This is a genomic window from Flavobacterium sp. JAS, assembly GCF_020991455.1.
Lineage (GTDB): Bacteria > Bacteroidota > Bacteroidia > Flavobacteriales > Flavobacteriaceae > Flavobacterium.
The window spans coordinates 115,343-230,685 of the sequence record NZ_JAJMOX010000010.1; the positions used below are offsets into that span (position 1 = coordinate 115,343).

Genomic DNA, 115,343 nt, shown 5'->3' on the forward strand with positions numbered 1-115,343 from the left:
AGTTGTTGCTTCATTAAAATAAGCTTCATTTAGAATTTGATTGTTTTCCCATTTTCCCTTATTCAGCATTAAAAGTCCAAATCGTGCCATGCTTCTGGATGTGCTGGTGTAAACGCTGTTAGCGCCAAGTTGTACCCAATTGCCCTCCATACCAATTTTATCTCTTAATTTGGCGTTGAAATAGTTTTGCCAGGTTTGTCCGCTTGCTTTTGCGATTACATCTTGTAATTTTACATACACATTGTGATATGCCCAACGTGTTCCAGCGTCGGCTTTGTAGATTAAGCTTGCGGGATCAACATCATCTGTACTGTCATCAAGTCCTGAAGTCATTGTAAGTAGGTTTTTGCAAGTAATAAGGTTTTCTTGTGTAAGAGTTTCACTTGTCCAGCCGGTTCCTATATATTGTGAAACTTTATTATTGATGTTTATTAGGTTTTCTTGTTGTGCAATTCCGGTTATAGTTGATGTCAGGGTTTTTCCTGCGCTTGCCCAATACCAGTTGGTTGTTGCGGAATGACCATTGAAATAATTTTCCATTACAATTCGGCCATTGATTAAAATGATGAAAGATTTAGAATGTTTAAGTTCTAAATAATCTAAAAGTGGCTGAACAGCGGCTTGATTCCATTTTAGATCCGCTACGGATTTTGTTTCCCAAGTATTTCCTGTTAATGGAGGGAAATACATACTTTCCGTTGGAGTTGGCGTTTGTTCGTTTGGATCTGAACTGCATCCTGCAAATGCAAAGATTGTCAGGATTATACAAATTGTTTTAGTCATGTTTTTTTGGTTTTGGTTGAGGGTTGGACTAAAAATATTTGAAATAGTTTAATTGGTTTTGTAATTTTTTATTTCTTTTGATGTTTATAAGTTTAACTTTGTAGTTCGCAAAAATCTCTTTTGAAAACTGGAGCCTTAGCTCTGATGGAAGCGGCATCCTTTTATGGTGGGGTTCACTGTAAAAGATAAAGCGGACAGCAGGAAATAGCTCCTGATTCTTCGGCTTAACTCAGATTGAAAGCAATTGAAATTTAATATAATAAACTATGAAAAACACTTTTATGATTTTGGTTTTGTCGCTCTTGTTTGTGAGCTGCAAACAGGAAATTAAACCAACGGATATCGCAAAACTCAATGGCTATTGGGAAATCGAAAAAGTGGTTTTTGATAAGGGTGAACAGAAGGATTATGGAATGAATGAAAGTTTTGATTTTTTTGAAATTAAAAATAATAAAGGGTTTCGAAAGAAAGTAATGCCTCAGTTTGATGGAACTTTTTTGACAAGTGATTCTTTTGAAAATGTTTCGGTTCGATTTAAAGATGATCAGGTATTTTTGGATTATAAAACGAATTATGCAAAATGGAGCGAGGAATTGATTTCAATTTCGGATAAGGAATTGGTCGTAAAAAATCAAGAGAAAAAAGAATATCATTATAAAAAAGCAGGACCAATAAATTTATTAAACGATGGCAAAAAGACTAAATAATCAGAGTACGATTGGGGCTGTTTTGCAACAGATTATCCAGGTGAATAAATTAGGTCCCGGAATGGATCAGATTGACGTAAAAGAGGCGTGGAGACAGTTGATGGGGAATGGTGTGAACACATATACTAAAAATGTTGTGCTGAAAGGCAGTACTTTGTATGTTGAACTTGGATCGGCTGTTTTAAGAGAAGAATTAAGTCACGGAAAGTCTAAAATCGTTAAAATGATTAATGAAGAACTAGGACGTGAGGTAGTGAAGGATGTTGTTTTACGTTAGACTTCTTAGATTTTTGGACATACTTAGATATCTTAGACTGTTGAAAAGTTATTAAATATAAAAAGAAAACCCACTTCATTGAAGTGGGTTTTCTTTTATAAGAATCTAAGATAAGAAGTCTAAAAATCCAAAGATCTAAGAAGTCTAAATTAGAATTGCTCTCTTCCAGCGAAATGGAATGCACCTTCGATAGCTGCGTTTTCGTCGCTATCAGAACCGTGAACTGCATTTTCTCCAATAGAAGTTGCATATGCTTTACGGATAGTTCCTTCAGCAGCTTCAGCTGGATTTGTAGCTCCAATTAAAGTTCTGAAATCCTCTACTGCGTTGTCTTTTTCTAAAATTGCAGCAACAATTGGTCCACGAGACATGAATTCAACTAATTCTCCGTAGAAAGGTCTTTCTGCGTGTACTGCGTAAAATGCTTTAGCATCAGCTACAGTTAATTGAGTTAATTTTAATGAAACGATTTTGAAACCTCCATTAGTAATCATTGCTAAGATATTACCGATGTGTCCGTTTTGAACTGCATCTGGCTTAATCATTGTAAAAGTTCTATTTGTTGCCATTTTATTGCTTATTTTTAATTTTGTGCAAAAGTATACTTTTTTTATGAATTGATTTTAATAAATTCATAATTTAAATGATACAAATTGATGTTTTAGCAAGGGAAAATGTAAAAATACTTTCGCCATATAAGTGATTTAAGTTCATTTTAGATTAACGCCGCAAAAAAAAGACGCACTGCTGTGCGTCTCTACTTATAAGAACTTCTATCACTTATATGGTGAAAAAGTTTTAAACTTTGAAAATGAGTTTGTTTTTATAGAAAATCCATAGAATAAACGACCAGATTCCGACGTAAACTAAGGCTCCCGCTAATGAGGCCATCATTGGATCGTTGAAGAATGGCGCAATTCCGAAATGATATAAATAGTTTAAAAGATTAATTTGAGTTTCAGGATTTTCAGGATTTTTTAGCTCTACCATTACTAAGGCTTGTGGAATAATCTGAGAAAAGAAAAATACAATCATTGGATTTACTCCCCAGATTAAAAATAATTTGAATCCTTTTTTGTAATCAGCAATATCAATTATATAATACAATATTGATAAACAAGTTGCGGCTAATCCTGTAGTGTATAAAACATAACTGCTTGTCCAAAGTGATTTGTTGATAGGGAAAACGATATTCCAGATTAAACCTGCGATGATTAGTGTAATACCGGCAATGGCAATTTTTGATGCCTTTTGAGTTTTAGGTATTTCGCGTTGTAATATTAAACCAATTAATAAACCGATGATTCCGTTTACAATTGAAGGAAGTGTGCTTAAAACTCCTTCCGGATCCCAGGTTATGGTTTCGCGATACATATGTCCATTTAGTAAAACGCTGTCTAACCAAGAGGCTAAATTTGTTCCTTTTTCTAAATTTGCCTCGCCAATTCCAGGAACAGGAATTAAAGTCATTATTGCCCAATAAGCCAATAAAAGAACTACTCCGGTAATGATTTGTGTTTTTTTACTTGTTTTTAAATATAAAAGCGAAACTACAAAATAGACAATTCCAATTCGTTGTAAAACACCTGGTAAACGAACACTTTGATAGGCTTCGATACCGCTATAAGCTAAAAACAGATAAATAAAGAGAATAGAAAAAGCCAGAATATTTTTGACTTTGGAGCTGAAATTACCCATTAAAGCATAACCAACAGCAATAGTAATAATTAATCGTCCAATAAGCAGTGGGATTCCGTCAAGTCCAAAAAGCTGAATTTTGGCAAAAAAGTTAAAGAAAATTCCAAGACAGAACATTCGTAACGAACGAACGAGGATTTTGTTAAAAGTGGTGTCATCCCAACTTTTAGTTGGCATTGCCAATGGAACAGCAACTCCCATAATAAAAATAAAAAACGGAAAAACTAAATCGGTTGGTGTGCAGCCATGCCATTCAGAATGTAATAAAGGTGCGTAAACATGTCCCCAATCTCCGGGATTGTTTACGATGGTCATTAATAAAATCGTTAATCCTCTAAAGACATCCAAGGATATCAAGCGCTCTCTGGTCATAATTTTGGTAAATAGGTTAATTTTTGTTTTTAAAAGTTACTATTTGGTTTAGAGAGGCAATAACTTCAGAAGGAGGTGGTTATTTATTTCTGATGATTATTACTTTATTTTTTTTGCCACGAATTTCACAAATTTTCGCGAATAAAAATTAGTGCTAATTTGTGAAATTCGTGGCAATATTTTTTGTTTTTTATATTGTTATGATATCAAAATTCGTTTCTAAAGGTTTTAGTTTCTGAATTAAAAGGGGAATCAATTGTTCTCCTTTTTCTAAATAAAATTCAGAAAAATTGGTTTGACGTTCCTGTAAACTTTGATTCGGAAATAATTCGCATTGTAAATCTACTACACGTTGTAATTCGTTATCCAATTTTCGTTTTTGTGCTTTTAATAAACGTTTTTCCAGGTTTTCTAAACCTTTCTTTTGTTTTACTTCTTGTGCTTTTACAGCTCCGGTAAATGATTTATCGGTTTGTTGCGCTAGTTCATAAAGATATTCAAATTGCTTTTCCAACGTTTCTTTTTGAGGTGTTAAATCAATAGGAAAGGCTGATAATTTGTGTGTGATCGCATTTACTAAATCGGCTGGTTTTGTAAATAAATCGGCCCAGCTTAAACCTAATTTATCTGCTTTTTGGGCTTGTTTTTCGGTGTTTAAAAGTACAGAATTACGAACCAAAAGTATCGGAAACGTAATTTTTACGGCTTCAAAGAAAGATTTTAATTCTAACCAATAAGCAATTTCTCCGCCTCCGCCAATGTAGCATAAATTTGGCAGAATAATTTCTTGATACAACGGACGCATAATTACATTGGGACTAAATTTCTCTGGATTACTTCCTAACAATTTTAGAATTTCTTCTTTCGAAAATGAAATCTTAGTATTGTTTACGAAGTATTTATCTTTCTCAAAAATGATTCTTTCCCTTAAATCATCTTCAATATAAAACAAATTGATTTCTCGAGGATTTACCTGAACGGTATAGTCTTTAAAATTTGCTATAGTTTCTTGTACCGCTTTAAAGGAAGTTTGCAGTTCTAATTCTTCTTTTATAAAAGGAATGAAAGCACGTTTTAACTTAGTATCATCGGCATCCAAAATAACTAAACCATAATTTGCGAATAAACTATTGGCTAAAAAGCGAGTCGCATCAGCAAGGTTATCATGGTTTAAATAAGCTTCTTCAAAGAGTTTTTTTAAGACATTGGCATTTGTGCTTGAACCTAAATCTTTGGAGTATATTTCGAAAAATTCTTCTAAACCTTCTGTGGAAAGCCTTCCGACAGGACCGGTACTTTCTTTGTTCCAACGGAATTTTTTCCCTTTAAAATTAAAATAATTGATCTCTTCAAAATCGTGATCTTCTGTAGCCATCCAATATATGGGAACAAAATTATTTGTTGGATATTTTAGCTTTAATTCTTTGGTGAGATTAATTGTCGAAATGATTTTATATAAGAAATACAACGGACCACTAAATAAATTTAATTGATGTCCGGTTGTAATTGTAAACGTATTAGGAAGCGCTAAAAGTTCAATATTCTGTTTTGTGGAATCTGAAATTTCAATGTTTTGATATTGCTTTTTTAAAGTTTCAACCAACGGGATTCGATTAGCATTATCAAAGTTTGCCTGTTTTTCTGTGATCTGTTTTTCGAAGTTCTCCGAAGTTGGAAAATGATTGTACAGCGGCTTTAATTCTGGTTTTTGATCTAAATAATCTTGTATTAACTTAGAGAAATATCCTGATGTTTGATAGCTGATACAGTCGGTAGGCATAATTTTAAATTTATTTTTGATAGCTGTAAATTTAATGAAAATATGTACTTAAAAACGGTTTTAACTATTGCTTATGATTTGATTTTTGATTTTAAGTTTAAAAATCTTGTAATCAGGATTTTATTTTTTTTTGATTTAAAGTTAATTCAGAGAATTGATAGTTTAAGAAATTTGTTAAAAAGGAAAAATGTTCTGAAACTTATTCTTCTAAAGATGAATTATTAATAATGAAATTATATTTTTGCAAGAAAAAAAAGTATATCTATCTTACATGAAAAATAATCCTAATAAGGAAAACTCCTTACGACATGTTCTTTTTGGATCTTTAATTGGTACCACAATTGAATTTTTTGATTTCTATATTTATGCCAATGCCGCTGTATTGGTTTTTCCACAACTATTTTTTCCGGGAGCCAATAGTACCGTTTCTACACTGGAGTCATTGGCTACGTTTTCAATAGCTTTTTTGGCAAGACCTTTGGGATCTGCTGTTTTTGGGCATTATGGTGATAAAATTGGTCGTAAAGTTACTTTAGTAGTGGCGTTATTAACAATGGGACTATCAACAATAGCAATTGGTTTCTTGCCGGGTTACGCGAGTATCGGTATAGTTGCTCCAATTTTATTGATGTTGTGCCGCTTTGGTCAGGGTGTTGGTTTAGGAGGTGAGTGGGGCGGAGCTGTTTTACTGGCAATTGAAAATGCACCTCCACATAAACGTGCCTGGTACGGAATGTTTCCTCAATTAGGAGCGCCTATAGGATTGTTGCTTTCAGGTGGAACTTTTTTGATTTTAACGGATAGTATGAGCAGTGAAGCTTTTATGGATTATGGTTGGAGAATTCCGTTTATAGCAAGTTCACTTTTAGTAATTGTTGGATTTTATATTCGTTTAAAAATTAGCGAAACTCCGGCATTCGAAAATTCTAAAGAAGAACAAAAAGAGGTTAAAATTCCATTTTTCACCTTATTGAAATCATATAAAAATCAATTGATTTTTGGAACCTTATCTGCAGTTACAACCTTTTTGGTATTTTATTTAATGACTGTTTTTACGCTTAGTTGGGCAACATCTGATTTGGGTTTTACAAAAAGAGATGCTTTATTGATCCAATTGCTTTCGGTATTGTTTTTTGCCTTTTTTATTCCGGTTTCGGCTTTGGTTGCTGATAAAATTGGACGTCGAAAAATATTAGTTATTACAACAGCTGCAATTGCTGTTTTTGGATTTTTCTTTTCTTACTTTCTAAATTCCGGAAATGCGACATTAGTAACAACTTTTGTTTGTATCGGAATGTCTTTGATGGGTTTTACTTATGGCCCGTTAGGAACTTTTTTATCAGAATTGTTTCCAACAACAGTTCGTTATTCTGGTGCTTCGTTGACTTTTAATTTGGCAGGAATTCTTGGTGCGGCATTTGCGCCAATGATTGCGATTTGGCTGGCAAGTACTTATGGTTTAAATTATGTAGGTTTTTACCTGACTGCTGCTGCTTTAATTTCATTAATCTCATTTTTAGTGATTTCTAAGAAAGTACATCAGTTTTAGTTTTTAACCGCAAAGTTTTCAAAGTATTTTTCGCAAAGGTCACAAAGTTTTTTTAGATCGTGATTTTATAAAAACACAAAGTTCGCAAAGCTTTTTTTAAATCTGGCTTTGCGAACTTTGTGTTTTCTATGTTTAAAGTAAAATTAAACTTAGCGAACTTAGCGGTTAATTATTCTTTATCGTTTCAAACTAAAATGTCCTCTATATTCAGTTCCGTCTAATCTTGTTACTGTAAACCAGTAATCAGATGCGGGTAATTCCTGACCTAGATAATTTCCGTCCCAAACTCCACTATTAACTAACTCTTTGATTAATTTTCCATAGCGATCAAATATTTTGATTCCTGTGTTTGGTGCTAAATAAGCAAAATCAATTGTCCAGTAATCATTATAAGTATCATTGTTTGGGGTAAAGAATTTTGGATATGGAAGTTCGTCAACAAAATTAATGCAGTCACCAGTAGTAGCTCCAAGAACTTTTATCGTTACCGGAACTCTGTCACTTTCGCAATTGTTTACTGTCTGCGAAGCATAATAAGTAACCTCGTTTTGAAGTAAAGTTGATTCTGATAAAGTAGTTGTAGCAGAGAGGCTTTCAAACCATTTTATATTTTCTCCTTTAATATCAATGTCGCTGATTTTAGCATTTTTTTGAATACAAAATGTTTGCGGAGATTTAGCAATTGGGTTTTGGATGTCCTGAATTTTTATAGCCACAGCAAGTCGTTTGCTTTCACAACTGTTTAAAGTTTGTGCTGCATAATATGTTTTGTTTTCAAGAAAAGTTGTTTCAGCCAAAGCGTTTCCTGCAATCGCTGCATCATACCAAATGATTCCTGTTCCTTGAATATTAATATCAGCAATTGTAGCATTCTGATTAATACAAAAAGGCTGTTCTGCTTTTGCAATGGGTAAATTTGTGTCTTTGATTTTTACCAAAATTGGAGTTCTGTCACTTTCACACCCTTTAGTTTGTGAAACATAATAAGTAGTATTGTTTTCTAGCAAAGTAGTGATTGGTATAATACTAGCTGCCATATAGGAACTATACCATTTCAAATTTTGTCCATCAATTTGTATATCATTTAAAGTTGCATTTTCATTTTTGCAGAAAGCACGACTGTTTAATTCAAGAGGAGCAAGAGGAGTATTGGTTATTGTTACTGTAACAGCTAATCTTTCGGTCTCGCAAATATTTGTTGATTGAGAAGCAAAGTAAGTTTTTCCATTTTGCAGTGCAGAAGTGGAGGACAGAATATTTCCATTTGTAGCATTATCATACCATTTTATTCCACTAAAATTTGGAGCTAAATCACCGATTGTTGCATTTTGACTTGTGCAAAAAAACTGACTTTCTTCACCATCAGGTTTTGAAGAATCGCATGGGCTAAGTTTAACAATAAAACCATCTGATGTAAGTACACCTCCATTATGCAAAGAGTCAAATATTTGACTGCCAACACCTGGATCGAAATCACATTCGCCATTAAAGTCGCCCAAAAGATATATACTTTTATTTTTGACCTTTATATCTTTTACTAATGAACGATAATTAGAAATTAACATATAAGCTTTATCAAAATTTCTATTTGAATCAAATTTTATTACATAACCAGATCCATATTGAATCGAGCCGTATGGGTTTTCCAGGAAAAAATCATTAGCAGAAGGATCGGCATCAACTTTTCCGGCAAAATCACCAACTAAATAAATATTATTTTGTGCATCACTTTCTATTTGCCACATACGAAAGTCTGCTGAAAATTGTGCAACAAAATATTCTTTTAAATCCAGGAAGTTACCATCGCTGTCAAGCCACAATAAGAATTTTTGGGATGAGGTGTTTACTACATTTGATGAAGGATCAACATCTATTGGTCCTTGATAAACTCCATTAGTACCTGCTAAAATAATATTTCCCTTGCGATCAAGATGAAAAGTTTCTATACCTTGTTGCGATAATTTTTTTTCCCACAGAATATTTGCATTGCTAGTATTTATATTAAATATAGAACACATAGGATAACCATGATCTGAAGTATTTAAGACCGTAATAATATTTCCATCAGGTTTTGTGTGAATTTTTACGTTAGATGGTTCAGGATAATCAAATATTTTTTTCCAAATAAAATTTCCAGAGTTATCTAGTTTAAAAATGTATGAAGCAATACTATTTTGTGATTCAAATTTTACATCAGTGTTGTTAATGTTTATGGTTTTTGAGTTTACAAACCAGCCGCCAACAAGAAGATTATTTTGGTTATCAATGTCAAAGCTATTGATAAAAAAGGAACCTGGATTTTTAATTTTAATTTTTGATAACTCATTTCCGTTCGGAGAAATTTTTATAATTGTGAAATAAGAGTTAATTTGATTTGAAACAAAATCTGCAGTTTGTAAAAGAAGATAAATATTGCCATCTGGTCCAATTTTTATTTCATAAGCAGATTGTCCTGATTTTAAATCTCCAAATGTTTTCCCCCAAACAAAGTCGCCATTATTGTTCAGTTTTATTAAATAAATATCTGCGTATGGAGAAAAAGGAGTAGAATTATTATTAATAATTTGAGTGCCATTAGGAGTTGGATCAAGATCGTAAGTATAAGATTGTGCTACACCAAGAGAATAAGAATTACCATCATTATCTACTTCTACTGCTTGAGCTTCATCACTTTGCTGATTTCCAATTTGCCTTACCCATTGAAAATCTTGAGCTTTAATACTATTGAAAAAAAATATAGAAATAAAAAGGAAAAGTAATTTATGTTTCATTTGGATAATTTGGCTTGTCGCAAATGTAATTAAATATCTACAAAAGAAAACTAAAATATCAAGTTGAATCTTTTCATAAAAAGTCCCTAAATATCCCGTATTTTTGCAAAAAAATAATCTCGTCTTGAAAACCAAACTTTTTGTAGTTACACCGCCTTTTACCCAACTGAATACTCCGTATCCGGCAACTGCATATATAAAAGGATTTCTCAATACTAAAAATATCGAATCGGTTCAGGCCGATTTGGGTATTGATGTGATATTGGAATTGTTTTCGAAGAAAGGTTTAATTAGTTTGTTTAACGTTTCACGTTTCAAGTTTGAAGGCTCTAATCAAGATCTTTCAGATAACTCCAAACGTATTTTTGCTTTACAAGACGAATACATCAAAACTATTGATGCTGTAATTCAGTTTTTGCAAGGAAAAAATCCAACATTAGCATTACAAATTTGTCAGGAAGATTTTCTGCCGGAAGCTTCTCGATTTGCACAATTAGAAGAACTCGATTGGGCTTTCGGAACAATGGGAACGCAGGATAAAGCCAAACACTTAGCGACTTTATATCTTGAGGACATCTCAGATTTTATAGTAGAATGTGTTGATGAAAATTTTGGCTTTAGCCGATATGCTGAACGTTTGGGCCGAAGTGCCAATTCGTTTGATGAATTATACGAAGCTTTACAGCAAAAACCGACCTATATTGATTCTATTTTGATTTCGCTTTTAAAAGAGAAAATCGAAATAGTGAAACCAACTTTATTTTTAATTTCTGTTCCCTTTCCAGGGAATTTATATAGCGCTTTTAGATGTGCACAATGGGTAAAACAAAATCATCCTGAAATTAAGATTTCTATGGGAGGAGGTTTCCCAAATACCGAATTACGTTCACTTTCTGATGCTCGTGTTTTTGAATTTTTCGATTTTATTACTTTAGATGATGGAGAAGTTCCAATAGAGGAATTAATTTTCAATCTCGAAAATCCAAATTACAATTCTTATAAACGAACCTTTCTTCTGGAAAACGGAAAAGTAGTTTACAAAAACAATTCTTTAAAACACGATTACAAACAAGCGTATGTAGGAACGCCTGATTATTCAGATTTGTCTTTAGATAAATACATTTCGGTTATCGAAATTGTGAATCCAATGCACAGAATGTGGAGCGACGGACGTTGGAATAAGCTTACAATGGCGCACGGTTGTTATTGGGGAAAATGTACTTTTTGTGATATTTCATTAGATTATATAAAAGTTTACGAACCTGTTGCAGCCAATTTATTGTGCGACAGAATGGAAGACATGATGCTGCAAACCGGTCAAAATGGTTTTCATTTTGTAGACGAAGCAGCTCCGCCAGCTTTAATGCGCGCTTTGGCTCTTGAAATTTTGCGCCGAAAATTAGCAGTAACCTGGTGGACAAACATTCGATTTGAGAAAAGCTTCTCTAAAGATTTATGTCTTTTGCTAAAAGCTTCCGGTTGTATTGCCGTTTCTGGTGGTTTAGAAGTAGCTTCTGATCGATTATTGAAATTAATAGATAAAGGGGTAACTGTTGAACAAGTTGCAAAAGTGACCCGAAATTTTACCGAAGCCGGAATCATGGTTCATGCGTATTTAATGTACGGATATCCAACACAAACCATTCAGGAAACCGTTGACAGCTTAGAAATGGTGCGCCAATTGTTTGAAGCGGGAATTCTGCAATCAGGATTTTGGCATCAATTTGCGATGACGGCTCATAGTCCGGTTGGGTTGTATCCGAAGAAATTTGGTGTTACAAAAGCAACAGAAGCAATTGGAACTTTTGCCAATAATGATATCGACTATACAGATTCTACGGGAATCAATCATGATAAGTTCAGTTTTGGATTAAAGAAATCGCTCTTTAATTTCATGCACGGAATCTGTTTTGACTATGAATTGCAGGATTGGTTCGATTTTAAAATTCCGAAAACTAAAATTGATCCCGATTTTATTTTTAATGCACTCGAAGAAGGAAATGACTTTAATACAAAACCAAATGCAAAAGTGGTTTGGTTAGGAGGAAAGCCTTCGGTAGAACATTTTACAAAATCAAAAAAAGGTCAGACTTGGGAAATGATGACTTTTACTTTTCACGATAAAAAGGAAAGTTTCAACATTCAGACTAACAAAAATAAAGGTGAATGGCTAGTTGAAATCTTAACCAAAATCACGGTATCAAATGCTAAAAACTACACTTTTCAAGAAGTAAAAGCTGACTTTGAAACCAATTTAGATGATTTTGAATTGTTTTGGTATTCAAAGCCAATTAATACATTGCGAGAATTTGGGTTATTAGTTTTGTAATCAATATTCAACATAAGTACCATCATTAGGAATCGCAGTTTTCGACAAAAGATCATTTTCAGCCAAAGCTGTTTTCAATTCTTCTCGAGTCGTTGGGCAATGATTTAAAGCCTCCAAATGATTGGCAAAAACTTTTCCGGGAGCAAGAGCCGCAAACTTCAAAATATCATTCATTCTCATTAACAAAGGCTGACCAATATCTAATCTTGCAGTTCCGCAGGCGACAGTTGCAATGTCAGGTTTAAATTCGACCAGAACTTTTTCTACGTGTTCTGTAAAAATAGTATCTGAGCTTATGTATACCGATTTCTCATTTGGCAATTCGATATGAAAACCCATGACATTTCCCATTAGTTTTGCAACAAAACCATAACCGTGAATGGCAGGAATTCCAGTAATTTTTCCGTCTAGAAAAGGTTGAGGTTGCCAGTAATCTAAAGTTTGAGTAATGTTTAAGCCTCTTTTGGTCAATGCCTTCTCATCTTTTACACTACAAATAACAGATACGCTTTTGCGTCTTAAAAAAATCTCTCCGGCTTTGTCAATATGATCAGGATGTAGGTGTGTGATTAAGCAATGGGTCACTCTACTTAGAATATCACGACTGTTTTTAGGCAAAGAAACCAATGGATTTCTTTTTGGTTTATATCGAAAGAAAGTAAAAGGCGGAATCGTTTTTCTCTTTCCTAACATAGGATCAACTAAAATTACATGTTGATCAGTTTCAATAACTAAAGTCGCGTTACGTAAATGATGCAATTTCATATCGGGGGATTTTAGATATTAAAAATACAAAATTTTAAATAGTTAAAGTCAAAAAAACTACATCGTAAATCGAAATCCTATTCCGTGTAGGTTTTCTATTGAAATTCCTTTTTCATTGACTAGAATTTTACGCAATCGCGAAATAAAAACATCCAGACTTCTTCCCATAAAATAATCATCAGTTCCCCAAAGAGATGTCAAAATTTGTTCTCTTTTTAAAACTGAATTTTTATTATCAAGAAATAATTTCAACAATTCGGCTTCACGCTGGGTAAGGCTGATTTTTTCACTTTCGTTAAAAAGAATAAAATTATTGGTATCAAACTGATATTTTCCAATTTCGTAAACACATTTTTCGGTTGGAATATTTTTGTGTGAGCGTTTTAAGAAAATCTCAATTTTCAATAATAGTTCTTCGATGCTAAAAGGTTTTACCAAATAATCATCGGCGCCCAGACGCAATCCTTTAATACGATCTTCTTTTAAAGTTTTGGCCGAAAGAAAAATAATCGGAATATCAGTATTCATTTTTCTAATCTCGGTAGCCAATTCAAAACCATCTTTTTTGGGCATCATTATATCAAAGATACAAATGTCAAAATTCTCATTTTTAAAAGCTTCTAAACCCAAATTACCATCGCAACAATGTGTAACGTGATAGTTGTTTTGTTCCAGATTATCTTTGGTCAGGAACGCCAGAGTTTCATCGTCTTCGGTATAAAGTATTTTGAATTGTTTCATTTTTTATAAGGAATTGACAAGGTTATTGTTGTACCGTTTTCTAAATTATTTTCAGCTTTAATTTTCCAATTATGCAAGTTGCAGATTTCTTTTACATAATACAAACCAAGTCCAAAACCATTTACTTCATTACTTTTTTCGTTTTGAGCACGGTAAAACTTATCAAAGATAAAAGAAATGTTTTTAGAAGCAATTCCAATTCCGTTATCAACGAATTTTAGTTTTAAAGTCGAATTTTCGACTGCTATCTGAATTGTGATTTCGGGTTTTTCATTGCAATATTTAACCGCATTATCCAGTAGATTATAGACTAAATTAGAAAAATGAAAAACATCTGTTTCTAAATGATATTCATTTGAAACACTTTCAATTTTAATAATTGCCTGAGGATACTTTAACTGAATATTTTCGATAGTTTCTTCAATAATCGGAATAATTAAAACAGTTTCCTTTTTTAATTCTAAAGGCGTATAATCAGATTTGGCAATGTTTAAAATTTTCTCGATATGATGATTCAGTTTATTACTCTGATTGATAATAATATCCGTATAAGTATAAAGTTTTTTGTCGTCTTTGATCGGATTTTGTTCAATTAAATATTTCGAAGCAATTAAAATAGAAGATAAAGGAGTCTTGAATTCGTGCGTCATATTATTTATGAAATCTCGTTGCAATTCAGAATATTTTTTTTGTTGCAAAAGGGTAAAAATCGAGTAAACATAAATTAATAAAATAAAAATAAGCGCTATAGAAAGTACAAACCAAAAACGCATCGAACTGAATAAATAAGTGGTTTCATTAGGAAAACGAACGGCAAAATAATAGACTAAATTTTTATGTTTGGGAAAGGAAACAGTTTTCTTTGTTTTTTCTTTATCAGAAAAAGAAATATACTTTCCGTAAACCATTTCGTCACTTTGACAATTGTACACTGCATATTCAAAATCAGTCGTAATGTTCATTTTTTTGAACTCAGCTCTCAAATAAAATTCTAAAACATCCGGTTCAAAAGCATTGTTGACATTGACAATATAATAATCGTTAGAAATTTTCTGAACAGGGTTTTGGCAGGAAGACTCATGATCTTTTCCTTCGTATAATTTTCTAGCCACCTCAAGTAAAGCAATATTTGCCTTCTGACTCAGTTTTTTCTGTTCCAGAGTAAAAGCTTCTTTAGTCCAAAGCAATTGTGCTACCAATATACTTATAATGGCTACTAATCCTAAGATTATGATACTATTGAGTTTATTTATTTTCAAGAAAACGGGTTTTATAAGGTGTAATATTAATCAAAATTATAGTCAAAAATAGCGATTAACAACTCGTTAACAAAGATTTGAAAGCGGTTAACAGCGATTTGATTTTGTCTGAGGTACATTTGAAATATCAAATTTGAACTATAAACCATTAAAATAAATAAATATGAAAATGATTAAAATTTCGATGTTGGCTCTAGCTTTAGGTCTAATGTCTTTTTCAGCAATTGCTCCGGTACAATCTTTCACATCTGAAACAAAAGTAGGAACAACAGCTTCGACTATTGTTTGGAAAGCAGAAACTATCGATGTTGGACAAATTCCTCAAGGAACTCCAAAAGCAATTGTTTATGAATTTAAAAACACAGGAAAAACTTCTGTTGTAATTACTAATGTTCAGGGATCTTGCGGCTGTACTGCGACAGATTATACTAAAGAGCCAATTTTACCTGGTAAAACGGCTAAAGTAACAGCAACTTATAATGCTGCTAATAAAGGTGGTTTCACAAAAACAGTTACTGTAACAACAAGTGCCGAAACGGCTCCAAAAATCCTTACTTTAAAAGGAACGGTTATTTAAATAATTAAAGGTTGGTTATAAAGCGAAAAACTCCAAATGTGCCATATTTGGAGTTTTTTTTATGCTTTATATTTAAAGAAAATGAAGATTAAATTTCGATGATTTAGGAGCTTGTAAAGGCAATATTAATTTTTCAGGATATGATTTGTTATTAGCAAAACTTTTCTATTTTTATTAAAAATATTATTATGAAAATTTTGTATCCGCTTGCTGCTGTTGCCATTCTTTTTGTTGCTGTTTCTTGTAATTCTAAAGCAGAAAAAAAAGAAGAAGAATTAAAAAAGACTGCAGAAAAAGTTGTGCCCGAACTTAAAATTACAATTGATAGTTCCGGTATTGCTGCTTTTTATCAGACCTATCCTAAATTACAGAAATTTCAAAATGAGGTTTTGGCTTTATATAAGAAAAATAAATCTACCCAATTATGGTTGGACAATAAAGGTGTAGTAGAATTTGGAAGTACTTTGTTTAATAAATACAAAGGATTAGATCGAGAAGGTTTGAAGGCTAATTTTCCTTATAATGAAAAGATCAATCCTATTTTTGAGCATATTTCAGACAATAAATTATCACAGACCGACACTGATTTAATGATTACCAATTTATATTTTTATTATGTTCAGAAAGTATCTGGTGTAGATGAAAAAACAACTCAATTATTAGAATGGCTTTTACCTCGAAAAAAAGTAAATTATCAGGTTTTTTCAGATTCTATTTATAAAAAGGCAACGATCAGTGACGACAAAAAGAACAAAATGTTCAGTCAATACTACAAGCTTCGTGATGCGCTTCATCAATACAGAGAAATAGAGAAAAAAGGCGGTTGGAAGAATATTGAAGTCGATGAAGATTTTAAGAGTTTTAAAAAAGGAGATTCTGCAATTGCTGTGGGACAAATTAGAGAAAGACTTTATATAACTGGAGATCTTAAAGAGGATAATAAAAGTAATGTGTGTGATTCTTTATTGATATCGGCGGCCAAAAACTATGAAATACATCACGGTTTAACACCAAAAAATATAATCTTACCCGAACATATTGCCGAAATGAATATTCCGGTTTCAGACAGAATCAAAACGATTATTGCCAATATGGAACGTTGCAGATGGATTGATCCGGCACTTGAAAAAGGAAAGGAATATATAGAAGTTAATATCCCTGAATTTAGATTGTATTTGATTCGTGACCATCAAATTGCATTCGTTTCACCAGTTGTGGTTGGAAGAGCCATGACCAAAACGGTTATTTTTAGCGGAATGATGAACAATATTGTTTTTAGTCCATATTGGAATGTTCCAACAAGTATTATCAATAGTGAGATAAAACCCGGAATGGCAAAAAACAAAAACTATCTGGCTCAAAAAAATCTGGAGTGGAATAATGGTGCTGTGCGTCAGTTACCTGGAAAAAACAATTCACTTGGTTTAGTGAAGTTTTTATTTCCAAATTCTAATAATATTTATCTACACGATACACCTGCAAAAAGTTTGTTCGAAAGAGAAAACAGAGCATTTAGTCATGGATGTGTACGAGTTGGAAAACCTAGAGAATTGGCAATCGAACTTTTAAAACAAGATCCATCCTGGACTGTGGCACGAATTGATAAAGCAATGCACGCAGGAAAAGAAAATTGGGTTAGTTTAAAAAAGAAAATTCCGGTTTATATTGGATATTTTACTGCTTGGGTAGACCGCAAAGGAGAATTGAATTTTTATAAAGATGTTTACCAAAGAGACGATAGTTTGATAAAACTATTGACGGAAGAATAGTTAAAAAAAGTTTGCCACGAATTACACCAATTATCACGAATTTATAAATGCGCTTGCTTAATTTACAATAAGAATTAGTGATAATTGGTGTAATTCGTGGCAAAAAAAATGGTGTTTTTTTATTGCTTTTTGATGTTTTAGTATCTTTCTTTATACTACATTTCAGATATATTTGTGAATCGTATTTATATTTTAATAAATAAATTATGTTTCTCAAAAAAATAGCGTTTTTAATTTCGTTTTTACTGGTTTCGATTGTTTCAACTTCACAAAGTAAAACCAATACATTTCTGTATGAAGGCCGGGTTGAGAAACTCCAAAATAATACTGTTGTTTTAATTGGCACAGCTTCATTGGTTTCTTTTAATTTTACAGGAAATGAATGTTTAATTACATTGCAAAGTGTAAATTCTTATGAACATCATAATTATGTTTCCTTAGTTCTGGACGGAAAATATATTGGAAAAATCAGAATTGAAAAAGGTGCAGCACAATCTTTTCCGATAAAAATTACTTCAAATAAAAAAGAACATCACCTTGAGATTTATAAAAATACAGAAGCACAAAGCGGAAATATTTTGTTTGCAGGTACAACTGCAAAACTGACTTCAATTTCTGCCAAAAAGAAAAAGAAAATTGAATTTATAGGAGATTCTATAACCTGTGCGGCGGCAAGTGATTCGGTTGATTGTGATTCGGGCGAATATATGGATCATCATAACGGATATTATGCTTATGGAGCAGTACTTTCCAGAGAAATTGGCGTTGATTATTTGATGAGTTCTGTTTCCGGAATTGGGATGTACAGAAACTGGAATGATGAGAATAAAGATGAAGCCATTATGCCTGATGTTTACCAAAATTTATACTTAACAAAAGATGCATCGAAACCTAAATATGATTTTGCTTTTCAGCCCAATATTATCAGTATTGCTTTAGGAACCAATGATTTTTCTGGCGGAGACGGCAAAAAAGAGCGTTTGCCTTTTAATGCAGAAAAGTACGTGTCAAATTACATCAATTTTATAAAGATGTTGTACAAACACAATCCGAAAGCGCAAATTGTGATTACAAATAGTCCAATGGTAAATGGCGAGAAAGCAGTTGTTTTTGAAGATTGTCTGAATAAAGTGAAGAACGCTTTCGCCGAAGATAAAAAACACAAAACGATTCAGATTTTTAAATTTAAACCAATGACACCAAAAGGCTGTTTAGGACATCCGGATGTTGCTGATCAAAAAGTCATGGCAGATGAATATGCTCCGTTTTTAAAAAAGCTGTTAAATGAAAAATAATATATTTAAGTTTGTTTTCATTCTGATGATTTCCAGTACTATGATGGCAAACGTTACACTTCCGAATATTTTTGACGACAATATGGTTTTACAACGCAACTCCGAAGTGAAAATTTGGGGTTGGGCAAATCCAAAAGAAGAAATCAAATTGGTTTCCAGCTGGAACAATAAGGAATATAAAGTTGTCGCGAATAATCAGGCGCAATGGGAACTTCACATAAAAACGCCCGAAGCCGGCGGACCCTATACCATTTCTATAAAAGGATATAACGAAGTCATTCTTAAAAATATTCTGATTGGTGAAGTTTGGGTTTGTTCCGGACAATCCAACATGGAAATGTCTGCAAGTTGGGGAATCGATAATGGCAAAGAAGAAATGAAAAATGCGACAAATCCGAATATTCGTTTTTTCTTAGTTCCAAAATTAACCGCTACAAGTCCGCAGAATAATTTATCAGGAAACTGGACAGAATCAACTCCGGAAACCATGAAATACTTCAGTGCGATTGGCTATTTCTTTGCCAAGCGCTTACGAGAAGATTTAAAAAATGTACCAATTGGATTAATATCTTCTAACTGGGGCGGAACTCCTGCTGAAATCTGGATGCCGGAAGAAGTGGTTCAGAATGATCCTATTTTACTTGAAAATGCCAAAAAGCTTAACGAACAGGAATATGGTCCACGTCAGCCTGGACGTGCTTACAATGCCATGATTTATCCGTTTGTGGGTTTTAAAATTGCCGGAACGCTTTGGTATCAAGGCGAATCAAATGTTGGTTCGTTGGTTTATGATAAAACATTATCGGCTTTGATTACCTCTTGGAGAAAAGCATGGCAAGACGAATTTCCTTTTTATTACGTCCAGATTGCGCCTTATAAAACGGGAAGTAATAATTTCTCTAATGTTATTGTAAGAGATTCTCAAAGAAAAACTCTGAAAGAAGTTCCGAAAACGGGAATGGTTCTGACAAGCGATATTTCGGATACGATAGATATTCATCCAAAGAATAAAAAAGATGTTGGAATTCGTTTGGCAAATCTGGCTTTAGCCGATATTTATAAAACGAATACTAATTTGGTAAACGGACCACTTTTCAAAAATTTCAAAATAGAAAAAAACAAAGTAATTGTTTCGTTTGATTATTCTGAAGGATTGTACTTTAAGAATAAAATATCGAATCAATTTGAAGTGGCTGGAGCCGATGGAATTTTCTTTCCTGCAGAAGCTTCGATCAAAAATAATCAGGTGATTTTGACAAGTAAAAAAGTTGAAAATCCAGCGAAAGTGAGATTTGCATGGGGAAATACAATTCAATCGGATTTGTTTAATAAAGCTAATTTGCCGGCTTCTTGTTTTACGGAAGAATTTTAGATTTTTTGCCCGCGGATTGTACGGATTTAAACGGATTTATGCGGATTTTATTTTGTTTGGTTTCAGATCGATCTTTGCGTTGGTTGTGTCATTTCGACGAAGGAGAAATCACATTAGTAGCTCGACAAAGATTGGCGACTTAGATTGTGGAATTTCTTGTGCGATTTCTCCCTTCGGTCGAAATGACAAGATTGGGTATTAAAAACAAAAAGGTTCTCATTTACCGTAAATCTCGTGAGGGATAGCAGTGGAAAGCCCACAGCCTGACGAAGGAAGTGCGAGGACTTGAAACGAATAGCCCGATTCGCTGCGGCGAACACGCCCAAATTACTAAACTCAAAAGCTTAGAAGCTCAGTGCCTCAGAACCTTAGCGCCTTAAAAATAAACTATCTGACCATTAAGCCATTATGAAAAATAAAAAAATAATAACCATTGGGATTTTTGCCCTGTTTACTGTTGGAAATATGAATGCACAGAAAAAGCCGTATTTGGATAAAAATAAAAGTATTGAAGAACGTATTGATCTTCTTTTGCCTTTGATGACTTTGGAGGAAAAAGTGGGGCAAATGAATCAATATAACGGTTTTTGGGATGTGACGGGACCGGCTCCAAAAGGCGGAACTGCGGAGTTGAAATATGACCATTTACGAAAAGGCTGGGTGGGTTCGATGCTGACGGTTCGCGGTGTGAAAGAAGTTCGTGCGGTTCAGAAAATTGCAGTAGAAGAAACTCGTTTGGGAATTCCGCTGATTATAGGTTTTGATGTGATTCACGGTTATAAAACGTTGAGTCCAATTCCGTTGGCAGAAGCGGCGAGTTGGGATTTAGAAGCGATTAAAAAATCGGCGGCGATTGCGGCTGATGAAGCTTCGGCATCTGGAATTAACTGGACTTTTGGACCAAATGTCGATGTGGCAAACGATGCGCGTTGGGGTCGTGTGATGGAAGGTGCGGGTGAAGATCCGTATTTGGGAAGTAAAATTGGCGCTGCAAGAGTTAAAGGTTTTCAGGGCGAAACTATTGCCGATTTGGCTAAAGTAAATACAATCGCAGCTTGTGCAAAACATTTTGCTGCTTATGGTTTTGTAGAAGCCGGACTCGAATATAATATTGTAGATATTAGTAATTCTAAATTATATAACTCTGTTTTACCGCCTTTTAAAGCTACGGTAGATGCGGGTGTTCGTACGTTTATGAATTCGTTTAATACTTTGAATGGCGTTCCGGCAACCGGAAATGCGTTTTTACAAAGGGATATTCTAAAAGGAAAATGGAAGTTTGACGGTTTTGTGATTTCAGATTATGCTTCGATCCGAGAAATGATTGCGCACGGTTATGCAAAAGATGAAGCTGATGCAACTGCAAAAGCGGTTATTGCAGGCTCTGATATGGATATGGAGTCGTATTTATACGTGGCAAAATTAGCTGATTTGGTGAAAGAGGGAAAAGTAAAAGAATCTTTGGTTGACGATGCGGTTCGTAGAATTTTGCGTGTGAAATTTGAATTAGGATTGTTTGATGATCCGTACAGATATTGTGATGAAAAGCGTGAGAAAGCGATTGTTGGAAGTAAAGCCAATAATGACGCCGTTCTGGACATGGCAAAAAAATCAATTGTATTATTGAAGAATGAAAAGAATTTGCTTCCGCTGAAAAAATCAGGGCAGAAAATTGCTTTGATTGGTGCTTTGGCAAATGATAAAAATAGTCCGTTAGGAAGTTGGAGAATTGCATCGGATAATAATACGGCAGTTTCTGTTCTTGAAGGAATGCAGCAATATAAAGACAATCAGTTGACATTTGAAAAAGGTGCTGATTTAATTGTTGGGAAAACGAGTTTCTTAGATGAGGTGATTTTTAACACAACTGATAAAAGCGGATTTGAAGCTGCAAAAACAGCTGTAAAAAATGCTGATGTTGTGGTGATGGTTTTGGGAGAACATGGTTTTCAGAGTGGTGAGGGCAGAAGTAGGACTGATCTTAATTTGCCTGGAGTTCAGCAGGAATTATTAGAAGAAATTTATAAAGTAAATCCAAATATTGTTTTGGTTTTGAATAATGGTCGTCCGTTAAGTATCCCATGGGCTGCAGAGCATGTTCCAGCCATTGTTGAAGCCTGGCAACTGGGAACTCAAACCGGAAATGCTGTGGCACAGGTTTTATATGGAGATTATAACCCGAGTGGAAAATTACCAATGTCTTTCCCGAGAAATGTGGGACAGGTTCCAATTTACTACAATAAATACAGTACAGGAAGACCAACTGATGTTGATGAAAATGTGTTTTGGTCGCATTATACTGATGTTGCGAAAACACCTCAATTTCCGTTTGGTTTTGGATTGAGTTATACTAAGTTTGATTATAAAAACTTGAAATTAAACAAAACCGCTTTTGCAAAAGGAGAAAACGTACAAGTGAGTGTTGAAGTGAGTAATTCAGGGAATTATGACGGAAAAGAAGTCGTTCAGTTGTATATTCATGATGAATATGCAAGCATTGTTCGACCAATTAAAGAATTAAAAGGTTTTGAGTTAATAAACTTGAAAAAAGGTGAAACTAAAACCATAACTTTTACTTTGACAGATAAGGAACTTGGATTTTATGATAATGAAGGGAATTACTTAGTAGAACCTGGAACTTTTAAAATTATGGTTGGAGGAAGTTCTGATAAAGGTTTAACGAGTGGTTTTGAGATAAAAGAGTAAAGTTTTTGCCACAAAGACACAAAGACGCCATTTTTTTTTCGCCACGAATTCACGAATTAATTGTTTGAAAATTCGTGAATTCGTGGCGATTTTCTAATTTGAATAAAAAGCTTAGCGTCTTTGTGTCTTTGTGGCAAAACTTCGGGAGTTTTTTGTATTTTTAAAACCTATTAAAACTTCCAACCATTAAATCAAAAAAATGAAATATAACAGATGTGGAAAAAGCGGGTTATTACTACCTGAAATTTCTTTAGGATTATGGCACAATTTCGGCTCAGTTGATAATTTTGATAATGCAGAATGTATCGCTGTAGAAGCTTTTGATAAAGGAATTACGCATTATGATCTTGCTAATAATTACGGACCGGTTCCAGGTTCTGCTGAGACTAATTTTGGTAAAATTCTGTGGCATAATTTTCAGGGAAATTTGCGTGACGAAATCATTATTTCGACCAAAGCCGGTTACACGATGTGGGACGGACCTTATGGCGATTGGGGTTCCCGTAAATATTTATTGTCAAGTCTGGACCAGAGTTTAAAAAGAATGAAAGTTGATTATGTAGATATATTTTATTCACATCGTCCAGATCCTGAAACACCAATTGAGGAAACCATGATGGCTTTAGACTATGCTGTAAGAAGCGGAAAAGCATTGTATGTTGGAATCAGTAATTATTCGGCAGAACAAACTCGGGTTGCAGTTGATGTTTTAAAACAATTAGGAACGCCGTGTTTGATTCACCAAGCTAAGTATTCGATGTTAGAACGTTGGGTCGAAAATGGTTTACTGGATGTTCTCGAAGAAAAAGGAGTAGGCTGTATTGCGTTTTCGCCTTTGGCACAAGGACTTTTAACGGATAAATATTTAAACGGTATTCCTGAAAATTCAAGAGCACATAATCCAAACGGACATTTAAAAGAAGATGAGGTTACTTCTGAAAGAATCCAAAAATTAGTGCAACTGAATGAAATTGCTCAAAATCGTAATCAATCTTTAGCACAAATGGCTTTGGCGTGGCTGCAAAAAGACAAACGAATTACCTCGGTTTTAATTGGTGCAAGTTCAGTGAGACAGTTAAATAATAATATTGATTGTTTGCAAAGTTTGGAATTTACACATGATGAATTGAATGCAATTGAAAAAATATTAGCATAAAATTTTTATAGACATATACCGTAGGGCAATGTCATTAAGTTAAGCTTTTAGAAAATAAAATTATTGCAAATCAAATCCGTTTTTATCCTCGTTTTTACGAAGTAAATCTGTTTTATCCGCGTCAAAATTAGACGCTGATTTTACTGATTCGCTAAAGCGAAAACGCTGATAAAAGCGGATTTTTCTAATTACTTTCTTGATTAAACTGTTAAGTAATTTTATAGATTTGCCCTTAATTTAAAGACATTGACTGTAGAGACGCACAGCAGTGCATCTATGTCATGTATGTTAAAATTATTTTTTCAATTCCTGATTGTATTTTTTCACAATCTCTAATGTTGATTTATCCGAAGAAAATACAGAATTCAATCCTTGTGGTTCTTGCGGCGGATCAGTCGTTAAAGGATCTCCGGGACTCCATTTTCCGGTTACGTTAACCGCTTTTCCTTCTCCACCAAAACCCCAGAAATTTGCCGCTTGCAACGGACCATTATTTTTACGGCTATCGGCAACACGGCTGAAAATATAGTTATAGAAAATATCTCTATTCGCAGCAGCTGCCGTTGCCAGTAAGCTTTCGTTTTCTCTTCCCAAACCAAATTCTTCAATAATAATAGGGCGTTTCAAATTATTGGCAACTTTGATGTGATCGTCAATATATTTCCCTGCATTTTCCAGCGTTGTTGGTATTGTTTTTTCGGCGTTGTCAGCCTTAAACCAGCCCCAGTTTTTAGGCCAAATGTGCATTGTCAAATAATCAATTTTCGGATTTTGATGTGTCCTTTCGAAAATTTCCATGCTATCATTAGAACTATTTTTTCCTTCAGAACCTGTAGAAATCAGGTGATTTTTGTCTAAATTATCTATTAAATCTACAATATTGTTGAGCCAAACCGTAAATTTCGCCTCATTTTCTACTGTAAAAAGTCTCGGTTCATTTCCAACCTGCCACGCCATAATTGTATTGTCTTCAGTGTATTTTTTATGCGAATAGGCATTCGTTCTTCCAATAATTAACTTTACATGATTCTCCAAACCTTTCATGCAAGGTTCACAGCTATAAAATTGCTCCGTATAGGCCATAAATTGTGGCCATGTATTTGGAGCAATATTCGGAACCGGAATAGGACCTTTACCGTTCCATTCTAAATATTGCGACATTCCGCCAGACCATTCCCAGTTATTTGTCAAGTACAAAACCGCATACATCTTGCGTTTGCTCATTTCATTGATTAGAAAATCCAATCCGTCAAGCAAATCTTCATCATATTTTCCCTGTTCGTATTGTAAAGCCGGACGAACGGTAAAATCATATTTTCCGCCATCGCCGCCAACCAAAATTCGTAAATTATCGATTCCATATTTCTGCATCAAATCCAGTTCGCGAAGTAATCTTTTTCGGTCGCCCACTTTTTTCGAAGCCAGTAAACTTCCGTACCAATAATTCGTTCCAATGTATGCGTACGGTTTATTGCCTTTGTAAAATTGCGTTCCTTTTACCGTAATTCTTTCCTGCGCCTGACAGGCAATCGAAGAATAAATCAAAGAAAATAGTAGTGTTTTTAGAAATCTATTTTTCATTAGTTGTATTTTTTGGAGCTGTTTACTTTGTCAGTTCGCTATCGCTCGTGTCCTGCTTTTCACTTCAATCTTTTTATTTTTAAAGAAAAAATAAAAAGGATTTCCGTTGCAATCAGGGCTAGGGGTTTACGGTTTAATTCGGTTAAGGAGTTCCAGACAAGCACGCCCGTTGTGATAGGGACATTTCCAGAAACCTGCTTTATCTTTTTCTATTAAAGAATTATCGCGATAAATTCCCCAAAACCATTCTCCGTTTTGTTTGTCCAGAATGTGTTTTTGTATAAAGTTCCAGTTTTTGAAAACAATGTCTAAATACTTTTCTTCGCCGGTTAATTGATACGCATTATAAAAACCAATCAAAGCTTCTGCTTGAACCCACCAATGTTTTTCGGCAATTAATTCATCTTTTTCAGGATCAAATTCATACCATAAACCGCCATCAATATCTAAACCTTCTTGTGTGACTTCAGCCATTTGAATGGCGTGTTTTTTATAATTTGCAATCAAAGTTTTATCTTCCGAAATTTCGGCACATTGTAATAAAAGCCAGGCAGCTTCAATATCATGCCCGTATGAAATTACATCCGGTTTTTCGATCCAGTTTTCATCAAAAAACAATCGTAAATGTCCTGTTTCGGTATTGATAAAATGTTTTTCGATCGTTTCTAATAATTCGATGATATCGCTTTGCAGTTTTTTATCTTTCCAGACTTTAAACAAATTTGCATAGGCTTCTACGATATGCAAATGCGTGTTCATTGTCTTTTTTTCGTTGGCATCTTTATCGCTCAAACGCAAATCTTCAATAGGTTGCCAATCTCTGGTCAAAGCTTCAAAATAGCCTTTGTTCTCAGGATCATAACTGTGTTCCTGAATTTTTAAATATAAATTGATGGCTATTTCTAAAGCTTTATTGTCTTTAGAAATATCATAATATTCAGATAATCCGTAGATCGCAAAAGCTAAAGCGTAAATTTGATTTTTAGTGTCTTTTGGCGTTTTATCGACGTTTATGCTCCAAAATAAACCTCCAAATTCATCGTCATAAAAATAATCTGAAAGAAAATCAAAAGCACGTTTAGCGATCTCTTTATGACTTTCGTTTTTTGTGATTTTATAACTGGACGAAAAAGTCCATAGAATTCTGGTATTCAAAACTGAACCTTTCTCTGTATTGGCAATAATATGGTCGTTGAAATCAATTTGTCCCACAAAACCACCATTTTGATTGTCGATAGTATGTTCCGACCAATATTTTAAAATGGAATCAAGTTCGGCTGATAATTCAGCTTTAAGTTGCTTTAGTTGTATTGACACGACGATTTAAATTGTATTGTTTTTATCAATTTGGCTGATGATTGTTTTTACTGAACCCGCAGAAATAAAAGTATCTGACGGCGCATTGGTAACATAATCAACTAGTTTTTCTACAGACGAAACTGCAACGTGCATTCTCGTGTCTGATGAAGCATAATAAACATAAACGGTTCCGTTAGTATCTTCAATCCATCCATTTGAGAATAATACATTCGATACATCTCCAACTCTTTCAATTCCTTCAGGACCCATAAAATGTCCGGCAGGAACGTGTGTTACTTTGGCGATATCATCAAGATCTGTCATAAACATATAAAGTGTGTAACGCAATCCTGCCGCGGTATTTCGAACTCCGTGTGCCAAATGCAACCAGCCTTTTTCGGTTTTAATAGGAGCAGGACCAAGACCATTTTTCAATTCATAAATGGTATGATATTGTTTCCCGAAGATGATTTTTTCGTCTCTTACAACCGGATTTGTCATATCGTCAACATATCCCAAACCAATTCCGCCACCAGCTCCAACGTCGATAAAACCATCTTGCGGACGTGTGTATAAAGCATATTTTCCGTTTACAAATTCAGGATGTAAAACTACATTTCGTTGTTGACCGGTATTTGAAATCAAATCCGGCAATCTTTCCCAGTTTACTAAATCTTTTGAACGCACGATTCCAGCATTGGCCACAGCCGAACTTGTATCGCCTTTTGGAGCTTTTGGATCTTTTCTTTCGGTACAAAAAATACCGTAAACCCAACCGTCTTCGTGATTGATCAAACGCATATCATAAACATTTGTATCAGGCTCTGCGGTTTGTGGAATCACACATGGTTTGTCCCAAAACTTAAAGTTGTCTACGCCATTTGGACTTTCCGCTATAGCGAAAAAAGATTTTCTGTCGATTCCTTCTACACGAACGGCAAGTAGATATTTTCCGTTCCATTTCATTGCACCGGCGTTAAAAGCGGCATTCATTCCGATTCTTTCCTGTAGAAACGGATTGGTTTTTTCATTCAGATCAAAACGCCAGTTTAATGGTACGTGAGCTGCTGTAACAACCGGGTTTTTATAGCGTTCGTATATACCGTTTCCGGCTTCATCCTGAGGAGCATTTTTTTGCTCAATCAGTGTTTTATGTTGTTTTTCTAAGGCTAATTTTCTGTCTTGAAAAGTAGTTGAAGAGGTTATTGTTGTCATATTAATTGATTTCTGTATCTGTATAATTTTAATTGGTCTGGTCTCGTTTTTCGTCTAAATCTTGTTCTATTATTTGAAGTTTTTCTTCGGATAAGGGATAAAACAAAATAAAAAGCACTGATATAATTGCTGCAATTGCAGGAAGAATACTTAACATTAATTGAATCCCATTTTGAGTTACTGCGGTTTGCTCCACATTAGCCTGAAAGCCATAATAACCTAAAAGCCATCCGGTTCCTGCGCCACCAATTGTCCATCCAAATTTTTGTGACATTGATGAAGCGGAGAAAACTAATCCTGTCGCTCTGCGTCCTTGTTTCCATTCTGAATAATCGGCGCTATCTGCATACATTGACCAGATTAACGGGAAAATGCAACCGGCACAAATGCTAATTAAAACCTGAAAACTCATGATCAGGAAAACATCTTCTTTACCGAAGAAATAGAAAATCAAACTTAATATTGCGGCCATAGCCATGGCACCAAAAAAGGTTTTCTTTTTTCCGATTCTGTTTGCAATTGGCGTTGCAGCGATCACTCCAATAATATTTGCTGCTTGTCCCAGTACCAAATAAATGGAAGTTGGCGTCATATGAAAATCGGTTCCAAAAAGAGAAAAATCAAAGTTTACGCTGCTGCTTACATAATATTTAAAGTAATAAACGGCGGCACCATCGCGGATTGAATTGAAAACTAAAGCGCCAATTCCGGCACCAAGTAAAATCCACCAGGGTTTATTTTTTAGTAAATCGTTTAAATCTTCTTTTAGATTGTTTTTTTCGTCTGAAATTGGTTTTACTCTCTCTTTAGTAAAGAAAAAACAACCCCAGAAAAAAGCAGTTGTAATCACTCCAAAAACAGAGATTGTAGCTAACCAGCCTGTTTTAGAATTTAAGCTTCCGCCGAAGTAATTTACTAAAGGTTCAATTAGCCAAAGTGCTAGTAAACTTCCGCCAAAAGCAAAAACCATTCTATAAGAAGATAATGTGGTTCTTTCTTTTCGGTCAGAAGACATAACGCCCAAAAGTGAAGCATACGGCACATTGATTAACGAATAAATCATCATCATGGTGGAATAGGTTACGTAGGCGTAGATTATTTTTCCTTTTTCATCAAAGTCCGGTGTGTAAAAAGTCAAAACTCCAATCACGGCAAAAGGCACGGCAATCCATAATAAATAAGGTCTGAATTTCCCCCATTTACTTTTTGTTCGGTCAGCGATGATTCCAACAATTGGGTCAAAACAAGAATCCCAGATTCGGGTAATCAAAAACATGGTTCCTACTACGGCAGGCGCCAATCCGAAAACATCGGTATAGAAAAATAGAAGATACATGCTGAAAATTTTCCAGAACATGGATGATGCGGCGTCTCCAAGGCCGTAACCTATTTTTTCTTTTAAACTAATTTTGTCGTGCATTATGCTTTTTTTAAAGGTTGTGGTTTTTAAATTTGGATAGTTATTTTTATATTTCTATGTGTTGTTTTTGACGCGGATAAAACGGATTTACTTCGTAAAAACGCGGATAAAAACAGATTTTATTTTTTAATTCTTTAGCACGCAGATGACGCGGATTTAAACGGATTTTTAATTCTCAATTTTTAATTTTTTTAATGTCTTTTTCGAATAATGTTTTATCCAGATTATAGAAATCAATAAAATCTTTCTCGCTCACCTGACCGGGGTAAGGTGCGTAGTAATGCATCTTTTTTTCTTTTTCCTGCCAACCGTGATTTCTCCACAATAAAACATAAGATATTTTATAGTCTCCAATCGCTTTATCCAGAGTTCCTGTCCACCATTTTGGATCCGGAATTGCTTCGTAACCTGCTTCGGCAATGGCTATTAATTTGTGTTGTTGTGTTCCAAGTTCATTTATAATTTTAAGCTGATTTTGAACTTCTTCAACAAACTTTTTACCTTCTTTATCATCATTATTCTGATAAGAGTCAAAACTTAAAACATCTGCATAATCATCGCCGGGATAGTTAGCCAAAAAATCTTCTTTTGAGTTGAAACTACTGGTGTTGTAAATGTAAATTAGGTTGTGAACGCCTTTTTTCTGTAAGTAATCAAAAGTGAATTTCCATACTTCTTTAAACTCTTCAGGAGTACAATTTCCTTTTCCCCACCAAAACCAACCTCCGGTAAGTTCGTGATAAGGTCTAAAAAGAACGGGAATATTTTTTCCTTTTTTATCTTTTAAGGATAAGAGATAATTCGCCGCTTTGTCTAGCCAAATGGTAAATTTTTTATTGTTTTCTCCGCCCGGTAAAACAGTTTTAAGTGAGTTAGGAACATTATCCCAGGCACTTTTTCCGGTTGCAGGATTATCAAAATGCCAGCTTATAGTTGTGATTCCGCCTCTTTCGTGACTTTCCTCAATGTATTGCTTCATTTTTGTAAAAGAAATTCCGTCTATATTGTTTGGACTGTCTTTTTCTAAACCTGCCAAATCCCAACCATAAACGCCGGGATAATCACCAACAACATCTTTTACGTCGCTGCGGCCGTCTTCGTATCTCCAGTTTACACCATAAGCCAGGTCGTCCTGATGACCAAATAAGTATCCTTTTTGGCTTAACTGAACCAGTTTTTTGTATAAAGAAACAGTTTCAGGTGTTGCTTTTTTATCTGAAAGTGACAAATTAGTATTACCAATAATAGGCTTTGCAGAACAGTAAGTTCCTATAAATAGAGCCGTAATTAGTGTTAGTATGGTTTTTTTCATTATATGAATGTGCTTGTTTTTCAGTGTAATAACTATGAGTTTATAAATTGATAAGGGTTGTAAAACGGTTGTTTTTTCAATCGAAAATTCAATACTGTTTTTGGATTAAAATTATCAAAACTATAAAAACATATTCTATTAAAAATGATTAATGTTTATTATCAATGTTGTTTTTGTAAAATTGATAATTCTATTTTTCAAAGATAATCGGATGTTTATCGTCTAATTAATATTATTTTATCAATTATATATCATATTATTGCAAACAAAAAAGTCAAGTTTTACTTCCTAAACCAATTTTAAAGATGAGTAGTGCCAAAAATTTTTATAGAGAAATCGCTCCGCTATCTGCCGGAGATAGTTTTTTAGTGTTCGACAGAGTAAAAGACAGCTTTGATTTTCCGGTGCATTATCATCCGGAATTTGAGATTAATTTTATCTTAAACGGAAAAGGAGTGAAGCGTGTTGTGGGTGATAATATTGAGGAAATAGATAATGTAGAATTGGTTTTGATTGGGCCAAATTTATACCACGGTTGGGAATTGAGTAAATGTACAAGCAAAAAAATTCACGAGATAACAATTCAGTTTCATAATGATTTATTCCATGAATCTTTATTGTCCAGACGTATTATGAATCCTATTCGTGATATGTTTAACAGATCTATTCATGGTATTTTATTTTCGAAAAAAGTAGCCGAAGAATTAACACCAAGGCTTGTAAAGCTCTCAAAACTTGACGGAATGGATTACTTTTTGGAAATTACTTCTTTATTGTATGATTTGGCAAATTCCAGAAACCAACGTTTGCTTTCGACTTATACAGTAGATTATGATACGTTTGACGATTACGATAAAATGAAGTTGGTTTATGAATATGTACAAAAACATTTTGCCGAAAAAATTACTTTAGAAGATGTGGCTAATATTGCAAGTATGTCTATTATTTCTTTTAATCGATTTATTAAAAAGCGTACCGGGAAAACTTTTGTGAATTATATTAATGATATCCGTATTGGATATGCTGCCCGTTGGCTTGTAGAAAAAGATATGAGTGTTTCTGAGGTGGCTTTTAAATCTGGCTTTAATAATATTGCGAACTTCAATCGTAGTTTTAAAGCTATTAAAAATTGTACTCCTAGTCAATATAGAGAGGATTTTTCTGGATTAAAACGTATTTTATAATGATACTTTTTTTGCACTAATAAATATTATTTTTAACGAAATCGTTTGCTTTTTCGATGATTCGTTAATTTTTATTTATAATTCATAGTGGTTTATAGGAAGGTGATTGCGAATAATTTAATTTTTTGCTGCTTTTATTTTTATATATGTTTTTTTAATGTGCTATAGTAAAAATATTATCATTAAATGATATAATACTATCGATTTGATGTTTTGTTCTGTTATAGATTTGTTAAATAATTTAAGAAAATAAATAGGCCCTTTTTTATGACTTGAATTGTGAATGAAACAAATTTAAACTAACCAAACATTTATTATGAAAAAACTAATGACTAACTTCATTCATTGGAATGCTAACCACAGCGCTGTTCCTTTGATTTTATTCTTGTTGCTGACTAGTAATTTTATTACTGCTCAGGTAAAAATATCAGGGGTAGTGTCTGATGAAAAAGGAATGACTATTCCGGGAGCCAATATTTCTGTTGTTGGATCTAAAACTACATCTTCTACTGATTTTGATGGTAAATATACTGTTGACGCTCCGGCAAATGGAACTTTAAACATTTCATTTATTGGATTTGATTCTCAAAAAATAGCGATTAACGGAAGAACAAAAATTAATATTTCTTTAAGATCAAGCTCAGAAGATTTGAAAGAAGTTGTTGTAATTGGTTACGGAACTCAGAAAAAGAAAGATGTAAACGGTGCAATTTCTTCGGTTAAATCTAAAGATATCGAAAATCTAAAACAGGTTTCTATCGATCAGATGCTTCAGGGTAAAGCGGCCGGGGTTTCGGTTACGAATAACTCGGGACAACCTGGCGGTGCAGCTTCTGTGAGAGTTCGTGGGACGACCTCTATTACAGGTACAAACGAACCTTTATATGTAATTGATGGTGTGCCAATTTCCGGAGATGCCACAGGTAAATCTACAAGTGGCCAGACTCTGGCTGGTAAAGATGGATTCTCGGCTTCAGGCGGAAGCGGTAACAATGCGATGAGCCCTTTGTCTATGATTAATCCTAATGATATTGAGTCTATGGATATTCTTAAAGATGCTTCAGCGACAGCTATTTATGGTTCAAGAGGAGCAAACGGAGTAATCATTATTACGACAAAATCCGGAAAAAAAGGAACGGGAAAAATTTCATACGAGAACTATACTTCTTTTGCTACGGTTTCAAATAAGCTAGATGTTTTGAGTTTATCGCAATACGCTACTCTTAAAACAGATTTAGCTAAACTTTGGGGATATCAAACGCGTCAGGAGTTTTCGCACCCTGAATTATTAGGACCAGGTACAAACTGGCAGGATGAAGTATATAGAACTGCAATTTCTCAAAGTCACCAATTATCATTTTCTGGTGCTAAAGAAGGAACTAGCTATTATTTATCAGGAAGTTATTTAGATAATGAAGGAACTATTATTAACTCAGGATTAAAAAGATATACGGTTAGATTAAACTTAGATTCAAAAATCAAATCATGGTTAAGAATTGGTGGAAATCTTACTGGTGGTATAACAAATGAGAAAATTACAGTAAATCAAAGTTTTTCTGGATTAATCTCTAATACTTTATTGCAATCTCCAGATATCCCTGTTCGAAATTCTGATGGTACATTTGCAGGTCCACCTTCATCTGAACAAAGTGTTACCTATTATAATCCGGTTGCTGAAGCTTTGACAAGAGATAATAAATTAGTTAGAAAAAATTTCTTAGGCAATATTTATGCTGAAGCGGAGATTTTTAAAGGATTAAAATATCGTATCGAAATTTCTGCAAATACAGAGTTTTCAGAGAATGACGATTTCAGACCTTCGTATGCGTGGGGAAGTCAGACTAATTTATTGGCAGATCTTGATGTAAGAAGACAAAATTGGTATTCTACCAATATCAAAAACTTATTGACTTACGATAAAACAATCGGGAAACATAAGTTTACAATTTTGGCAGGTCAGGAAGCAAACGATTCTCATTGGGAAGGTTTAATAGCATCTGCACAAGGTTTTAAAACAAACTCTATTCATACTATTAATTTAGCTGATGTAGATAATAATACAGTTACACAATATAAAGGAAGCGCATCACTTTCGTCTCTTTTTGCTCGTCTTATTTATGATTTTAATGATAAATACAGTATTACAGCTTCAATCAGACAAGACATTTCTTCTAAGTTTGATCCAACTACAGAGAATCAAAAAGGAGTTTTTAATGCGATATCTGGTTCCTGGAGACTGTCTAGTGAATCATTTATGGCGGGAACTCGTAAATATGTAGACAATATTAAATTTAGAGTTGGATACGGAGAAACCGGTAATCAGCAAATTCCTAACAATAGTTATTCTGCAATGTTAGGTACTCAGAATTCTGGTTTAGGAAGCGGATTTTTGCCTTCAAATTATCCAAATCCGGGCTTAGTTTGGGAATCATTAAATCAAACAAACTTAGGTATTGATTTTACAATGCTTAATAATAAACTTTCTGCAAGTTTTGATGTTTATGATAAAAAATCTAAAGGATTCTTATTTCAGGTTCCATTGCCTTTATATTTAACTGGAGGCGGAGGGCAATATGGAGGGATTTCAGCTCCATATTCTAATCTTGGAACGATGAGTAACAAAGGTTTTGATCTTACACTTGGTTATGACATGAGATCATCCGGAAACTTTAATTGGGATGCATCTGTAGTGGTTTCTCATTACAAAAATAATCTGGATGAAATTGCAAACGGAATTATTTTGACCCAGGAAGTTAATACAAACGGATACCAGCCGGTTGTGGTTACAAATACAACGATAGGAAACCCAATTGGAATGTTTTACGGATACAAAACAGATGGATTATTTAAAGATCAGGCAACTCTTGACGCTGCGCCAATTCAATTTGGACAGCCTGTAGGAACTGGTGCTGGAGAAACTTCTTTGGGAGATGTGAAATATGTGGATGTAAATAAAGACGGAAAAATTGATGCAAATGATAAAACATTCATCGGAAATCCGCATCCAAAATTTACTTATGGTTTTACCAATAACTTCAAATACAAAAATGTCGACTTGTCTATTTTCCTTCAGGGTTCTTATGGAAATGATGTAATGAACTTAACCAGAAGAGGCGGAACAACAAATGCATCTTTATATGATAATCAATTAGTAGATGCATTAGATTATTATTCTCCTACAAATACAGGAAGTAATAACCCAAGACCAATTGCAGATTCAGCAAATAATAACTTACTTATTTCTGATCGTTATGTAGAGGATGGTTCTTATTTAAGAATCCAAAATATTACTGTTGGATATTCATTACCACAAGATATTATTTCAAAATATAAAATATCAAGATTAAGATTATACGGATCAGCTCAAAACTTATACACGTTTACTGATTATTCAGGCTATGATCCGGAGATAGGCTCTTTTAATCAAAATGTGCTTTTGTCAGGAATTGATAACGGAAGATATCCGGTTGCGAGAACATTTTTAATTGGACTTAACTTAGAATTTTAAAAATTAAAAGAACATGAAAAAGACATCTTTTTTAAATAAATATAGTTTGCTACTTCTAGCAGCGGCATTTCTGACTTTTGGATCATGTCAGGATGATTTTACAGACAGACCTTCTGAAGACGGAATAAGTTTAGATTCTTATTATAGTACAAATGATCAGGTAGCATCTGCTACAAATGGTATGTACAGCAGAACCTGGTTTCAGATGTATAATAAATTTTGGTGGGCACTTGAGGTAGGTTCTGGAAATATGTATTCAGGATCTCCGGATGTTAGTGGTTTAAGAACATTTTCGTTAAACGGAAGTGATCCTGAATTGGTAAATGGCTGGTCAGCATTATGGGCAAATGTGCAACAAGGTAATATGATTATTAACTTTTTGGCGGCCAGAGTTGGTCCGGCAGTTGATAAAAATGTTTTGGATAATACGGTGGGTGAGGCTTATTTTATGAGAGCCACTGCTTATTTTGATTTGGTAAGACTTTGGGGACCGGTGCCAATTATCGAAAATCCTCTTGATTATACAAGTAATCCTTATGTAAATACAAATACAGTCGATGACGTTTATAAATTGATTGTAATGGATTATTTGAAAGCAATTAATTTATTGGCAGACAAAAACAGAGGTGCTAATTATGCTAATAACGGGCACGTGTCTAAAGGTTCTGCAAAAGCAATGCTGGCCAAAGTTTATTTGTACCAAAAAGATTATGCTAATGCCAGAGCAATGGCAGAAAGTGTTATTAATAGTGGAGAATTTAAGCTTTTGGGCGGAGATCAATTACCGGGAAAAAGCTTTGGCGATTTGTTTACTTATCCAAACAATAATAACGAGGAATCTATTTTTGCTATTCAGTGGAAAGGTGATGGAAATTACGGATCAGCAAATAATTGTAATACACAATTTGGTTTTCAGGACGGAACCTTATCAACTTCAAATGCATCTTATGCAGGAGTTTTTGGACCAAGTCAAGACGTTTTATTGTCATTATATGATGCGAATGATGTTAGAAAACATGAAACTGTAATGGTTGCAGGTGATTCTTATCCTAATATTAAAACAACTTCAGGAATTGGATTTACAGTTCCTACCGGTAAAGATTTGGCGCAAGCTTCTGGTGGTGCGATTAAAAAATACTGTATTGGTGTTGTAAACGGAAACGTAACGGGTCAGGCTGATGCTTGGGCTATGATGGATAATAATTCATACGTAATGCGTTATGCTGAATTGTTGTTAATTCATGCCGAGGCTGTTTTGGCGGGAGGAGCAAGTACTTCAGACGCTGGGGCATTAAGCTCTATTAATGCAGTTAGAAAAAGAGCTGGACTAAGCAATCTAGCTTCTGTAACTTTTGATGATATATTCTTAGAAAGAAGAAAAGAATTGTGTTTCGAAGGAGATTATTGGTTTGACTTAGGGCGTATCGACAAAAATAAAGCAATCGCAATTATGTCTGCACAAAATAGAGGAGACCGATATGCAGAACGCCATTATACACCTATATATAGTGATGATCATGCTACAAATGATTTCTATATGGATTATCCTGATAATGAAGTGGCTAAAAATCCTAAGTTATTACAAGCTCCGGTTCCATATACTTTTAAATAATTATTAAAATTTGAATATTATGAAAAATATAAAAATAAAATATCTATTGCCGTTTTTTGCTATGGCTGCCGTGGTACTAGGTTTGTTTTCTTCTTGTGATAGTAATGATGCTTCAAGTAGTAGTTCTGGTGCTCCGGAAATTACAAGTGTAGCAAAAGCTGTAGAGGGAGATTTGGTTCCTGTAACAGTTGGAGATCCTAAAAACTATTATATTATTAGAGGTAAAGGTCTTTCGACAGTAACAAAAATTTACTTTAATGATTTTGATACCTATTTCAATCCTGTATTAGTTACAAATACTGAGATATTCGTTTTAATTGATGAAAAAACACCTTATGCGAATTCAAGTAATAAATTGAAAGTTGTTACAAAAGCAGGAACTATTCTTTATGATTTTGTGGTAGCACCACCAACACCTAAGTTTGATAGCTTTAATTCTATCAATGCTGCCGAAGGTGATATCGTAACAGTTTATGGAGATTATTTTTTAAATCCTACCGTAAAAGTGGGCACTTCAGATGTTCCTGTGATTTCGTCTACCTTAACAGAAATCAAATTTAAAATGCCGGCAAATGCAACAGATCAATATGTTACAGTAAGTAATATTTCGGGTTCTACAGTTTCTGCAGAAGCTATTGGTTCAGCGCTATATGATGATGTATTGCAAGGCGATGCAGGACATTGGATGTGGAACGGTGCGGATATTTTTGATACCAATTTTAAAGACGATAAAGTACAGGGAGAAGCGGCTATTAAATTTGTTTTTGGAGGATGGAATGGTGCTGATATGAAATTCAACTCCAGAGATATCTCAAAATATAAAGCATTTAGAGTTAAAGTAAAAAGTGTTTCTACAAATGCAGCTGCAAGCGTGGTCTTTGTTTTTGGAGGATGGGCTTATCAAATTAAAAAACCTTTAACAAACAAATGGACTACAATTGAAATTCCATTTTCAGATATTGGAAACCCAACTACTTTTGATCAGCTAACGTTGCAAGAGTCAGGTGGTTTTGGTGGTAACACAATTCTTATGGATGACATGGGATTTGTATTAAAGTAAAAAGTAATTATTGGTTTTGAGTTTTGTTTAAGTATTCCCTAATCTACTCAATTAGGGAATACTTTTTTAATATAATTAATTATTGAATTTTTAATAATGAAAAAAATCATTTTAGCAATTGTATTGAGTGTTTCCGGCTTAGGTTTTAGCCAAGGGAATACACATACACAGAAAGCAGGTAAATTTGAAGGTTTGGCCATGACACCGCCAATGGGTTGGAATTCCTGGAATACTTTTGAAACCAATATCGACGAAAAATTAGTAAAAGAAACGGCTGATATTATGGTTTCGTCAGGAATGGCAGCTGCAGGGTATAATTATATTGTACTGGATGATGGCTGGATGGCAAGAGAACGTGATGCAAACGGAGATTTGGTTCCTGATCCGGTTAAATTTCCAAACGGAATGAAAGCGGTAATTGATTATGTACACAGCAAAGGTTTAAAATTTGGTTTGTACAATTGCGCGGGAACTCAAACTTGTGCCGGATATCCGGGAACGCGCGGTTATGAGTTTCAGGATGCTCGCTTTTATGCTAAATTAGGTATTGACTTTTTAAAGTATGATTGGTGTAATACACAAGGAATTACTGCCAAAGAAGCTTATACAACAATGAGTAATGCGCTTAAAACTGCCGGAAGGCCTATTGTTTTCAGCCTTTGCGAATGGGGAGACAATCAGCCTTGGGAATGGGGAAAACCAGTTGGGAATTTATGGAGAATTTCGGGAGATATCTATCCTTGCTTTGATTGCGAGTTTAAACACGAAGAAGGAAATTGGTCGTCATGGGGATTCATGAAAATTATCGAAATGCGCAAAGATATCCGCAAATACTCTGGTCCGGATCATTGGAATGATTTTGACATGATGGAAGTAGGTGATGGAATGACCAATACTGAGGATAAAGCTCATTTTGCAATGTGGTCAATGGTGGCGTCTCCATTAATCGCAGGGAATGATTTCAGAAAAATGTCAAAAGAAACTTTGGCAATCTTAACTAACAAAGAATTAATTGCCGTAAATCAGGACAAATTAGGAATCCAGGGTTTTAAACATTCTGCAGAAGACGGATTAGAAGTTTGGGTAAAACCTTTGTCAGACGGAAATTGGGCTATAACATTTTTGAATAGAAGTGATGTTGCAAAAAAAATCAATTTCGACTGGAAAAAGCATATCATTAAAGATGTCGATTTTGGTTATGAAGTTGATTTCAACAAAACAATTTTTAAATTAAAAGATCTTTGGAAGAATAAAGAAATCGGGAATACTAAAAAGAATTTTATTGCCGATATTGCTTCGCACGATGTTATTACATTAAGATTAATTCCTTAAAAACGGCTTGCTATGAAATCAAAAACTAAAATTTTCACCATTACTTTATTATTGATGTTTTGCTTTTCGAAAGCGCAATTTGTAAAACATCACGGACAGCTAAGTGTACTCGGAACTCAATTAGTAGATAAAGATAATAATCCGATTGTATTAAGAGGAATGAGTTTTGGCTGGCACAGTATGTGGCCCAGGTTTTATAATGAGAAAGCGGTTAGTTGGTTAAAAAAAGATTTCAATTGTAATGTAGTGCGCGCCGCAATGGGAGTTGAGTTAGGAGAATGGGCTTATTTGAAAGAACCACAATTCTCAAAAGAAAAAATCGAAGCAGTTGTAAACGCAGCAATAAAATCAGATATCTATGTAATTATCGATTGGCACAGTCATAATATAAATCTTGAGGAGGCTAAAGCTTTTTTTGCTGAGATGTCTAAAAAGTATGGCAAGTATCCCAATATAATCTACGAAGTTTTTAATGAACCTGATTACGAATCCTGGTCAGAAGTTAAGGCTTATGCCGAGGATGTAATTAAGGTTATTAGAGAGAATGATCCAAATAATATTATTTTGGTTGGTTCACCGCATTGGGATCAGGATGTCAATCTTCCGGCCGAAGACCCAATTCGAGGATACCATAATATAATGTACACGATGCATTTTTATGCGGCCACACATGGAAAAGAATTAAGAGACAAAACTGATGATGCTATAAAAAGCGGTTTGCCAATTTTTATTTCGGAATCCGCAGGAATGGAAGCGTCCGGTGATGGGCCATTAAATAGAAAAGCGTGGCAGGAATATATTGATTGGATGGAAGCCAGAAAACTTAGCTGGATAACCTGGTCAGTTTCTGATAAAGACGAATCATGTTCTATTTTAAAAAAATCAGCAAAATCAGAAGGGAAATGGAAAGAGGAAGATTTGAAAGAATCAGGAATTATGGTTCGTGAGTTTTTAAGAAAATACAATACGCAAGAGTAGAGAATATTATTTTCTATTTTAAAAAAGCTTGTTCAGTTTTGAGCAGGCTTTTTTTTGTTTTTATTGTAAAGTTTTTGTTTTTGATTTAAGAATTATATTGAATGTTTAAGGTATGTTTGGAGACTTTTAAAGATTTATTTTTGTAGGAATTTTGAGCTTTTTGAAGAAAAGGTTTTATTGGGAATAAAATGTGAGGCGCATAATTTATTTTTAGTGTAATTTTTATAATACCCCTATTTTTTAAAGGGGTTGTATTTTTTAAATGACATTTTATGGTTATTTTTTGGTTGTTTGTTGATGTGTTTTGACTGTTAACCCTTTTGAAAATGTATTTTTTGATAAAAATGCGTTGTGGAATTTTTAAAAATAAAACCGTATTAATGTCAAATCACGATTATTGAGAAGTTAATTTTTGTAATCCATAATTCTTTCCAAAAAACATCAAAAAAATAGATTTCGATTCTTGTACTGATACAAAAGTTAATAAATTCGCTAATGAAAATGAAGAGATTTAGGGGGCAAATAAGAGGTTTTAAAAGTGACTTGTACTATTAGATAGATATATAAAAGATTAACTAACCAAAATCAATTAATAACCAAAAACCAATTAAAAATGAAAAAAGTATTACACATTTTTGCCGCGATGTTAACAAGTTCTTTTGCCTTTGCCCAAGATGATACTGAAACACCGGTATCGCCAGCAACCACTTGGGGCGGGTCAGCAGATGCTTATTATAAATATGATTTTTCGAAACAAATGAACGGATTGACGAGCTTTACCAACTCTCAGGATTCATTTGAACTAGGAATGGCTTCAGTTCAAGCCGGTCATACTTTTGGGAAAGCTTCTGTTTTTGTAGACTTAGGATTCGGAAAAAGAGCGGGAGAATTTTCATATAATGAAACAACAGATAAAGATATTTATTCTAAATTTTTAATAAAACAATTGTTCTTTACTTATCAAATTACCGATAAATTTAAGGTAGTAGCGGGTAGTTTCGGAACACACATCGGATATGAAGTATTAGACGCTATAGGAAATAAAAACTACAGTATGTCTTATGCATTTTCATACGGGCCGTTCTTTAATACAGGGGTAAAAGCCCAATATACATCAGGCAAATTTACCGCTATGTTTGGTATCACAAATCCTACTGATTTTAAATCGGCAATGGATGCAGGTTCTAGCCAAAAAACATACATAGGGCAAGTTGGATATGTGGGAGAAACAGGAAGTGCTTACTTGAATTTTACATCAGGAAGTACGAATCCTACTCCTGGAACTTTGGTAGTGCCATCTGATGAAAATAAAACACAAATTGATTTTGTGGCATCAAAAACAGTAACAGATGCTTTTTCTTTAGGATTTAATGCAACTTATGCTAAAACTAAAAATGATTTTGATAGTGATTTAGATGGTGATTGGTTTTCATTAGTAGGATATGCTAATTATGCTTTCAAGCCATCTTTGAGCTTGGCATACAGAATGGAATATTTTGATGCTAAAGATGCTGCAGCAAGTTTAGGAACAGTTGCCGGAACTAGTGTTTTTGCAAACACAGTTTCGTTAAATTATAAAGTTGGAAAACTAACCATAATTCCTGAGTTAAGATACGACGCAGCATCAGAAGATGTTTTTCTGGACAAAGATGCTAATCCAACAGGAGGATCATTCTTCGGATTAATTGCTACAACATACTCTTTCTAGAGATAAAGATTGATATTTTTTTTTTTTTTGGGAGCTGTCGAAACATATTAATGTTTTGGCAGCTTTTTTATTTGGGAGAGTTTGTTATTTTTTTTGCCACGAATTACACGAATTTACGCTAATTTCTTTCATGTATAGCTTAGCAGCAGTTTATAAAACGAGCATTACGTAGAGAGGCATAGCAGTGCATCTTTTTTTTTGCTACAGATTAAAAGATTAGAAGGTTTTTTTACCACGAATTACATGAAGTTATGTGTAAAGTTTCGTTGTAGCCTATAAAAACTAACATAAAAAATTAGTGAAAATTAGTGTAATTCGTGACAACTTTATAAATGCATGACATCTTTATATGTAGATAGGCTATTGTTTATATAAAAAAACGCATTTCCGGAAATCCAAAAATGCGTTTATTATATTTTGTGTGAGATATTTTTTTACTGAATTTGTTTCTTGTAAATGGAGTACATAGTATCAATTGTTTTTCGATCTAAAACAGACGTTACATCAGTTTGAATATAATGTAATTTGAAAGCCATAATTGCAGCCGAAAGATTCTTAGTATTATAACCAATAATTCTTAAAGCCTGTTCGATTTTAAAATCAAAGGGAGCCTCTTCAAGAACCTCGTCCGGCCAGATACCAAATCCTTTTTCAGCAAGAGTTTTCCAAGGAAATAAAGCGCTTGGATCTTGTTTTCTGCCAGGAGCAATATCTGAATGACCTAAAATGTTTTGTGTTGGAATATTGTAATCTTTTTTCAATTTAGTCAAAAGAGCTACTAAACTGCTAATTTGTGCCTCTGTAAAAGGTTTAAAACCATTGTTGTCAAGCTCAATCCCAATGGAGCAAGAATTCAAATCAGTATTTTTTCCCCAAGTCGATGCGCCGGCATGCCATGCTCTTAAATAATCATTCAGCATTTGCACCACTTTTCCGTTTTCAGAAATCACGTAATGAGCGCTTACCTGAGTTTTAGTCTTGGTAAAAGTCTTAATAGTCTGTTGTATAGAATCTTGTGCAGTATGATGCAGGATAATAAAGCTAGGTTTTCTTAAATTAAAATTTACTGTTCCTATCCATTCCGTATTTATACCATTTAATAAAGCCGTTGATCCGGTTTTTGATAAAGTATCTTTTACAATCCCTAATTGAGATGCATAGGAAGTATCAATAACAACAGGAGGTATGGCAGGAATTGTCTGAGGATCTTTGCTTGTAATTTGATTTTCTAAATTTTTAAGCTGTTGATCGTAAACTTTTTCAGTGTTTTTATAAGGATTTGTAGAGCAAGAAGTAATAATAATTGCTAAAATCAGATAACAAAAATGTTTTTTTGACATGGTTACTTAGATTTTTAAGATAGGTTCAAACAATTATTCTGCGGCTTTTGTAGCTTCTGTGCTTTCTTTAACAACTTCTTTTGAATCTTTAATGTCTTTATCTTTTTTCTTTTTTGATTTCTTAATTTCTTTAAAATTGCTCATAAAAGCAGTATACTTTTCTACTTGATCAGGATTTAAAAAAGCTGTTACTTTTTTAGTTGTACTTTCTCTTAATGCTTTAATTTGTTCCATTTTTTGATCCTGGCTGCTGCTTTCGCTTTTCAAAAGAATTCCTTGTTCTCTCAAACTGTCTGCAAAAACGTTTGTAATTGCAATTGCCTGAAGTTCATCAAGATTTACTTCCGGTTTCATTTGTTCTACAATTTTAGCTGCAGTTTCTTCAACAGGAATTTCTTTAGGCTTGCTTTGTCCTTGTGGTTGTTGACCCGGAACCATACTTCTGTCCATTCCGCTTCTTCCGCCGCCATATCCGCCACCGCCATAACCACCGCCTCCGTAACCATTATTATATCCATTTCCGTATTGAGCCGAAACAGAATTGAAACAGAATATGGTAAAAACCAATAGGAAAAAAGATTGTGTAGGTTTCATAATAATGTTTTTATCTAAAATTGATAATTGTTTAGCGTAAATTTAAGCAGGTTCTCCGTATAAATCAAATTCTGTAGCCTCAATTATTCTTATATTAACAAATTCACCAGTTTTTACGTAATGTTTAGACGCATCGATCAAAACTTCGTTGTCAACATCAGGGCTATCAAACTCAGTTCTACCCACAAAATGTGCGCCTTCTTTTCTGTCAATGATACATTTGTATACTTGTCCTACTTTTTCCTGATTTAAATCCCATGAAATTTGAGATTGTAATTCCATGATTTCGTTAGCTCTTGCTTGTTTAACATCATCCGGAACATCATCTTCCAATAAATAAGCGTGCGTATTTTCTTCATGAGAATAAGCAAAACATCCCATTCTGTCAAATTTCATTTCCTGAACAAAATCTTTCAAAATTTCAAAATCTTCCTGAGTTTCACCTGGATATCCAACGATCAAAGTTGTTCTGATTGCCATTCCCGGAACTGCAGCACGAAAATCTTTTAATAACTGAGTAGTTTTAGCCTGAGTTGTACCACGACGCATAGATTTCAAAATAGAATCTGAAATATGCTGCAACGGAATATCAATATAATTACAAATCTTAGGCTCGCGTTTCATTACTTCCAAAACATCCATTGGGAAACCAGTAGGGAAGGCATAATGCAAACGAATCCATTCAATACCTTCAACTTTTACCAAAGCTTCAAGAAGTTCAGCAAGATTTCTCTTTTTATAAATATCAAGACCGTAATAAGTTAAATCCTGTGCAATTAAGATTAATTCTTTAACGCCATTTTTTGCTAAACCTTCAGTTTCTTTAATTAATTTCTCAATAGATTGCGAAACGTGTTTTCCACGCATAAGCGGAATAGCGCAAAAACTGCAAGGTCTGTCGCAACCTTCGGCAATTTTTAAATAAGCGTAGTTTTTCGGAGTTGTTGTCAAACGTTCTCCTAATAATTCATGTTTATAGTCGGCACCTAATGCTTTCAATAGCTGAGGTAACTCAGTTGTACCAAAATACTGATCTACATTCGGAATTTCTTTTTCTAAGTCTGGTCTGTAACGTTCAGATAAACATCCGGTAACAAAAACCTTATCTACAAGTCCTTTTTCTTTTTTGTCTGCATATTCCAAAATCATATTTACTGACTCCGCTTTAGCATTATCAATAAAACCACAAGTGTTGATTACGATAATGTTTCCTTCCTCAGCTGCAGGGGCCTCATGTTGAACTTCTTTTCCGTTTGCACGAAGCTGACCCATCAAAACTTCACTGTCATATACATTTTTCGAACACCCAAGAGTGATTACGTTAATTTTGTTCTTTTTTAAAGACTTGGTTCTCATACTTTTATAAATTGGAGTGCAAAATTACACTTTTTTATTCAAACACCGCTTGTTTCCGTTTCTTTTAGATGTTTTTTATGAAGCTAATCCCGCTGTCCGTTATATCTTTTCCTTGCTAAAGGAGCAAGAAAAAGGATGTCACTCCCATCGGGGCTAAAAAAAATCCGTCAAGTAAGACCTGACGGAAATTTCAATTCATCTATTTGTTCTTAATTACAATTCAAATAATAAAGTCAAAGAAACATTGTTTAGTTTCGATGTAATGTTAGCTCCATCTGTAAATCCTCTGTCAAAAAATCCCTGATTTGATTTTCTTTCCATATAAGAATACGCTAAATCTACTTTGGTAGCTCCAAAATTATATCCTAAACCTCCAGAATAGCTATTTAAATCTCCAATTGTAGTTCCGTTTTTATAAGGGCTTCCTTCAAAACGATAGCCGCCACGCAGGCTTAATTGTTTTATTTTGTATTCAGCTCCAACTCTTAATTCTCCATTGCTGGTTAATTGATTGCTGATATCATTGTTGACACCTCTAAAACCTGAATCACTCGTTGGTTTGTATTTCGTGTTTCCATAATCTTTAATAGAATAATCAACGCTAATTAAACCAGATTTTCCAAATACATACGCAGCACTAAATGTTGTTTTTCCAGGAGTTTGTAGTGTATAGGATTTGTAAACGTTTACAATATTCGGGTTAACCGAATTGTTTATTGGCTGTCCTCCGCTAGCTTGTGTTGTTGTATATAAGCTTTGTGAAACTTCGTCATATAGATCGTACCAAGTGTTTGATTCGTAAGCTAAACCAAGTCTAAATGATTCAGTAACTTTCGCAATAGCTCCCAGTTGAAAAGAGAATCCATTTCCGTAAGTATATAAGTCATTATTGAAACGTAAACTTGATATAGTTTCAGTTGGCTGAAGCGGATTGTCATTGTCTTCGTAGAAGCTTGACGATCTTCTATAATCAAGAATATGAACGTTTAAGTTTGCTCCTAGATATAATCTGTCTTTAAATGAAGTTGCAATATTAAAACTTGCTTTGCTATTGTATCCGTTTGTGTAAACTTGGTTTTCGTGGTAATAATTACCTCCGGCAGGTACATTAGAAATGTATTGTGTGTTGCCAGGGGTATTGTTAACAGGGTTTATTACGTATCCTTTATATCCAAAATATGCTTGTTGCTCGTCATAAAATTGATCTCTATAAGGAATTCCTGTTATATCGCCTAAAGGTATTCCATTGGCATACGATAAAAAGTAATTATCTATAGAGTTTGTTGGATTTGTTCCGGCAGAAAAAACACTGTTGTCAAAGTTTTTTGTGTTTTCATAAGTTGCTCCAATAGCAATTTTTTTCCAATTATTATTAGGGTTGTGATCATGAAAAACAAAAACACCGCCGGCTTGGTTTAATATAAATGAATTATCCTTGTTGCTGGTTTGAGTGCCAAAATAGTTAGAGTTGTTTTTCGTATTTTGATTGCTAAAAGTAACTCCAAGCTGATTGTTAGAAAATATCGCAGATCCTGCAGGATTGACAGTAATGGCAGATAAATCTCCTCCAACGGCTCCAAAAGCACCGCTCATGGCTCTGAATCGTGCTGTTCCGGTTATGTTGTCTTGTGCATAGCGAATAGCATCAGATACTTCTTGAGAATGTGAGACGCTGACAGTTAGTCCTGTAATTAGTAGGAAGAATATTTTTTTCATTTTAGGTAAGATTTAGTTTGATTTTTCGATTTGTGAAATGTGGGGAAGAAATTATCTTCTTCCGCCACCACCTCCGCCACCGTACGATCTTCCGCCACCGCCTCCTCCGCCGCCAGATGATCTCATGCTTCCGCCTCCACCGCTATTCATAGAGCGAGATGGGCTAGGAGAGTAGCTTCTGGATGAGCTGCTGTTGTTATTGTAGTTGTAGCTTCTGTTTGTGTTAGCATTGCTGCTAGATCTTCTGTTGCTATAATCGGTACTATTATATTGAGTGCTTGAGCCTCTTCTGTTTGAAAAATTAGGACTAGAGTTATATGTTCTTCCGTTTACAGAAGAGCTTCTTCTGTAATCAGTATAACCATTTGATCTATTTGTTGTATAGTCTCTTCTGTTTGTTGTGTAATTTCTATTGGTGTAGTTTCTGTCTGTGCTATAGCTTCCTCTATTGCTGTAGTTTCTGTTGTAACCATAGTTTCTTCCGCTATAATAAGCAGCAGATCCTCTTCTTCCATAACTATAAGCATAGTTATTGTATCCGTAGTAAGGTCTGTAATAACCTGGGTAGCCCCATCCGCCTCCCCAATATCCTGGGTATCCCCAAGCATATCCAGGGTAACCCCAGTAACCTCCATAGCCCCATCCATAATAAGGATATCCAAAACCAAAACCGAATCCTATTGACCAGGTTGGATCAGAATAAACATTAACGGATACTTCAGAGTTGCTGCTTCCCCAAGCCGGGTAAGCTTTAGCGGTAGTTTGAGTACTGTCGCTTTCTGCATAATTGCCATAACTGTCAACATCTGTAAAAATTTCAGTTGGCTGATTGTCATCTTGCAATGATCTAAAGTAGTCTTTATATTGGTTATTTGTATTGGTGGTAGTAGTTTGAGCATACATTCTTTGTGAGCCACCATATACACCGTCGTTGTCAGCGTATGATGTATTTTGGTAAGAACCACACGATGCTAGTAGAAAACTCAATAATCCAATTAAGTAAAAATGACTTGAGTTTTGACGAAGAGTAATAGAAGTTTTCATATCTGTCGTGTTTTTTATTGTTGCACATTACAAAAATAGTTAGTTTTGTCAAACTATTTAGTTAAAATTAATAAAACAAAATTTGTGCCAAACTATTCAATATGAGTAAGAACCTCACTACAAGATCAGAAGATTATTCGAAATGGTATAATGAACTGGTTGTAAAAGCAGATCTAGCCGAGAACTCAGGAGTTAGAGGATGTATGGTTATTAAACCTTACGGATATGCTATTTGGGAAAAAATGCAGGCGGAGTTAGATAGAATGTTTAAAGAAACAGGACATCAAAATGCATACTTTCCTTTATTCGTGCCGAAAAGCATGTTTGAGGCGGAAGAAAAAAATGCAGAAGGATTTGCAAAAGAATGTGCTATTGTAACGCATTATAGATTAAAAAATGATCCGGATAAACCCGGAAAACTTATGGTTGACCCAAATGCTAAGTTGGAGGAAGAGCTTATTGTTCGACCTACGAGTGAGGCAATTATTTGGTCTACTTATAAAGGATGGGTACAATCGTATAGAGATTTACCATTGTTGATTAATCAATGGGCAAATGTGGTACGTTGGGAAATGCGTACGCGTTTGTTTTTAAGAACTGCAGAATTTTTATGGCAGGAAGGGCATACAGCTCACGCTACAAAAGCTGAAGCTATTGAGGAGTCTGAAAAAATGATGAATGTTTATGCAGATTTCGTTCAGGACTTTATGGCGATTCCGGTTGTAAAAGGTATTAAAACTGAAACAGAACGTTTTGCAGGTGCTGATGAAACTTATTGTATTGAAGCTTTAATGCAGGACGGAAAAGCATTGCAAGCGGGGACATCTCACTTTTTGGGGCAAAACTTCGCAAAAGCATTTGATGTGAAGTTCGCTAATGCCGAAGGAAAGCAAGAACATGTTTGGGGAACCTCTTGGGGAGTTTCTACCCGTTTGATGGGAGCGTTGGTTATGACACACTCAGATGATCAGGGATTAGTGTTGCCTCCTAATTTGGCGCCAATACAAGTTGTGATTGTTCCTATTTACAAAACGGATGAACAATTGGTTGAAATTACTGCTGCAGTTAATGATTTGACAGCAAAACTTAGAAAACTGAAGATTTCGGTTAAATATGACGACAGAACAACTCAAAAACCAGGATTCAAGTTTGCTGAATGGGAATTGAAAGGAGTTCCTGTTAGAATTGCTGTTGGTCCAAAAGATTTAGAAAATGGAACTTTTGAGGTTGCAAGACGTGATACATTGACAAAAGAAGTTGTTTCTGGTGAAGGAATCGTAAATTATATTAATGACTTGTTAGAACAGATTCAGGCGGATTTATTTAACAAAGCATTGGACTATCGTAATACTCATATTACTGAAGTAAATAGTTTTGAGGAATTTAAAGAAATTTTAGACGGTAAAGGAGGGTTTGTATCTGCACATTGGGATGGAACTGCTGCTACCGAAGAAAAGATAAAAGATTTGACAAAAGCTACGATTCGTTGCATTCCTTTGGATGCTGTTGAAGAGGCTGGAACCTGTGTGTTTACTGGTAATCCTTCTTCAAAAAGAGTGCTTTTTGCGAAGGCATATTAAAAATTTTTATTTTTTTTTGCATCAGGTATTGTACATCTTAAAAATAGTTGTATTTTTGCATCCGCATTAGAGAAGCAGGCCCGTTCGTCTATCGGTTAGGACGCATGGTTTTCATCCATGTAAGAGCGGTTCGATTCCGCTACGGGCTACTACTTTTTTACTGCAAAAATGTTCTTGAAATACTGAGAATTAAAATGGCCCGTTCGTCTATCGGTTAGGACGCATGGTTTTCATCCATGTAAGAGCGGTTCGATTCCGCTACGGGCTACAATTTCAATTTATTTTAAATTGAAGAAAACTTAGAAGAATTTGGTCTGTTCGTCTAGGGGTTAGGACTCCAGGCTTTCGTCCTGGTAACAGGGGTTCGATTCCCTTACAGACTACTGAATTAGTTGTAAATAAGTTTTGTAAAATAAAAATTGGTGTCTCGATTTTTGTTTTATTAGTTAAAACCAAAGTGATTGTTTTGTAATTGTGGGAGGTTTTTCTTTTTTAACTAGTATTTATAATAATTATTACATCTAAAATTAAAACAAAATGGCAAATCATAAGTCAGCATTAAAAAGAATCAGAAGTAACGAAAAAAGAAGAGTTCTTAACAGATATCAACATAAAACTACTCGTAACGCTATTAAAGCATTAAGATTAGCTACTGATAAAGCTGATGCTTCTTCAAAATTATCAACAGTTATTTCTATGATTGATAAATTAGCTAAAAAGAATATCATTCATGATAATAAAGCTTCTAACTTGAAGTCTAAATTAACTAAACATGTTGCTAAATTGTAATTAATTACAATTTCCTAAAAATATAAAAGTCCTCTTTTGAGGACTTTTCTTGTTTATATACTAAGGGTAAATTCTAAATAAAAAATGGATCAACGCTAAATATTGTGGGAAACGTAAAATATACTCACTAATTATTTTTTACCGCAGAGAACGCAAAGATTTTTATCTAAGAATGTCTTAGAAAGCGCAGAGTTCGCAAAGCTAAATCAATACAAAGCTTTGCGTCCCGATAGCTATCGGGATTGCCTTTTATAAAACCTAAGAGTAAAAAAAACTTAGCGTTCTCTGCGATAATTTTTTTTTCACAGGTTTTAGGATTGATCCTAAAAAAAATCCAAATTCCAATACTGATCGCTTAACTTAATCAAGCATCAAGATCGGAATTTGGAATTTTTTATTTGGAATTTATTCTGGACTAAATGTCAATTTTCTTTTTAAGGTATTCCAGCATAGGTTGTGTAATTGGCTTTGAAAGAAAATCAATTATTATAGGGTATTTTTTTGCTTTAGTTAAATCGTCCGGATCTATTGTAGAGGATAAAACAATGACATTGGCGGTTTTGTTGAATTCGGCGTAATCTGAAGAAGTAAAATGATCAAGAAACTCCCAACCTCCCATAACCGGCATGTTCAAATCTAGAAAAATCAGTTCAGGTTTCTTGTTGACTTTGTTTCTGTTGTTGGTGTATTTTAAGGTGTTGAAGTGATGAAGTGCTTCTTCTCCGTTTTGAGCAGTAATAATTTCATTCGAAAATTCGGATTTTGCAATTACTTTTTTGCATAACATCAACGTGATAGGGTCATCGTCAATGCACAGAATTTGCTCGAGCATGATTTTAATTTTTAAATGTTATTGTAAAGGTGGTGCCTTTGTTGACTTCACTGTCAATACTGATTGTTCCTCCCATGGTTTCAACCTGTGACTTTACAAGATACAAACCAAGTCCTTTGCTGTCTGGGTAATTGTGAAATCTTTGATATAGTCCAAAAACTTTATCACGATTTCTCTCTAGATCAATTCCAATTCCGTTGTCCTTAAAAGTTAATATTGCTTTGTGATCTATTTGTTCTGCAGTAATAGAAATTTTTAGTTTTCTGTTTTCTGACTTGTATTTTATTGAATTAGTAAGCAAATTTAGTAAAATGCTTTCAATATAAGCTTTGTTTGTGTTTAATAATGGGACCCTGTCAAATTTGAGTTTAATGATTGGCTTGTGTAATTCGATTTGAAAAGACAATTGGCTAAACACATTTTCGAAGACTTCTTTCAAAGAAACTTCTTCTTTTTGCATAGAAGGATTGTCTTTAATGATAATTACTTTTACCAGGTCGTTTATGGTTTCGTTTAATAAATGTGTTGATTTGGTAAAGCCGGTCAAAATTTCCTCAAGTTCTTCATTTTCTATCGGAATGTCATCGATAAGATTCAAAAGTCCTATTAGATTTGATAATGGAGCTCTTAAGTTGTGTGATGTAATATAGGAGAACTGTTTTAAGTCTTTGTTATTTTGTGTTAGTTCTCGGATTAAATGTTCTTTTTCGGTTTCTAGTTTTTTCTCATCTGTAATGTCTCTTTGTATAGAGATCCAGTGCGTAATGATGCCTTCATTATTGAAAATTGGAATCATAGAGAATCTTACCCAGTATTCTTCTTTTTTCTTGGTGTAGTTAATAGTTTCTATTAAGCACTCTTCTTCATTTTTTATAGCTCTTAAAAGTTTTTTTAATTCTTCTGAATCTGATTTAGGTCCTTTGAAAATATTTGGAGATTTTCCGATAATTTCATTAGACAGATATCCTGACATTTGAGAAAATGCCGGGTTCACATACACTATTTTAGGTATTTTACGATCTGCAGAATTTGCTTCTGTAATTAGAATAGAATCTTTAGATTGTGTAATTACGGTTTCTAAAAGTTTTAATCGTTGCTCTTCTTCTTTTTGTTTTGTAATATCCTGAATGGCTCCAATCATTCTGATGGCTCTTCCGTTTTCATCTTTTAATAAAAAACCTCGGTCTAAAACATACTTATAAGTTCCGTCTGCACATCTAAAGCGATATTGATCCTGCCATTTTTCGGTTTTTTGCTCAATAAAAGAGTATAATTTAATAGACATTCTGATACTGTCTTCCGGATGGATTTTGTCAAACCACCATTTAGATGTCTTTCCAACTTCAGCTGGATTATAACCAAAAACACCTTCGATTCCTTTGTTCCAGTTTATACGGTCTTCTTGAATTTTCCAGTCCCAAATTGTGTCACTTGTTGCTTTTGCTACAATGTCATATTTTTCGTTTGATTCTTTAATTTCTTCATTTGTGTGCTTTAATTTTTTGAAAACTGCAATATTTTTTTTCTCATTTTTAGATAGTATGTAATTGAAGAATAGAGCAGTACTTAATGTAAAAAAAAGATCTTTAAAGAAAAAAACTAAATAATATTCGGTCTTAGAAAAGTAAGTAGTAAGTATTTTATGACAGACAATCGCCATAAATAACGATATGATAATATAGACTAGAGTAATTTGGATAGTTTTACTTTTCATTACTCAAATATAGTTAAATTAAGTATAATTAAACAATAAGGAAAGTTCAAATTACACTTAAATTAATACTGATTTTAATGAACTAATTACTTGTATATACGCAAACTATCCTAGAAACGTTTTTTATATCAAAATAAAGTGTACCTTTGCACCCATTAAAAATCACAGATGGAATCTATTAGAAACATTGCAATTATTGCCCACGTCGATCACGGTAAAACCACTTTGGTTGATAAAATTATGTATCACTGTCAATTATTTCGTGACAACGAAAACACAGGTGATTTAATTCTTGATAATAACGATTTAGAGCGTGAGAGAGGTATTACTATTACTTCTAAAAACGTATCAGTTCAATATAAAGGAACAAAGATCAATATTATTGACACTCCTGGCCACGCGGATTTTGGAGGTGAAGTAGAACGTGTATTGAACATGGCCGATGGTGTATGTTTGCTAGTTGATGCTTTTGAAGGTCCAATGCCACAAACTCGTTTTGTATTACAAAAAGCTATTGACTTAGGTCTTAAGCCATGTGTAGTTATCAATAAAGTTGATAAAGAAAACTGTACTCCTGAAGAAGTTCATGAAAAAGTTTTTGACTTAATGTTTGAATTAGGTGCTGAAGAATGGCAGTTGGATTTTCCAACAGTATATGGTTCTGCTAAAAATAACTGGATGTCTGATCATTGGGAAAACGTAACTGATAATGTTGAAGCATTATTGGATATGGTTGTTGATAATGTTCCTGCTCCTAAAGTTTCTGAAGGAACACCACAAATGTTGATTACATCTTTGGATTTCTCTGCATTTACAGGTCGTATCGCTATTGGTCGTCTTGAAAGAGGAGTTCTTAACGAAGGTATGCAAATCGCATTAGTAAAAAGAGATGGTACTATATCTAAATCCCGTATCAAAGAACTTCATACTTTTGAAGGTTTAGGCCGTAAAAAAGTACAACAAGTTATTGCTGGAGATATTTGTGCAATTATTGGAGTTGAAGGTTTTGAAATTGGAGATACAATCGCTGACTTTGAAAATCCAGAAGCTTTACAAACAATTGCTATCGATGAGCCTACAATGAGTATGTTGTTTACAATTAATGACTCTCCTTTCTTTGGTAAAGAGGGTAAATTTGTAACTTCTCGCCATATTAGAGAGCGTTTGACAAAAGAATTAGAGAAAAACTTAGCTATGAAGTTAGGTGAAACTGATTCTGCTGATAAATTCATGGTTTTCGGTCGTGGAGTACTTCACTTATCTGTTCTTATTGAAACAATGAGAAGAGAAGGGTATGAGTTGCAAATTGGTCAACCACAAGTTATCATCAAAGAAATTGATGGTAAAAAATGTGAGCCAATTGAGGAATTGACAATCGACTTACCGGAAAATCTTTCAGGTAGAGCGGTTGAGTTCGTTACTTTACGTAAAGGTGAAATGCTGAGCATGGAAACTAAAGGGGAACGTATGATTGTGAAATTTAATATTCCATCACGTGGAATTATTGGATTGCGTAACCAATTACTTACTGCAACAGCTGGTGAGGCTATTATGGCACACCGTTTTATTGGATATGAGCCTTACAAAGGAGAAATTGCTGGACGTAATAAGGGGTCATTGATTTCTATGGAAAAAGGAAAAGCTATTCCTTATTCTATCGATAAATTACAAGATCGTGGTAAGTTTTTTGTTGAACCAAATGCCGAAATCTACGAAGGTCAGGTAATTGGAGAAAACTCTCGTGCTGATGATATGTGTGTAAACGTAACTAAAGAGAAAAAACAATCTAACGTACGTTCTTCTGGAAATGATGAAAAAGCGAGAATTATTCCTCCAATCATTTTCTCTCTTGAAGAGGCTTTAGAGTACATTCAAAAAGATGAGTATGTAGAGGTTACACCAAAATCTATTCGTTTGAGAAAAATCTATTTGACAGAAACTGATAGAAAAAGATTTAAAATCTAATTTTCTAAAATTCAATATAAAAATCCCAAATTCCAATCAGGAGTTTGGGATTTTTTTTATTAATCATTTTCTAAATTTAGAATTTGGATTTTAAAAATTTAGAATTTGCAGTGTATTATCAAGTATTGGAATTTGGAATTTTTAGATTGGAATTTCTTTTCTTTTTATCTTTTCAGGCTAAAGTGCCCTTTTGCTTCCCGTCCGTCTTCTAGTTTGATAGTAAACCAATAGTCAGATGCAGGCATTGGTTCTTTAGTATAAGTTCCGTCCCATCCTTCTCCAAAAGGAGATAATTGTTTCAATAACTTTCCGTAACGGTCATAAATATAAATAACAGCATTTTTATAAATAGGGTCATTTATTCCAATAAAATTCCAATAGTCATTGTAGCCATCATTGTTTGGCGTGAAGTATTTTGGAGCATTTAGAACTGCAAAACTTGTGGCTATTCTTCCGCAGCCATTTATGCTTTCAATAATTAATTCATGAAAACCTCCGGGAATATTTTCAAAGACTCCGGAATTTTGAATTTCACTATATTCTCCATTCTGAAAATGAATCATATATTGATAATCTTCCGGATTCTGTACGTCTACAATTACTTCATTTAAAGTATTTAAATCGTTTATTTCTATTTGATTTAGAACAGGAGAACGAGATAATTTTACAGGATAATTTGAAGTTGCTGTGCATCCGGATTTATTTTCGATTGTAAGGGTATAATTTCCTTCTTTGTTAACTGTAGTACTTGGTGTTGTATCACCATTCGACCATAAATAGGTATAATCACTTATTTGTGATAACGGAAGATTGGGTTCTAAAACGACAGTTGTATTTGATCCGGATTCGCAAATTATTTTTTGTTGTGCGTCTATTAAAACCGGAACTGGTTCAACAATAAGTTCAAATTTTCCGTTTCCATAGCAGCCTTCACTATTTTCGGCTCTTATAAATACAGTTTTGGAATTTGTAGTTACAGTATTTTTTATTTCATTTAAGGATAATGAAGCATCATTTTGACTATTGTAAAAGAATAATTTAACATCAGCAGGTAAATTTAATTCGGCTTTAATAAGCTGTTTTTTTTCTTCTAAATCAAATTCAGCTTTTCCGTCTCCCAAATCACATTTATGAAGATCCTCGGGTAAGATTGAATTAGACGGATTTGCCTGTAGAATTATCGTTGCAATACTATAACAAGATAAATTTGGCTGACTTATTTTTGCATAAAGTACTTCTTTTGGAACTGTGTTTTTGTAAATAGGATTTAAAGAAGATGTGTTATTACTATCTGCCTCGGCTTCATTTTTGGTATGATAATAAAATACTTCGTAAGTGTTATTTCCCAATGTGATTACTTCATTTGCAGAAGAAAGATTGAAGGTTGCCAATCCGTCCAGTGAATTGCTGTCCTGTGTGTCACACTGAATTAATTTGTAGGGTGTTGTAATTACAGTTGGTTTATCGAAAATTGTTATTGTTTTTTCTAAAGATTCTCTGTTTTCTCCATTTACTGTTTTTATTAATGTCACCTTATAATCTCCGGCTGTTGCATAAGTGTGATAGGCATCTTTATTGGTAGAAGTACTTCCGTCCCCGAAGTTCCACAATACAGTATCTATTGTTTCTGTAGAATTAATGTAAAAATGTGTAGATTGTCCTAAACAATTAAATTCATGATCAAAAGTATATAAAAATAAGGAGGTGATAAAAGGCGGAAGTCCCAGTTGTGAAGTTCCGGTTTTTAGATCAATTTTATTTTGAATAAAATTACAATTAATACCATCAGCCTCAGGATTATTGATTACTGATATCTTTTGGATACTATTATCTATAAGTGAATAGCCTGATCTGTAAATTTTTTCATCAATGGCTAGTTGAAGCGCTCCTGCAACATAATTAGAAGAGTTTATGATTTGCATTGAGTTTGCAATATCAGCTTTTTTCAGATCATATTGTATTAGTGAGCTCCCTTGAGAGGTTCCGGCTGCATCATATTTGTTGTAAGTCATGTATAGTTTTGCTGATTTTGCAGAAAACTCTATTCCATAAGGATCAATCTTGTCATAAAGAAGAGTTTCACTACTTACAATACCGCTGTCAGCATCAAAATTATAAAGATATACATTTCCTGTATTTCGTTTTACCAGGCCATTTGCATTTAGATTATTTGAAGTTTTTGTGGCCATGTTGGCAATTGCAATCTTTTTTCCATTGGGAGAGGCTTTTAAATATCCAATTGCATTAGAATTGTAGCCACCCAGCGGAATGTCTTGTGCAGTTATTGTTTTAATTGGGGTTTGATCGACACCATTTGTACTTACTTTAAAACTATAAAAAGTATTTCTAAAATGAGTTACAACCCAGAAGGAAAGTCCATCACTATGCTGTACAGCGGTAATTTTTTCTGAGCATTTAAACTTAACGTCTTCTGCATTATTTACATCATATGTAATAAGAGGAATATTTTTTTCAGAAGAAACAATGTCACCTAATCCATTGTTTAATCTTAAATCAACTACAGAATAATTTAACCCGCTATTTGGAGGAGATTCGTCATTTGTTGGGTTAGCATCTACATTTACAGGATTGGGCTCGTCTACCGTAAAAATGTAATATAGATTTGGATCTTTTGGTTTTGGAACTATAATTGCAGATTGCGTACTTGATCGATGTCCTAGAAGCCCGGTTCCGTTGGGCATTATCTGATGGCTTTTGTCATAAACAATTGAGCCGTCAGTATAAAAAAGTAAGTTTCCGTATCTGTCAGAAATGCTGGCACAACCCTCGTTAGTAAATAATTTTCCGTTGGTTAAAGCAACGGGACTCCCGGAATTGAAATCTAATCCTGCTCCATATCCAAAATACCAGATTGCAGCTTCTTTTTGTGCAGAAACCGGTATTGCAAATAGCAAGGAAATGAACAATAATAATCGAATAGATTTCATATATTTCTCATTTATAATCAAATATATAAAAACGTGTAAAATATATGAGTTAAAATATCACTTTATCTCTTTAAGCTAAAGTGACCTTTAATACCAGTTCCGTTTTCAAGAATTAAAGTAAACCAATAATCATCTGATGGAAGTTGCTGACTATTATAAATTCCATTCCATCCTAAGCTGTTTTGGTCCATTTGTTTTAATAATTTTCCGTAGCGGTCGAAAATAGACAGTTTGTAAGCAGGAAGCTGATCGAAGTCTTTAATAAACCATAAATCGTTGTAACCATCTCCGTTAGGGGTGAAAAATCTTGGATAATCTAAAACATAGAATACAAATATGCCAGATATTCCGCATCCGTTTTTGTCTCTGGCCGTGGCATTGTACATTCCCGGTTTTACTCCTGTAAATAAAGGATTATCCTGATAAGCCATACCATCAATAGAGAATTCATAATTCCCGGCTCCGGTATATTGTATTAAAGCGGAATTATCAGTTCCGGAAAAATCTTTAATAACAACATCAGTTATTGTTGCAGGTTCGGAAGCAATTATTTTGAATTTTTTAGTTTTATCACAACCATTCGCATCTTTTACAGTAACAGAATAATCTCCTGCAGCATTCACATCAATATGGTTATTGGTACTGCCTGTATTCCATAAATAACTGCTAAAACCAGTTGCTACCGCTAAAGTAGTAGTAACTCCTTTACATATAGTTTTGGATTCATCCTTGAAGTTGGGCGGATCAAAAGTATTTACAACAAGAGTTATTGGTGTTACGTTATAACAATCCGGTCCGTTAATAACCCTAACATAAATGGTCTGATTAAAAGCTGTTGTGTTTTTAAACGGACTTGATAACTTATTTGTTTCTGTTATGGCATCGTTTTGAGTTAAAAAATAATTGGCAACTAATCCATTTGGTAAACCGGCAAGAACTTGCGGAGTAACTTCTGACTCAAGGTCAAATTGATAAAAACCGTCTTGTTTATCATCTTTATCGCAAGTTGCAACTGGACTTTGATTAGAAATTGTTGCCGTAGATATTTGTAACGTTACTTTAGGAGTTTTATAACAACCATATTTGTTTTCAATTCTGCCATAAACAATTTGGTTGGGTGTTTTATTGGTGTATTTTTCAGGAGTTAAAATAGGGTTTGTTTTGTTTTGAGCATCAGCTAATGATTCATAATACCCATTGTTTGTAATCTCAGAAACATTGTTTTTGATGATATTATCGACTTTTGTTAAGTTGAAGATACTAATTCCATCAGTATTGTCGTCGCATTGAATTAAAGGAGTACCTGTTGATAGAATTTCCGGAGCATACTCGATTTTGATTTCTCCAACCAAGCTGCAAGTAGAAGGGGTTAATGTAACTTCGACTCTATAGGTTCCGGCGTCTGTAGCAGTAAACGTTGGAGTAGTCGCAATTTGTACATTATTTTTGTACCATTTATAAGAATAAGCTGAAGAAAGTTTTGGGTCTAACAAAAGAGTTTCTCCAAAGCACACAGGATTATTACTTGCTGTAGTTCTATCTTGTCCAAAAGTTATTTTAGAAGCAAAACTGCCAGCTTGCAAAAATACAGCAGAATCATAATATCTTTGACCAGCATCAGCAACAACAAGTTTTATGTGATATGTTTTTCCCGTTATCACATTTGTTTGTGCATTCATAATCACGGTTTGTCCGGTATAATTTATGGGGCTATTGATGTCGTTTATGCCATTAAAATAGATCTGGTTTGCTGCAGGACATCCAGGATAAGATCTGGTAATAGGGGGAGGGACCTGCCCTGGTTCAATCGTTGGACGAACATTTACAGAAGATACTGGTGTGGTTGTACCAGGTAGTACTGCAATGTTTTGATAAGGATTACTAGTATTGGCTTCTTTAATTAAAAAAGCAAAGCCATCTGAATATGTGCATGGAAAATCATACTGATATTCATTTGAAGCAAAAATATAGTTAAAACTTAAAATGTCAGTTAAAGCAACAAAATCAAATTCTATAGATGTTGCGTTTATAGATGTAATTCCCAGTATTTGATTTAAATCAGAATCACCAAGCCAGTTCGGGTTTCCACTACCCAGATTGCTAACATATGGACCAATTCCTTCGGTACTTGTTGAAGTTGTTAAAACAATTCCCTCAGAAAAAGGAAATTCACTTGTTCCTGCATTAAAATAGCCAAAACTATTTTTTCCGGGTGTAAAAGTATCTCCTTTTCCGCTCGTATTAGAAGCAGAAGCGCAAGAACTATTGACTAAAATAGTTTCAATTAGTTCTTGCGGTGTTTTTTGATCATCTATACTTATATATTGTGCATTTATCTTAGAAGATAAACAACATAGAAACAAAATAACTAAAAGGTGCTTTAAACGATTCATAGTAACAAATATACTATAAATCCCGATTTTTTAATAATTTATAAGAAAAGTATGTAAATAAGAAGGTCCAAACTAAAACTATGAGAATTGAAAGGTAGTGAACGCCATAATCTTTAATGTTTTCAACACCTATCTGAGTTCCTATGCTTCTTACTACAGAAAGTCTTGAAAATGGTTCAATAATCAAATTAGACATGGCTTCTAATGGAAGAAATTGCATGATATAATCACCTGTATTGCTGTCTGGGAAAATTTTAAAGGTTAAAAGGCCTTTTAGAATTCCTTCAATTATACTCCAAACCAAAAGAAAACCTAAAGCAAAAGCAGAACGTTTTACTAAAATTCCCAGAAATAAACAGAAAGAAAAGAAACCAATTAGTTTTACAAAAAAGGCTAATAAATAATCTAAATTCATAAAAACAACATCTAGTTCTGTATAAGATGAAAAGCTAAAACCTAACAATAAACTCATCACAAATACAAAAACTGTTGAGCATAATGCAAAAAGAACTACAGTAAGAAACTTTGATAAAATGAACTCTTTTTTACTTAAACCGTCAATTAAATTTTGTTTTAAAGTTCCGTAACTATATTCGTTTGCCATCATGGAAACGATAACAATGGCAAGGAAAAATTTTAACCATGCTGCGATATAAGTATTAAAATGCCAGATATATGGAAAGTTGAAAATCCCCATTTCGGCCAAATGAAATTTAAAAGGACCAATGTCAAATTTTATCGATGCAATTAATGCAATGAACGAAAGTAAAATGAAATAGGTTAGTGTAAGTACTTTACTGGCTTTGTTTTTCCAGATTTTTTGTAATTCTATAGATATAAGTCTGTTCATGGCTTAGTTTGATTTGATAGTAGCGTTTTTGGTTAATTCTAAAAATTGTGCTTCAAGACTGTTTTTGCGTTTTACTAAATGACTCAAAGCGATATTTTTAGAAAACAAAAACAAATTCAGTTCTGAAGCTGATAAATCTGATTTTAAATAAACCAATATTTTTCCCTCTTCTTCCGTGATTCTGTCAACAGCTTCATGATTTTGTAAAACCAATTTCAGTGCTAAATTATCAGTAGCCTGAAGTTCAAAGAAACCTTCATTGGCAGACATACCATCAACCGAACCGGAATATAAAATTTCGCCTTTTCTTAAAACAATAACATTCGAACATACTTTTTCGACTTCGTCTAATAAATGCGAAGCCAATAAAATTGTAGTTCCTTGCGAGGCAATTTTTTTAATAATATCTCTAATCTGATGAATTCCCTGCGGATCTAAACCATTCGTTGGTTCATCCAAAATCAAAATTTCAGGATCATTTAAAAGCGCCGAAGCAATGGCCAGACGTTGTTTCATTCCTAACGAAAAAGTGCTGAATTTGCTGTCTTTTCTTTCCGTTAAACCAACAAGATCTAGTTTTTCGGTGATCTTAGAATAATTGATGCTTTTTATTTTACAAACCAATTTTAAGTTTTCTTCAGCAGTCATGTAGGGGTAAAAGTTGGGTCTTTCTATGATGGCGCCTACTTTTTTTAAGGCTTCATGAGTTTGAACTTTTCCATCAAACCAGCTGTAATTGCCCGAAGTTCTGTTTACAACATTCAATACAATTCCTAAAGTGGTAGATTTTCCACTTCCGTTTGGTCCTAAAATACCGTAAACACGGCCTTTTTGTATTTTAAAAGACACATCTTTTAAGGCTTGAATGCGCCCGTATCTTTTACTAAGATTCTCAATGGTAAGTATGGTTTCCAAATTTATTTCGGTTTTAGTTTTAAGTATGACGACTCAACTTGTTTATTGTTACGCTAAATTCTAACTTTAAAATGAATTAATGTAAATTTGTATTAAAGATATTCAAAATGAGTGAACCTTTAATGGTCTTAAAAAAACCTTCTTATCCTTTAACGCAATCCCTTTTAAGTTATTTAGAACGATACGAACGCATCTCGAAAGTATCTGTGTTCTATGATGATCTATTGCGTTTTTCGGGCTCTATAAATGTATATGATAAAAATGAAACAGATACTTTATGGATTAGGGTTTATTACAGCGAATTTGAAAGAAATGAAATCGATTTGAATCTGAAAAAAATATATTCACTTTTGCATTCTGATGGAAATAGCGAAATTATTCAGTTTCTGAATATTGATGCCATTGATTATTGCACTTTCGGAAATTCGAAACCTTTCAGGATTAAAGTCCGAAATATTCTCAATGATAACTACGTTCATTTTTATATTAAAAAAGCAGACGCTTCCAGAATTTATGGTTTAGAATTAGAAGATATTCTTTCGCCCGATAAAATCAACTTTTTGGTCTATAAAGACACGCTTATAGAAGAACATATTATCGGAATTCCGGGTGATGTTTTTATGGATACCTTATTGGATAATTGTACCGAAATGGAAAAATCGCAAATCGCAAAAGAGTTTGTCAAGTTCAACGAGCGTTGTATGATTAGGCTTTTAGGAGATATGCGTGCGTACAATTATGTGATAGTGCCAATTCACGATTTTGATCAGGTGGTTTATAAAATTCGCCCAATCGATTTTGATCAGCAATGTTACGAAGGCAATTTTAAAGTTTATCGTCCGCAGTTTTTCAAGGAAAATTATCCGATGATAAAATTAATTAAAGAGAAACTCGAAGAACGTTCGATCATTCAGTACAAAGACGAAGAAAGAGCGATTCTGGCAAAACGTATTCACTCTGCCGAAAATAGAATCAAAAAATTATTAAATATTATGTGTCACGATACTATTTCGACAGAAGAGCATTTGAATCAACTAAAAATGGAATTGTACCGTTATACCAATGATATGAAATTCAAAAACGCAAAATCGATGGGGCACATTATGTTTGCAGCATTTGAGTTTATCACACGCAATTTTAAAAACACTAACTTAATCTAGGCTAAATCATCAAAAAATAATCTTATGAAAAAGTTTTTTTTACTTGGAATTTCTATTGCTTTACTAGCTTGTCAGCAAGAATCAAATACTGATTTTAAGACACTTTATTCGCTCCCTAAAAAGTTAAAAGAAGTTTCAGGAATTACCTATTTCCCTGAAAGTAATCTGATTTATACTTTGGAAGATAGCGGAAATGCGAATAAAATCTACGTCATAAACTCAGATGGGAAATTAGATAAAACTATCACCATAACAAATGCAACCAATGTAGATTGGGAGGACATTACAAAAGATAAAAGCGGCAATATTTATATTGGAGATTTTGGAAACAACGACAATGAGCGTAAAGATTTATGTATTTATAAAGTCAATAAAAATCAGCTCAATAAAGATTTGGCTGTAGCCGAATATAAAGTTTCTTTTTCGTATCCGGAACAAACCGAATTTCCTCCAAAGAAAAAAGAAATGTTTTTTGATGTTGAAGGTTTCTTCGAACACGGAAATTACTTTTATCTTTTCACTAAAAACCGAAGCAAGAATTTTGACGGAACAGCTTTTATTTATAAAATTCTAAATGCACCGGGAACACAAAAAGCAACCAAAATAGGAGAGTTCAAAACCTGCAATAATTACAATCATTGTGTTTTAACAAGTGCGACAATAAGTCCTGACGGAAAAAAAGTAGTATTGTTAAGTCATGATAAAATTGTTTTGTTTAAAGATTACAAAGGCGATCTATTTCATAAAGGAATCCAAACCGAAATAAAACTAGGTAACTTTTCGCAAAAAGAAGCAATAGTTTTCAAAGACAACAACACCTTGCTTATCGCCGATGAAAAAACAAACAAAATAGGAGGTAAGATGTATGAGTTTAAACTCAAGTGACTAAGGTTCTGAGTTGCTAAGTTTCTAAGACTCTAAAAAAAGTTTGCCACGAATTTCACGAATTTCCACGAATAATTAATTAGTGAAAATTTGTGAAATTCGTGGCTAAAAACCTTTGAACCTTTGCTGCTCTGAACCTTAGAACCTCAGACTAAAAGCTATATGCCGCTCCAAAAATAACTCTTCCTACTTCATCGGGAGATTTAAAATAAGAGATTCTTGCTGTTATCACATTAATGGCATTTATCCAAAGTCCGCCACCATAATCCTGATGCCATTTTCTTGAATTTTCGCCGTCAAGCCAGATTCTTCCGTAGTCAAAGCCACCTAAAATTCCGTAAGTCATTGGAGCTACAGTGCGTTGAATTTTACCAATAGTAAGGCGTAAATCAGAGCTTTGAGAGAAATAAGAACTTCCTAAAAAGCGTTGGTTTCTATAACCGCGCAAATCGGTATCGCCACCTAAAGTCGCACCTTGATAGAATTCATAATTATTATTTAGAACAGCTTTTCCTTTTAAAAGAGTTGCCAATACTAATTTTCCGTTGTGATCGATTTTATGTGTAAAACCTAAAAGACTTTCCAGCGTTGGGAAATTTTGTTTTGTGTCATCTAAATTTGCCATCCAGGTCGCCGAGATCATAAAGGCAACTCCAAGAGTAGGTTTTGCAGCAAAATCGGCATTTTTAAAATGATATTTCACTTTCATACCACCATAAAGCTGACTGTCAAATACCACCGGATTTACGATATTTGGAGTGTCTATAAATCTATTATCTGTTTCTTCAACTCTAAGTTGTTGCAACATTGGCTGAATACTAAATTCGCTTCCGTAACGCCCAACATGTCTAATAGCACCAGAAACATTGAATTTCTGAATACGAACACGATTGTAATCCATTCCAAAAGTTTCGTCGTTATTTTTAGTTTCATTACCATAACCAAAATAATTCGTAGTAAAACTTGGAGTGGTATATTGCGATTCAACATCAATAACCCATTTACCCAATAATCCCGGAAAATGTGCTACATAATTAAATTCTAAACCTCCGGTTGCAAAATAATAGAAACCGTTTAAAACATGCTTTTGCGTATAAGGATTCTGTTTGAAATTGTTGACTGTATAATTTAAATTGAAACCTAATTTTACGCCATCATCAGGATTGTAACCAATATTTGGAAGTCCCGAAACGACATTATATTTTGGTTTTTCATAATTGTACAAGTTAACATCATAATCATCTGTAAGCTGAGTGCAGGTTTTAGAATCAAGATTATAAGTGTTGTTTTTCGATTTAAAGTCATAAACAATAACCCTTTTTCCGTTTTTGATGTTATAAGTATCATTGTTTTGACCGCCAATTAAGCGAATTTTAATACTCGACTTTTGATCACCAATAACCTCAAAAACATCCGAATCGTCTAAACCATAAATCCATAAATTCGAGGTTTTTGCATCAGTAACTGTTTTGGTATACACTAGTTCGTCGCCTTCTTTTTTAATTCTGAAAACCTGAATTTCAAGACTTTTCTTCGCATTATGATTGATGACAAATTTGTCTTTTTTATCGGTTCCGGCAATCATAACGGTATGACTTAGAACATCAAAATAAGTAGAAGCATATTGCTGCAGTTCTTTTTTTCTGCTTCTTAATTTTTGTTTGATATCTTCAATTGTTTCATCCTGAACTTCTTTAGGTAAATTTTTAAAAGCCTCATCAATATCTTTGTCTGATAAATTATCCTGTATAAATTTTGCCTGAGCGATCCAATCTTTTTCTTCGGCAGTTTTCAAGAAAGCCAAATCCATCGGATAAGGTTCTCTGTTGATCCATTTTACATTATCTAATTTACTTTTAAAAGTTCGCTGATGACGAAGTGCCGGAATATTAATTAAAAGAGAAAGTAAAGTTCCGTCATATTTGGAAAAAGCCTGATCACGATCACGCGGAATCGGTTTGTAAACTACTTTATCGCCTATTTTATGCTCAGCCCAACGCCATTGATCGCTATGTCTGTCCCAATCGCCAATAAGCATATCAAACAAACGTGCTTTTATATATTCTTTTTCATCAACGCTATATTTTTCGTCTTTATGAAGGTTCATCATCATATCATCCGTACTAATAATATTAGTTGGATTTCCGAAGTTTTTAGCATCTAAGAAATTATCAGAAGGTCTTTCTTCGACCATATACAATTCATCCCCAAAATTCGAATTAAATTCTCGTAAAGTACTTTGTTTCGGAATGTAATACAAAACAGGATTTGTATGCAAAATTCCCAATTTATCAGCCATGCTGCCAACTGCAAAAGGCGTGTATGGATGAGATGTAGTATAGAAATCTAATAAAAAATTCTCAGCATAAGTATCATCAAAATCGTTTATAATATATTGATCTTTAAATGCAACAGACTGTAAAAATGCTGTGGCGCTTTTTTTCATCGCGCGCATTACGTATTCTCTTCCTTTAGGATCAGCCATTCGTAAAGAAATAGATTGATGTCCTCCGCCTTCGCGAATAGGTTTTAAACCGCCCATTAAAGTATCCAATGTTGCTGTTTTGGCTTCAATTGGCAAGCTGTAATATTTTCTGTAATGATTCCCGAACAAGAATTTATGAATAAAACTCTTTTGAGTCATTTTCTTAGAATAAATAGAAGTTGTTACCGTTGGCGGGAAATTATTATTGCTGTATGCCCCCCAGTTAAATTCTTTGGCTTTTATAATTTCTTTTTCAAAAAGTTGTTTCTCGTGGTTGTTTTCATTCCCAAAGAAAGTCACTTTTGCATCACCACTTTTAAACAAGGTAAGCGTTGCATAACCATTTCCTCCATAAGAGAATTCAGATGGGTTTATTGCTCTTGCTGCTTCAGATTTTGAGCCTGCACCACTAATTATTTGTTTTATATTTTCTTTGTTTACAAATTGTAAGTTATGATCGTGTCCTGAAACTACAATTATGTTTTTTTGGCCTTGTATGAGTGTTTTAATTCTCTTCGTGTAAATTGTATATTGTTTGTTTTGAATGTCTTGTGGATTGACTCCGGAAGTTTTTCGAAGCAAGTTAATAATAGAACCAATTACCGGTAACGGAATTTTCTGTTCTAACGGGAATAATTGTTTTTCTAAAGAATACTGCCCGCCGTGAGAACCGTTGCTCATCAAAGGATGGTGGATAGCCAGAACGACCGTTTTTTCCTGGTTTTTATTTAAGACACTTTCTAATTCAGTAAAAAAATCTTCTCTGGTTTTAATGTCGCAATTGTCGTTAATAGTAGGATGATTATCCCAGTCTTCAAGAAACCATTCACTGTCAATAGTAACTAGAGTAGTGGTACTGTCAATTTTGATATCTTCAATAGGGCAAGCTTTTCGGGGTAAGAATGCTTTTTTATCGTTAAGATATTTAGTTACAAAATCTGCCTGACGTTCCAGACCTTTGATTCCGTTGTACCAATCATGATTTCCGGGAATAAAAATTGTTTTTCCTTTAAATCCTTCCGTTAGTTTTAATTGATTAGTAAGTTTTGTTTCTGCCAAAGCTTTATCCGAAGCATTGTCGTTTGCAGGAAAACCTTTAGGGTAAATATTATCTCCAAGAAATAATAAAGTAGCTTTTTTATTTGATTTTTTTAGCTTCTGATGTAATAGTTCCAGTGTTTGCTGGGCTTGTTCTTCGTCAGCATTTCCGGCATCTCCAACTAAGTAAAAAGTGTGAGCAATTTTTATACTATCAGTTGCGTTTTCCGTTTGGTTAGCACTAACATTTTTTCCATATTGCGCTTTATGCGTGGCGCACGAATAAACAAGTAACAATACAACTATTGCTAAAGAACAAGTTTTAATCTTAGTAATAAAATGATTATCCAAAAACAATTTCATAATTTAGTGGTGTAAAAATATTTTTTATGAATCTAATAGAACAATCCGAAGACTTCGTTAGTAATTTACTCAAAGATAAACTTTCTAATTTATATTCTTATCATAATTTTAACCATACTTTAACGGTAGTCAATGCTGTAAAAGAGCTGTGTAAAAAAGAAGAAGTTAAGGGAGATGAGAAAGAACTTCTTTTAGTTGCCGCCTGGTTTCACGATACTGGTTATATAGAAGGTTATCAAAATCATGAGCAGGAAAGTGTTAAAATTGCTACGGCTTTTTTGAAAGAAAAAGAACAATCTGATGAATTTATTGCAACTGTTTCTGGTTTGATTCTGGCAACGGTTAAGGAATATATCCCCAAAACACATTTAGAAAAAATAATTAAAGATGCAGATTTTGCTCACCTAATGGGAGCTGAATATGTAACTACTTGCGAATTATTGCGTATTGAATTAAAAAATACCTGGAATTTGAATTTTTCGAATGAGGAATGGGCAAAAGAGAATTTGAATTTTTTAATGAACAAACATCGCTTTTATACGGATTATGCACAGCGAAAATGGCAGCCATTAAAAGAGAAAAACCTGCTTATGGTTCAGAAGAAAATTGAAAAACAAGAAAAGAAAGAAGCTGACAGAATAGAAGACGAAAACAGAAAGAAAGATAAAATCGAAAAACCGGATCGTGGTGTAGATACTTTATTTCGTGTTACTTTAGGAAATCATACCCGCTTAAGCGGAATTGCTGATAGTAAAGCAAATATTTTATTGTCTGTAAATGCAATTATTATTTCGATTGCACTTTCATCGATTATCCCAAAATTAGACAGTCCTAAGAATGCACATTTAGTGATTCCTACTTTTATAATGTTGATTTCAAGTGTTACTACAATAATATTTGCGATACTTTCTACAAGACCAAAAGTAACAACCGGAGTTTTTACAAGAGAAGATATTGAAGCGAAAAAAATAAATTTATTGTTTTTCGGAAATTTCTACAAAATGCCGTTGGCAGAGTACGATTGGGCAATGAACGAAATGATGAAGGATAGGGATTATTTGTACTCGACAATGATCAAGGATTTGTATTACCTGGGATTGGTTTTACAACGCAAATATACTTTGTTGCGAATTGCGTACAATCTTTTTATGATGGGGTTAATTATTACTGTAATAGCCTTTGTAATAGCTTTCAAATCAATTTAAAAAACAAGCTCAACTGTTTAGTTGAGCTCATCTAGTAAATCTTGGTAAGTAATTTTTTTTGCAGTAGAATTAGCGGTATTATTTATAACTTTTACTCGAATAGCTCTTAAACCTGAAACTCCCTGAAGATCTTCGACTTCGAATTGCTCGATAGAAGGTTCAAGAATTTTCTTGTGCTGCAAATACTTAATATATTTTAAATACTCTGCTTCTTCACTGTTTTGAGAGTATACAATTGTAATTTTCTCTTTCTCCGTAATGCGATCTTTAGTGCCTTTAATGTTCGATTTGTCGATACGTTTTTTTACCACTTCATATCTGGCATTGTAAGTTCCGTCAACATCAAAACGTTTTTCATCCATTCTAAAACGAATAGATAGCGGCGCACTAAAAACTAAAATCAGTGAAGTCACATCCAATTCATACGGAAGTGATTCTTTCAGTTGATGATGTTCCAATTCCATTTCGCATAAAGTCTGTAATTGCCACAAACGTAAATTGTGCAAATACATAATGTCAAAAGGTTTTGTAGGCGCAATAGAAGCTCCAATGTACAAATTGTGTTCAACACCATCTGTTTTGAAACGCTCGTAATAATGCGGATATATTTGTTGCGCTTCGACTTGTTTTTTGTCCAGAACCGAAGCTAATTTTTTATTGATAATAGACATTGCATTATCAAACTTCTTTCTTTCCTTATAAAATAATCCTGTTTTTTCATCCAGGCTTTCAAAATACTCACGTTCCAGTTTTTGGCTTTTTTCAGTTTCTTTTGTGTTTTTCAAAAGCGGATGAATTTCTTCTTCAATATAACGCTGAATATGTTGTTCAGTATCTGCTTTTAATGGAGAATCTAACTCTTCTCGGAACGATTCCAACTCAAACTTTCTTTGTTCCAACAATACTAAATTAGTATTAGGGTCCTGAGATTCAAAAATTTCTAAAATAGCGGTCAATTGATTTTTAAGATCTCTTTTAACTGTTTCGTTTCTGTGTTCAGACGAACCTTTAATATCAATTTGTCCATATAACGGATATACATTCTTAAAGGAAATTTCTTTGAAAATGTAATCTTTGGTATGGTTTGTATTCTGAAAGTAATTTTGAGATTCTCTTCTAAATTTCCAGTATACACTTGGGTGAATTGTAGTATACTCACGCTGAATAATAGCCTCAATCTGATGTTGCATATCAGTATTGTAGCGATCAATAGTATCTGTTAAATAGGGAAGAACCAATTCGAGTTTAGTAGCATTTACACTATTTAAATCTTTAGGATTTGGAGAAACTAACTCTACAACGCCTAATAAATGGCCATCTTTTATAACCGGTGCAAAAACGCAACTCTGAATTCCTTGTTTTAATAAGTGCTCGCCCAATTTTATGCTTGGCGATTGTTCAATGAATTTTTTTACATTAGAAATTACCAGAGGCTCTTTATTGTTTAATAATTTTTCGAATGTACATCCAAAAAAAGCATTCTTGCAATCTACTTCCTGATCTTTAGAAAGTAAGAAACTTTGCAATTGAGTGTCAAATTTTACAGGTCGTACAAATTTTTCCTCCTCAGGATTGTAAACAATAAAACCAACTTGTAGATCAGGAATTTTAAAAATTGATTTAAAAATGCCAGATATAATTTCGTTAGTTGGACCAGCATTAGAATCGGGTTTTAATAAGTTACTTTTTAAGTTCGAAATCGCACTTTCTGTAGTGGCATCAAACAAAGAAACAATCCCGAAACCTTTTAGAGTCCAGCTTCCCTTAGGGAATTTTGATTTCCAAAGTTCAATATCGCCGTAATTGTCAATTAATAAATCAATATCTTCCTGAGTTAATTGTATCGAATTTTCTGTTGGAATAATTTCCATAAAATCGGCATTATACAAGATACGATAATGTTTTTCTACACCATTTTCATCTGGAATATCGTAGAAAAAAGGTTTATTAAAATCTATTTTCTGTTTGTAATACACACCCAGAATAAGACAACAGTTATTGATATAGAACTGGTGATCATCAAAATCACGAATTTCCATATCAAACTCAGATCCTGCATTACTAAGAATCTTTTTGAAACGCTCTGTATAGTTAAATGATAAATTCTGAAAAGGAATTGTAATCGCTTTTATTTCATTGTGCGTTAAAGCAGTAGGAAACAAATCGGCCAATAGATTTTTGATTAAAGGCTCATTATTTTTAATAGTCGAATAATCCTTAATGCCAGTTCTTAATTCAGGTAATGGCTCTATTTCTTTTAGTATGGCTTTGGCGTAGTTTGCTCGGTAATCAACATCAGATAAAGCAATTTCTTCAAAAGATTCAATTAGCTTATGAAATGATATGATAGTTTGGAAAGGACTTTCGTTGTATAAATGAATATCCATCTGTTTTTGTTTTAGGCTACAAAATTAAGCAAATATTAAGAATGTTGGTCAATTTATTATTTCTTTCGTTTATAGCAGCATAGATATAATCCCTTGTAAATAGCATGTTTTGAGAGCTGTTTTTATTTTTAACTAAATATTAACACTTATAATAACGGAACGATCGTTCCGTTATTATATCTTTGTACCATAATAATTGAATAATCAATAACTTAAAACAAATAAAAATGAAAAATTTAGAAAACAAAGTAGCTATTATAACTGGTGGAAATAGCGGAATTGGGTATGCAACTGCAGCCGAATTTGTATCAAAAGGTGCAAAAGTAATTGTGACAGGAAGAAACAAAGAATCTTTGGTAAAAGCCGAAACTGAATTGGGTGTAACCGGAATTGTTTCAGATCAATCTGATTTAAAATCTATTGATAATTTGGTCGCTGAAGTAAAAGCAAAATTTGGTAAAGTAGATATTCTGTTTTTAAATGCAGGCGTTGCTTCTTTTGCCCCGGTAGATTCAGCTTCAGAAGAGCATTATGACAGTATTATGAACATTAATGTAAAAGGAGTTTATTTTACTGTTCAAAAAGTATTACCAATATTAAATGACGGAGGTTCTATTATTTTTAATACTTCAATAAATGCTCATGTTGGTATGCCAAACTCAAGTGTTTATGCAGCAAGCAAAGCAGCTGTTTTATCTTTAAACCGTGTTTTTGCTACAGAATTGGCACCAAGAAAAATTAGAGTAAATGCAGTTTCTCCTGGTCCTGTTGAAACACCACTTTATGGTAAATTAGGTTTAGAAAAAGCAGAAGTTGAAGGTTTTGGAGCAATTTTAGGAGAGAAAATTTTATTGAAACGTTTTGGACAATCTTCAGAAATTGCAAATACGGTTAGATTCCTGGCTTCAGATGATGCGTCATTTATTACAGGAACAGAAATTGTTGTTGACGGTGGACTTACCGTAAATGCAGTAGTCTAATTTTTTTGAGTAATTCAGGAACGATTGTTCCGTATTTTTGTATCTTTGTGGAGTAATTTAATAGTGAAAGTTATGGCTAGAACGAAAGAATTTAATGAGGATCAGGCTTTAGACAAAGCGATCGAGATTTTTTGGCACAAAGGTTACAACGGAACATCGGCTCAGGATTTAGTAACACATTTAGGTTTAAGTCGTTCTAGTTTGTATGATACTTTTGGCGATAAGCAAAAACTTTTTGCTCAATCGTTGCAACGTTATCAGAAAAATGCACAAGATCAAATCGTGGAGCTTTTTGATAAATCTGAAAATATTAAAGAGACCTTGTGTGATATTTTTAAGCAAGCCGTTATAGAAAGTCTTGAAGACCGAATTACAAAAGGATGTTTTATGGTAAATTCTTCTGTTGAACTGGCGATGCATGATGAAGAAATTGCCAAAATTGTAAAAAATAATAGCCAGATAATGGAAGAAGTTTTTACAAAAGCAGTTCAGAAAGGTCAGGATTTGGGACATATTTCCAAAGCAACTGACGCTAGAGTTCTCGCTCGATTTATTTTTAATAATTACTCCGGAATCAGGGTTCTGGCGCGTACAGGCGAAAGAGACAAACAAGTCTATGACGATATTCTAAAAGCGATGTTTTCTATATTATAATTTAGAAAATAGAGAAATTAAAACGGTAATTACTACTAATTAGTTTTACCGCAGAGAACGCTAAGATTTTAATCTAAGAATACTTTGAAAAGTACAAAGTTCACAAAGCTAAATCAATACAAAGCTTTGTGAACTTTGTCTTTTTTGTAAAGGCTAAGAAAAAAACTTGGTGTTCTCTGCGGTAAATTTTTTTTCTCTTTCTGTTGGTTTTAGAATCGATCAAATTTACTGTAAATTAAAAAAGGGCAACTACAGTAGTAATTGCCCTTTTTTGTTTTAAGTAAGTAATAGAAAATGAATGACTATTAGCTTTTTTCTTCTTTATTGAAATAAACTAAGTAGTAATACATTTGTTTTTCTTCATCCCAGCCTTTTTCAACAAATTTTTCTGCACTTTCAGGATTAATAAAATCCATTTTAATCTGAATGTGAGTATCCAGGTTAATTACGTTTTTAATTGATTTTCTGGCGTCAGAAACTGCTGCGTTTGCAATAGGGAATGAGGTTACATCTTCGATGCTGTATTTTTCTCCTTTATCAACTTTATAATTTTTGAATTCAGGAATTAAGTCTGGATTGTCTAATACTTCATTTAAGAAATTTTGCTCTTCGAACTGATCGTTTTTAGCGAAATAATTCACAGAACGGTTCATGAACATTACTTCTTCTTTTTTGTCCTCTGCAGGTAAAACAACATCTTTTGCGAAGTTTTGACAGAATTTCAAGTATTTTTTAGTGATGAAGTTTTCATCTTCAAAAGCATCAACAGATAAAAAGTGCTCTAACCAATAACGGGCATCGTAACGGTTACTGTCTACAGTTAGAATTTTGTATCCTTCTTCTTTTTTATAATTAAAAATCAAACAACCTTTGTCCAATTTGCTAAGGTTAATACCTTGTTGCAAAATCATTTCAAGATTGCTGTTTTTTTCTTCAAATTGTAAAAAGTCGGCTTGTAACTCACTTTTAAAAATTCCGATAGCGTCAACAACATTATTGTCGATACTTAAATTTGTTAAATATGTTATATAAACCTCTCCGTTTTTAATATGCGGATGATTTGATTGTTCGAATAAATGCGTAGTGATTCTTTTTGAAATCTCCTGTAGATTATTCGGATTATCAAAAATCTCCGTAGCATATTTAAACATGTCGTTATAATCCAAATCGACTTCGTGCGCAAACTGATAATAGTTTTCTTCTTTCTCTCTAAAAGGTTTAAAAAAGTACTCTTTTATCAAAGGCACAATCTCATCATTTAAGTTAAAAGGCTGTTCTGATAAAAAAATCGCTTCGTTTCTGCTCTTGTTTCCTACGCGGTGTATCGCAAGCGTCTCGATGTGGGTGTTGAATAAGTTGATCATATTTGTTTAGGTTCAGAGAGGCAAAGGTTCAGAGGGACAAAGGTTATTTTCTATCTTTTATTTTTCTGATAAAAGAACTTAACATTCGTTCTATTTCTCTGCTTTCTCCATTTATTTTGTTAAATTGATTCTCGTTTAAATATTTTAAATTGAATGAGATTTCAAGTTGGGTTTGCATTTCGAATAATGAGGAAATTGAAATATTTAAAAATCGTAAATAATCATTATTTCCTTCTCTTCCGTAGCCTTCTGCTATATTACTGGGTATTGATATTGAACTCCTTCTGATTTGTGAAGATAGTCCATAAATTTCTTCTTTTGGAAATGAATTTGTTAATTGGTAAATTTCAGTTACTAAGGTCATTGATTTTTGCCAGATTAAAAGGTCTCGAAAAGTATTCATGAATTGTATTTAAAAAATTAAACACAAAAATAAGAATATTCCTTCTTTTTTAAATCAAAGATTAAAAAAAGAAAAACCTATGAACCTTTGCAACTCTGAACCTCTGAACCTAAAAAAAAACTAATTCCAGTTTTCCTCAAAACCATAATCTTCAAAGCTGTCGTCGCCTTCGAACATATCAAGATCGTCTTCGTCAAGATCATCTTCAAATTCTCCATAGATATCGTCGTGCATATCTGCTTCAAAGTTTTTTTCGATAGCTTCATCAGGCATTTCTCCGTGTGAGAATAAAGTTTCAGGATAAGGAACACCAGCAATTTGATCTTCAATAGCAGCCAACTCAACTAAGAAAGTCCACATATTGATGAAATCGTATACGTAGATAATCTTAGTATTCTGTTCATCTAAGAGATCAGATAATTTATAATCGCTCATGGTTCTTTGTTCTCCAGGAACATCGCCAGTATCAAAAAGTGCAATTTCATCTTCCTGATTCCAAGTTTCATCGCAGGTGTAAAACGAAGCTACTTCCATTCCGTCAAAACCAAAAGCGTTGAAGATAGCATTGTGTAAATCCTCAAGAGTATCGTCTTCAAGAATTGCAATGTCTCTAAAAATATCTTCTTCGGCGTCTAGAATTACTCTAAATTTATAAACCATAATCTTTGTTTTTATTGAAAGGTCAAAGGTAAAATATAATTAATGATTTACGAATTGTGATGTACGATTTGTTGAAAAGATTTTAAAAAGCGATTAATCTTACTAATGCAATTTGATCTTGTTGTCAGGCTGAGCGAAGTCGAAGCCCATTCCAATTGGCAAGCCTTCGACTTCGCTCAGGGTGACACTCGTGGTTCGTAAAAAATATAATTACTTTCTACTCAATCTCTTTCTAATTTTATGATAATGTTTGTGATAAGTACTATGACTCGGATAACTTCTGCTTGAAGTCATATTATTAAAAATTAATGCCGTTACAAACAAAATCAGTACGCCGTCTAAAACCGGAGAAAGCACATACATATAGCCTAAATCTTTTATTTGAGCAGAGCCAGTAACCGCAATAAGCGCCGTAGCACCTCCCGGAGGATGGAGCGTTTTGGTAATTTGCATAAAAATAATCGAAAGCGAAACGGCCAAAGGCGCAGATAACCAAACAATATCAGGAACTAATTTTTGCACGGTAACGCCAATAATTGCGGAGATTACATGACCGCCAATTAAATTTCGGGGTTGTGAAAACGGACTTTGTATAATTCCGTAAACCAATACACTGGATGCCCCAAAAGAACCAATTAGAAAAACAATATCACTGCCGGAAAAGCGAATAGATTCAAGATAAGACAGAATTCCGATTCCAACGAAGGATCCTAAAAATGACCAGAAATGTTCTTTGTAATCAATTAGAGTTTCTTTGTAAAGAATATAGCGCGTTTTACGATATCCTCTTTTTATTTTTTGAGTCGGCATGTGGTATTTTATTTTAATAAATCTTGAGATTCATTTTGTTTTTTGCCAGAGATTTTCAGATTAAAAAGGATTAATAATCTTTAAAATCAAGGGCTAAAATTATTTTTACTTTATCAAGCTTGGGGAATAGGAGTAAACGGTATATGGATAAATCATTTTTGCTGTGTACTTAGAAATTAAACAAACTACTAAAATTGGTAAAAACAAAGTATAATCATTTGTTAGACCGCAAACCAAAAAGATTGCTGTAAAAGGCGCATGAATGCTGGCACTCAAAACAGCGGCCATTCCACTGATCATAAAATTAACCGGAATTACATTTACATGAAAGAAACTATTTAGTACTGAAGCTAGTAATAATCCTAAAAAAGCACCAATAAAAAGACTTGGAGCAAAGACTCCTCCATCGCCACCGGAAGCCAGCGTGATTGATGTTACAATTGGTTTTAAAATCAATATTCCAATAAAGGTTAAGGCTAAAGTTAGCGTCAACGGAATCTCACTAGAATTGCTAAAAATCCCTTTTATAGCGTGATATCCTTCTCCATATAATTGTGGAAAAATAAATAAAGAAACGCTTAAAACTACTGAACCAATTAGGATTTTATAATAATGAGTATCGATCTTTCCAAATTGAGATTTAAAAAATAATACACAACGTGTTAGATAAACCGAATTGATTCCGGCTAAAATTCCTAAAAGAATAAAATACGGAATTGCTCTTAAATGCCAGGTTGTAATCGAAACGGCAAATAAAGGTTCTTCTTTTAATATGGAAAGTAATCCAAAAGCAACTGAAACCGCAATTACATTTGAGATAATAAAAGCTCGGGTTACTTTTCTTGAAATCACTTCAAGTGCAAATAAAATCCCGGCAATCGGGCTGCTAAATAAAGCTGTAACTCCGGCAGCAACTCCTGCACAAATTAATTCGGTTTTGTATTTTCGAAATACATTTTCTTTTTGTTGCGCAACAGAGCCAATTGTGGCGGTGGCAACAACTGTTGATACTTCGATTCCGGTCGAACCTCCAAAAGCGACAGTTATTAATCCGTTTATAAAGTGAGATGGAATTTTATAAGAAGGTAAATTTTTTGAAGTTGATTTAGTACTCTCAAAAACTTCTTTGATTCCCTTATTTTCTTTTTTCTTAAAAAGATAGTGTCTTAAAAAATAAATTACAGACAATCCAAAAACCGGAAAAAGTATATATAAAAGCGGATGTACCGTAACTTCGTGAAAGAAGATTTCTTCGTAATATTCAGTTATTTTTTTTAGTGAAATTCCTAGAAAGGCTGATAAAAAACCTATTAGAATAGAAACAACAACTAATTTTTGAAGGACAATAAATTGATGATTTTTTTTGATTTGCGCCGTTTTGTTCATCAGAAGTGATTTTGAAATCGCACGATTTTTATTTGCGATTTCACAAAATTAGGCAATCAAATCTGTTTTTTAATAATAAACTACCTTTATAATATGTTAAAATTATTAAAACAAGAAAATTCTTTCAGTATGTTTTTGTTTGAATATCGCTTATTTAGGGGCAAAGGTTCAGAGGTGCAAAGTGGTAAAGTTTTAAAATCAGCTACTTCAACTCGTAGTCGAAGTAATCATCTAAAAAATCTTTTCGTTGTTCAAAATTAAATTTTTCGTCTCGAATCATTAAACCGATTAAAGGATCTTTGTAGTCAACCATGTCGATAATTACATTTTTATGATTTGGTAAATTTTTGAATTCATTCTTTAATTCTGTAAATGTATTATTATCAGGATTTATCAGATACTCTTTAAATAATGTTCTACATCTTTCAGTTCTACTAATTTTTCCATTTAGTTCATTCAATATATCTTCAACTTCTATGATAAAATCTTCTTTGGTTTTATAACTTATAAAATTATTTATTTCAATTTCGCCCCAATTTGGTAAAAATAATTTTGAACCATCGGGTACGCTAATTAAAATTTTATCAGCATAAACCATTTGTTTAAATTGATCGAAACTTACTAATTCCCAACAATTTATTTTCCCATCTGCAAAGATTACAATTTGTGTAAGCCAAAAATTAAAATTAGAAATAATTGCAGGTATAATTATTCCATTTATCAATTTTCCTTCTTCTTCTCGAAATGTTTTATATTTATATCTCACTTATGTTGTTCTAGATTTTTTATTTGCCTAATTGTTAACTAACGTTCATAAAACTCAATTGGCAATTCATCAGGATCAGCAATAAAAGTGAATCTTTTTTCTGTCGTTTCATCAATTCTTATAGGTTCTGATTCGATGTTCTTGGTATCTAAAAAAGCGATAGTTTCTTCTAAATTAATGACTTCAAAGGCCAAATGTCTCAAACCAACTGCTTCAGGTCTTGAAGGCCTTTTTGGCGGATTTGGAAACGAGAACAATTCGACAACATAAATGCCATTCAAAGCCAAATCAAGTTTGTATGATTGACGTTCTTCACGATAGATTTCTCTGATGATTGTTAAACCTAAAACCTCTGTATAAAAAGTTTTAGATTTTTGATAATCAGAACATAAAATGGCAATATGATGAACTTTATTTAAGGTAAGCATTATTTGTTTTTATTGGGGTTCTTGATTTAATTTTCTAATTATTTTCGCCGGATTTCCAACAGCCAGAGAGTTATCCGGAATATCTTTTGTAACCACAGATCCGGCTCCAATAACACAGCCTTTTCCAATTGTCACGCCAGGACAAATTACAGAATTTCCGCCTATCCAGCAGTCGTCTCCAATAGAAATTGGTAAAGCATTTTCTAGTGTTTTTCTCAATTCAGCGTCAAGCGGATGTGTTGCAGTATAGATTTGAACATTTGGTGCAAAAAACACATTTGATCCAATATTTACTGGCGCGCAGTCCAAAACGACACAGTTTACATTAAAATAAACGTTGTCACCGCAAGAAATATTATATCCGTAATCACAATGAAATGGTGGTTCTATATAAAAACTCTTTCCCACATTCGGAATTAATTCAGCTAAAATTTCTTTTGCTTTTTTTGTTAAGCGATATTCAGTTACGTTTAATCGGTGGAGTATGTTTTTAGCTTTTCTTCGTTCTTTTACTAAAACAGGATCTCCCGCTGCGTAATATTCTCCCGAGATCATTTTCTCTTTTTCTGTCTTCATAAAAAGGTTTACATTTTTTTCTGGGCAATTTTTTTGTGAATTTTTATTGTTTCCTGCAAAGCTGCTGTTCCGTACCAAGGCGTTAATTCGGCTTCGAGTAATTTTGATTGCACCGCAGGATCTGTCGCTACAAGTGCCTGCGCTTCTTCAACAGTTTCAACATTAAAAATATAAATGCCTCTATAATTTCTGTCATTTTTCATAAAAGGTCCGGCAACAACCAGTTTTCCTTCTTTGGCTAATTTACCAATGTTTGCCATATGGCCTTCAAACATCTTTTTAATTTCTTCTTTTGACGATGTTGTATTCGTTCCGGATTTCAAAAGGCAGAAAACATATTTTTTCATTCCGTATTCATCGGCGTTTAATGATTTTGCCAGATTTTCATCGAATTTTACTTCAGTTTCCTGAGAAAATCCTATGACATTTATAAATAAAAATGCGAGTAATAGTATTGACTTTTTCATGTAATGATATTTAAAAGTTTAAAAAAAAGATGTTTATATTTAAAAATACTCTTACTCTTGTCATTCCGAGGAACGAGGAATCCCGCAAGAAACTCCGCAAAGAAAGCGTCAATCTGTGTCGATCTTGCAACGGGGATTCCTCGTTCCTCGGAATGACAAGATTGCGCAAAAACCATGAAAAATAGTATTAACTAAAGCAACTTCTTCAAAATCACAATCTGCCCTAAATGATAAACGTCATGCTGAATGATTCCATGAATATCTTCATAAAAATTATGATTATTATTATGATCTATTTTCTCAAAATCAGCATCATTAAAATCAGTCAAACAAGCACTCCATAATTCCTGCGATTTTGCCAGACTTTGCAGCGATTGTTCCCAGGCTGGTTCAGATGAGTCTAAAATTGGCACAAAATAATTATGATCGGGAGTTGTAATCATTTCTCCCTGAACACGTCTTAATATGTTTCTCCTCCATTGTATTAGATGATTGACAATTTCCCAAATTGTATTTAAATTTGGATTGATTTTTTTATAAGCCTGAGCTGCAGTAACATCTTTTAACGTATCTGCTAAGGTAACCTCAAGCCACGGATTTCCATTATAAATGGATTGATATAAATTCGAAACTCTTTTACTTTCTGACATAATCAATAGTTTTTAAAAACACGCTAGCTAAGATACAAATAAGTATTTTACAACTCATCCTCGAAATTCTACAATTGGGTTATTTAATATTTTTTAACAAGAATTGTTAAAATATATTTGCTCCATCAAAATCAAATACCATGACAACCAAATTACTTTTTACAATTAGCTTTTTATTTTTTACAACTGTTTTTTTTGGTCAGAATACCGTTTCTGGAAAAGTTGTAGATCAAAAAGGAAAACCGGTTCCGGGAGCCAATATCTATCTGGACGGGACTTACGACGGAGCTACAAGCTCTGAAAAGGGAGATTTTTCTTTTGAAACCACTACTACAGGAAATCAAACTTTAGTGGTTAGTTTTTTACTTTACGAAACTTTCAAAACAGAAATTGATGTTGCTAATTACAAAAATCAAACGGTTAAATTGAGAGAGAATGTTAATACTCTTGATGCCGTTGTGATTACTGCCGGAACATTAGAATCTGGAGATAAAGCCAGAGTTTCGGTTTTAAAACCGCTTGACATTGTAACAACAGCAGGTTCGGCCGGAAATATTGTTGCAGCATTACAAACTTTACCCGGAACTCAAACCGTGGGCGAAGATGGGCGTTTGTTTGTGCGTGGTGGAGAAGCCAGCGAAACTCAAACTTTTGTAGACGGGCTACGGGTAGCGCAACCGTACGGTGCAACGACCAATAATTTACCAACAAGAAGTAGATTTTCGCCTTTTTTGTTTAGCGGAATTGCATTTTCGACCGGAGGATATTCAGCTGAATACGGAGAAGCTTTGTCAAGTGTTTTGCTTTTGAATACGCAGGATGAACCAGATCAGAATAAAACAGATATTGCCTTAATGACTGTTGGTTTAGGCGTTGGAAATACTCAAAAATGGAAAAAAAGCTCTTTCAGTATCAATACCAATTACATAAATCTGGCTCCTTATCAGGCAGCGATTCCTCAAAATGTAGATTGGAATAATCCATATCAATCTTTGGGTGGAGAAGCCGTTTACAGATATAATTTTGAACGCGGAATTTTTAAATTTTATGCGGCTTTTGATTCAGAAAAATTTGATTTGAATTCGAAAAACGTAAATTTTGTTGACCCAATCAGAACGGATTTGAACAATAATAATTTTTATTTGAATGCTTCTTACAAAGGAGATTTCGGAACGGGATGGCAGCTTACATCAGGAATTAGCTACGGTTACAGTAAAAATAAAGTCAAGTACAATATAAGTGATGTAGACAGCGACGAAAATGCTATGCAGTTGAAATTAAAGTTAAGAAAAAACATTTCGAATTACTTTAAATTATCTTTTGGAGCGGACTATTTTATCACAAGATTTAATGAAAACTTTAATGATAATGTTTCGATACAAGTTGCAAATGGTTACGATTCTAATATTGCCGCTTTTTATACAGAAGGAGATATATTATTCTCAAAAAAACTGGCAATGAAAGTAGGTTTGAGACTTTCGAATAACAGTTTATTAAGCGAAACTAATCTTGCGCCAAGGGCTTCGATTGCTTACAAAGTTTCTAAAAATAGTCAGTTTTCATTTGCCTATGGAGATTTTTCTCAAACTCCGGTTGTCGATTATATCAAATATTCAAAATACCATCAGTTTGAAAGTGAGAAAGCACAACATTATATTTTAAATTATCAGTTTACCAAACCGGGACAAACCTTTAGAGCTGAAGCTTATTATAAAGATTATAGCAATCTGGTTCAATATGATACAAAAGACATCGTTTACAATTCAGTATTCAATAGTAACGGTTCAGGTTATGCAAAAGGACTTGATTTGTTCTGGAGAGACAGCAATTTATATAAAAATCTGGAATATTGGATTTCCTATTCTTATATCGATTCAGAAAGACAATACAAGAATTTTCCAACAATGGCTACTCCTAATTTTATAGCCAATCATAGTTTGTCAATTGTAACCAAATATTTCATCACCGATTGGAAATCGCAAATAGGTTTCACCAATAGTTATAGTTCAGGACGTCCGTACAATGATCCAAACCAAACGCAATTCATGAACGGAAAAACAAAGTCATACAATAGTTTGAGTTTTAACTGGGCGTATTTATTGACAACACAAAAGATCCTTTATTTCTCTGTTTCGAATGTATTAGGAACACAGAATGTTTTTGGATACGATTATGCTAAAGTAGCAGATCCAAGCGGAGTTTATAACAGACAAGCCGTAACACCAACCGCAGATCGATTTTTCTTCGTAGGTTTCTTCTGGACCATTAGCCAGAATAAAAATGAGAATCAATTGAAAAACTTGTAGAAGAAGGTTCAAAGTGGCAAAGGTTCAAAGGGACAGAGGTTTTGAAATATGATTATTGATTCTTTTAAGAAAAACCTTTGAACCTTTGTCACTCTGAGCCTTTGCACCTCAAAAAAAACAATTCAGTCATCAAATTCAACAACTCAGTATCATTTAATTTTAAAACAGTAAAATCCGATATACTTTTGAAGTATAAAATTAGAAGACAATAAGTTGTTAAGCTTCTAAGCTACTAAGAAAAAAAACTTAGAGTCTTAGTTACTCAAAAACTTAGAAACTTCAAAAAACAAACAGAGTTTTAATCATCAATCAAAAAAAAACTTAGACACTCAGAACCTTAGTAACGTAGAAACTTAAAAAAAAGAAATCATGACCAAAATTATTACAATAATCACATTATTTATCTGCAGTTTAATGTCTGCTCAATCTGCTCAAAATGTAAAATTAACTGTTGCCGTTTCAGGTTTAAAAAGCGATACAGGAATTGTTAAAGTAGGTTTGTACAACTCAGATGGTACATTTCTTAAAACGACCTATAGAAGTCTTGCTTCTGAAATTAAAAACAACGAAGTAGTTGTAACGTTTGACAATCTTCCGGCAGGAGAATATGCAATTTCAACCTATCACGATGAAAACAATAACGGAAAATTGGATAGAAACGCGATGGGAGTACCTTCTGAAGCTTATGCTGCTTCAAACAATGCTAAAGGATTTATGGGGCCTCCTACTTATAAAGATGCTAAATTCGTTGTTGATAAAGATTCAAAAATTGAAATTATATTATAAACAGTAACTAACAAATTAAAATAACCATTTAAATAACTTATAAAATGAAAAAAATCATCACTTTGCTTGCATTATTTGTAGTAGTAATAAGCTCTGCACAAACACAATTTGAACAAGGAATGGGAAAAGCTTTTGGGCTTTGGAAAGAAGGAAAAAACACAGAAGCTTCTGCAATGTTTGAGAGAATCGCTTCTGCAGAGAAAACAAGTTATTTACCTAATTATTATGTAGCACTAGTAAATACAACAGCAGCTTTTAAGACACAAGATAAAACGCAAATTGATTTGTTGTTGACAAAAGCACAAGATGCATTAGATGTTGAATTTATTAAAGATCAAAACAATGCCGAGTTGTATGCAATGCAGGCTTTAATTTATACGGCTTGGGTAGTTGCAGACCCAATGACAAACAGTATGAAATATTCGGCAAAAGTGATGGATGCTTACGCAAAAGGAAAAGCGATAGATCCAAACAATCCAAGAATCGTTTTTGGTGAAGCAGATTATCAATTAGGAGGTGCAAAATGGACAGGAGTTGACACAAAACCGCTTTGTGCACAAGTTGATAAAGCTATTGAACTTTTTGCTACTTTTAAACCAGAAACGCCTTTTTCTCCAAAATGGGGATTAGAAAGAGCTTTAGAATCTCAAAAAAATTGTAAAAAATAATTATTTAAGCCATCTCATAAATGAAAGATCATAGAAATTCATACGCTGATTTAAAAAGCGGAACAATTGTCTCGTTTAAGATTTCTATGATCTTTACAGTAATATTCTGTGTTTTTTTAGGAAGTGATTTAAATGTTCAAAACGTTCTTATTACATTTTTTATTAGCTGTCTTTACTCTTTCGGGGTAGGTTTTGGAAACGGATATATTAATGTCCTGCTAGACAAAAAATGGGATTGGTTAGAGCAGACAAACCTGAGAGTTTATTACGGAATTATGGTTACTGTTTTGTACACAGTTCCCATTGTTTTAGGAATTAATTATTATGTTTTTGTTGTTTTGCAAAATATGCCTTTAGAAAAGTTCTTTAGCGAAAGAATGATTTGGGTGCATCTGTTTTATATCATTTTGTCTTTAGGAGTTTCAACTTTTATGCAAGCCAGAAGTTTTATGGTAAAGTGGAAACAAGCATCAAAATTTGAAATAACACAACAAAAGATTATCGCAGGAACGGCAAATGCTAAATTCGAAAGTTTAAAAAATCAAATCGACCCACATTTTCTTTTTAATAGCTTGAATGTTTTAAGTTCTTTAATCGAAGAGAATCCTGATAATGCACAACGATTTACAACTTCTTTATCTAAAATTTATCGCTACGTTTTAGAGCAAAAAGATAAAGAATTGGTTTCTGTTGAAGATGAATTGTCATTTGCAAAAACGTATATGAATTTGCTGAAAATGCGTTTTGAGAACAGTTTGTTTTATGAATTACCAACAACCGATATAAACCCTTATGCAAAAGTAGTTCCGCTGTCATTACAGCTTTTGCTTGAAAATACAGTAAAACACAACGTTGTAAGCGAGCAAAAACCATTACATATTCGAATTTTTGTTGATGGAGATTATTTGGCAATTCAGAATGACTTTCAGAAAAAAGAAGTTTTACAAGACAGGCAAGGAGTTGGATTACAAAATATTGTGAACCGATACGGAATTGTAACCAACAGAAAAGTGCTGGTCGAACAGAATGAACAAACTTTTACTGTTAAGATTCCAATCTTAACGAAACAAATTGCGGTTATGGAAAAGAATGTAGAATATACAGATGAAAATAAAGCTTATTTCAGAGCTAAAAAAAGAGTAGAAGAATTAAAAGGATTTTACGCAAACGTAATTTCATATTGTTGTGTGATTCCGTGTTTAATCTTTGTGAACTTGACCTTTTCTCCCGGATTTCAATGGTTTTGGTTTTCGGCTTTAGGCTGGGGATTTGGAGTTGTAATGCATGCTTTTAAAGTTTTTGGTTATAGCTCAGATTGGGAGGAACGAAAAATAAGAGAGATTCTGGAAAGAGAAAATAACAAACAAAGTTGGAAATAATCATGGAAACTAATTGTCATATTGACCGGGAAAAACTTGAGTTTCAACAAATCTTGAACAAAAAGATCGTTAAACTCAGATTATTTTGTCTCCATGCGCTTGTATATGGTATGGGAGTAATTGTTTTTATTTTGAAAGAATATTTTGGAGTTTGTTTTGATTTTTTTCCAGTCACGTATCTAAACTATGTTGTGATAATAATTTGGACCAGTGTGTTTTTATTTTCTGCTATTGATTTAATTGTTTCGTATACAATTTTTGGAAAAAAATGGGAGGAGCGTAAGTTAAAAAGCATCTTAGAAAAAAAACAAGAAAAACAAAAATGGGTCTAATCATGGAAACGAATTATTCTGAAGCAGAACTTCATTATCAGGCTCAAAAAAAAGTAAAAGAAATTAGAAAATTTTATGAGCATTTGACTGTATATGTTCTTTGTAATCCAATTGTGATTATAGAAAATTTGATGACTTCACCAGGTTATTTATATTTTTGGTGGTGCCTGTTGGGTTGGGGAGTTGCAATTGTTTTGCATGGATTGAAAGCCTTTGATTGTTTTCCGTTTTTTAATAAGGAATGGGAAGAACAGAAAATAAAAGAGATCATTGACAGAGAAGAAAAAAAGTAAAAAACAAATTTGGAAATAATTATGGAAAGAGATTTTGATAATGACCCGGAAAAATTTGAACTGCGGCAACTAGCAAGCAGAAAAGTAGTTAAACTCAGATCATTTTATATTCATGCGTTTTTCTATAGTATTGGTTTGATTCTTTTTACTTTAAAAAACTATTTCGGACTTCCTTTGAATGTGTTTCCGGTTCGATATTTAAATAATTTAGTAATGATAGTCTGGACCACTGCATTTCTGGTATCTGCAGTAGAAATGTTCGCTTCTTTTAAAATTTTTGGAGAAGAATGGGAACAACGTAAGCTGAAAAGCATCTTAGAGAAAGAGGATAAAAAACAAAAAAGAGAGTAATCATGGAAATTAAATTTACTGAAGAGGATAAATATTATATAGCCAAAAAGAAGGTAGAGAATATTAAAGGTTTTTACGGAAATCTTACTTCTTACATCTTTGTGAATATTATATTGATTGTTATTAATTTGTGGACATCGCCAGAATATTTATGGTTTTTTTGGCCACTATTATGGTGGGGAGTTGGAGTTGTTTTTCATGGATTAAAGGTTTTTGAAATATTTCCGGTTTTAGGAAAAGACTGGGAAGAAAGAAAGATCAAAGAATTGATGGAAAAAGAAAAAGATAGTAAAAATAAATGGCAATAATTTTTTAATTCAAAATAAAATGGGACGATTTAGAAGACGCATGTTTGAAGAATATGCACATGAATTTAGCACAGACGAAAACTATAATATTGCCTACAGAAAAGTGAAAAGAATAAAAGGATTTTATTCGCATTTGAAAGTTTATATTATTGTGAATGCCATAATCATTATTTCAAGTTTGAATAGACCATATATAGGGGATCATTTTGAAGTGAGAGGTTTTAATAATTGGGAAATCTATTCAACAGCATTTTATTGGGGTATTGCTTTAGCCATTCATGCTTTTAGTGTTTTTGGCCGTGATCTCTTTTTTAGTGATAATTGGGAGCAAAAGAAAATCCAAAAATATATGGAGAAAGAAGCTCAGAATAAGAATAAATGGGAGTAACTTTATAATAAAATTTCAATTTTTGCATCGTATTAAATGACCACACTAATAATAGAAGACGAAAAACCAGCAGCAAGATTATTGCAGCGAAAACTAGAAAAATTAGATATTGCTGTAGAAACCATGCTGCATTCTGTAGAAGAATCAATTCATTGGTTTACCAATAATGAACATCCTGATTTAATTTTTCTGGATATTCAGTTATCAGATGGATTATCGTTTGAAATTTTTGAGAAAATAAACATTCAAAGCGCCATTATTTTTACGACTGCTTATGATGAATATGCTTTAAAAGCGTTCAAATTAAATAGCATCGATTATCTTTTAAAACCTATTGATGAAGATGATCTGGAAGTTGCTGTTACTAAATTTAAAAGCCGAATTCCTAAAGCAGATGCAGGAAATCAAAATCTTCAGCTTGATTTTGAGCAAATACGCCAAATGTTGTCTAATCCTTTCGAAAAAAATTATAAAAAGCGATTCACCGTTAAAATCGGGCAACATTTAAAAGTTATTACAACTGAAGAAATAGAATGTTTTTTTAGTGAAAACAAGGGAACTTATATCCATACTTTCGACAATCGAAATTATTTAATCGATTCGACTCTGGAAGTTCTTGAGCAGGAATTAGACATGAAGGATTTCTTTCGCGTAAGCAGGAAATTTATTGTACCTCTTCAGGCCATAAAAGAAATTCAGGTGTATACCAATTCCCGCCTAAAAGTTATTTTACCAACTTATAAGGAAGATGAGGTAATTGTAAGCCGCGAAAAAGTTCAGGATTTTAAGAGTTGGCTGGGCTAGGTTTCTTCGCTTCTAAAATCATGTAAAACTGAATTCCGAATAAGATCGAAGCCAGAACTAAATGTATTGCCTGACTTCCAATTGGGAAATCAAGATATGCCATAGCCATTCCGGTTAAAATCTCAATTCCGATAATAAAAACTACCCAGTTTATCTTTGAAAAGCCTAAGCCAAATTTGGTGTTTTTAACGTATAAGTAGAGATTCACCAATAAAACTAAAACAGAGAATGAACGGTGAACATAAAAAGTAATCGAAGGATTTTGTAACCAAAGAATACTTGCAGTTAATCCGTTTTTTACCTGTTCGTCAACAAACTGACGCACTTGAGTTCCAATCGCTACTTGAATTAATGTTAGCAAAAGTGAAAATAAAAGTACATTTCTAAAAGTTGAATTATAAGTTACGGCAGCTAATTTTGGTCTTGCCAATTGAATGATATACAAGATCACAGCAACAATTACCAAAGCCATAACCATGTGAACCGTAATTTTTATTGGGTTCAATACGGAGTAAACTACTTTTGCTCCTAACCAAGCCTGAAAGCCCATCATAAAAACCACCAACCACGAAAGTAAAGTAATCTTTTTGCTTTGTTTCCAAAATCTAAAAGAAGCTATAGCCATTACAAAACAAGCCATTCCTGCTAAAGCACCACATAGCCTGTTGATGTATTCAATCCAGGTATGCAATGGGTTGAAAATTGCATAATCATGTTTGGTGTATTTCTCCCAATGTGAAGCATCAAAAGCAGTTTGAGTCGTAAAATTGTCTTTGGCTACCAAAAGAGTTTCATCTTTAATGATTACTTGTCCTTTTTCAAAAGCACGGTTTGGTTCCCATGTCAATTCTTTTATATCTGTTGGCGGAATATAATATCCAAAACATTTTGGCCAATCCGGACAACCCATTCCTGAACCTGTCATACGCACTAATGCGCCGGCAACAATTACTAAATAAACTAAAACTAAAGCTGTTTTTGCGATTGTAGGGAAATGTTTTTTCATTCTTTTTTTAAAGTTGCAAAGTTTCAAAGTTGCAGAGGTTCAAAGGGACGGAACACTTGATTTGAAACATTAATATTTTAAATTTAATAAACCTTTGTTGCTTTGTGCCTTTGTTACTATGCACCTCTTTTTAAACCCATTTTTTCCGCTCTTTTAATCACAAAATCATAAGCAGCCTGATATTCATTTGGAATATCACCTTCTAAAATGGCTTCTTTTACAGCTTCTTTTAAAACTCCAATTTCGCGAGAAGGTTTCAAGTCGAACATTTCCATAATTTCTTCACCAGAAATTGGCGGTTGAAAATTACGAACATGATCTCGTTCTTCAACTTCAACAATTTTCTTGCGAACGATTTCAAAGTTTTTATGATATTTTTTGAACTTCGATGGATTTTTGGTTGTAATATCCGCTTCGCATAAAGTCATTAAATCTTCAACATCTTCTCCGGCATCAAAAACCAAACGTCGAACGGCACTGTCAGTTACAATATCCTGCGCCAAAACAATTGGACGTGAACTCATAACCACCATTTTTTGTACAAATTTCATTTTGTGATTCAACGGCATGTGCAAACGTTCGAATATTTTCTTAGCCATTTTTCCACCTAAAAACTCGTGGCCGTGAAACGTCCATCCTTGTTTTTTACTGAAACGTTTCGTTGGAGCTTTCCCAATATCATGTAACAAAGCCGACCAGCGTAACCAAACATCATCTGTATTTGGACAAATATTATCGACAACTTCTAAAGTGTGATAAAAGTTGTTTTTATGTGTATGACCTTCAATTTCTTCTACCTGATTCAAGGCAGTTAATTCAGGAAGAATGATCTCTAAAAGACCGGTTTGATACAAAAGTAAAAACCCGATTGAAGGTTTATCTGTCGAAAGAATTTTGTTTAATTCATCTACAATTCTTTCTCCGGAAATGATTTTGATTCTCTCCGCATTTTTGGTAATTGCATCAAGTGAGTTTTTCTCGATGTCAAAACCTAACTGATTTGCAAAACGAATAGCACGAAGCATTCGCAAAGGATCATCAGAATAAGTAATGCTTGGATCTAAGGGAGTTTTTATGGTTTTATTTTCAAGATCAGCCAATCCGCCAAAAGGATCAGAAAGATCTCCAAATGTTTTTTCGTTTAATGATAAAGCCAAAGCATTAATAGTGAAATCACGACGGTTTTGGTCATCTTCAAGCGTTCCGTTTTCTACAATTGGATTTCTGCTTTCAAAATTATAAGATTCTTTACGGGCACCAACAAATTCAATATCAGTATCTTCAAAACGCAACATTGCTGTTCCGTATGTTTTAAAAACCTGCACTTTAGGTTTTTTAGGAAGTAATTCAGAAACTTTAAGCGCCAATTCGATACCACTGCCAACTGCAACAACATCGATGTCTTTTTTAGAACCTCGGTTTAAAAGTAAATCGCGAACAAAACCGCCAATTACATAACTGTCAACGTTTAGTTCCCGAGATGCCTGCGAAATAATTTCGAAGATTTTATTTTGTAAAGCTGCTTTATAGTTTGTTTGTATAGCCACGAATTCAGTAATTTTAAATATTACATTTCTTTTCTGGAAGAAAATGAAACGTCTGCAAATTTACAACATAGATCACGCCCATTATAATCTATTGTTGACTTTTTTAAACAAATTCACAGTTTGAAGTAGAGAATTTTATGAAATAAAAAAGAGTTGCCACGAATTTCACGAATTTGCGCTAATTTTTTTAAAATTTTACTACGAATGATTTGTGTTAATTTGTGTAATTCGTGGCAAAAAACATTTATGATACTATAAAACAAATCAATCCTGATCGCTTATTTTTAGAATTTCAATTTGTATTTTTGAACAATACAAAAACGCACAAATGAAAATTGTTATATCACCCGCGAAGTCATTAAATTTCGAAAAAGAATTACCAACTACTCAATATACAGAACCGGCTTTTTTAAAAGAAGCACGTCTGGTTCATAAAGTTTTAAAACCTAAAAAACCTGCTGAATTATCTGAATTAATGTCAATTTCAGATAAATTATCTGATCTAAACTGGAAAAGAAATCAGGAATGGAAAACTCCTTTTTCTCCAGAAAATGCACGTCCGGCAATCTATACTTTTGATGGAGATGTTTACACAGGTTTAGACGCTTACACAATTCCTGTAGAAAAATTAGAAGTTCTTCAGAACAAACTAAGAATTTTATCTGGACTTTATGGAGTTTTAAAACCTCTGGATTTAATGCAGGCATATCGTTTAGAAATGGGAACAAAATTACCTGTTGGGGAATATAAAAATCTACACGAATTCTGGAAACCTACTGTTACTAAAACTTTAAATAAAGAATTGGCAAAAGGGGAGTTGTTTGTGAATTTGGCCAGTAACGAATATTTTTCCGCTGTAGATGTAAAAGCTTTAAAAGTTCCTGTGATAACTCCGGATTTTAAAGATTACAAAGATGGAAAATTAAAGATGATCAGCTTCTTTGCTAAAAAAGCAAGAGGAATGATGGTCCGTTATATTATTGATACAAATGCCGAAACTATTGATGATTTAAAAGGTTTCAATTATGAAGGATATCAGTTTGACGCGAATCTTTCTAAAGGAAATCATTTGGTGTTTACAAGGTAATTGAGGTTCAAAGGCTCAAAGCGACAAAGGTTCAGAGGTTTTAAAAGAGAGTCGTAGACTCGGGTTATATTGTAGGGAGAGATTTCGACCCCTTCATTTTTAGAATACGATTACATGTAAAAATAAAAAAGCCGGGCTAAATAAATAGCTCGGCTTTTTCGTATTATAAATCAATTATTATTAATGCATTGCATCAGCAGGATTAATCTTGTTCTTTCCTTTTTTGATTAAAAGAATAATTGGTATACAACATAGGAACATAATTCCTAAGTACATAAAAATGTCCATATAGGCCAGTACTGTACTTTGTTTCATTACTGAATATTCCAAACCTTGATAAGCTTTTTTCAATGCAACATCGGCGCTATATCCTTTAGACATAAAAGCCCTTTGCATTCCGGCAATACGTTGTTGAACATCATATTTTGCAGGATCTAAATTGGTCAATAAGTCTACTCTGTGTTCCTGACTTAAACGAGTGATAAAAGTGGTAATAATCGCAATACCAAATGAACCACCTAATTGTCTCATCATTCCTGTAAAAGCAGCTCCTTCACCAATATGTTTTCCTTTTAAAGTAGAAAGCGAAAGTGTTGTAATAGGCACAAATAGTAACCCTAAACCAATTCCTCTTAAAATTAAAGGCCAATACATGTGTTCTACACCGGTATCAGGTGTCATACGAGTTTGCATCATGAAAGTAAAGAAGAAGAAAACTAAAAATCCAACTCCTACCATATATCCTTGAGGCACACCTTTTTGAATCATATTACCCACAAAAGGCATCATTATCGCCGTGGTGATCGAACCCGGAATCAATAATAATCCGGCATCTGTTGCTGTCCAACCTAAAATAGATTGTGTATAGATTGGGATAATTAATGTTGATCCGTACAATCCAAAACCAAGAATAAAACACATTACGGTTCCAATTCTTAGATTTCCATCTTTTAGAACACTTAAATTTACAATTGGATGTTTATAAGTAAGCTCTCTCCATACAAATAAAACCAATCCAAGAATGGTAACAACACTTAAGGTTACAATTAGTGAATCATTAAACCAATCGTCTTGTTGTCCGTGTTCCAGAACAAATTGTAGCGAACCAATAAATGAAGCCAATAATATAATTCCCCACCAGTCAACCTGATCTGCTTTTAATTTCTCACCATATTTCGGACTTCTTACGAAAGTAAGTGCCAAGATAGTTGCAATAATTCCTAACGGAATATTGATATAAAATATATAAGGCCAAGAGTAATTGTCTACTAAATATCCTCCCAAAGGCGGACCTAAAGTTGGACCAACAATTACACCCATTCCGTAGATCGCTTGCGCCATACCACGTTTTGCCACTGGATAACTTTCGGTAATAATAGTTTGTGCAGTTACAAGCAGTGCTCCACCACCCATACCTTGTACAAATCTAAAAGCTACCAGTTCCCATATATTAGTTGCATTACCGCATAAAAAGGAGCAGACCGTAAATATTATGATAGAAGCCACAAAATAATTACGTCTTCCAAATTGCTGCGAAAGCCAACTCGTCATTGGAATTACAATAACATTCGCAATCGCGTATGCTGTAATTACCCAAGCCACATCAGTTAAAGTAGCACCAAGGCTACCTCGCATGTCTGTTAGAGCTACGTTTACAATCGTGGTATCTACAATTTCCAGCAAGGCACAAAGTACCGCCGTTATCGTGATTATGACACGTCTGTAACCGTATTCTACTAAATCGTCGTCTGCTTGTACTGCTGTTGCCATTATTTTATTTTAAATGTACGTCTACATCAACATTCATCCCTGGTCTTAGTAATTTTACTTTTTCTGGATCGTTAGATTCATCCAAACTAATTTTTACCGGTAATCTTTGGATTGTTTTTACGAAGTTACCAGTTGCATTATCAGGAGGTAATAATGAAAAACGAGAACCAGTTGCAGGAGAAAATGATGTTACGATTCCTTTGAATTCGTAGTTTGGATATGCATCAACTTTTAAACTTACTTTTTGTCCCACAATCATTTTGTTTAATTGTGTTTCTTTAAAGTTTGCAACAACCCAAGCTTCATTGTTATTGATGATATAAAATAAAGATTGTCCTGGTTGAACCAATTGTCCCGGCTGAATATCTACTTTAGAAACCTGACCGTCAATTGCAGCAGTTACAACAGTATAGCTAAGATTTAAATGCGCAACATCCAACATTGTTTTTGCTTTTTTGATGTTTGCAGCAGCAACTTCAGTTTGTTTGTCAGAAGCTTTAGATTTAGATTCAATTACTGATTTTTGGTAAGAACTAGCTCTTTGTTGTTGCTCTAAAACACGTACTTGATTTTCGGCTTCATCTTTTGCTGATAAAGCTTGCTCATATTGTTGTTTTGTAATGGTATGAGTTTTATATAAATTGTTGTAACGGTTATAATCGTTTGTAATTTGTCTCAATCTAATTTTAGCACTTTCGATAGAACCAGTTGCAGATTTCATTTGAGCATCAGAAACTGAGATACTTGCATTTGCACTTCCAATATCCGCTTTTGCAGCTTCGTATTGACCTTCAGCACCTAATAAAGCAGCATTAGCTTCGTCAATCTTTAATTGATAATCTCTTTTATCGATAGTAAATAAAGTGTCACCTTTTTTTACAAAGTCATTATCTTTTACATACACCTTACTAATATATCCAGATACTCTAGGAATAATTGGATTCATTTTTTTCTCGATTTGAGCATCATCCGTTTCTTCGTGAGCTAAAGAGTGCATGTACTTTGTTATTCCGTAAGTTCCGCCCACTAAAACCAAAACGGTTAGTATAATGATGAATTTAGTATTTGTTTTTTTCTTTTCCATGAGAGCTATCGATTATATTTTAGAAAGATTGAATGATTGTGATAATTGTCCTGATACGGATAGTAATTCGTAATATTTTTGAATAATAGTTGCCTTAGATACAGCTGTATTAATTTTGGCACTTAATTGCTCAACATCGGCTTCAACCAAATCATTGGTATCGGCTAAACCATTGTCGAACTTATCTTTTACAAGTCTGTAATTTTCAGATGCCTGTTGAAGCGCTTCGTCATAAACCACACTTTGGTTAATAGCCAAGTCATAATCTTCAATAGATTTTTGAACTTCAACTTTAATACGATCTGTCATTACAGCTTCCGTATTTTGAACTTCCAAAGCTCTGCTTTCTGCTTCTCTTACGTGAGCACTATTTTTGTAAATTCCAGATATATCATAAGTTAACCCCAGACCAAAGTTCATTGCATATTTTACAGTTATAATGTCTTTAAGATCTAAAGCAGTATAACCACCAAGTAATGCTAAAGTTGGATAGTATGCTGCTTTTGCAACTTTAATATTTGCTGCAGAAGCTTTTTGTTGAAGACGAATAGCCTCTAAATCTTTTCTGTTTTCAAGTGCTAACAGATCAGATGTTGGTGCATTACTCGTTTTTAAATTAAAGAAATCATCTTCATTAACCTGAAGTTTTGTACTTGGATCCAGCTTGAGTAAAGTAGTTAGATAAAAGTTGATATTATTAAGGTTGTTAGTAGCTTCGTCAATAGATAATTGTGTTTTCGAAACTAATAATTGTGACTTTAATAAATCATTTCTTGGAATGATTCCGTTTTTCTCTAATTCTGTAAAATCAGTAACACGCTGTTTGGCGCTTTTTTGATTTTCATTTAAAACATCCAAAGTTTTTTGAGCTTTGTAAAGAGCTGTATAATACGTAATAACTCTTAAAGCGACATCTTCTTTTGTTTTGGCAGCATAAGCAGTTTCAGCTTCATATAAGTTATCATATGCGTCGATGCTATTTTGAATTTTAAATCCTGCAAAAAGAGGTAAGCTTAAATTTGCCATTCCAAACATTGCTCTATCAGGAGATGCTAAAGATTTACTTTCACCCTGATTAGGCATATCAATCGATGCTTTTGTAAGGCGCTGATATTGGCCAGAAACTTTAATATCCGGATATTGATTATTTTTTACCGTTTGCAGTTCGTATTTCTTTGTGTTTACCTTAGTATTGGCAAGCGTAACGTCGTTACTCTTTTCCCAAGCCATTTTAACGGCTTCATCTAAGGTTAAACTTGTTTTTTCTTGTGCTTCTATTGATGAAATTCCGATAAAGAAAATCCCAAAGAGCATTAATTGATTAATTTTCATAAACAAGTAGAGCTTTTATAGTTTGTTGAATGTGCTTTGTAAGACTGGTTTTAATGTACTCATTGTACATGGCTTCTGTTTTTAAATTTAGTAATTCTTCATAAAAAGATTTATTCATATGAAAGTGAAAAAAAGTTCCAATAATAGTGGGAGTAATAAGCGGAATGATTACATCTTTTCTAAAGACACCTTTTTCCTGACCTTGAGTAATAATACTCTCAACAGATTTTAGATTTCCTTTTTTTAGTTCTGTAAAGGCAATAAAGCTCTTTTCTCTTTTTTTTGAATTAAGTTCGAAATGTAAAACTCTGAAAATGCCTTTATTACAACTAATTCGATTGATGTAAATTTCGATTAATTTATTGACTTTATCAAGAGGTTCAAGATCTTCGTTTAATAAATTTTCGAGTTTCAGTTTTAAATCAGAAGTTTTATAAAGAATTAAAGCTTCAAGAAGACGCTCTTTAGAACCAAAATAGTACGAAATCATGGCAATGTTAATTTTTGCCTCTTTTGAGATATCCCGTATTGATGTACCTTCAAATCCTTTATCCGAAAAGAGCCTTTCGGCAACCTCCAGAATTTGAATTTTTTTATCGTTTAATTCGATGTATGACATGGTATTGTTTCTAATCGGATACAAAATTAAACAAGTGTTTAAATTAAACAGTTGTTTAATTTTATTTTAACACAATATTAACAGAAAACCATGTAGCTGTTTTTTGTTAAATTTTGATAATAATTTAATAAAAAAAAGCTGAATTAACATCGTGGAATATTAATTCAGCTTAGTGCCTCTTTCAATGTTTTTGTCATTTCGACGAAGGAGAAATCACACTCGTAATTCGACAAAGATTAATGAGTTTCTATGCGGAGTTTCTAGTGTGATTTCTCCTTCGTCGAAATGATAGACTGGGTGATATATTCTTTAAATAGAAATAAAAACTTATCGAATCTCTCCAACAAACTCCTTAATTTTCCCAGAACCACTCTCACTTAAATGTTTAATAAAAGCACTTCCAATAATAGCTCCTTTTGCAAATTTAGTTGCCTGATTAAAAGTTTCTTTGTTCGAAATTCCGAAACCTACGATTTGTGGATTCTTTAAATTCATACTTCCAATTCTTTCGAAATAACTTTCCTGCGTATTTCCAAAACCAGCCTGAGAACCTGTAACACTTGCAGAACTAACCATATAAATAAATCCGTTTGAAACGCTATCAATAAAACGAATACGTTCATCTGAAGTTTGTGGCGTAATTAAAAATACGTTGATTAAGCCATGTTTTTCAAAAATAGCTTTGTATTCATCCGCATAAACATCAACTGGAAGATCTGGAATAATTAATCCGTCGATACCAATTTCGGCACATTTAGCACAAAATTTTTCAACTCCATATTGCAACATCGGATTAAAATATCCCATAATAATCAACGGAATTTTTACGCTTTCGCGGATGTTCTTCAACTGATCAAAAAGAATCTGAGTTGTCATTCCGTTATGAAGAGCTTGTGTAGAACTTGCCTGAATCGTTGGTCCATCGGCTAAAGGATCACTAAAAGGCAAACCAATTTCGATTAAATCAACACCGTTTTTTTCTAAATCCTGAATAATTTGAACTGTATCGTTCAGGTTTGGATATCCAGCCGAAAAATAAATAGAAAGTATCTTTTTATCTTCTTGTAATTTTTGAGTTATTCTGTTCATTGTAATATCTTTTTATTTACTCCTGCAAGGTTTTCAAAACCTTGTAGGTGTTTTTGTTTTTATGATTTATTTATACCTACAAGGTTTTGAAAACCTTGTAGGAATATATGCTAATTGATAATAATTGAACTTGTCCAATTATCATTTCTGTTTTCTACTAAAAGTAGTCCCGAATCTGAGTCATTCATTTGAGCAACAAGTTCACCTTTATTATTCCAAAAAGCACTTTGCCCTGCCGAAGGTGATCCCCAGGATTCACCACTAAAATTTGACATCAAAATATTCATTTGATGTTTTTGAGCATAACTTTGTAAGTCTCTATACGCGCTCGGAATTCCGTTTGGTGTAAAAAATATACTTGCGATATAAATATCAGTTGCTCTTTTGCTGGCATTTTCCGGATGCAGCGGATTATCAATATCAGCACAAATGGCAAACGAAATCTGTTGGTCTTCAATTGTAATCATTGGATTATGATTGAATGAAGATTGAAAAAACTCGTCTTCGCCTTCATGCAAAAATTGCTTTGTATAAATGACAACCGAATTATCAGGAGAAATTATAAATTCCCCAATAAACAATTGAGATTCTATTTGAATTGGAGCACCGGCAACAATAATGATACTATTTTCGGAAGCTAATTTTTTTAAATGATCTAACCTTGAATCGTCTTTTTTGAAAGCTAGTTTTTGGGCATATTCACGTTCATAACCTGTAATAGACATTTCAGGAAAAGCGATTAATTGTGCTCCGTTTTGTACTGCCAAATCGATAAGGCGATAATGTTCTAATAAGTTAGCTTCAATATCTTCACGAGTTGGTTTTGTTTGTGCTGCTGCTAGAATCATTTTGCTTACTTATTAACTTTCTATATAAACCCAGGCAACTGTTCCGGATTTCAACTTGACCTGAACTCTTCTATAGGCATTAGATTCGAATATATCTACTTTAGCCAAATCCGAAGCCGAAATATTAAAAGCAACACCATGTATAGGATCTGAAGAATCTGAGCTGGGTACAGCTACAACATAATCTGCCATTCCAAATTCTTCTTCTATTTGTAGACTTTTTAGTTTGTAACCCAAAAGCTGATCTGGAGTTCCGGTTAGAACTTTGTTAAAAATCTGCATCTGAATTTGTTTCGATCTTAATGTTCCGTAAGAGAATAACTTTTCCATAATTACTATTTTCTCGTTAGTTGTTTTTTGCGTTAGGGATAAGAGCGGTATCTCCCGATTTAGAAAAACAAGGCTTTTTAGCCGTAGTTTTTGTTATCGGGAATATAGCGGACAGCCCGTCCGCCGCGGCGGATAACGCCCAAATTATATTTTTACAATTTAAAATAATCAATATAATTGTCTAAATCTTTGTCACCACGTCCTGAAAGACTAATGACTACAATATCTGTTGGTTTAAATTTCTTTTGATCTAAAACGGCAAAAGCATGTGCGCTTTCGATCGCCGGAATAATTCCTTCTAATTTAGTCAATTGCAAACCAGCGTTCATAGCGTCATCATCAGTTACAGAGAAAAATTCGCCACGACCTGTTTGTGCTAAATGTGCGTGCATTGGGCCAACTCCGGGATAATCCAAACCTGCCGAAATCGAATACGGTTCCGTAATTTGTCCGTCTGGAGTTTGCATTAAAAGGGTTTTGCAACCGTGAATAACGCCCACTTTTCCTAATTTACTGGTTGCTGCACTATGACCGCTATCTACACCTTTTCCGGCTGCTTCAACGGCGATAATTCCAACTTCAGGTTCATGCAAAAAGTGGTAATAAGTTCCAGCAGCATTACTTCCGCCACCAATACAAGCGACAACGTAATCAGGATTTTCGCGTCCTTCTTTTTCTTTTAACTGCCATTTTATTTCTTCGGAAATTACGCTTTGAAAACGCGTAACCATATCAGGATAAGGATGTGGGCCAATCGCCGATCCAATAATGTAATGTGTATCTACAGGATTATTAATCCAATCGCGAATCGCTTCGTTTGTTGCGTCTTTTAAAGTTCGTGAACCCGAAAGTGCCGGACGAACCTCAGCGCCTAACATTTTCATACGAGCTACGTTCGGTGCCTGACGTGCAATGTCAATTTCGCCCATATAAACGATACATTCCAATCCCATAAGTGCGCAAACTGTTGCAGTTGCTACACCGTGTTGTCCAGCTCCGGTTTCGGCAATAATACGTTTTTTGCCTAAACGTTTCGCTACTAATATTTGACCGATTGTATTGTTAACTTTATGTGCACCTGTATGGTTTAAGTCTTCTCTTTTTAAGTAGACTTTGGTATTGTATTTTTCAGATAAGCGTTTTGCAAAATAAAGCGGACTTGGACGTCCAACGTAATCTTTTAGCAATTGATCGAACTCAGCTTTAAAATCTGGTTCGCTTGTTATTTTTAAATAGTTTTGGCGTAATTCTTCTACATTTGGATACAACATTTCTGGAATGTAAGCTCCTCCAAATTCTCCGTAATATCCCTTTTCGTTGACATTATAATTCATTGTGTAGTTGTTTAGGGTTTAAAGTTGCAGGTTTTAAATTTTTCTGAAACTTTCTTAATAAACTTTTATTTTTTAATCCCGGTTCTGTCTCAAATTTACTGTTTACATCAATTGCGTAAATCGGAATTTTAAGATTTTTTATTGCGGGTATTTCTTCGATTCCAATGCCACCACTTAAAAACAGCGGTTTCTCAGATTTGTAATTTTCTAATATTTTCCAGTCAAAAGTGGTTCCGTTTCCTCCTGGTAATTTTCCTTTTGTATCGAATAGAAAGTAATCGCATACGTTTTCAAAAGGTTTTAAAACTTCGAAATCAAAATTTTCATCGACAGAGAATACTTTGATGATTTCGATTGAAACACCAATTTTGGCGTCAATTTTAGCTTTTAATTCCTGACAAAATTCAACAGATTCTTTTCCGTGTAATTGAACCGCCTGTAAATGATATTTCTCTGCTTTTGACATGATATTATCAACAGTTTCATTTACAAAAACGCCTGTTTTTTTAATGGTGTGAATTAGTTCTGGAATCGTTCCGTCAAAATAGCGAGCGGATTTTTCCCAGAAAATAAATCCCATATAATCGGGTAGGAGCGCGCCTACTTCGAGTATATTGTCGGGATATTTCATACCGCAGATTTTAAGTTTCATTTTTTTTGATGTTTTTGCCACAAAGGCACTAAGACACTAAGTTTTTTCTTTTTTGCCACGAATTTCACGAATTGTCACTAATTTAATTCGTGCTAATTAGTGAAACTCGTGGCGAACTTTTTTACATATTCAATTGTTGAATAAATTCTGTTGCTGCCTGACCGGCGTTATCGGTTTTCATGAAGTTTTCTCCAATTAAAAACCCATTGTAACCGTAAGGTCTTAGTTCTGAAATGGCTTCGATTGACGAGATTCCGCTTTCAGAAACTTTTACAAAATCATTTGGGATTTGAGAAGCTAATTGCTTGCTGAAATCCAGACTTACTTCAAAAGTTTTTAGGTTTCTGTTGTTCACGCCAATCATGTCTAAACTTGGCATAATTGATTTTTCCAGTTCTTCCTGATTGTGAACTTCTAATAGAACTTCCAGACCTAATTTCTTAGCAAATTCTGATAACGATTTAATTTCTTCGCGTGTTAAAACTGCTGCAATCAGTAGAATTAAATCGGCCCCAAAAGCTTTTGCTTCTAGAATTTGATATTCATCAACAATAAATTCTTTTCGCAAAAGCGGAATATTTACACTTGCTCTTGCCAAAAGTAAATCATCAAGAGAACCTCCGAAATATTTTCCATCGGTTAAAACTGAAATTCCGCAAGCACCTGCATTTTCATATCCTCTTACCACTTCTTCAACCGTAAAACTTTGATTGATTACTGATTTTGAAGGAGAACGGCGTTTGTGTTCTGCAATAATTCCTGTTGAACTTGTCTTTAATTTTTGACTTAAAGAAATCGTTTCTCTTCCAAAAAATACCGAACTTTCCAATTGCGAAATCGGAATGATTGATTTTTTAAGAACGACTTCTCGTTGTTTGTCAAATATTATTTTATCTAAAATATTCATGGCTATTGTTTTGCCACAAAGTCACAAAGACGCAAACTTAATTCGTGCTAATTCGTGAAATTTGTGTTTGTTTTTTATTTACTTAATTCTTGTAATTTCTTAAGAGTTTTCAATCCTTTTCCGGAGAACAAACTTTCCTTGGCTTGTTTAAATCCTTCTTGTGGAGAGCATTTTGTTACTGTTGAAATCGCCATCGCTGCATTTGCACAAACAACATTATTTTGTGCCTCACTTCCTTTTCCGGAAATGATATTGACAAACATATCTGCCGATTCTTCAATTGTTCTTCCTCCTTCAATTTCTCTTTGTGATAAAAGGCGAACCTTGAAATCTTCGGGTTTTATCATGCCTTCCATTTCGCTTGTAATGATTTTTGTTGGACCAGTTAATGAAATTTCATCATAACCGTCAAGCGAATGTAGAATTGTAAAATTCACATCGGTATTTTGGTATAAATAAGCATACATTCTGGCTAATTCCAGATTGAAAACTCCAACCAATTGGTTTTTAGGAAATGATGGATTTACCATTGGTCCCAACATATTAAAGAAGGTTTTTACCGCCAGTTCTTTTCTTATTGGACCAACGTTTTTCATTGCCGGGTGAAATAGGGGAGCGTGCAAAACACAGATTCCGGCCTGATCGATACATTTCTCTAAAAATGAAGGATCGTTGCTGAATTTTATTCCCATTTTTTCCATTACGTTACTTGATCCTGAAATAGAAGAAACTCCATAATTTCCGTGTTTAGCTACTTTTATTCCTGCGCCGGCAGCAACAAAAGAGGCAAGAGTCGAAATGTTGAAAGTATCTTTTCCGTCACCACCAGTTCCGCATAAATCTATGGTGTTGTAGGTAGATAAGTCTACACGAACACATAATTCTAACAAAGCTTCACGAAATCCCGAAAGCTCATCAATCGTAATGCTTCGCATCATAAACACGGTCAAAAATGCCGAAATCTGACTTGGATTATAACTTCCACTTGAGATATTAATCAAGACATCTTTGGCTTCTTGTTTTGAAAGCACTTCGTGATTGATTAATTTATTTAGTATATTTTTCATTTTTTTTTAAGGTTCTAAGTTGCTAAGCGACTAAGGTTCTAAGTTTTTTACTGTGATTGAGACTGAAAACTGTCAATGTTCATTTCCTTGATAAATCCACATTGGTTCTGTTTTTCCTGCGCGTTCAAATCCGTTTTTCTTGTAAAAATCAACAGATTTTCCGTCAGCGGTTAACATTTGCATGTGAAAGTGACTGTATTTCTCCTGCATTTTGTCCATAATCAATTTTCCAATTCCTTTTCCTTGATAGTCTGGCAACACTAATAAATGTGGATAATAAACCGTTAAAAATCCATCAGAAATCGCATTCCCAAGTCCAATTAACTTTTTTCCTTCCCAAGCCGTAATTAACGTTTCGGAATTTAAAAGTCCATTGTATAGTTCGTTTGGTTTAGAAGCTGAACTCCATTCATTTGCTTTGTATAAAATCAAAACGTCTTCTATATTGATTTGTTTAGTATCTGAAATTGTTATTTCCATTTTTTTAAGGTTCTAAGTTGCTAAGAGATTGAGATTCTAAGTTTTTTGTTTCAGGTTTCAAGTTCCAACAACTTGAAACCTGAAACTTGAAATAAAAATTTTAACTCTTTATCCAGTTCTCTAAAATCAGTTTTCCTTTTGGAGTCAAAACACTTTCTGGGTGAAATTGAACGCCTCTTACATCAAAAGTTTTGTGTCTTAGCGACATAATTTGCCCATTTTCGTCGATTGAAGTTGCTTCAAGAACATCAGGTAAATTGGCATCAACAACCCAAGAGTGGTAACGTCCAACTTCGAATTCATTTCCTAAACCTTCAAACAGAATTTCATCGGAAACTACGGTTTTTACATTTGTCGCAACTCCGTGATACACTTTGTCAAGATTCGAAAGTGTTCCGCCAAAAACTTCTCCAATCGCTTGTTGTCCTAAACAAACACCAAGAATACTTTTCGTTGGAGCATATTTCTGAATAACCGCTTTTAATAAACCCGCTTCATCCGGAATTCCCGGACCTGGAGAAAGTAAGATTTTATCGAAAGAAGCGATTTCATCAATATCAAATTCGTCGTTTCTATAAACCGTAACTTCACAGTTTAAATCTTCAAGATAATGCACTAAATTATAAGTGAAACTATCGTAATTGTCTATAACTAATATCTTTTTCATGTCTTTTTTGTTTTGTTTCAAGTTTTCTTTGTTTCAAGTTTCAAGTTAGATTGGAACGTGAAACTTTAAACCTGGAACTATTTTTTATTCTCGAACGTATTTTTCAGTAATGATTCGGTCGATTCCTAATTTTTCTACTTTCTCGATTCCTTTTTGAGTTAAAGTGTCATTTTTAATTTTGACTACAAACTCAAATTTTCCATTTTCCCATTGACGGTTATTAAAGAATTCTAAATTCTCTGTGTAAATACTATCCTTTAAAGTATATTTTCCACCTCCGCCAAAGAATACCGCTGCTGTACTGTCTTTTCCGTTATGCAAATCATGATTGAAAAAAGCAAAATGTGTATCATTTATAATCTTTATCATTTTTGTTTTCGGATTGTAAGTCGAGAACGTTGAATCTTTTTCTGTCGTTTCTGCTGATATCAGACGCCAGGTTCCAGCTATAGGAAGTACGTTTGATTCTTTCTTAGTTTCACAAGAAGTAAAAAGCATAATAGCGATCAAAAAAGGAATAATGTTTTTCATGGTTTTTTAGTTTTTGTTTTATGGTTAAATGTTTTGTTTCAGGTTTCAAGTTTCAGGTTTCACGCTCCAACAACTTGAAACCTGAAACAAAAAAACTTATATTTTCTCTGCCATTTCCAGCGCTGTATTCAAAGCTCTTAATTTATTATAAACTTCCTGCATTTCGCTTTCTTCGTCTGAGCTTGCAACAATTCCGGCTCCGGCCTGACAATGCAGTTGATGATTTTTGCTCAGAAAAGTTCGGATCATAATTGCGTGATTAAAGTTTCCTTCAAAATCCATGAAACCAATTGCACCTCCATAGAAATTACGATTAGTTTTTTCGTAATCTTCAATCAATTGCATCGCTCTGTGTTTTGGTGCTCCGCTTAAAGTTCCTGCCGGAAAAGTATCTGCAACGACTTGCATGGTTGTAGCTTTTTCGTGTAAATGTCCAGTTACTTTAGAAACCAAGTGAATTACGTGCGAGAAAAACTGAACTTCTCTGTATTTTTCAACGTTTACGTCGTGTCCGTTTCTGCTTAAATCATTTCTGGCTAAGTCAACTAACATTACGTGTTCGCTATTTTCTTTTTTATCTTCTGATAGTTGTTTTGCTAAAACTGCATCCTGTTCGTCATTTCCAGTTCTTTTAAAAGTTCCGGCGATTGGGTGAATTTCGGCTTTTCTATTTTTTACGATAATTTGTGCTTCGGGCGAAGACCCAAATATTTTGAAATCTCCATAATCAAAAAAGAATAGGTAAGGAGATGGATTAATGCTTCTTAAAGCGCGATAAACATTGAATTCGTCACCTTTGAAACCTTGTGTAAAACGACGAGAAAGTACTAATTGAAAAACGTCTCCACGGAAACAGTGTTTTTTGGCTAAAGCCACATTATGTTTAAATTCTTCATCGGTTAAGTTGGAGAAACCTTCGCCTTCTTTGGTGAATTTGTATGATGCAATATTTCTGGATTGTAATAATTGTTCAATTTCTGAGATATTGTTTCTTCCATCTACGCTATGGCAAAAAATGTAAGCTTCGTTTTTGAAGTGATTGATTGCAATAATGTTTTGGTAAACCGCATAAAATACATCCGGAATTAAAGTTGCACTGTCTTTTTTAGCAATAGAAACTTTCTCAAAATAACGAACGGCATCGTAAGAAATGTATCCGAACAAACCATTATTAATGAATTTAAAATCATTTTTTTCTGATTTAAACTGACTTGAAAATTCCTGAATTACTTCTGGAATATTTGTCGAAGCATCAATAGCAATTTGCTCTGTTGTTCCATCAGGAAAAGTTTTCGAGATGATTTCGTTTTCGATTTTAATCGTTGCAATCGGGTTGCAGCAGATATACGAGAAACTATTGTCATTTCCGTGATAATCACTACTTTCCAGTAATAAACTATTTGGAAATTTGTCTCTTATTTTAAAATAAATACTTACTGGCGTGATCGTATCTGCCAGAATTTGTTTGTAGTGTGTGTTGAGTATAAAAGGTTTCAAAGTATGTTATGTTTTAATTTTTAATATATTTTTTCGTTTGAATTTGGACCAAAAAAAAAGGCTTGTCGTGATGACAAGCCTTTTATATTTATAGTTTTACAATACCATAGGAAGCTTTGTTCACGACGTTTGACGTAAATTCTTCCACCACCAAGTATTGTTCATTAATGTTTTCATAAATGCAAAAGTTGTTTTTATTTCTTCTTTTGATGTGACAAAGATATAAATGTAAATTGAATTAGAATACATAAAATTTCAAAAAAAACTTTTCTAAATCCTAAAATTTGTTAAATTTCAATTGAAGAAGTGTTTTTTAATTGTTTAATTTCCAATTGCAAGCGTGTTGTTTTGGTTCAGTCTAAAGTCTGGATTTCCTTTAATATTAGGCATTGCAAACAAATCACTGTTTTTAATCGAAGTATAATCTATTAGTAATGCCGGGTCACCATAATATTTTTGAATTGCAGGATTTCCACCGCTTGATTCGCTGGTAATTCCTCCGTTACAATTGTTAACGATTAGATTTTTGAATGTAATTTTAGATAAATTTGCCTGTCCGTCTCCAATATTTGATTCCAATATAACAAAAGGAGTGAAGCCTGAAACAATACTATTAGTTAGATTAAAGAGGGTATTTTCTCTAATATGAACGGATTCTCTAACAAGTCCCTGATTGTTCTCTTCCATATTTACCATAGTAATGTTGTTAGCATTTATCTTGGTTAATTTTTTGGTCATATCTGTATTTTCAATTTTATCGTATGAATCAACTTCAAAACATCTAGAACCCGAAACATCTGACGAAAATGGATGACGAATTGCAATACTATTACTGATATTGCATTGAACTCCTTGTGTAAAATCGAAATCATCATCTGTGGTTCTGTAAGAAACTAAGTTGTTCATGACTAATTCTCCGCCATAACTTTCGAATGAATCATCGTTGGAATAACTAATTTGAATGTTGCTCAAAACTGTTTTTCTTCCAACTCCGGCTAATGAAAGTCCGTTAAGCTCTTTTAATGAACTTAGTTTTCGACCTGCATATTCAATTCTAACATATTTTAAAATTCCCGAATTATCTTCAACATCCTGACCTCCATAGTGATTTAACATTGGTTCCAGATCAAAAGGAAGAATATGAATTCCGCCAATTGTATTGATTGGAGCTTTTCCTAAAATAATGATTCCGCCCCAGTCGCCAGGTTTTCTTTGTGTAATTTCTTTATTTGAAGTAAAAACGATAGGATCTGTTTCCAGACCTTCGGCTACAATTTTGGCACCATTTGTAATTACCAGAGTTCCGCAGGTTTTATCGTCTCCACGAATTACTGTTCCCGGTTCTATTGTCAAAACGGCATTATTAGTAACATATACCACACCTACTAATTGGTAAGTGTTTCTTTTTGTTAATCTCATGTCTTTGTCAATTGTTCCAGCGATGATATTTGTAGCTTCGCTGTATTCAGTATTTGCAGGTTTAAAATTGGTCCAATTGTTCATCCAGTTTGAGCTGCCAATAATTCCCTTAGGTTGTTGTGCTTGTAGACAAAAAGTGCTCAGTAAAGTAACAATAGCAATACGTATTTTTGTTTTCATAACGATGATTTTGATTCTGGTTTCGGATTTTTTTTAATCAGACCAAAAGTAGAAGCCGAATGTTAATCAAAGACTTATATGATATTACGAAAGTGTTACCTGAATATTAAGAATGTTATTTTTTTGAAAATAATGCAAAAAGAAACCCCAATAGTTTTGAACCATTGGGGCTTTTCTTATAATATTAAGAATTATACTGTTTAAAATATTAGAATTTTAAAGCTACAGTTAATTCGAAATCATCATTGATAGTTTTGTCTCCTAAGTTTTCGAAGAAGTTACCAGAGTTGTATTTAATACCATATTTAGTTCTGTCAACTTTGAAAGCAGTTGTAGCAGTGTTTCCAGCTACAGTAATATCAAAAGTTACTGGTTTAGTGATTCCTTTGATAGTTAAATCAGCAGTTACAGTATAAACGTCAGTTGCTTTAGCTCCGATAGTTTTGAAAACTAATTTTGCAGTTGGAAATTTTTCAGTTCCAAAGAAATCATCAGCTTTTAAGTGACCATTCAATTTTCCTTGGTATTCTCCAGTTAAGTCTGTAGAAGTTAATGAAGTCATATCAACAGTGAAAGTACCACCAGTTAATTTTTTTCCTTTGAAAACTACAGCTCCTTCTTTGAAGTTTACAGTTCCAGAGTGTTCTCCAGTTACTTTTTTACCTACCCATTTGATAGTAGATGCTTTTACGTCGATTTTTTTAGTTTGAGCATTTACTGAAATACTAGCCGCTGCTACGAATAATGCTATTGCAATTGTTTTTAAATTTTTCATTTTGTTGTAATTGATTTGGATTAATAATAATTATATAGTGATAAATAAATTCTCGTGTGATTTTCTAACTTTTTTGTAGTGTTGAGTATCGTCTTCATTGTGTCTGTAACCAACAGTTGCGATAACTGATGCGTTTAAACCTAATTTGTCAAAACCTAAGATTTCGTTGAATGCAGCTGCATTAAAACCTTCCATAGGAGTTGCATCGATTTTTAATTCAGAAGCAGCACTTAATAAAGTTCCTAAAGCGATATAAGTTTGTTTTGCTGTCCAGATATTTTTTGCCTCCGGAGATAAGTTAGCGATTGTACCTTTCATCATGTCGCTGAATCCGGCAAGAGCATCAACAGGAACACCTCTTGTTTCGCTAATATCTTGGATGTAAGCATCTACAGATTCTGCTCCAGTGTTTAAGTCATTTGCAAAAATGAACAATTGAGAAGCATCTGTAATTTGAGTTTGTCCGTAAGCAGCAGCTTTCAATTGCTCTCTTATTTCCGGGTTTTCAACAATAACAACTTTATAAGGTTGTAATCCGTATGAAGAAGCACTTAATCTAACCGCTTCTTTTAATGTATTTAAATCTGCTGCAGATATTTTTTTGGTTGCATCAAATTTTTTAGTTGCGTATCTCCAGTTTAAATTATCTAATAATGTACTCATAATTTTAAATTTATTTATTGGTTCTGTATTTTTCTAATAACTGATTTAATAATTCTAATTCTTCTTTACTTATATTCTCAGCAAACAAACGCTCGTGTTCATCTACCTTCGGGTCTAATTCTTTCAAAACATCTAATCCTCTTTGAGTGATTAGAACTTCAATTTTTCGTCGATTGCCAGGGCAAACATTTCTGGTAACAAAATCCTTCAATAATAATTTGTCTACTAGTCGGGTTGTATTACTTGTTTTTGCCAGCATTCGTTCCTGTATCACACACATATTAGCAGGATTTCCTTTTTGTCCTCTTAATATACGTAGCACATTGTATTGTTCTCCGGATAAATCATACGGTTTTATCAACTCGTTGAAATGATCCTGAATCACATTTTGCGTGTACATGATATTCAGAATAACTTTTTTCGCATTATCCATCTTAACTGTACTTTTTATAACCTCTTCAATTGTCATAGTTGTAAGTGTATAATTTGTATGTACAAATGTATAACTTTTAATAGTTGTATATACAAATGTGTTGTTAATTTTTTGTTAATTGAATTAAAGCGAAATCACAAGTTTATAAACCCTATCTAATTAGTATAAAAATAGAATAAATTTTCAATTTAAAATATTACTTATTTAATATTTAACGATTGTTTAAAGTGAATATTCTTTTTTGAATAAGAAATACACATTAGAACTGGAATTTGGAATTTTAAAAATTTAAAGCTTAATATTAATAGTAGGGCGTGCCACCATCCCGATAAGAGGGCAAAATTACTGTGCGCATATACGCCCTCTTACCGGGATGCTGTCGGGCTATCCATACTGCTTCGGCAGTTTATTTCTATCCCTCACGCAACACGACATGAGAAACCCGACAGGTTTTAAAAACCTGTCGGGTTTGGTGTTATATAGCATGTAAAAGAAACTAACCTCAAAAGAGGAATTAATTAAGTGCCAAGTACAATATAGCCGCTAAACAAGATCCAATTATTGGACCAACAATCGGAATCCAGGCATATTCCCAATTGCTGCTTCCTTTTATAGGTAAAATAGCATGCATGATTCTTGGACCTAAATCTCTTGCGGGATTTATGGCATAACCTGTAGTTCCGCCTAAAGACAAACCAATTACCCATACCAATATTGCTACCGGAAGTGCTCCAACGGTTCCTAAACCAATTGTGGCATCAGAATCAGTTGCAATTTTTAAACTTGGTCCGGCAATATAAAAGATCGTAAAAATTAAAACGAAAGTCGCAATTATCTCACTGATTAAGTTTGATATATTATTTTTGATCGCCGGTGATGTAGAGAAACAGGCAAGTTTTGTTCCTTCATCTTCCGTTGCTGCAAAATGATCTTTGTGAGACAACCAGACTAAAAAAGCACCCAACATTGCACCAATCATTTGAGCCAGAATATAGGCAGGAACTAAATTCCAATTAAATTTACCAATAAGCGCCAATCCAAGTGTAACAATAGGATTTAGATGTGCGCCACTAATTGGTCCGGCAACAGTTACGCCCACAAAAACAGCAAATGCCCAAGCGGTAGTAATAACAATCCAACCCGAATTGTTTCCTTTAGTGTCTTTAAGGACAACGTTTGCAACAACGCCATTGCCTAATAAAATCATTAACATTGTGCCTAAAACTTCGGCTATAAAAGGAGTCATATCTTTGTTTTTTAGTTTTATTCTTCAATCCAATGAGATGCTCGGCCAACAGCTCTATCCCAATTTTTTACTAGTAAATTCACTTCAGCTTTATCCATTTCTGGAGAAAACACTTTATCTATTGACCATTGTTCTTGCAAATCGTCTAAGCTTGACCAATAACCTACGGCAAGTCCGGCTAAATAAGCGGCACCTAAAGCTGTTGTTTCCAATATTTTTGGTCTGGTAACGGTAGATCCAAAAATGTCTGCTTGAAATTGCATTAATAAGTTATTAGCAGCGGCGCCACCATCAACTCTTAACTCGATTCCTTTGTTTCCAAAATCGGCCTCCATGGCTTTTAGTAAATCGTTTACCTGATAAGCGATTCCTTCTAAAGTTGCTCTGGCAATATGTGCATTTGTTGTACCTCTGGTTATTCCTACTATTGCGCCTCTTGCATATTGATCCCAATGTGGAGCTCCTAATCCGGTTAAAGCAGGAACGAAATAAACACCTCCGTTATCGGGTACGCTTCTGGCTAAACTTTCGATTTCATCTGAACTGCGAATCATTTTTGCTCCGTCTCGCAACCATTGTACCGCGGCACCTCCAACAAAAACACTGCCTTCTAAAGCATAAGTAGTTTTTCCGTTAATTTTCCATGCAACAGTAGTTAGTAAGTTGTTGGTTGAAAAAACTGGTTTTTCGCCCGTATTCATTAACATAAAACAGCCCGTTCCATAGGTATTTTTTACCATTCCTGAATTTGTGCATAACTGACCAAAAAGCGCTGCTTGCTGATCTCCGGCAACTCCGCTAATAGGGATTTTTGTCGAAAATAGGGTAGTACTGGTTTCGCCATAAATTTCACTGCTCTGTTTTACTTCAGGCAACATGGCTCTCGGAATATCAAATAATGCTAATAATTCGTCGTCCCAGTCTAAAGTATTGATGTTGAATAATAAAGTTCGGCTGGCATTAGAAACATCCGTCATAAATAGTTTACTTCGGGTTAATTTCCAAATTAGCCAGGTATCTACAGTTCCAAAGCAAAGTTTTCCTTGTTCTGCTTTTTCGCGTGCTCCGGCAACATTGTCTAAGATCCATTTTACTTTCGTTCCGGAGAAATAAGCATCAAGGATAAGTCCTGTTTTTTTCTGAATCATTTCAGTATGTCCCTGCGCTTTTAGTTCGTCACAATATTTTGCAGTTCTGCGATCTTGCCAAACAATTGCGTTGTAAACAGGTTCGCTGGTTTCGCGATCCCAAACAATTGTAGTTTCGCGTTGATTAGTGATACCAATTGCGGCTATTTCTCTACCCGAAATTCCAACTTTTGCAATTGCCTCAGCCGCTACACTTACCTGAGACGACCAGATCTCGTTTGGATCATGTTCTACCCATCCCGGTTTTGGAAAAATTTGCTCGAAAGGCTTTTGAGAAATACTAACTGTTTCTCCTTTATGATTGAAAACAATGGCTCTGGAAGAAGTCGTTCCTTGATCCAGTGCGAGAATTAATTTATCCTGCATGGTTTGTATATTCTTAAGTTAGTAAAGTTTTATTGAAATTCTTTTAAAAGAAAACCTCTCGATATGCCTTTAAAATTTGCAATTTCTTTGTGTATCCAGGCTTCATCATGTCCAAGTTCTTTTGCCAGTAATCGCGCTACTTTTTCTGAGGATTCAATTGCAGCTCGGGCATCTAAAAATAATAAACGTACACGTCTTGCCAAAATATCATCAACAGTTCTTGCCATTTCATATCGAATCGCCCAAACAACTTCGGCCATTGTAAATTCATGATCCGGATGAAGTTTCTCTTTTAATTCGGGATTATTTTTTTGTAATTCAAGTATTTTAGGAATATCAGAGCCATAGATATACAAATGATTCATTCTGTCTAAATTCGTAGTAGGTTTATTTCCATGAATAGCAAGATGTTCTGTATTACAGTTTTTTTGGGGTAATTTGCCTATTTTGATTGCTTTATCTATAATATCCTCAGAAATTTTTCTGTAAGTCGTCCATTTTCCTCCTGTAATGGTTATCAATCCGGTTTCTGAAACAATGATTTTATGACTTCTCGAAACTTCTTTGGTACTTTTTCCTTCCTCTTCCGGAGCTGCTAAAGGACGTAATCCTGCAAAAACAGATAAAACATCGGCTCTTGTTGGTTTTTTAGCCAGAAAACGTTGAGCTGTTTCCAATACAAATTGAATCTCACTTTCGAGAGCAATAGGCTCCAAACTGTGTTTTCTAATTAAAGTATCAGTTGTTCCTACCACAATTCGATTGTGCCACGGAACCGCAAATAAAACTCGTCCGTCACTTGTTTTAGGAATCATCAAAGCATGTTCACCAGGTAAAAAAGATTTGTCAAATACAAGATGAATTCCCTGACTCGGCACAATATATTTTTTATATACAGTATCGTTTAGTTTCATAATAGCATTGGTGAAAACTCCGGTTGCATTAATAATGGCTGTACCTTTTATTTCGTACTTATCACCAGTTTCATGATCTATTGCTTCAACGCCAATGATTTGGTTTTTATCGTCTTTTAATAAGTTAACAACTTTAAAATAATTTAAAAGACAAGCACCTTTTTCGATCGCAGTTTGAGCAATATTTATAGCTAAACGAGAATCGTCGAATTGTCCGTCATGATAAATAACCCCGCTTACTAAATCTTTTTGTTCAACGGCAGGAAGCATTTCGATTGTTCTTTTCTTCGAAATATATTTTGAACTGCCCAAACTTAATCGTCCTGCCAGGAAATCGTAGATCTTCAATCCGATGGTGTAAAATGAACCACCCCACCAATTGTAATTTGGGATTACAAAAGATTGATTTTTGACTAAGTGACTAGCATTTTTGGACAATAATCCTCTTTCTTTTAAAGCTTCTTTAACCAAATGAATATTACCTTGCTCTAGATAACGAACGCCACCGTGAACTAATTTGGTACTTCTGCTCGAAGTTCCTTTTGCAAAATCTACTGCTTCAAGTAAGAGTGTTTTGTAACCTCTGCTTGCAGCATCAAGAGCAGTTCCCAGACCGCTTGCTCCACCACCAATTATAATTACATCCCACTGTTCTGTATTCTTTAATTTCGACAATTGCTCTGAGCGTTTCATATGGCGGCGATTTGTTTATTTTTTGTAAGATAAGATCTTGTATTGTAAACTTAATGAAACTTAATGAAAGTAAAATGAAGAAATGCCCTTAATAAGAAAATTTGTATTGAAAGAAGCTGTGAAGCCAAGTTATAGAAAAAACAAACCCTACAAGTTTTTAAAACTTGTAGGGTTTTCAATTAACAAACTAAAGAAGTCAATTTATTATTTACTTAAATAGTCTTCAATATATGTATTTAGTATTCTTCGTTCTTCACTAGTTGCATCATTGTCCATGTCCCTATGGTTAATAGCGGTAAATTGAACTGTCATTCCGTATTTTTTCTGTTCTTGCTCTGTTGGTAATACACCTTCATCTGCTTGGTAATTACCGGAACGTAACGTATATACTTTAGGATGATTCGTTCTGGGAAGCGGCATTCTTCGATTATCCATTGTAATGATCTTATAAACCAGTTTAGGATATTTAGTTGCAAATAAAGCAGTCATGTCTCCACCATTTGAGTGTCCGATAAGTGTCAAATGTTTAAAGTCTAATTCAGGATTTGTTTTTTTAAATTCGTTTATGGCATAAAGAATGTTTTCAGTGCCTCTTTCCCAATTTGGTTTTCGTGTAATCTTCAAATCTCCATCCATTGGCAGAAGATCATCAGTAGGTAATTCATGTTGAATGCTGATTACAAAATACCCTTTTGAGGCTAAGTTTTCTGTTAAATAGGAATATATCCTATTGTCTCCGCCTTTATTTTCCCCATATCCGTGGCTAAAAATTACTACCTGTTGTTTATTTATTTTTTCAGCAATAACTGGATGATAAATAGCAACCGGAATTTTTCGATTTCTTGATTTGTCAAACAATTCTAAACTATCTAATTTAAAAGCCTGAATAGTATTTGAGGCTTGAATGTTTGATTTCTTATTATTTGAACAACTTATTAAGAATAAGGATAATAAAATTTGAAAATATATTTTGTTCATTTTTTGATGTATTTTTCATAGAAAACCCGACAGGCTTTTAAAACCTGTCGGGTTTGATATATAGTAAATCAAGATTCTTTTTAATGAGGTAATTTATCTTTAATAAGACCATAAAACCAAGTTCCCGCAATAGCACTAACAAGAGTTACCACAATTACTGTAACTCCGGTTCCAATTTGAGCGAAAAGAGGTCCAGGACAAGCTCCGGTTATTGCCCAACCAAAACCGAATAACAAACCTCCGTAAAT

At 33.7% G+C, this 115,343-nt stretch carries 98 protein-coding genes and 3 tRNA genes (2 of these 101 running past the window's edge); 39 read left to right on the forward strand and 62 right to left on the reverse strand.

Features of this window, described 5'->3' with window-relative positions:
• A protein-coding gene (locus tag LPB88_RS16230) for a serine hydrolase (RefSeq protein WP_230716699.1) crosses the window boundary here: on the reverse strand, window positions 1-783 show its 5' portion. It extends 282 nt beyond the left edge of the window; only the first 783 of its 1,065 coding nucleotides appear in the window; the start codon lies at window positions 781-783; the stop codon falls past the left edge of the window.
• Window positions 784-1,049: 266 nt separating this feature from the next.
• Between LPB88_RS16230 and LPB88_RS16235 the strand changes: the two genes are divergently transcribed.
• On the forward strand, window positions 1,050-1,490 hold the full coding sequence (locus LPB88_RS16235) for a lipocalin family protein (RefSeq protein ID WP_230716700.1): 441 nt from the start codon (window positions 1,050-1,052) through the stop codon (window positions 1,488-1,490).
• A complete protein-coding gene (locus LPB88_RS16240; RefSeq protein WP_121329250.1) occupies window positions 1,471-1,767 on the forward strand; it encodes a DUF721 domain-containing protein in 297 nt (98 codons plus the stop codon). Before LPB88_RS16235 ends, LPB88_RS16240 begins: the two co-directional genes overlap by 20 nt.
• 149 nt (window positions 1,768-1,916) lie before the next feature.
• Here the strand turns inward: LPB88_RS16240 and LPB88_RS16245 are convergent, their stop codons facing one another.
• The 3 genes from LPB88_RS16245 to bshC form a co-directional block, all read right to left on the reverse strand.
• Window positions 1,917-2,336, reverse strand: a complete 420-nt coding sequence (locus LPB88_RS16245) for a nucleoside-diphosphate kinase (protein ID WP_055095565.1) — start codon at window positions 2,334-2,336, stop codon at window positions 1,917-1,919.
• 229 nt (window positions 2,337-2,565) lie between these two features.
• Window positions 2,566-3,837, reverse strand: coding sequence for an acyltransferase family protein (locus LPB88_RS16250; RefSeq protein ID WP_230716701.1), 1,272 nt, complete (start codon window positions 3,835-3,837; stop codon window positions 2,566-2,568).
• Window positions 3,838-4,027: 190 nt separating this feature from the next.
• Window positions 4,028-5,617, reverse strand: coding sequence for a bacillithiol biosynthesis cysteine-adding enzyme BshC (bshC, locus tag LPB88_RS16255; RefSeq protein WP_230716702.1), 1,590 nt, complete (start codon window positions 5,615-5,617; stop codon window positions 4,028-4,030).
• 271 nt (window positions 5,618-5,888) lie between these two features.
• Between bshC and LPB88_RS16260 the strand changes: the two genes are divergently transcribed.
• Window positions 5,889-7,166 carry an MFS transporter gene (locus LPB88_RS16260; protein ID WP_230716703.1) on the forward strand — a complete coding sequence of 426 codons (1,278 nt, stop codon included), beginning with the start codon at window positions 5,889-5,891 and terminating at the stop codon, window positions 7,164-7,166.
• Between the two features lie 176 nt (window positions 7,167-7,342).
• Here the strand turns inward: LPB88_RS16260 and LPB88_RS16265 are convergent, their stop codons facing one another.
• Window positions 7,343-9,937, reverse strand: coding sequence for a T9SS type B sorting domain-containing protein (locus LPB88_RS16265; RefSeq protein WP_230716704.1), 2,595 nt, complete (start codon window positions 9,935-9,937; stop codon window positions 7,343-7,345).
• 124 nt (window positions 9,938-10,061) lie between these two features.
• Here LPB88_RS16265 and LPB88_RS16270 point away from each other — a divergent pair, with 124 nt between their 5' ends.
• Window positions 10,062-12,266 (forward strand): radical SAM protein, encoded by a 2,205-nt coding sequence (locus LPB88_RS16270; RefSeq protein ID WP_230716705.1) that lies wholly within the window; start codon window positions 10,062-10,064, stop codon window positions 12,264-12,266.
• Here the strand turns inward: LPB88_RS16270 and LPB88_RS16275 are convergent, their stop codons facing one another.
• The 3 genes from LPB88_RS16275 to LPB88_RS16285 are packed head-to-tail and all read right to left on the reverse strand — an operon-like array spanning window position 12,267 to window position 15,031.
• A complete protein-coding gene (locus LPB88_RS16275; RefSeq protein ID WP_230716706.1) occupies window positions 12,267-13,031 on the reverse strand; it encodes an MBL fold metallo-hydrolase in 765 nt (254 codons plus the stop codon). It lies immediately after the preceding gene.
• A gap of 57 nt (window positions 13,032-13,088) precedes the next feature.
• Complete coding sequence (locus LPB88_RS16280) at window positions 13,089-13,772, reverse strand: response regulator transcription factor (protein WP_230716707.1); 684 nt, start codon at window positions 13,770-13,772, stop codon at window positions 13,089-13,091.
• The gene (locus tag LPB88_RS16285) at window positions 13,769-15,031 is read right to left on the reverse strand and encodes a sensor histidine kinase KdpD (RefSeq protein ID WP_230716708.1); all 1,263 of its coding nucleotides are present in this window, start codon (window positions 15,029-15,031) and stop codon (window positions 13,769-13,771) included. The genes LPB88_RS16280 and LPB88_RS16285 overlap by 4 nt, the downstream gene beginning before the upstream one ends.
• Before the next feature lie 163 nt (window positions 15,032-15,194).
• Between LPB88_RS16285 and LPB88_RS16290 the strand changes: the two genes are divergently transcribed.
• The 6 genes from LPB88_RS16290 to LPB88_RS16315 all read left to right on the forward strand — a co-directional run bounded on the left by LPB88_RS16290 (window position 15,195) and on the right by LPB88_RS16315 (window position 23,906).
• On the forward strand, window positions 15,195-15,608 hold the full coding sequence (locus tag LPB88_RS16290) for a DUF1573 domain-containing protein (RefSeq protein ID WP_230716709.1): 414 nt from the start codon (window positions 15,195-15,197) through the stop codon (window positions 15,606-15,608).
• 188 nt (window positions 15,609-15,796) lie between these two features.
• Window positions 15,797-17,377, forward strand: a complete 1,581-nt coding sequence (locus tag LPB88_RS16295) for a murein L,D-transpeptidase (protein ID WP_230716710.1) — start codon at window positions 15,797-15,799, stop codon at window positions 17,375-17,377.
• A 206-nt stretch (window positions 17,378-17,583) separates the two neighbouring features.
• On the forward strand, window positions 17,584-18,672 hold the full coding sequence (locus LPB88_RS16300; protein ID WP_230716711.1) for an SGNH/GDSL hydrolase family protein: 1,089 nt from the start codon (window positions 17,584-17,586) through the stop codon (window positions 18,670-18,672).
• A complete protein-coding gene (locus tag LPB88_RS16305) occupies window positions 18,662-20,044 on the forward strand; it encodes a sialate O-acetylesterase (protein ID WP_230716712.1) in 1,383 nt (460 codons plus the stop codon). Before LPB88_RS16300 ends, LPB88_RS16305 begins: the two co-directional genes overlap by 11 nt.
• A gap of 408 nt (window positions 20,045-20,452) precedes the next feature.
• Window positions 20,453-22,750, forward strand: a complete 2,298-nt coding sequence (gene bglX / locus LPB88_RS16310) for a beta-glucosidase BglX (protein WP_230716713.1) — start codon at window positions 20,453-20,455, stop codon at window positions 22,748-22,750.
• 199 nt (window positions 22,751-22,949) lie between these two features.
• Window positions 22,950-23,906, forward strand: coding sequence for an aldo/keto reductase (locus LPB88_RS16315; RefSeq protein WP_110836746.1), 957 nt, complete (start codon window positions 22,950-22,952; stop codon window positions 23,904-23,906).
• A 294-nt stretch (window positions 23,907-24,200) separates the two neighbouring features.
• Here LPB88_RS16315 and LPB88_RS16320 read toward each other — a convergent pair whose 3' ends face one another.
• The 5 genes from LPB88_RS16320 to LPB88_RS16340 form a co-directional block, all read right to left on the reverse strand.
• Window positions 24,201-25,487, reverse strand: coding sequence for a cellulase family glycosylhydrolase (locus tag LPB88_RS16320; RefSeq protein ID WP_230716714.1), 1,287 nt, complete (start codon window positions 25,485-25,487; stop codon window positions 24,201-24,203).
• Window positions 25,488-25,613: 126 nt separating this feature from the next.
• Window positions 25,614-26,804 carry an AGE family epimerase/isomerase gene (locus LPB88_RS16325; RefSeq protein ID WP_230716715.1) on the reverse strand — a complete coding sequence of 397 codons (1,191 nt, stop codon included), beginning with the start codon at window positions 26,802-26,804 and terminating at the stop codon, window positions 25,614-25,616.
• 6 nt (window positions 26,805-26,810) lie between these two features.
• Entirely contained in the window at window positions 26,811-28,001 is a 1,191-nt protein-coding gene (locus LPB88_RS16330; protein WP_230716716.1) for a glycosidase, read from the reverse strand.
• 28 nt (window positions 28,002-28,029) lie between these two features.
• Window positions 28,030-29,421: an MFS transporter gene (locus LPB88_RS16335; protein WP_230716717.1), complete on the reverse strand. Its 1,392-nt coding sequence runs from the start codon at window positions 29,419-29,421 to the stop codon at window positions 28,030-28,032.
• A 175-nt stretch (window positions 29,422-29,596) separates the two neighbouring features.
• Window positions 29,597-30,733, reverse strand: coding sequence for a glycoside hydrolase family 26 protein (locus LPB88_RS16340; RefSeq protein WP_230716718.1), 1,137 nt, complete (start codon window positions 30,731-30,733; stop codon window positions 29,597-29,599).
• A 305-nt stretch (window positions 30,734-31,038) separates the two neighbouring features.
• Here LPB88_RS16340 and LPB88_RS16345 point away from each other — a divergent pair, with 305 nt between their 5' ends.
• From LPB88_RS16345 to LPB88_RS16375, 7 genes are all read left to right on the forward strand, one after another.
• The gene (locus tag LPB88_RS16345; RefSeq protein ID WP_041517120.1) at window positions 31,039-31,917 is read left to right on the forward strand and encodes an AraC family transcriptional regulator; all 879 of its coding nucleotides are present in this window, start codon (window positions 31,039-31,041) and stop codon (window positions 31,915-31,917) included.
• A 316-nt stretch (window positions 31,918-32,233) separates the two neighbouring features.
• Window positions 32,234-35,425 carry a TonB-dependent receptor gene (locus tag LPB88_RS16350; protein WP_230716719.1) on the forward strand — a complete coding sequence of 1,064 codons (3,192 nt, stop codon included), beginning with the start codon at window positions 32,234-32,236 and terminating at the stop codon, window positions 35,423-35,425.
• Window positions 35,426-35,438: 13 nt separating this feature from the next.
• Window positions 35,439-37,037 (forward strand): RagB/SusD family nutrient uptake outer membrane protein, encoded by a 1,599-nt coding sequence (locus LPB88_RS16355; RefSeq protein WP_230716720.1) that lies wholly within the window; start codon window positions 35,439-35,441, stop codon window positions 37,035-37,037.
• A 19-nt stretch (window positions 37,038-37,056) separates the two neighbouring features.
• A complete protein-coding gene (locus tag LPB88_RS16360) occupies window positions 37,057-38,097 on the forward strand; it encodes an IPT/TIG domain-containing protein (protein WP_230716721.1) in 1,041 nt (346 codons plus the stop codon).
• A gap of 96 nt (window positions 38,098-38,193) precedes the next feature.
• The gene (locus LPB88_RS16365) at window positions 38,194-39,429 is read left to right on the forward strand and encodes a glycoside hydrolase family 27 protein (protein WP_230716722.1); all 1,236 of its coding nucleotides are present in this window, start codon (window positions 38,194-38,196) and stop codon (window positions 39,427-39,429) included.
• 12 nt (window positions 39,430-39,441) lie between these two features.
• Complete coding sequence (locus tag LPB88_RS16370; protein WP_230716723.1) at window positions 39,442-40,407, forward strand: glycoside hydrolase family 5 protein; 966 nt, start codon at window positions 39,442-39,444, stop codon at window positions 40,405-40,407.
• A gap of 613 nt (window positions 40,408-41,020) precedes the next feature.
• The gene (locus LPB88_RS16375) at window positions 41,021-42,115 is read left to right on the forward strand and encodes an outer membrane beta-barrel protein (RefSeq protein WP_230716724.1); all 1,095 of its coding nucleotides are present in this window, start codon (window positions 41,021-41,023) and stop codon (window positions 42,113-42,115) included.
• A gap of 434 nt (window positions 42,116-42,549) precedes the next feature.
• On the opposite strand, the gene LPB88_RS16380 is transcribed toward LPB88_RS16375, so the two are convergent.
• The 5 genes from LPB88_RS16380 to LPB88_RS16400 all read right to left on the reverse strand — a co-directional run bounded on the left by LPB88_RS16380 (window position 42,550) and on the right by LPB88_RS16400 (window position 48,165).
• Entirely contained in the window at window positions 42,550-43,455 is a 906-nt protein-coding gene (locus LPB88_RS16380) for an N-acetylmuramoyl-L-alanine amidase (protein ID WP_230716725.1), read from the reverse strand.
• 33 nt (window positions 43,456-43,488) lie between these two features.
• A complete protein-coding gene (locus tag LPB88_RS16385; protein ID WP_230716726.1) occupies window positions 43,489-44,049 on the reverse strand; it encodes a hypothetical protein in 561 nt (186 codons plus the stop codon).
• A gap of 42 nt (window positions 44,050-44,091) precedes the next feature.
• Entirely contained in the window at window positions 44,092-45,405 is a 1,314-nt protein-coding gene (rimO, locus tag LPB88_RS16390; RefSeq protein ID WP_230716727.1) for a 30S ribosomal protein S12 methylthiotransferase RimO, read from the reverse strand.
• A 213-nt stretch (window positions 45,406-45,618) separates the two neighbouring features.
• Window positions 45,619-47,121, reverse strand: a complete 1,503-nt coding sequence (locus tag LPB88_RS16395) for an OmpP1/FadL family transporter (protein WP_230716728.1) — start codon at window positions 47,119-47,121, stop codon at window positions 45,619-45,621.
• A 51-nt stretch (window positions 47,122-47,172) separates the two neighbouring features.
• The gene (locus LPB88_RS16400) at window positions 47,173-48,165 is read right to left on the reverse strand and encodes a hypothetical protein (RefSeq protein ID WP_230716729.1); all 993 of its coding nucleotides are present in this window, start codon (window positions 48,163-48,165) and stop codon (window positions 47,173-47,175) included.
• A gap of 101 nt (window positions 48,166-48,266) precedes the next feature.
• Between LPB88_RS16400 and proS the strand changes: the two genes are divergently transcribed.
• The 5 genes from proS (at window position 48,267) to rpsT (ending at window position 50,534) form a co-directional block, all read left to right on the forward strand.
• Window positions 48,267-49,745 (forward strand): proline--tRNA ligase, encoded by a 1,479-nt coding sequence (gene proS, locus LPB88_RS16405; protein WP_230716730.1) that lies wholly within the window; start codon window positions 48,267-48,269, stop codon window positions 49,743-49,745.
• Window positions 49,746-49,822: 77 nt separating this feature from the next.
• Window positions 49,823-49,894: transfer RNA gene (locus LPB88_RS16410), tRNA-Glu, on the forward strand.
• A gap of 47 nt (window positions 49,895-49,941) precedes the next feature.
• Window positions 49,942-50,013: transfer RNA gene (locus LPB88_RS16415), tRNA-Glu, on the forward strand.
• A gap of 43 nt (window positions 50,014-50,056) precedes the next feature.
• A tRNA-Glu gene (locus tag LPB88_RS16420) sits at window positions 50,057-50,128 on the forward strand.
• A gap of 154 nt (window positions 50,129-50,282) precedes the next feature.
• Window positions 50,283-50,534 carry a 30S ribosomal protein S20 gene (gene rpsT, locus LPB88_RS16425; protein ID WP_017495211.1) on the forward strand — a complete coding sequence of 84 codons (252 nt, stop codon included), beginning with the start codon at window positions 50,283-50,285 and terminating at the stop codon, window positions 50,532-50,534.
• 415 nt (window positions 50,535-50,949) lie between these two features.
• Here the strand turns inward: rpsT and LPB88_RS16430 are convergent, their stop codons facing one another.
• Both LPB88_RS16430 and LPB88_RS16435 read right to left on the reverse strand, forming a co-directional pair.
• On the reverse strand, window positions 50,950-51,366 hold the full coding sequence (locus LPB88_RS16430) for a response regulator (RefSeq protein WP_230716731.1): 417 nt from the start codon (window positions 51,364-51,366) through the stop codon (window positions 50,950-50,952).
• A 4-nt stretch (window positions 51,367-51,370) separates the two neighbouring features.
• Window positions 51,371-53,080 carry a PAS domain-containing sensor histidine kinase gene (locus tag LPB88_RS16435; RefSeq protein ID WP_230716732.1) on the reverse strand — a complete coding sequence of 570 codons (1,710 nt, stop codon included), beginning with the start codon at window positions 53,078-53,080 and terminating at the stop codon, window positions 51,371-51,373.
• A gap of 168 nt (window positions 53,081-53,248) precedes the next feature.
• Between LPB88_RS16435 and typA the strand changes: the two genes are divergently transcribed.
• Window positions 53,249-55,045 carry a translational GTPase TypA gene (gene typA, locus LPB88_RS16440; protein ID WP_230716733.1) on the forward strand — a complete coding sequence of 599 codons (1,797 nt, stop codon included), beginning with the start codon at window positions 53,249-53,251 and terminating at the stop codon, window positions 55,043-55,045.
• Between the two features lie 164 nt (window positions 55,046-55,209).
• Here typA and LPB88_RS16445 read toward each other — a convergent pair whose 3' ends face one another.
• From LPB88_RS16445 to LPB88_RS16460, 4 genes are all read right to left on the reverse strand, one after another.
• A complete protein-coding gene (locus LPB88_RS16445; RefSeq protein ID WP_230716734.1) occupies window positions 55,210-57,993 on the reverse strand; it encodes a T9SS type B sorting domain-containing protein in 2,784 nt (927 codons plus the stop codon).
• 62 nt (window positions 57,994-58,055) lie between these two features.
• The gene (locus LPB88_RS16450; RefSeq protein WP_230716735.1) at window positions 58,056-60,386 is read right to left on the reverse strand and encodes a T9SS type B sorting domain-containing protein; all 2,331 of its coding nucleotides are present in this window, start codon (window positions 60,384-60,386) and stop codon (window positions 58,056-58,058) included.
• Window positions 60,387-60,399: 13 nt separating this feature from the next.
• Window positions 60,400-61,236 carry an ABC transporter permease gene (locus tag LPB88_RS16455; protein WP_230716736.1) on the reverse strand — a complete coding sequence of 279 codons (837 nt, stop codon included), beginning with the start codon at window positions 61,234-61,236 and terminating at the stop codon, window positions 60,400-60,402.
• A gap of 3 nt (window positions 61,237-61,239) precedes the next feature.
• Window positions 61,240-62,151: an ABC transporter ATP-binding protein gene (locus LPB88_RS16460; RefSeq protein WP_230716737.1), complete on the reverse strand. Its 912-nt coding sequence runs from the start codon at window positions 62,149-62,151 to the stop codon at window positions 61,240-61,242.
• A 107-nt stretch (window positions 62,152-62,258) separates the two neighbouring features.
• Here LPB88_RS16460 and LPB88_RS16465 point away from each other — a divergent pair, with 107 nt between their 5' ends.
• Both LPB88_RS16465 and LPB88_RS16470 read left to right on the forward strand, forming a co-directional pair.
• Complete coding sequence (locus LPB88_RS16465; protein ID WP_230716738.1) at window positions 62,259-63,311, forward strand: hypothetical protein; 1,053 nt, start codon at window positions 62,259-62,261, stop codon at window positions 63,309-63,311.
• A gap of 24 nt (window positions 63,312-63,335) precedes the next feature.
• On the forward strand, window positions 63,336-64,196 hold the full coding sequence (locus LPB88_RS16470) for a hypothetical protein (protein ID WP_230716739.1): 861 nt from the start codon (window positions 63,336-63,338) through the stop codon (window positions 64,194-64,196).
• Between the two features lie 151 nt (window positions 64,197-64,347).
• Here LPB88_RS16470 and LPB88_RS16475 read toward each other — a convergent pair whose 3' ends face one another.
• Window positions 64,348-68,082, reverse strand: coding sequence for a metallophosphoesterase (locus tag LPB88_RS16475; protein WP_230716740.1), 3,735 nt, complete (start codon window positions 68,080-68,082; stop codon window positions 64,348-64,350).
• A gap of 26 nt (window positions 68,083-68,108) precedes the next feature.
• On the opposite strand from LPB88_RS16475, the gene LPB88_RS16480 reads away from it, so the two are divergent.
• On the forward strand, window positions 68,109-69,287 hold the full coding sequence (locus LPB88_RS16480) for a Pycsar system effector family protein (protein WP_110836724.1): 1,179 nt from the start codon (window positions 68,109-68,111) through the stop codon (window positions 69,285-69,287).
• A 17-nt stretch (window positions 69,288-69,304) separates the two neighbouring features.
• Here the strand turns inward: LPB88_RS16480 and LPB88_RS16485 are convergent, their stop codons facing one another.
• A complete protein-coding gene (locus LPB88_RS16485; RefSeq protein ID WP_230716741.1) occupies window positions 69,305-71,674 on the reverse strand; it encodes a GAF domain-containing protein in 2,370 nt (789 codons plus the stop codon).
• 227 nt (window positions 71,675-71,901) lie between these two features.
• On the opposite strand from LPB88_RS16485, the gene LPB88_RS16490 reads away from it, so the two are divergent.
• Together LPB88_RS16490 and LPB88_RS16495 are read left to right on the forward strand one after the other, a co-directional pair.
• Window positions 71,902-72,654: an SDR family oxidoreductase gene (locus LPB88_RS16490; protein WP_230716742.1), complete on the forward strand. Its 753-nt coding sequence runs from the start codon at window positions 71,902-71,904 to the stop codon at window positions 72,652-72,654.
• 72 nt (window positions 72,655-72,726) lie between these two features.
• Window positions 72,727-73,308 carry a TetR/AcrR family transcriptional regulator gene (locus LPB88_RS16495; RefSeq protein WP_230716743.1) on the forward strand — a complete coding sequence of 194 codons (582 nt, stop codon included), beginning with the start codon at window positions 72,727-72,729 and terminating at the stop codon, window positions 73,306-73,308.
• Window positions 73,309-73,613: 305 nt separating this feature from the next.
• On the opposite strand, the gene LPB88_RS16500 is transcribed toward LPB88_RS16495, so the two are convergent.
• The 10 genes from LPB88_RS16500 to LPB88_RS16545 all read right to left on the reverse strand — a co-directional run bounded on the left by LPB88_RS16500 (window position 73,614) and on the right by LPB88_RS16545 (window position 80,818).
• Window positions 73,614-74,672, reverse strand: coding sequence for a nucleoid-associated protein (locus tag LPB88_RS16500; protein WP_230716744.1), 1,059 nt, complete (start codon window positions 74,670-74,672; stop codon window positions 73,614-73,616).
• A gap of 43 nt (window positions 74,673-74,715) precedes the next feature.
• Window positions 74,716-75,075, reverse strand: coding sequence for a four helix bundle protein (locus LPB88_RS16505; RefSeq protein ID WP_089350723.1), 360 nt, complete (start codon window positions 75,073-75,075; stop codon window positions 74,716-74,718).
• A 120-nt stretch (window positions 75,076-75,195) separates the two neighbouring features.
• Window positions 75,196-75,735, reverse strand: coding sequence for a hypothetical protein (locus LPB88_RS16510; RefSeq protein ID WP_089350722.1), 540 nt, complete (start codon window positions 75,733-75,735; stop codon window positions 75,196-75,198).
• A gap of 210 nt (window positions 75,736-75,945) precedes the next feature.
• Window positions 75,946-76,545 carry an HPP family protein gene (locus LPB88_RS16515; protein WP_230716745.1) on the reverse strand — a complete coding sequence of 200 codons (600 nt, stop codon included), beginning with the start codon at window positions 76,543-76,545 and terminating at the stop codon, window positions 75,946-75,948.
• A 105-nt stretch (window positions 76,546-76,650) separates the two neighbouring features.
• Window positions 76,651-77,931 carry a chloride channel protein gene (locus tag LPB88_RS16520; protein WP_230716746.1) on the reverse strand — a complete coding sequence of 427 codons (1,281 nt, stop codon included), beginning with the start codon at window positions 77,929-77,931 and terminating at the stop codon, window positions 76,651-76,653.
• 202 nt (window positions 77,932-78,133) lie between these two features.
• The gene (locus LPB88_RS16525; protein ID WP_230716747.1) at window positions 78,134-78,697 is read right to left on the reverse strand and encodes a hypothetical protein; all 564 of its coding nucleotides are present in this window, start codon (window positions 78,695-78,697) and stop codon (window positions 78,134-78,136) included.
• A gap of 38 nt (window positions 78,698-78,735) precedes the next feature.
• Window positions 78,736-79,125 (reverse strand): VOC family protein, encoded by a 390-nt coding sequence (locus LPB88_RS16530; protein ID WP_230716748.1) that lies wholly within the window; start codon window positions 79,123-79,125, stop codon window positions 78,736-78,738.
• A gap of 9 nt (window positions 79,126-79,134) precedes the next feature.
• The gene (locus LPB88_RS16535; RefSeq protein ID WP_230716749.1) at window positions 79,135-79,701 is read right to left on the reverse strand and encodes a sugar O-acetyltransferase; all 567 of its coding nucleotides are present in this window, start codon (window positions 79,699-79,701) and stop codon (window positions 79,135-79,137) included.
• Window positions 79,702-79,709: 8 nt separating this feature from the next.
• Window positions 79,710-80,168, reverse strand: a complete 459-nt coding sequence (locus LPB88_RS16540; RefSeq protein ID WP_230716750.1) for a YciI family protein — start codon at window positions 80,166-80,168, stop codon at window positions 79,710-79,712.
• Between the two features lie 191 nt (window positions 80,169-80,359).
• Entirely contained in the window at window positions 80,360-80,818 is a 459-nt protein-coding gene (locus tag LPB88_RS16545; RefSeq protein WP_230716751.1) for a DinB family protein, read from the reverse strand.
• Between the two features lie 140 nt (window positions 80,819-80,958).
• Between LPB88_RS16545 and LPB88_RS16550 the strand changes: the two genes are divergently transcribed.
• The 10 genes from LPB88_RS16550 to LPB88_RS16595 all read left to right on the forward strand — a co-directional run bounded on the left by LPB88_RS16550 (window position 80,959) and on the right by LPB88_RS16595 (window position 88,433).
• Window positions 80,959-83,124, forward strand: coding sequence for a TonB-dependent receptor (locus LPB88_RS16550; protein ID WP_230716752.1), 2,166 nt, complete (start codon window positions 80,959-80,961; stop codon window positions 83,122-83,124).
• A gap of 369 nt (window positions 83,125-83,493) precedes the next feature.
• Entirely contained in the window at window positions 83,494-83,910 is a 417-nt protein-coding gene (locus tag LPB88_RS16555; protein ID WP_230716753.1) for a DUF2141 domain-containing protein, read from the forward strand.
• Window positions 83,911-83,954: 44 nt separating this feature from the next.
• Complete coding sequence (locus LPB88_RS16560) at window positions 83,955-84,578, forward strand: hypothetical protein (RefSeq protein ID WP_230716754.1); 624 nt, start codon at window positions 83,955-83,957, stop codon at window positions 84,576-84,578.
• 20 nt (window positions 84,579-84,598) lie between these two features.
• Complete coding sequence (locus tag LPB88_RS16565) at window positions 84,599-85,957, forward strand: histidine kinase (protein ID WP_230716755.1); 1,359 nt, start codon at window positions 84,599-84,601, stop codon at window positions 85,955-85,957.
• A 2-nt stretch (window positions 85,958-85,959) separates the two neighbouring features.
• A complete protein-coding gene (locus LPB88_RS16570) occupies window positions 85,960-86,289 on the forward strand; it encodes a 2TM domain-containing protein (RefSeq protein WP_255673713.1) in 330 nt (109 codons plus the stop codon).
• Window positions 86,290-86,291: 2 nt separating this feature from the next.
• Window positions 86,292-86,582, forward strand: coding sequence for a 2TM domain-containing protein (locus LPB88_RS16575; protein ID WP_230716756.1), 291 nt, complete (start codon window positions 86,292-86,294; stop codon window positions 86,580-86,582).
• A gap of 21 nt (window positions 86,583-86,603) precedes the next feature.
• Entirely contained in the window at window positions 86,604-86,933 is a 330-nt protein-coding gene (locus tag LPB88_RS16580; protein WP_110836710.1) for a 2TM domain-containing protein, read from the forward strand.
• A 2-nt stretch (window positions 86,934-86,935) separates the two neighbouring features.
• Window positions 86,936-87,241 carry a 2TM domain-containing protein gene (locus LPB88_RS16585; protein ID WP_230716757.1) on the forward strand — a complete coding sequence of 102 codons (306 nt, stop codon included), beginning with the start codon at window positions 86,936-86,938 and terminating at the stop codon, window positions 87,239-87,241.
• Window positions 87,242-87,260: 19 nt separating this feature from the next.
• The gene (locus LPB88_RS16590; protein ID WP_230716758.1) at window positions 87,261-87,629 is read left to right on the forward strand and encodes a 2TM domain-containing protein; all 369 of its coding nucleotides are present in this window, start codon (window positions 87,261-87,263) and stop codon (window positions 87,627-87,629) included.
• A 36-nt stretch (window positions 87,630-87,665) separates the two neighbouring features.
• The gene (locus tag LPB88_RS16595; protein WP_230716759.1) at window positions 87,666-88,433 is read left to right on the forward strand and encodes a LytTR family DNA-binding domain-containing protein; all 768 of its coding nucleotides are present in this window, start codon (window positions 87,666-87,668) and stop codon (window positions 88,431-88,433) included.
• Here LPB88_RS16595 and LPB88_RS16600 read toward each other — a convergent pair.
• The gene (locus LPB88_RS16600; protein ID WP_230716760.1) at window positions 88,414-89,439 is read right to left on the reverse strand and encodes a heme A synthase; all 1,026 of its coding nucleotides are present in this window, start codon (window positions 89,437-89,439) and stop codon (window positions 88,414-88,416) included. The genes LPB88_RS16595 and LPB88_RS16600 overlap by 20 nt on opposite strands.
• A gap of 116 nt (window positions 89,440-89,555) precedes the next feature.
• Complete coding sequence (locus LPB88_RS16605) at window positions 89,556-90,986, reverse strand: HD domain-containing protein (RefSeq protein WP_230716761.1); 1,431 nt, start codon at window positions 90,984-90,986, stop codon at window positions 89,556-89,558.
• Window positions 90,987-91,314: 328 nt separating this feature from the next.
• On the opposite strand from LPB88_RS16605, the gene yaaA reads away from it, so the two are divergent.
• Complete coding sequence (yaaA, locus tag LPB88_RS16610; RefSeq protein WP_230716762.1) at window positions 91,315-92,073, forward strand: peroxide stress protein YaaA; 759 nt, start codon at window positions 91,315-91,317, stop codon at window positions 92,071-92,073.
• A gap of 180 nt (window positions 92,074-92,253) precedes the next feature.
• On the opposite strand, the gene LPB88_RS16615 is transcribed toward yaaA, so the two are convergent.
• The 24 genes from LPB88_RS16615 to LPB88_RS16730 all read right to left on the reverse strand — a co-directional run.
• Entirely contained in the window at window positions 92,254-93,843 is a 1,590-nt protein-coding gene (locus LPB88_RS16615) for an MDR family MFS transporter (protein WP_230716763.1), read from the reverse strand.
• A 4-nt stretch (window positions 93,844-93,847) separates the two neighbouring features.
• Window positions 93,848-94,927 (reverse strand): HlyD family secretion protein, encoded by a 1,080-nt coding sequence (locus tag LPB88_RS16620; RefSeq protein ID WP_230716764.1) that lies wholly within the window; start codon window positions 94,925-94,927, stop codon window positions 93,848-93,850.
• 12 nt (window positions 94,928-94,939) lie between these two features.
• Window positions 94,940-96,259 carry a TolC family protein gene (locus LPB88_RS16625; RefSeq protein WP_089350700.1) on the reverse strand — a complete coding sequence of 440 codons (1,320 nt, stop codon included), beginning with the start codon at window positions 96,257-96,259 and terminating at the stop codon, window positions 94,940-94,942.
• Entirely contained in the window at window positions 96,249-96,878 is a 630-nt protein-coding gene (locus LPB88_RS16630) for a TetR/AcrR family transcriptional regulator (protein WP_089350699.1), read from the reverse strand. The genes LPB88_RS16625 and LPB88_RS16630 overlap by 11 nt, the downstream gene beginning before the upstream one ends.
• A gap of 327 nt (window positions 96,879-97,205) precedes the next feature.
• Window positions 97,206-97,967, reverse strand: coding sequence for a tryptophan synthase subunit alpha (gene trpA, locus LPB88_RS16635; protein WP_230716765.1), 762 nt, complete (start codon window positions 97,965-97,967; stop codon window positions 97,206-97,208).
• 110 nt (window positions 97,968-98,077) lie between these two features.
• Window positions 98,078-98,815 (reverse strand): carbon-nitrogen hydrolase family protein, encoded by a 738-nt coding sequence (locus tag LPB88_RS16640; protein WP_230716766.1) that lies wholly within the window; start codon window positions 98,813-98,815, stop codon window positions 98,078-98,080.
• Between the two features lie 12 nt (window positions 98,816-98,827).
• Window positions 98,828-99,145 carry a gamma-glutamylcyclotransferase family protein gene (locus LPB88_RS16645; protein WP_230716767.1) on the reverse strand — a complete coding sequence of 106 codons (318 nt, stop codon included), beginning with the start codon at window positions 99,143-99,145 and terminating at the stop codon, window positions 98,828-98,830.
• Window positions 99,146-99,297: 152 nt separating this feature from the next.
• A complete protein-coding gene (gene trpB / locus LPB88_RS16650; protein ID WP_230716768.1) occupies window positions 99,298-100,479 on the reverse strand; it encodes a tryptophan synthase subunit beta in 1,182 nt (393 codons plus the stop codon).
• Window positions 100,469-101,131 carry a phosphoribosylanthranilate isomerase gene (locus LPB88_RS16655; protein WP_230716769.1) on the reverse strand — a complete coding sequence of 221 codons (663 nt, stop codon included), beginning with the start codon at window positions 101,129-101,131 and terminating at the stop codon, window positions 100,469-100,471. The genes trpB and LPB88_RS16655 overlap by 11 nt, the downstream gene beginning before the upstream one ends.
• 121 nt (window positions 101,132-101,252) lie before the next feature.
• Window positions 101,253-102,038: an indole-3-glycerol phosphate synthase TrpC gene (gene trpC, locus LPB88_RS16660; RefSeq protein WP_230716770.1), complete on the reverse strand. Its 786-nt coding sequence runs from the start codon at window positions 102,036-102,038 to the stop codon at window positions 101,253-101,255.
• A gap of 74 nt (window positions 102,039-102,112) precedes the next feature.
• Window positions 102,113-103,105, reverse strand: a complete 993-nt coding sequence (trpD, locus tag LPB88_RS16665; RefSeq protein WP_230716771.1) for an anthranilate phosphoribosyltransferase — start codon at window positions 103,103-103,105, stop codon at window positions 102,113-102,115.
• A gap of 72 nt (window positions 103,106-103,177) precedes the next feature.
• Window positions 103,178-103,585: a GNAT family N-acetyltransferase gene (locus tag LPB88_RS16670; RefSeq protein ID WP_230716772.1), complete on the reverse strand. Its 408-nt coding sequence runs from the start codon at window positions 103,583-103,585 to the stop codon at window positions 103,178-103,180.
• A gap of 100 nt (window positions 103,586-103,685) precedes the next feature.
• Window positions 103,686-104,252, reverse strand: coding sequence for an aminodeoxychorismate/anthranilate synthase component II (locus tag LPB88_RS16675; protein ID WP_230716773.1), 567 nt, complete (start codon window positions 104,250-104,252; stop codon window positions 103,686-103,688).
• Window positions 104,253-104,336: 84 nt separating this feature from the next.
• The gene (locus tag LPB88_RS16680) at window positions 104,337-104,783 is read right to left on the reverse strand and encodes a hypothetical protein (protein ID WP_230716774.1); all 447 of its coding nucleotides are present in this window, start codon (window positions 104,781-104,783) and stop codon (window positions 104,337-104,339) included.
• Between the two features lie 96 nt (window positions 104,784-104,879).
• Window positions 104,880-106,280 (reverse strand): anthranilate synthase component I family protein, encoded by a 1,401-nt coding sequence (locus LPB88_RS16685; protein WP_230716775.1) that lies wholly within the window; start codon window positions 106,278-106,280, stop codon window positions 104,880-104,882.
• Between the two features lie 321 nt (window positions 106,281-106,601).
• Entirely contained in the window at window positions 106,602-107,879 is a 1,278-nt protein-coding gene (locus tag LPB88_RS16690; RefSeq protein ID WP_230716776.1) for a hypothetical protein, read from the reverse strand.
• A gap of 208 nt (window positions 107,880-108,087) precedes the next feature.
• Window positions 108,088-108,654, reverse strand: coding sequence for a YceI family protein (locus LPB88_RS16695; protein WP_230716777.1), 567 nt, complete (start codon window positions 108,652-108,654; stop codon window positions 108,088-108,090).
• Between the two features lie 30 nt (window positions 108,655-108,684).
• A complete protein-coding gene (locus tag LPB88_RS16700; protein WP_230716778.1) occupies window positions 108,685-109,317 on the reverse strand; it encodes an NAD(P)H-dependent oxidoreductase in 633 nt (210 codons plus the stop codon).
• A gap of 10 nt (window positions 109,318-109,327) precedes the next feature.
• A complete protein-coding gene (locus tag LPB88_RS16705) occupies window positions 109,328-109,786 on the reverse strand; it encodes a MarR family winged helix-turn-helix transcriptional regulator (protein WP_230716779.1) in 459 nt (152 codons plus the stop codon).
• Between the two features lie 478 nt (window positions 109,787-110,264).
• On the reverse strand, window positions 110,265-110,996 hold the full coding sequence (locus LPB88_RS16710; protein ID WP_230716780.1) for an MIP/aquaporin family protein: 732 nt from the start codon (window positions 110,994-110,996) through the stop codon (window positions 110,265-110,267).
• Between the two features lie 17 nt (window positions 110,997-111,013).
• Window positions 111,014-112,510 carry a glycerol kinase GlpK gene (gene glpK, locus LPB88_RS16715; protein ID WP_230716781.1) on the reverse strand — a complete coding sequence of 499 codons (1,497 nt, stop codon included), beginning with the start codon at window positions 112,508-112,510 and terminating at the stop codon, window positions 111,014-111,016.
• Window positions 112,511-112,539: 29 nt separating this feature from the next.
• Entirely contained in the window at window positions 112,540-114,117 is a 1,578-nt protein-coding gene (locus LPB88_RS16720; RefSeq protein WP_230716782.1) for a glycerol-3-phosphate dehydrogenase/oxidase, read from the reverse strand.
• A 204-nt stretch (window positions 114,118-114,321) separates the two neighbouring features.
• The gene (locus tag LPB88_RS16725; protein WP_230716783.1) at window positions 114,322-115,095 is read right to left on the reverse strand and encodes an alpha/beta hydrolase; all 774 of its coding nucleotides are present in this window, start codon (window positions 115,093-115,095) and stop codon (window positions 114,322-114,324) included.
• An 80-nt stretch (window positions 115,096-115,175) separates the two neighbouring features.
• Window positions 115,176-115,343 carry the 3' end of a DUF6691 family protein gene (locus LPB88_RS16730; protein ID WP_089350680.1) on the reverse strand. Its footprint extends 312 nt past the window's final position, so 168 of the gene's 480 nt are visible here — the last part of the coding sequence; its start codon lies off the right edge, out of view; it ends in the stop codon at window positions 115,176-115,178.

Bases quoted from the DNA above. Each gene is read 5' to 3' on its own strand.
- LPB88_RS16320 (WP_230716714.1), bottom strand. From the start codon at position 25,487: ATGAAAAATAGATTTCTAAAAACACTACTATTTTCTTTGATTTATTCT.
- LPB88_RS16710 (WP_230716780.1), bottom strand. From the start codon at position 110,996: ATGACTCCTTTTATAGCCGAAGTTTTAGGCACAATGTTAATGATTTTA.
- LPB88_RS16470 (WP_230716739.1), top strand. From the start codon at position 63,336: ATGAAAAAGTTTTTTTTACTTGGAATTTCTATTGCTTTACTAGCTTGT.
- LPB88_RS16620 (WP_230716764.1), bottom strand. From the start codon at position 94,927: ATGGAAAAGAAAAAAACAAATACTAAATTCATCATTATACTAACCGTT.
- LPB88_RS16565 (WP_230716755.1), top strand. From the start codon at position 84,599: ATGAAAGATCATAGAAATTCATACGCTGATTTAAAAAGCGGAACAATT.
- LPB88_RS16455 (WP_230716736.1), bottom strand. From the start codon at position 61,236: ATGAACAGACTTATATCTATAGAATTACAAAAAATCTGGAAAAACAAA.
- rimO (WP_230716727.1), bottom strand. From the start codon at position 45,405: ATGAGAACCAAGTCTTTAAAAAAGAACAAAATTAACGTAATCACTCTT.
- LPB88_RS16595 (WP_230716759.1), top strand. From the start codon at position 87,666: ATGACCACACTAATAATAGAAGACGAAAAACCAGCAGCAAGATTATTG.
- LPB88_RS16400 (WP_230716729.1), bottom strand. From the start codon at position 48,165: ATGAAAACTTCTATTACTCTTCGTCAAAACTCAAGTCATTTTTACTTA.
- rpsT (WP_017495211.1), top strand. From the start codon at position 50,283: ATGGCAAATCATAAGTCAGCATTAAAAAGAATCAGAAGTAACGAAAAA.
- LPB88_RS16705 (WP_230716779.1), bottom strand. From the start codon at position 109,786: ATGACAATTGAAGAGGTTATAAAAAGTACAGTTAAGATGGATAATGCG.
- LPB88_RS16520 (WP_230716746.1), bottom strand. From the start codon at position 77,931: ATGAACAAAACGGCGCAAATCAAAAAAAATCATCAATTTATTGTCCTT.
- LPB88_RS16380 (WP_230716725.1), bottom strand. From the start codon at position 43,455: ATGTCAAAAAAACATTTTTGTTATCTGATTTTAGCAATTATTATTACT.
- LPB88_RS16580 (WP_110836710.1), top strand. From the start codon at position 86,604: ATGGAAAGAGATTTTGATAATGACCCGGAAAAATTTGAACTGCGGCAA.
- trpD (WP_230716771.1), bottom strand. From the start codon at position 103,105: ATGAAAAATATACTAAATAAATTAATCAATCACGAAGTGCTTTCAAAA.
- LPB88_RS16350 (WP_230716719.1), top strand. From the start codon at position 32,234: ATGAAAAAACTAATGACTAACTTCATTCATTGGAATGCTAACCACAGC.
- LPB88_RS16555 (WP_230716753.1), top strand. From the start codon at position 83,494: ATGACCAAAATTATTACAATAATCACATTATTTATCTGCAGTTTAATG.
- LPB88_RS16305 (WP_230716712.1), top strand. From the start codon at position 18,662: ATGAAAAATAATATATTTAAGTTTGTTTTCATTCTGATGATTTCCAGT.
- LPB88_RS16435 (WP_230716732.1), bottom strand. From the start codon at position 53,080: ATGAAAAGTAAAACTATCCAAATTACTCTAGTCTATATTATCATATCG.
- typA (WP_230716733.1), top strand. From the start codon at position 53,249: ATGGAATCTATTAGAAACATTGCAATTATTGCCCACGTCGATCACGGT.
- LPB88_RS16430 (WP_230716731.1), bottom strand. From the start codon at position 51,366: ATGCTCGAGCAAATTCTGTGCATTGACGATGACCCTATCACGTTGATG.
- LPB88_RS16590 (WP_230716758.1), top strand. From the start codon at position 87,261: ATGGGACGATTTAGAAGACGCATGTTTGAAGAATATGCACATGAATTT.
- LPB88_RS16645 (WP_230716767.1), bottom strand. From the start codon at position 99,145: ATGGAAAAGTTATTCTCTTACGGAACATTAAGATCGAAACAAATTCAG.
- LPB88_RS16680 (WP_230716774.1), bottom strand. From the start codon at position 104,783: ATGAAAAACATTATTCCTTTTTTGATCGCTATTATGCTTTTTACTTCT.
- LPB88_RS16385 (WP_230716726.1), bottom strand. From the start codon at position 44,049: ATGAAACCTACACAATCTTTTTTCCTATTGGTTTTTACCATATTCTGT.
- LPB88_RS16450 (WP_230716735.1), bottom strand. From the start codon at position 60,386: ATGAATCGTTTAAAGCACCTTTTAGTTATTTTGTTTCTATGTTGTTTA.
- LPB88_RS16615 (WP_230716763.1), bottom strand. From the start codon at position 93,843: ATGGCAACAGCAGTACAAGCAGACGACGATTTAGTAGAATACGGTTAC.
- LPB88_RS16500 (WP_230716744.1), bottom strand. From the start codon at position 74,672: ATGATCAACTTATTCAACACCCACATCGAGACGCTTGCGATACACCGC.
- LPB88_RS16600 (WP_230716760.1), bottom strand. From the start codon at position 89,439: ATGAAAAAACATTTCCCTACAATCGCAAAAACAGCTTTAGTTTTAGTT.
- LPB88_RS16250 (WP_230716701.1), bottom strand. From the start codon at position 3,837: ATGACCAGAGAGCGCTTGATATCCTTGGATGTCTTTAGAGGATTAACG.
- LPB88_RS16335 (WP_230716717.1), bottom strand. From the start codon at position 29,421: ATGCACGACAAAATTAGTTTAAAAGAAAAAATAGGTTACGGCCTTGGA.
- LPB88_RS16530 (WP_230716748.1), bottom strand. From the start codon at position 79,125: ATGCTTACCTTAAATAAAGTTCATCATATTGCCATTTTATGTTCTGAT.
- LPB88_RS16640 (WP_230716766.1), bottom strand. From the start codon at position 98,815: ATGATTCTAGCAGCAGCACAAACAAAACCAACTCGTGAAGATATTGAA.
- LPB88_RS16315 (WP_110836746.1), top strand. From the start codon at position 22,950: ATGAAATATAACAGATGTGGAAAAAGCGGGTTATTACTACCTGAAATT.
- LPB88_RS16345 (WP_041517120.1), top strand. From the start codon at position 31,039: ATGAGTAGTGCCAAAAATTTTTATAGAGAAATCGCTCCGCTATCTGCC.
- LPB88_RS16510 (WP_089350722.1), bottom strand. From the start codon at position 75,735: ATGGTTTATAAATTTAGAGTAATTCTAGACGCCGAAGAAGATATTTTT.
- LPB88_RS16370 (WP_230716723.1), top strand. From the start codon at position 39,442: ATGAAATCAAAAACTAAAATTTTCACCATTACTTTATTATTGATGTTT.
- LPB88_RS16690 (WP_230716776.1), bottom strand. From the start codon at position 107,879: ATGAAAACAAAAATACGTATTGCTATTGTTACTTTACTGAGCACTTTT.
- LPB88_RS16280 (WP_230716707.1), bottom strand. From the start codon at position 13,772: ATGAAACAATTCAAAATACTTTATACCGAAGACGATGAAACTCTGGCG.
- LPB88_RS16720 (WP_230716782.1), bottom strand. From the start codon at position 114,117: ATGAAACGCTCAGAGCAATTGTCGAAATTAAAGAATACAGAACAGTGG.
- LPB88_RS16365 (WP_230716722.1), top strand. From the start codon at position 38,194: ATGAAAAAAATCATTTTAGCAATTGTATTGAGTGTTTCCGGCTTAGGT.
- LPB88_RS16330 (WP_230716716.1), bottom strand. From the start codon at position 28,001: ATGACAACAATAACCTCTTCAACTACTTTTCAAGACAGAAAATTAGCC.
- LPB88_RS16260 (WP_230716703.1), top strand. From the start codon at position 5,889: ATGAAAAATAATCCTAATAAGGAAAACTCCTTACGACATGTTCTTTTT.
- LPB88_RS16275 (WP_230716706.1), bottom strand. From the start codon at position 13,031: ATGAAATTGCATCATTTACGTAACGCGACTTTAGTTATTGAAACTGAT.
- LPB88_RS16245 (WP_055095565.1), bottom strand. From the start codon at position 2,336: ATGGCAACAAATAGAACTTTTACAATGATTAAGCCAGATGCAGTTCAA.
- LPB88_RS16490 (WP_230716742.1), top strand. From the start codon at position 71,902: ATGAAAAATTTAGAAAACAAAGTAGCTATTATAACTGGTGGAAATAGC.
- LPB88_RS16560 (WP_230716754.1), top strand. From the start codon at position 83,955: ATGAAAAAAATCATCACTTTGCTTGCATTATTTGTAGTAGTAATAAGC.
- LPB88_RS16360 (WP_230716721.1), top strand. From the start codon at position 37,057: ATGAAAAATATAAAAATAAAATATCTATTGCCGTTTTTTGCTATGGCT.
- LPB88_RS16485 (WP_230716741.1), bottom strand. From the start codon at position 71,674: ATGGATATTCATTTATACAACGAAAGTCCTTTCCAAACTATCATATCA.
- LPB88_RS16695 (WP_230716777.1), bottom strand. From the start codon at position 108,654: ATGAAAAATTTAAAAACAATTGCAATAGCATTATTCGTAGCAGCGGCT.
- LPB88_RS16540 (WP_230716750.1), bottom strand. From the start codon at position 80,168: ATGAAAAAGTCAATACTATTACTCGCATTTTTATTTATAAATGTCATA.
- LPB88_RS16445 (WP_230716734.1), bottom strand. From the start codon at position 57,993: ATGAAATCTATTCGATTATTATTGTTCATTTCCTTGCTATTTGCAATA.
- trpB (WP_230716768.1), bottom strand. From the start codon at position 100,479: ATGAATTATAATGTCAACGAAAAGGGATATTACGGAGAATTTGGAGGA.
- glpK (WP_230716781.1), bottom strand. From the start codon at position 112,510: ATGCAGGATAAATTAATTCTCGCACTGGATCAAGGAACGACTTCTTCC.
- LPB88_RS16395 (WP_230716728.1), bottom strand. From the start codon at position 47,121: ATGAAAAAAATATTCTTCCTACTAATTACAGGACTAACTGTCAGCGTC.
- LPB88_RS16265 (WP_230716704.1), bottom strand. From the start codon at position 9,937: ATGAAACATAAATTACTTTTCCTTTTTATTTCTATATTTTTTTTCAAT.
- LPB88_RS16505 (WP_089350723.1), bottom strand. From the start codon at position 75,075: ATGAATACTTTTCGAGACCTTTTAATCTGGCAAAAATCAATGACCTTA.
- proS (WP_230716730.1), top strand. From the start codon at position 48,267: ATGAGTAAGAACCTCACTACAAGATCAGAAGATTATTCGAAATGGTAT.
- LPB88_RS16675 (WP_230716773.1), bottom strand. From the start codon at position 104,252: ATGAAAAAGATATTAGTTATAGACAATTACGATAGTTTCACTTATAAT.
- LPB88_RS16355 (WP_230716720.1), top strand. From the start codon at position 35,439: ATGAAAAAGACATCTTTTTTAAATAAATATAGTTTGCTACTTCTAGCA.
- LPB88_RS16340 (WP_230716718.1), bottom strand. From the start codon at position 30,733: ATGAAAAAAACCATACTAACACTAATTACGGCTCTATTTATAGGAACT.
- trpC (WP_230716770.1), bottom strand. From the start codon at position 102,038: ATGAATATTTTAGATAAAATAATATTTGACAAACAACGAGAAGTCGTT.
- LPB88_RS16480 (WP_110836724.1), top strand. From the start codon at position 68,109: ATGAATCTAATAGAACAATCCGAAGACTTCGTTAGTAATTTACTCAAA.
- LPB88_RS16655 (WP_230716769.1), bottom strand. From the start codon at position 101,131: ATGAAACTTAAAATCTGCGGTATGAAATATCCCGACAATATACTCGAA.
- LPB88_RS16495 (WP_230716743.1), top strand. From the start codon at position 72,727: ATGGCTAGAACGAAAGAATTTAATGAGGATCAGGCTTTAGACAAAGCG.
- LPB88_RS16575 (WP_230716756.1), top strand. From the start codon at position 86,292: ATGGAAACGAATTATTCTGAAGCAGAACTTCATTATCAGGCTCAAAAA.
- bshC (WP_230716702.1), bottom strand. From the start codon at position 5,617: ATGCCTACCGACTGTATCAGCTATCAAACATCAGGATATTTCTCTAAG.
- LPB88_RS16240 (WP_121329250.1), top strand. From the start codon at position 1,471: ATGGCAAAAAGACTAAATAATCAGAGTACGATTGGGGCTGTTTTGCAA.
- LPB88_RS16625 (WP_089350700.1), bottom strand. From the start codon at position 96,259: ATGAAAATTAATCAATTAATGCTCTTTGGGATTTTCTTTATCGGAATT.
- LPB88_RS16670 (WP_230716772.1), bottom strand. From the start codon at position 103,585: ATGGAAATAACAATTTCAGATACTAAACAAATCAATATAGAAGACGTT.
- LPB88_RS16545 (WP_230716751.1), bottom strand. From the start codon at position 80,818: ATGTCAGAAAGTAAAAGAGTTTCGAATTTATATCAATCCATTTATAAT.
- LPB88_RS16535 (WP_230716749.1), bottom strand. From the start codon at position 79,701: ATGAAGACAGAAAAAGAGAAAATGATCTCGGGAGAATATTACGCAGCG.
- trpA (WP_230716765.1), bottom strand. From the start codon at position 97,967: ATGAACAGAATAACTCAAAAATTACAAGAAGATAAAAAGATACTTTCT.
- yaaA (WP_230716762.1), top strand. From the start codon at position 91,315: ATGAAAATTGTTATATCACCCGCGAAGTCATTAAATTTCGAAAAAGAA.
- LPB88_RS16475 (WP_230716740.1), bottom strand. From the start codon at position 68,082: ATGAAATTGTTTTTGGATAATCATTTTATTACTAAGATTAAAACTTGT.
- LPB88_RS16585 (WP_230716757.1), top strand. From the start codon at position 86,936: ATGGAAATTAAATTTACTGAAGAGGATAAATATTATATAGCCAAAAAG.
- LPB88_RS16630 (WP_089350699.1), bottom strand. From the start codon at position 96,878: ATGTCATACATCGAATTAAACGATAAAAAAATTCAAATTCTGGAGGTT.
- LPB88_RS16295 (WP_230716710.1), top strand. From the start codon at position 15,797: ATGAAAATTTTGTATCCGCTTGCTGCTGTTGCCATTCTTTTTGTTGCT.
- LPB88_RS16570 (WP_255673713.1), top strand. From the start codon at position 85,960: ATGGAAACTAATTGTCATATTGACCGGGAAAAACTTGAGTTTCAACAA.
- bglX (WP_230716713.1), top strand. From the start codon at position 20,453: ATGAAAAATAAAAAAATAATAACCATTGGGATTTTTGCCCTGTTTACT.
- LPB88_RS16700 (WP_230716778.1), bottom strand. From the start codon at position 109,317: ATGAGTACATTATTAGATAATTTAAACTGGAGATACGCAACTAAAAAA.
- LPB88_RS16375 (WP_230716724.1), top strand. From the start codon at position 41,021: ATGAAAAAAGTATTACACATTTTTGCCGCGATGTTAACAAGTTCTTTT.
- LPB88_RS16290 (WP_230716709.1), top strand. From the start codon at position 15,195: ATGAAAATGATTAAAATTTCGATGTTGGCTCTAGCTTTAGGTCTAATG.
- LPB88_RS16465 (WP_230716738.1), top strand. From the start codon at position 62,259: ATGAGTGAACCTTTAATGGTCTTAAAAAAACCTTCTTATCCTTTAACG.
- LPB88_RS16725 (WP_230716783.1), bottom strand. From the start codon at position 115,095: ATGAACAAAATATATTTTCAAATTTTATTATCCTTATTCTTAATAAGT.
- LPB88_RS16300 (WP_230716711.1), top strand. From the start codon at position 17,584: ATGTTTCTCAAAAAAATAGCGTTTTTAATTTCGTTTTTACTGGTTTCG.
- LPB88_RS16235 (WP_230716700.1), top strand. From the start codon at position 1,050: ATGAAAAACACTTTTATGATTTTGGTTTTGTCGCTCTTGTTTGTGAGC.
- LPB88_RS16515 (WP_230716745.1), bottom strand. From the start codon at position 76,545: ATGCCGACTCAAAAAATAAAAAGAGGATATCGTAAAACGCGCTATATT.
- LPB88_RS16550 (WP_230716752.1), top strand. From the start codon at position 80,959: ATGACAACCAAATTACTTTTTACAATTAGCTTTTTATTTTTTACAACT.